The sequence below is a fragment of the Stutzerimonas chloritidismutans genome (genome assembly GCF_051486945.1).
Taxonomy (GTDB): Bacteria; Pseudomonadota; Gammaproteobacteria; order Pseudomonadales; family Pseudomonadaceae; genus Stutzerimonas; species Stutzerimonas chloritidismutans_B.
The window spans coordinates 787,387-902,729 of sequence record NZ_JAHVDX010000002.1 but is presented as its reverse complement, the minus strand read 5'-3'; the positions used below and the strand labels follow the sequence as shown (position 1 = coordinate 902,729).

101 protein-coding genes and 1 other RNA gene (1 of these 102 running past the window's edge) are annotated in these 115,343 nt (G+C 62.4%); 62 read left to right on the top strand and 40 right to left on the bottom strand.

The annotated features are described in order from the left end of the window. A protein-coding gene (locus KXR72_RS11300) for a sigma-54-dependent transcriptional regulator (RefSeq protein WP_437421200.1) crosses the window boundary here: on the top strand, positions 1–961 show its 3' portion. 596 nt of this gene lie to the left of the window's left edge; only the last 961 of its 1,557 coding nucleotides appear in the window; its start codon lies beyond the left edge, outside the window; the stop codon is at positions 959–961. A gap of 682 nt (positions 962–1,643) precedes the next feature. Here the strand turns inward: KXR72_RS11300 and KXR72_RS11295 are convergent. The 3 genes from KXR72_RS11295 to KXR72_RS11285 all read right to left on the bottom strand — a co-directional run bounded on the left by KXR72_RS11295 (position 1,644) and on the right by KXR72_RS11285 (position 8,344). After that, entirely contained in the window at positions 1,644–5,813 is a 4,170-nt protein-coding gene (locus KXR72_RS11295; protein ID WP_437421199.1) for a CheR family methyltransferase, read from the bottom strand. Between the two features lie 134 nt (positions 5,814–5,947). Next, complete coding sequence (locus KXR72_RS11290; RefSeq protein WP_437421198.1) at positions 5,948–7,324, bottom strand: L-serine ammonia-lyase; 1,377 nt, start codon at positions 7,322–7,324, stop codon at positions 5,948–5,950. 78 nt (positions 7,325–7,402) lie between these two features. After that, positions 7,403–8,344: an NAD(P)/FAD-dependent oxidoreductase gene (locus KXR72_RS11285; RefSeq protein ID WP_437421197.1), complete on the bottom strand. Its 942-nt coding sequence runs from the start codon at positions 8,342–8,344 to the stop codon at positions 7,403–7,405. A gap of 357 nt (positions 8,345–8,701) precedes the next feature. Between KXR72_RS11285 and KXR72_RS11280 the strand changes: the two genes are divergently transcribed. Both KXR72_RS11280 and KXR72_RS11275 read left to right on the top strand, forming a co-directional pair. Beyond that, positions 8,702–9,697 carry a TRAP transporter substrate-binding protein gene (locus KXR72_RS11280; protein WP_437421196.1) on the top strand — a complete coding sequence of 332 codons (996 nt, stop codon included), beginning with the start codon at positions 8,702–8,704 and terminating at the stop codon, positions 9,695–9,697. A 346-nt stretch (positions 9,698–10,043) separates the two neighbouring features. Beyond that, complete coding sequence (locus KXR72_RS11275; RefSeq protein WP_437421195.1) at positions 10,044–11,042, top strand: TRAP transporter substrate-binding protein; 999 nt, start codon at positions 10,044–10,046, stop codon at positions 11,040–11,042. Positions 11,043–11,044: 2 nt separating this feature from the next. Here KXR72_RS11275 and KXR72_RS11270 read toward each other — a convergent pair whose 3' ends face one another. Continuing rightward, a complete protein-coding gene (locus tag KXR72_RS11270) occupies positions 11,045–11,446 on the bottom strand; it encodes a DUF488 domain-containing protein (RefSeq protein WP_437421194.1) in 402 nt (133 codons plus the stop codon). Positions 11,447–11,645: 199 nt separating this feature from the next. Here KXR72_RS11270 and KXR72_RS11265 point away from each other — a divergent pair, with 199 nt between their 5' ends. The 14 genes from KXR72_RS11265 (at position 11,646) to KXR72_RS11200 (ending at position 27,839) form a co-directional block, all read left to right on the top strand. Next, a complete protein-coding gene (locus KXR72_RS11265; protein WP_437421193.1) occupies positions 11,646–11,966 on the top strand; it encodes a hypothetical protein in 321 nt (106 codons plus the stop codon). A gap of 87 nt (positions 11,967–12,053) precedes the next feature. Further along, on the top strand, positions 12,054–12,494 hold the full coding sequence (locus tag KXR72_RS11260; protein WP_437421192.1) for a CopD family copper resistance protein: 441 nt from the start codon (positions 12,054–12,056) through the stop codon (positions 12,492–12,494). 237 nt (positions 12,495–12,731) lie between these two features. Next, positions 12,732–14,003: an acyl-CoA dehydrogenase family protein gene (locus tag KXR72_RS11255; RefSeq protein ID WP_437421191.1), complete on the top strand. Its 1,272-nt coding sequence runs from the start codon at positions 12,732–12,734 to the stop codon at positions 14,001–14,003. Between the two features lie 450 nt (positions 14,004–14,453). Beyond that, positions 14,454–16,628: a transcriptional regulator NosR gene (nosR, locus tag KXR72_RS11250; RefSeq protein WP_437421190.1), complete on the top strand. Its 2,175-nt coding sequence runs from the start codon at positions 14,454–14,456 to the stop codon at positions 16,626–16,628. 73 nt (positions 16,629–16,701) lie between these two features. Further along, positions 16,702–18,606 carry a TAT-dependent nitrous-oxide reductase gene (gene nosZ / locus KXR72_RS11245; RefSeq protein WP_437421189.1) on the top strand — a complete coding sequence of 635 codons (1,905 nt, stop codon included), beginning with the start codon at positions 16,702–16,704 and terminating at the stop codon, positions 18,604–18,606. Between the two features lie 104 nt (positions 18,607–18,710). Then, entirely contained in the window at positions 18,711–19,988 is a 1,278-nt protein-coding gene (locus KXR72_RS11240) for a nitrous oxide reductase family maturation protein NosD (protein ID WP_437421338.1), read from the top strand. Beyond that, positions 19,985–20,911 (top strand): ABC transporter ATP-binding protein, encoded by a 927-nt coding sequence (locus KXR72_RS11235; RefSeq protein ID WP_437421188.1) that lies wholly within the window; start codon positions 19,985–19,987, stop codon positions 20,909–20,911. The genes KXR72_RS11240 and KXR72_RS11235 overlap by 4 nt, the downstream gene beginning before the upstream one ends. Then, positions 20,908–21,735, top strand: a complete 828-nt coding sequence (locus tag KXR72_RS11230; protein ID WP_437421187.1) for an ABC transporter permease — start codon at positions 20,908–20,910, stop codon at positions 21,733–21,735. The genes KXR72_RS11235 and KXR72_RS11230 overlap by 4 nt, the downstream gene beginning before the upstream one ends. Positions 21,736–21,760: 25 nt before the next feature. Further along, positions 21,761–22,309 (top strand): nitrous oxide reductase accessory protein NosL, encoded by a 549-nt coding sequence (locus KXR72_RS11225; protein ID WP_437421337.1) that lies wholly within the window; start codon positions 21,761–21,763, stop codon positions 22,307–22,309. Between the two features lie 33 nt (positions 22,310–22,342). Next, positions 22,343–22,516 (top strand): twin-arginine translocase TatA/TatE family subunit, encoded by a 174-nt coding sequence (gene tatA / locus KXR72_RS11220; RefSeq protein ID WP_437421186.1) that lies wholly within the window; start codon positions 22,343–22,345, stop codon positions 22,514–22,516. Between the two features lie 687 nt (positions 22,517–23,203). After that, positions 23,204–24,394 (top strand): NnrS family protein, encoded by a 1,191-nt coding sequence (locus KXR72_RS11215; protein ID WP_437421185.1) that lies wholly within the window; start codon positions 23,204–23,206, stop codon positions 24,392–24,394. A 98-nt stretch (positions 24,395–24,492) separates the two neighbouring features. After that, the gene (locus tag KXR72_RS11210) at positions 24,493–25,236 is read left to right on the top strand and encodes an SDR family NAD(P)-dependent oxidoreductase (RefSeq protein WP_437421184.1); all 744 of its coding nucleotides are present in this window, start codon (positions 24,493–24,495) and stop codon (positions 25,234–25,236) included. A gap of 216 nt (positions 25,237–25,452) precedes the next feature. Next, the gene (locus KXR72_RS11205; protein WP_437421183.1) at positions 25,453–26,592 is read left to right on the top strand and encodes an HPP family protein; all 1,140 of its coding nucleotides are present in this window, start codon (positions 25,453–25,455) and stop codon (positions 26,590–26,592) included. Positions 26,593–26,699: 107 nt separating this feature from the next. After that, entirely contained in the window at positions 26,700–27,839 is a 1,140-nt protein-coding gene (locus tag KXR72_RS11200) for an HPP family protein (RefSeq protein WP_437421182.1), read from the top strand. Positions 27,840–27,860: 21 nt separating this feature from the next. On the opposite strand, the gene KXR72_RS11195 is transcribed toward KXR72_RS11200, so the two are convergent. The 4 genes from KXR72_RS11195 to nirJ all read right to left on the bottom strand — a co-directional run bounded on the left by KXR72_RS11195 (position 27,861) and on the right by nirJ (position 32,487). Further along, on the bottom strand, positions 27,861–28,721 hold the full coding sequence (locus tag KXR72_RS11195; RefSeq protein WP_437421181.1) for a LysR family transcriptional regulator: 861 nt from the start codon (positions 28,719–28,721) through the stop codon (positions 27,861–27,863). Between the two features lie 186 nt (positions 28,722–28,907). Continuing rightward, positions 28,908–30,404 (bottom strand): cytochrome D1 domain-containing protein, encoded by a 1,497-nt coding sequence (locus KXR72_RS11190; protein WP_437421180.1) that lies wholly within the window; start codon positions 30,402–30,404, stop codon positions 28,908–28,910. After that, the gene (cobA, locus tag KXR72_RS11185) at positions 30,395–31,240 is read right to left on the bottom strand and encodes a uroporphyrinogen-III C-methyltransferase (RefSeq protein ID WP_437421179.1); all 846 of its coding nucleotides are present in this window, start codon (positions 31,238–31,240) and stop codon (positions 30,395–30,397) included. The genes KXR72_RS11190 and cobA overlap by 10 nt, the downstream gene beginning before the upstream one ends. 65 nt (positions 31,241–31,305) lie before the next feature. Further along, a complete protein-coding gene (nirJ, locus tag KXR72_RS11180) occupies positions 31,306–32,487 on the bottom strand; it encodes a heme d1 biosynthesis radical SAM protein NirJ (RefSeq protein WP_437421178.1) in 1,182 nt (393 codons plus the stop codon). Between the two features lie 303 nt (positions 32,488–32,790). Between nirJ and KXR72_RS11175 the strand changes: the two genes are divergently transcribed. Beyond that, the gene (locus KXR72_RS11175; RefSeq protein WP_437421177.1) at positions 32,791–33,039 is read left to right on the top strand and encodes a hypothetical protein; all 249 of its coding nucleotides are present in this window, start codon (positions 32,791–32,793) and stop codon (positions 33,037–33,039) included. A gap of 5 nt (positions 33,040–33,044) precedes the next feature. Then, positions 33,045–33,278, top strand: a complete 234-nt coding sequence (locus tag KXR72_RS11170; protein ID WP_437421176.1) for a hypothetical protein — start codon at positions 33,045–33,047, stop codon at positions 33,276–33,278. Here the strand turns inward: KXR72_RS11170 and ahbB (KXR72_RS11165) are convergent. Genes ahbB (KXR72_RS11165) through KXR72_RS11130 form a run of 8 tightly spaced genes read right to left on the bottom strand, consistent with a single transcriptional unit; the run spans position 33,256 to position 38,798 of the window. Continuing rightward, a complete protein-coding gene (gene ahbB, locus KXR72_RS11165) occupies positions 33,256–33,807 on the bottom strand; it encodes a siroheme decarboxylase subunit beta (protein ID WP_437421175.1) in 552 nt (183 codons plus the stop codon). The genes KXR72_RS11170 and ahbB (KXR72_RS11165) overlap by 23 nt on opposite strands. Then, entirely contained in the window at positions 33,782–34,225 is a 444-nt protein-coding gene (locus tag KXR72_RS11160) for an Lrp/AsnC family transcriptional regulator (protein ID WP_437421174.1), read from the bottom strand. The genes ahbB (KXR72_RS11165) and KXR72_RS11160 overlap by 26 nt, the downstream gene beginning before the upstream one ends. Continuing rightward, positions 34,218–34,733 carry a siroheme decarboxylase subunit beta gene (gene ahbB / locus KXR72_RS11155; RefSeq protein ID WP_437421173.1) on the bottom strand — a complete coding sequence of 172 codons (516 nt, stop codon included), beginning with the start codon at positions 34,731–34,733 and terminating at the stop codon, positions 34,218–34,220. The genes KXR72_RS11160 and ahbB (KXR72_RS11155) overlap by 8 nt, the downstream gene beginning before the upstream one ends. Continuing rightward, complete coding sequence (locus tag KXR72_RS11150) at positions 34,730–35,188, bottom strand: Lrp/AsnC family transcriptional regulator (protein WP_437421172.1); 459 nt, start codon at positions 35,186–35,188, stop codon at positions 34,730–34,732. The genes ahbB (KXR72_RS11155) and KXR72_RS11150 overlap by 4 nt, the downstream gene beginning before the upstream one ends. 1 nt (position 35,189) lies before the next feature. Next, positions 35,190–36,365, bottom strand: coding sequence for a cytochrome D1 domain-containing protein (locus KXR72_RS11145; RefSeq protein WP_437421171.1), 1,176 nt, complete (start codon positions 36,363–36,365; stop codon positions 35,190–35,192). Next, the gene (locus KXR72_RS11140) at positions 36,362–36,703 is read right to left on the bottom strand and encodes a c-type cytochrome (RefSeq protein ID WP_437421170.1); all 342 of its coding nucleotides are present in this window, start codon (positions 36,701–36,703) and stop codon (positions 36,362–36,364) included. Before KXR72_RS11140 ends, KXR72_RS11145 begins: the two co-directional genes overlap by 4 nt. A gap of 16 nt (positions 36,704–36,719) precedes the next feature. Next, on the bottom strand, positions 36,720–37,034 hold the full coding sequence (locus KXR72_RS11135; RefSeq protein WP_437421169.1) for a c-type cytochrome: 315 nt from the start codon (positions 37,032–37,034) through the stop codon (positions 36,720–36,722). Positions 37,035–37,088: 54 nt separating this feature from the next. Continuing rightward, positions 37,089–38,798, bottom strand: coding sequence for a cytochrome D1 domain-containing protein (locus KXR72_RS11130; RefSeq protein WP_437421168.1), 1,710 nt, complete (start codon positions 38,796–38,798; stop codon positions 37,089–37,091). Between the two features lie 329 nt (positions 38,799–39,127). Here KXR72_RS11130 and KXR72_RS11125 point away from each other — a divergent pair, with 329 nt between their 5' ends. From KXR72_RS11125 to KXR72_RS11100, 6 genes are all read left to right on the top strand, one after another. Then, entirely contained in the window at positions 39,128–39,934 is an 807-nt protein-coding gene (locus KXR72_RS11125; RefSeq protein ID WP_437421167.1) for a CbbQ/NirQ/NorQ/GpvN family protein, read from the top strand. After that, on the top strand, positions 39,918–40,499 hold the full coding sequence (locus tag KXR72_RS11120) for a cytochrome c oxidase subunit 3 (RefSeq protein WP_437421166.1): 582 nt from the start codon (positions 39,918–39,920) through the stop codon (positions 40,497–40,499). The genes KXR72_RS11125 and KXR72_RS11120 overlap by 17 nt, the downstream gene beginning before the upstream one ends. Before the next feature lie 10 nt (positions 40,500–40,509). Then, positions 40,510–40,761 carry a cytochrome C oxidase subunit IV family protein gene (locus KXR72_RS11115; protein WP_437421165.1) on the top strand — a complete coding sequence of 84 codons (252 nt, stop codon included), beginning with the start codon at positions 40,510–40,512 and terminating at the stop codon, positions 40,759–40,761. 590 nt (positions 40,762–41,351) lie between these two features. Further along, positions 41,352–41,792 carry a c-type cytochrome gene (locus KXR72_RS11110; RefSeq protein WP_437421164.1) on the top strand — a complete coding sequence of 147 codons (441 nt, stop codon included), beginning with the start codon at positions 41,352–41,354 and terminating at the stop codon, positions 41,790–41,792. 45 nt (positions 41,793–41,837) lie between these two features. Then, positions 41,838–43,265 carry a cbb3-type cytochrome c oxidase subunit I gene (locus KXR72_RS11105; protein WP_437421163.1) on the top strand — a complete coding sequence of 476 codons (1,428 nt, stop codon included), beginning with the start codon at positions 41,838–41,840 and terminating at the stop codon, positions 43,263–43,265. Between the two features lie 81 nt (positions 43,266–43,346). After that, entirely contained in the window at positions 43,347–45,191 is a 1,845-nt protein-coding gene (locus KXR72_RS11100; protein ID WP_437421162.1) for a nitric oxide reductase activation protein NorD, read from the top strand. Positions 45,192–45,820: 629 nt separating this feature from the next. Here the strand turns inward: KXR72_RS11100 and KXR72_RS11095 are convergent. From KXR72_RS11095 to ytfE, 4 genes are all read right to left on the bottom strand, one after another. Then, positions 45,821–46,003, bottom strand: a complete 183-nt coding sequence (locus KXR72_RS11095; protein ID WP_437421161.1) for a DnrP protein — start codon at positions 46,001–46,003, stop codon at positions 45,821–45,823. A gap of 98 nt (positions 46,004–46,101) precedes the next feature. Beyond that, complete coding sequence (locus KXR72_RS11090; RefSeq protein ID WP_437421160.1) at positions 46,102–46,782, bottom strand: Crp/Fnr family transcriptional regulator; 681 nt, start codon at positions 46,780–46,782, stop codon at positions 46,102–46,104. Positions 46,783–46,921: 139 nt separating this feature from the next. After that, complete coding sequence (locus KXR72_RS11085; RefSeq protein WP_437421159.1) at positions 46,922–47,059, bottom strand: hypothetical protein; 138 nt, start codon at positions 47,057–47,059, stop codon at positions 46,922–46,924. A 52-nt stretch (positions 47,060–47,111) separates the two neighbouring features. After that, positions 47,112–47,780, bottom strand: a complete 669-nt coding sequence (gene ytfE, locus KXR72_RS11080) for an iron-sulfur cluster repair protein YtfE (RefSeq protein ID WP_437421158.1) — start codon at positions 47,778–47,780, stop codon at positions 47,112–47,114. Between the two features lie 148 nt (positions 47,781–47,928). On the opposite strand from ytfE, the gene norR reads away from it, so the two are divergent. The 5 genes from norR (at position 47,929) to ubiT (ending at position 52,318) form a co-directional block, all read left to right on the top strand. Continuing rightward, positions 47,929–49,458, top strand: coding sequence for a nitric oxide reductase transcriptional regulator NorR (norR, locus tag KXR72_RS11075; protein ID WP_437421157.1), 1,530 nt, complete (start codon positions 47,929–47,931; stop codon positions 49,456–49,458). 78 nt (positions 49,459–49,536) lie between these two features. After that, complete coding sequence (locus KXR72_RS11070; RefSeq protein ID WP_437421156.1) at positions 49,537–49,746, top strand: hypothetical protein; 210 nt, start codon at positions 49,537–49,539, stop codon at positions 49,744–49,746. A 185-nt stretch (positions 49,747–49,931) separates the two neighbouring features. Next, entirely contained in the window at positions 49,932–50,927 is a 996-nt protein-coding gene (gene ubiU / locus KXR72_RS11065) for a ubiquinone anaerobic biosynthesis protein UbiU (protein WP_437421155.1), read from the top strand. A 12-nt stretch (positions 50,928–50,939) separates the two neighbouring features. Next, a complete protein-coding gene (locus KXR72_RS11060; protein ID WP_437421154.1) occupies positions 50,940–51,830 on the top strand; it encodes a U32 family peptidase in 891 nt (296 codons plus the stop codon). Continuing rightward, positions 51,824–52,318 (top strand): ubiquinone anaerobic biosynthesis accessory factor UbiT, encoded by a 495-nt coding sequence (gene ubiT / locus KXR72_RS11055; RefSeq protein ID WP_437421153.1) that lies wholly within the window; start codon positions 51,824–51,826, stop codon positions 52,316–52,318. Before KXR72_RS11060 ends, ubiT begins: the two co-directional genes overlap by 7 nt. Here ubiT and KXR72_RS11050 read toward each other — a convergent pair whose 3' ends face one another. Next, the gene (locus KXR72_RS11050; protein WP_243605934.1) at positions 52,319–52,717 is read right to left on the bottom strand and encodes a putative zinc-binding protein; all 399 of its coding nucleotides are present in this window, start codon (positions 52,715–52,717) and stop codon (positions 52,319–52,321) included. A gap of 42 nt (positions 52,718–52,759) precedes the next feature. Then, positions 52,760–53,437: a Crp/Fnr family transcriptional regulator gene (locus KXR72_RS11045; protein ID WP_243605935.1), complete on the bottom strand. Its 678-nt coding sequence runs from the start codon at positions 53,435–53,437 to the stop codon at positions 52,760–52,762. Between the two features lie 236 nt (positions 53,438–53,673). On the opposite strand from KXR72_RS11045, the gene KXR72_RS11040 reads away from it, so the two are divergent. The 3 genes from KXR72_RS11040 to KXR72_RS11030 all read left to right on the top strand — a co-directional run bounded on the left by KXR72_RS11040 (position 53,674) and on the right by KXR72_RS11030 (position 56,760). Continuing rightward, positions 53,674–55,680 (top strand): ribonucleoside triphosphate reductase, encoded by a 2,007-nt coding sequence (locus KXR72_RS11040; protein WP_437421152.1) that lies wholly within the window; start codon positions 53,674–53,676, stop codon positions 55,678–55,680. Positions 55,681–55,898: 218 nt separating this feature from the next. Next, positions 55,899–56,063, top strand: coding sequence for an anaerobic ribonucleoside-triphosphate reductase (nrdD, locus tag KXR72_RS11035; protein WP_437421151.1), 165 nt, complete (start codon positions 55,899–55,901; stop codon positions 56,061–56,063). Between the two features lies 1 nt (position 56,064). Continuing rightward, positions 56,065–56,760, top strand: a complete 696-nt coding sequence (locus tag KXR72_RS11030) for an anaerobic ribonucleoside-triphosphate reductase activating protein (RefSeq protein WP_437421150.1) — start codon at positions 56,065–56,067, stop codon at positions 56,758–56,760. Between the two features lie 894 nt (positions 56,761–57,654). Here KXR72_RS11030 and KXR72_RS11025 read toward each other — a convergent pair. The 4 genes from KXR72_RS11025 to KXR72_RS11010 are packed head-to-tail and all read right to left on the bottom strand — an operon-like array spanning position 57,655 to position 60,786. Beyond that, positions 57,655–59,031, bottom strand: a complete 1,377-nt coding sequence (locus KXR72_RS11025) for a 4Fe-4S binding protein (protein WP_437421149.1) — start codon at positions 59,029–59,031, stop codon at positions 57,655–57,657. Further along, on the bottom strand, positions 59,028–59,885 hold the full coding sequence (locus tag KXR72_RS11020; RefSeq protein ID WP_437421148.1) for an FTR1 family iron permease: 858 nt from the start codon (positions 59,883–59,885) through the stop codon (positions 59,028–59,030). The genes KXR72_RS11025 and KXR72_RS11020 overlap by 4 nt, the downstream gene beginning before the upstream one ends. 21 nt (positions 59,886–59,906) lie before the next feature. Then, the gene (locus KXR72_RS11015; RefSeq protein WP_437421147.1) at positions 59,907–60,239 is read right to left on the bottom strand and encodes a cupredoxin domain-containing protein; all 333 of its coding nucleotides are present in this window, start codon (positions 60,237–60,239) and stop codon (positions 59,907–59,909) included. 13 nt (positions 60,240–60,252) lie between these two features. Then, entirely contained in the window at positions 60,253–60,786 is a 534-nt protein-coding gene (locus KXR72_RS11010) for an iron transporter (protein WP_437421146.1), read from the bottom strand. Positions 60,787–61,096: 310 nt separating this feature from the next. Between KXR72_RS11010 and mdtD the strand changes: the two genes are divergently transcribed. Continuing rightward, positions 61,097–62,509, top strand: a complete 1,413-nt coding sequence (mdtD, locus tag KXR72_RS11005; protein WP_437421145.1) for a multidrug transporter subunit MdtD — start codon at positions 61,097–61,099, stop codon at positions 62,507–62,509. Between the two features lie 31 nt (positions 62,510–62,540). Here the strand turns inward: mdtD and KXR72_RS11000 are convergent, their stop codons facing one another. Continuing rightward, a complete protein-coding gene (locus KXR72_RS11000) occupies positions 62,541–62,819 on the bottom strand; it encodes a hypothetical protein (RefSeq protein WP_437421144.1) in 279 nt (92 codons plus the stop codon). A 326-nt stretch (positions 62,820–63,145) separates the two neighbouring features. Between KXR72_RS11000 and KXR72_RS10995 the strand changes: the two genes are divergently transcribed. After that, positions 63,146–63,391 (top strand): hypothetical protein, encoded by a 246-nt coding sequence (locus tag KXR72_RS10995; protein ID WP_437421143.1) that lies wholly within the window; start codon positions 63,146–63,148, stop codon positions 63,389–63,391. Here KXR72_RS10995 and KXR72_RS10990 read toward each other — a convergent pair. Further along, a complete protein-coding gene (locus tag KXR72_RS10990; protein WP_437421142.1) occupies positions 63,388–64,287 on the bottom strand; it encodes a MurR/RpiR family transcriptional regulator in 900 nt (299 codons plus the stop codon). The genes KXR72_RS10995 and KXR72_RS10990 overlap by 4 nt on opposite strands. Before the next feature lie 231 nt (positions 64,288–64,518). Here KXR72_RS10990 and KXR72_RS10985 point away from each other — a divergent pair, with 231 nt between their 5' ends. The 15 genes from KXR72_RS10985 (at position 64,519) to KXR72_RS10915 (ending at position 84,069) form a co-directional block, all read left to right on the top strand. After that, positions 64,519–66,462: a bifunctional 5-dehydro-2-deoxygluconokinase/5-dehydro-2-deoxyphosphogluconate aldolase gene (locus tag KXR72_RS10985; protein WP_437421141.1), complete on the top strand. Its 1,944-nt coding sequence runs from the start codon at positions 64,519–64,521 to the stop codon at positions 66,460–66,462. 42 nt (positions 66,463–66,504) lie between these two features. After that, positions 66,505–67,419 (top strand): myo-inosose-2 dehydratase, encoded by a 915-nt coding sequence (gene iolE / locus KXR72_RS10980; RefSeq protein WP_437421140.1) that lies wholly within the window; start codon positions 66,505–66,507, stop codon positions 67,417–67,419. A gap of 11 nt (positions 67,420–67,430) precedes the next feature. Continuing rightward, the gene (gene iolB / locus KXR72_RS10975; protein ID WP_437421139.1) at positions 67,431–68,237 is read left to right on the top strand and encodes a 5-deoxy-glucuronate isomerase; all 807 of its coding nucleotides are present in this window, start codon (positions 67,431–67,433) and stop codon (positions 68,235–68,237) included. A 111-nt stretch (positions 68,238–68,348) separates the two neighbouring features. Further along, positions 68,349–69,818 (top strand): sugar porter family MFS transporter, encoded by a 1,470-nt coding sequence (locus tag KXR72_RS10970; RefSeq protein ID WP_437421138.1) that lies wholly within the window; start codon positions 68,349–68,351, stop codon positions 69,816–69,818. Positions 69,819–69,896: 78 nt separating this feature from the next. Next, positions 69,897–71,396: a CoA-acylating methylmalonate-semialdehyde dehydrogenase gene (locus KXR72_RS10965; RefSeq protein WP_437421137.1), complete on the top strand. Its 1,500-nt coding sequence runs from the start codon at positions 69,897–69,899 to the stop codon at positions 71,394–71,396. A gap of 28 nt (positions 71,397–71,424) precedes the next feature. Next, complete coding sequence (locus KXR72_RS10960; protein WP_437421136.1) at positions 71,425–72,267, top strand: TIM barrel protein; 843 nt, start codon at positions 71,425–71,427, stop codon at positions 72,265–72,267. A gap of 87 nt (positions 72,268–72,354) precedes the next feature. Then, positions 72,355–74,292, top strand: a complete 1,938-nt coding sequence (iolD, locus tag KXR72_RS10955; RefSeq protein WP_437421135.1) for a 3D-(3,5/4)-trihydroxycyclohexane-1,2-dione acylhydrolase (decyclizing) — start codon at positions 72,355–72,357, stop codon at positions 74,290–74,292. Positions 74,293–74,344: 52 nt separating this feature from the next. Then, complete coding sequence (locus KXR72_RS10950) at positions 74,345–75,355, top strand: Gfo/Idh/MocA family protein (protein ID WP_437421134.1); 1,011 nt, start codon at positions 74,345–74,347, stop codon at positions 75,353–75,355. 75 nt (positions 75,356–75,430) lie between these two features. Continuing rightward, a complete protein-coding gene (locus tag KXR72_RS10945) occupies positions 75,431–76,291 on the top strand; it encodes a sugar phosphate isomerase/epimerase family protein (RefSeq protein WP_437421133.1) in 861 nt (286 codons plus the stop codon). 107 nt (positions 76,292–76,398) lie between these two features. Continuing rightward, complete coding sequence (locus KXR72_RS10940) at positions 76,399–77,415, top strand: Gfo/Idh/MocA family protein (protein WP_437421132.1); 1,017 nt, start codon at positions 76,399–76,401, stop codon at positions 77,413–77,415. Positions 77,416–77,808: 393 nt separating this feature from the next. Further along, positions 77,809–78,741 carry a sugar ABC transporter substrate-binding protein gene (locus KXR72_RS10935; RefSeq protein ID WP_437421131.1) on the top strand — a complete coding sequence of 311 codons (933 nt, stop codon included), beginning with the start codon at positions 77,809–77,811 and terminating at the stop codon, positions 78,739–78,741. A gap of 145 nt (positions 78,742–78,886) precedes the next feature. Continuing rightward, entirely contained in the window at positions 78,887–80,119 is a 1,233-nt protein-coding gene (locus KXR72_RS10930) for a maltoporin (protein ID WP_437421130.1), read from the top strand. Between the two features lie 346 nt (positions 80,120–80,465). Continuing rightward, a complete protein-coding gene (locus tag KXR72_RS10925; RefSeq protein WP_437421129.1) occupies positions 80,466–81,380 on the top strand; it encodes a substrate-binding domain-containing protein in 915 nt (304 codons plus the stop codon). Positions 81,381–81,436: 56 nt separating this feature from the next. Beyond that, positions 81,437–82,987 carry a sugar ABC transporter ATP-binding protein gene (locus KXR72_RS10920; RefSeq protein WP_437421128.1) on the top strand — a complete coding sequence of 517 codons (1,551 nt, stop codon included), beginning with the start codon at positions 81,437–81,439 and terminating at the stop codon, positions 82,985–82,987. 59 nt (positions 82,988–83,046) lie between these two features. Continuing rightward, positions 83,047–84,069, top strand: coding sequence for an ABC transporter permease (locus KXR72_RS10915; RefSeq protein WP_437421127.1), 1,023 nt, complete (start codon positions 83,047–83,049; stop codon positions 84,067–84,069). Positions 84,070–84,282: 213 nt separating this feature from the next. Here the strand turns inward: KXR72_RS10915 and KXR72_RS10910 are convergent, their stop codons facing one another. Both KXR72_RS10910 and KXR72_RS10905 read right to left on the bottom strand, forming a co-directional pair. Next, a complete protein-coding gene (locus tag KXR72_RS10910) occupies positions 84,283–85,020 on the bottom strand; it encodes a PIN domain-containing protein (RefSeq protein WP_437421126.1) in 738 nt (245 codons plus the stop codon). Positions 85,021–85,321: 301 nt separating this feature from the next. Then, positions 85,322–85,648 (bottom strand): hypothetical protein, encoded by a 327-nt coding sequence (locus tag KXR72_RS10905; RefSeq protein ID WP_437421125.1) that lies wholly within the window; start codon positions 85,646–85,648, stop codon positions 85,322–85,324. Positions 85,649–86,476: 828 nt separating this feature from the next. On the opposite strand from KXR72_RS10905, the gene KXR72_RS10900 reads away from it, so the two are divergent. The 12 genes from KXR72_RS10900 (at position 86,477) to KXR72_RS10845 (ending at position 105,183) form a co-directional block, all read left to right on the top strand. Further along, positions 86,477–87,124 carry a peptidase M15 gene (locus KXR72_RS10900; RefSeq protein ID WP_437421124.1) on the top strand — a complete coding sequence of 216 codons (648 nt, stop codon included), beginning with the start codon at positions 86,477–86,479 and terminating at the stop codon, positions 87,122–87,124. 271 nt (positions 87,125–87,395) lie between these two features. Beyond that, on the top strand, positions 87,396–89,759 hold the full coding sequence (gene hsdR, locus KXR72_RS10895) for an EcoAI/FtnUII family type I restriction enzme subunit R (RefSeq protein WP_437421123.1): 2,364 nt from the start codon (positions 87,396–87,398) through the stop codon (positions 89,757–89,759). Positions 89,760–89,794: 35 nt separating this feature from the next. After that, entirely contained in the window at positions 89,795–90,658 is an 864-nt protein-coding gene (locus KXR72_RS10890) for an HNH endonuclease (RefSeq protein ID WP_437421122.1), read from the top strand. A gap of 55 nt (positions 90,659–90,713) precedes the next feature. Next, positions 90,714–91,547, top strand: a complete 834-nt coding sequence (locus tag KXR72_RS10885) for an HNH endonuclease (protein ID WP_437421121.1) — start codon at positions 90,714–90,716, stop codon at positions 91,545–91,547. 2 nt (positions 91,548–91,549) lie between these two features. Beyond that, entirely contained in the window at positions 91,550–93,016 is a 1,467-nt protein-coding gene (locus KXR72_RS10880) for an N-6 DNA methylase (protein WP_437421120.1), read from the top strand. Beyond that, on the top strand, positions 93,013–93,981 hold the full coding sequence (gene rhuM, locus KXR72_RS10875; protein ID WP_437421119.1) for a RhuM family protein: 969 nt from the start codon (positions 93,013–93,015) through the stop codon (positions 93,979–93,981). Before KXR72_RS10880 ends, rhuM begins: the two co-directional genes overlap by 4 nt. Beyond that, on the top strand, positions 93,978–95,645 hold the full coding sequence (locus KXR72_RS10870) for a restriction endonuclease subunit S (protein ID WP_437421118.1): 1,668 nt from the start codon (positions 93,978–93,980) through the stop codon (positions 95,643–95,645). The genes rhuM and KXR72_RS10870 overlap by 4 nt, the downstream gene beginning before the upstream one ends. Before the next feature lie 16 nt (positions 95,646–95,661). Next, entirely contained in the window at positions 95,662–96,747 is a 1,086-nt protein-coding gene (locus KXR72_RS10865) for a nuclease (RefSeq protein ID WP_437421117.1), read from the top strand. A gap of 45 nt (positions 96,748–96,792) precedes the next feature. Beyond that, on the top strand, positions 96,793–99,138 hold the full coding sequence (gene zorA / locus KXR72_RS10860; protein ID WP_437421116.1) for an anti-phage ZorAB system protein ZorA: 2,346 nt from the start codon (positions 96,793–96,795) through the stop codon (positions 99,136–99,138). Beyond that, positions 99,138–99,902, top strand: coding sequence for an OmpA/MotB family protein (locus KXR72_RS10855; protein WP_437421115.1), 765 nt, complete (start codon positions 99,138–99,140; stop codon positions 99,900–99,902). The genes zorA and KXR72_RS10855 overlap by 1 nt, the downstream gene beginning before the upstream one ends. Further along, positions 99,899–102,145: an EH signature domain-containing protein gene (locus KXR72_RS10850; RefSeq protein WP_437421114.1), complete on the top strand. Its 2,247-nt coding sequence runs from the start codon at positions 99,899–99,901 to the stop codon at positions 102,143–102,145. The genes KXR72_RS10855 and KXR72_RS10850 overlap by 4 nt, the downstream gene beginning before the upstream one ends. Further along, positions 102,145–105,183 (top strand): DEAD/DEAH box helicase, encoded by a 3,039-nt coding sequence (locus tag KXR72_RS10845; RefSeq protein WP_437421113.1) that lies wholly within the window; start codon positions 102,145–102,147, stop codon positions 105,181–105,183. Before KXR72_RS10850 ends, KXR72_RS10845 begins: the two co-directional genes overlap by 1 nt. Before the next feature lie 538 nt (positions 105,184–105,721). On the opposite strand, the gene KXR72_RS10840 is transcribed toward KXR72_RS10845, so the two are convergent. The 10 genes from KXR72_RS10840 to lldD form a co-directional block, all read right to left on the bottom strand. After that, positions 105,722–106,078: a hypothetical protein gene (locus KXR72_RS10840; protein WP_437421112.1), complete on the bottom strand. Its 357-nt coding sequence runs from the start codon at positions 106,076–106,078 to the stop codon at positions 105,722–105,724. Positions 106,079–106,228: 150 nt separating this feature from the next. Next, positions 106,229–106,510 (bottom strand): hypothetical protein, encoded by a 282-nt coding sequence (locus KXR72_RS10835; protein ID WP_437421111.1) that lies wholly within the window; start codon positions 106,508–106,510, stop codon positions 106,229–106,231. Beyond that, the gene (locus tag KXR72_RS10830) at positions 106,491–107,327 is read right to left on the bottom strand and encodes a helix-turn-helix domain-containing protein (RefSeq protein ID WP_437421110.1); all 837 of its coding nucleotides are present in this window, start codon (positions 107,325–107,327) and stop codon (positions 106,491–106,493) included. The genes KXR72_RS10835 and KXR72_RS10830 overlap by 20 nt, the downstream gene beginning before the upstream one ends. An 80-nt stretch (positions 107,328–107,407) precedes the next feature. Beyond that, positions 107,408–108,145, bottom strand: coding sequence for a phage antirepressor KilAC domain-containing protein (locus KXR72_RS10825; protein WP_437421109.1), 738 nt, complete (start codon positions 108,143–108,145; stop codon positions 107,408–107,410). Then, positions 108,146–108,544: a helix-turn-helix transcriptional regulator gene (locus KXR72_RS10820; RefSeq protein ID WP_437421108.1), complete on the bottom strand. Its 399-nt coding sequence runs from the start codon at positions 108,542–108,544 to the stop codon at positions 108,146–108,148. Positions 108,545–108,772: 228 nt separating this feature from the next. Beyond that, positions 108,773–110,011, bottom strand: coding sequence for a tyrosine-type recombinase/integrase (locus KXR72_RS10815; RefSeq protein WP_437421107.1), 1,239 nt, complete (start codon positions 110,009–110,011; stop codon positions 108,773–108,775). A gap of 164 nt (positions 110,012–110,175) precedes the next feature. Beyond that, positions 110,176–110,554, bottom strand: a transfer-messenger RNA (tmRNA) gene (gene ssrA / locus KXR72_RS10810). A 144-nt stretch (positions 110,555–110,698) separates the two neighbouring features. Beyond that, positions 110,699–111,007 carry a hypothetical protein gene (locus KXR72_RS10805; RefSeq protein WP_437421106.1) on the bottom strand — a complete coding sequence of 103 codons (309 nt, stop codon included), beginning with the start codon at positions 111,005–111,007 and terminating at the stop codon, positions 110,699–110,701. A 168-nt stretch (positions 111,008–111,175) separates the two neighbouring features. Further along, positions 111,176–114,013 (bottom strand): FAD-binding and (Fe-S)-binding domain-containing protein, encoded by a 2,838-nt coding sequence (locus KXR72_RS10800; protein WP_437421105.1) that lies wholly within the window; start codon positions 114,011–114,013, stop codon positions 111,176–111,178. A gap of 59 nt (positions 114,014–114,072) precedes the next feature. Further along, positions 114,073–115,248 (bottom strand): FMN-dependent L-lactate dehydrogenase LldD, encoded by a 1,176-nt coding sequence (gene lldD, locus KXR72_RS10795; protein WP_243605957.1) that lies wholly within the window; start codon positions 115,246–115,248, stop codon positions 114,073–114,075. Between the last annotated feature and the right edge of the window lie 95 nt (positions 115,249–115,343).

Genomic DNA, 115,343 nt, shown 5'->3' with positions numbered 1-115,343 from the left:
GGAGCTGCGCGGCTTCGACAGTATCTTTCAAAGCTCAAAGGTCATGGCCGCCGTGGTGCGCGAGGCCCGTCGCATGGCGCCGCTGGATGCGCCGCTGCTGATTGAGGGCGAGACCGGCACCGGCAAGGAATTGCTGGCGCGCGCCTGTCATCTGTCCAGCCCGCGCGGACAATCGCCGTTCATGGTGCTCAACTGCGCCGGCCTGCCTGAATCCATGGCCGAAACCGAGCTGTTCGGTTATGGCCCCGGTGCGTTCGAAGGTGCGCGACCAGAGGGCAAGCTCGGCCTGCTCGAACTGACCGCTGGCGGCACGCTGTTCCTCGACGGCGTCGGCGAAATGAGCACGCGGCTGCAGGCCAAGCTCGTGCGCTTCCTGCAGGACGGCTGCTTCCGCCGGGTCGGCAGTGACGAGGAGGTGTACCTCGATGTGCGGGTGATCTGCGCCACGCAGCTGGACTTGTCGGAGCTTTGCGCCAAGGGCGAGTTTCGCCAGGACCTGTATCACCGCCTCAATGTGCTGTCGTTGCACATCCCACCCTTGCGCGAATGCCTGGACGGGCTCGAGCCGCTGGCGCTGCACTTCATCGACCAGGCCAGTCGGCAGATCGGCTGCGCTTTGCCAGGCCTGTCCCCCGAGGCGCTTGCGCGGCTGGCTGGTTACCACTGGCCGGGCAATGTACGGCAGCTGGAAAACACTCTGTTTCAGGCGGTTTCGTTGTGCGATGGCAAAGCGATCCGGCCGGAACACATCCGTCTGCCGGACTACGGCACGCCGCCGCCACTGGGTGATTTTTCTCTTGAGGGAAGCCTGGACGAGATCGTGGGCCGCTTCGAAAAAGCGGTGTTGCAGGACCTTTACGCCCGTCACCCCAGCAGCCGGCAACTGGGCAAGCGGCTCGGGGTCTCCCACACGACGGTGGCGAATAAGTTGCGTGACTACGGGATCGGCAAAGAGGGCTGATCGCTATGGGTGGATAGATGCCCAACACTGACCTGTAGGCGCCAGCTCGCTGGCAATCAACCGTGGCGCTGAGGAGTGCCTGATGCGCCGCGGATCGCGAGCGAGCTCGCTCCTACGAAGGGCGGCGAGCAGCTGCCGGTCAGAGAAGTGCCAATGCAACACCGACCTGTAGGAGCCAGCTTGCTGGCGATCGGCCGTGACGCTGAGTTGTGCCTGATGCGCGGAGGATCGCGAGCAAGCTCGCTCCTACGAAGGTCAGCAAGCAACTGCCGGTCAGAGAAGTGCCAATGCAACACCGACCTTGTAGGCGCCAGCTTACTGGCGATCAGCTGTAACGCTGAGGTGTGCCTGATGCGCCGCGGATCGCGAGTAAGCTCGCTCCTACGAAGGGCAGCGAGCAGCTGCCGGTCAGAGAAGTGCCGATGCAACATCTGCCTGTAGTAGCCAGCTCGCTGGCGATCAGCCATGACGCTGAGGTGTGCCTAATGCGCCGAGGATCGCGAGCAAGCTCGCTCCTACGAAGGGCAGCGATCAGCTGCCGGTCAGAGAAGTGCCGATGCAATACCGACCTTGTAGGAGCCAGCTTGCTGGCGATCAGCCGTGGCGCTGAGGAGTGTCTGATGCGCCGGGGATGGCGAGCAAGCTCGCTCCTACGAAGGGCTGCGAGCAACTGCGGTTCCGCTTATTGAACCGCCTGTGTCACCGCATCGATCAACGCCTGCAGGTCGATGGGTTTGCGCAGGTGGAGCGTGAAGCCTGCGGTCCGGGCTTTCTCGACGTCGCGCAGGGTGCCGTAGCCGGTCAGGGCGATGCTGGGTGTGTCGGTGTTGGCGCCGTGCTCGCGGATCGCAGCCATCATTTGATGGCCGTCCATGCCTGGCATGCCGATGTCGGAAACGATGGCATCGAATTCGGTGTGTTCGGCCAGTTCGACGGCTTTTGAACCGCCGTCGGCGGTGGTGACGACCGCACCCTCGCTTTCCAACAGCTCGCACATGGTTTCAAGGATGTCCGGCGAGTCATCGACCAGCAGGATGCGGATGCCGGCAAGGCCACCGATAGCGCCATCCTCGGAGCGCGCGCCGAGTTCCAGTTCGGCCTGCAGGTGAATGGGCAGCCAGACGCTGAACCGAGCGCCTCTGCTAAGCCCTTCCGAAAACGCTTCGATGCGCCCGCCGTGGGCTTCGACCAGTTGTTTGACCAACGCAAGCCCGATACCCAATCCGTGCTTGGAACGGTGTGCATGCTGGATATCGGCCTGACCGAACAGATCGAAGACCTTCGGCAGAAAGTCAGCGCTGATGCCTTCCCCCGTGTCGATGACATCGAGACGGGCCTGGTCGTCCTCCCGCTCGAGTTGCATGCAGATGCGCTCACCGCCTTTGGTGAACTTCCAGGCGTTGTTCAGCAGATTCCAAATGATCTGGTCCAGGCGTGTCGGGTCGGCGTGGACGTATATCGGCTGATCGGGTTTGGAGACTTCGAAGATAACGTTTTCGCCCTGTGCCAAAGGCGCGAACACCGCTTCGATGCCGCGCAGTACATCCTGATAGTGCAGGGTGGCGAATTGCAGCTTTAGCTTGCCGGTGCGGATGCGCGAGACGTCCATCAGGTCGTCGATGATGCGCGACTGGCTGCGTACGGCGTTCTGAATCGATTGCGTCGCCTTGCGCAGGTTCGGGTTGTTCTTCGCGGCCTGTGAGCGGGCAACCAGGTCGGTGTTGAGCTGGATGAGGTTGAGCGGGTGCTTGAGTTCGTGCGATAGCACGGCGAAGAACTGGTCCTTCTGCTGGCTTGCGGCCTGCACACTCTCCAGGGTGCTCTGCTGCTCGGCGTTGCGCTGTCGGTCCTCGGTAAGATCGCGCGCGATCTTGGCGAAGCCAGTCACCTGGCCGCTGGGGTCGACGAGGGGATTGACCAGCCCGCTGAAGAAAAACCGCGAGCCGTCCTTGCGCTGATGCCAGCGCTCATCGGATGCCTGCCCGTGCTCCAGTGCGCGCTTGCGCTCGGCAACGGCAACGCCTGCCTGGCGGTCCTCCGGGGTGTAGATGAGTTCGATGGGTTGGCCCAGCACCTCGGCCTCGGTGTAGCCGAAGATGAGTTCGGCTCCACGGTTCCAGGCGGTGATGAGGCCGTTGCAGTCGAGGGTGATGATCGCGTAGCCCTTGGTGCTCTGGGCAAGCAATTTCATGTGCGCTTCGCCGGCCCGCAGCTGGTCTTCGACGCGGCGCCGGTCGGTGATGTCGATGAACGTCAGCACCGCGCCCTGAATGCGGTCGTCCAGGGTGCGGTAGGGCAGGAAGCGCGCCAGGTACCACTGCGTGCGGTCCTTGCTGGCGACCTCTTGCTCCACCAGGCGAAGCTCCTCGAACGCGGCGGTGGCATCGCCATAGAGCTGCGAGTAATCCAGCCGATGGGTGATATCCAGCAGTGAGCGCCCGGCATCGTTTTCGATGACATTGAAGATCTGCTGTACCCGCGGTGTGAACCACTTGATGCGCATGTTGCGGTCGACGAACAGGGTTGCGATGTCCGTCGAGGAGATCAGGTTCTGCAGGTCGTCATTGATCTTGCTGGTTTCGTCGACCTTGGCCTTGAGCTCGTAGTTGACGGTCGTCAGCTCCTCGTTGATCGACTGAAGCTCCTCCTTGCTGGTTTCCAGTTCTTCGGTGGCCGAGCGCAGCTCGTCATTGATCGCATGCAGCTCTTCATTGGACGCACGCAGCTCCTCGGTCGACGTCTCCGAGTGCTCCATGGTGATCTGCAGCTGTTCCTTGGTTTGCTGCAGTTCGGATTCGAGCTGAGCGAGGACGCTGTCCTTGGTCAAGGCCTGGTCGGTCAGGCCCTCTTCCATGCAGGCTTCGACTTCCTCGAAGAGCACCAGCATGTAGTCGCTGTCGGCCTCCTCATCATGGAAGGGGCGAACCACCATATTGACGAAGGAGGTGCGCTCATCACGCTCCATGCGTACCCGCCGCGCCTCGACACTCTTGCCCGTGTACGACGCCTGATACAGCGCAGTGCGCAGCTCCAGACGCAGTTGTGGGTGCACCAGGGTGGTCAGGCTCAGGGAGGGCTCGCCTCCAACGTAGCGCAGGAAGTTTCCGGCGCGGTCGGACATGTGCACGATCTCGCCGTTCTGGCTGACGATCACGCTCGGCGGCGCGTAGTGCTCGAGCGCCCGCTGATGGATGTCGGCAAAGGAGAACTTGCGGTTGCGCCGGCCCCCGTCGTGTAGCGGCGGGCGCGTCGGTACGGAGGGGGAGAAGCCTTGATATGGGCCCGTGGGCGCTCGACGCAAGTGCGCGCTGACTTCACGGGCGCGGTAGATGCGATTCTTCTTGTCGACCACGGTGAACAGCTGGCTGCAGGCGTCGGCGGTTTCCGAATTGCCGAGAAACAGGTAGCCGCCGGGGTTGAGCGCGAAGTGGAACATGCGCAGCACCTCGATCTGGATGTCGCGGTCCAGGTAGATCATCAGGTTGCGGCAGCAGATCAGGTCCAGCCGTGAAAAGGGTGGGTCGCGCAGAATGTTGTGCTGGGCGAAGAGAATCAGCTCGCGCAGGCTCTTCAGGGTGCGGAACTGGTCTTGCTCCTGGGTGAAGTATTTGCGCAGGCGCTCGGGCGTGACGTCAGTCATGATCGCGTGCGGATAGGCACCCGTGCGCGCCGTCTCCAGCGCATGATCGTCGATGTCGGTGGCGAACACCTGCAGCTTGAGCGTGCCCGTGCCGCTCTGCTCAGCGTGATCGGCAAGCAGCATGGCGAGTGAATAAGCTTCCTCGCCCGTCGAGCAGGCCGCCGTCCACGCGCGCAATACGGTATCGCCAGCGCCGGCCTTTTGTTCGAACAGGGCCGGGATGATCTCGCGCTCCAGGGCATCGAAGGCTTCGCGGTCGCGGAAGAAATGGGTGACGCCAATGAGCATGTCGGCGAGCAGTTCGGGCGTTTCCTCAGGATGATCTTTCAGGTAGCTGGCGTAGGCGGGCAAGTCGCGCAGCGAGACGATCTGCATGCGTCGCTCGATCCGTCGTAACACCGTGGCTTTCTTGTAGTGGCGAAAGTCATGCCCGGTGCGTGCGCGCAGCACCGCAAGGATTTCTCGCAGCGCCAGTTCGGCGGGTTTCGCCTGGCTGTGCGCCTGCGCGTACTCCACCTCACCCTGCGCTTCACCGGCTTGCTCGGTGTTGCCGGGCGATTCGATCGGGATCTTCTGCGCAACAAGTGCTTGAAGCGTCTGGCCCAGTTCGATCAGTCGTTGGGGCATCTCGGCGACGGGCAGCACGATGTCCACTACGCCTTTGCGGATGGCGCTGTAGGGCATCGAATCGTATTCGGCATCTTCAGGCGCCTGCGCCAGCGTGACGCCGCCCTGTTCCTTGATGCGCGACAGCCCGACCGAGCCATCGGAGCCCGTACCGGACAGCACGATGCCGATGGCGTGCGTGTGGTGCACGTCGGCGAGGGTGCGGAAAAACAGGTCGATAGCCACCAACGGGCCGCGGGTACGCGCGGAATTACTCAGGCGCAGGTAGCCGTCAAGCATCGACAGGTCCATGGCCGGCGGGATGATGTAAATGTGGTTGCGTTCGATCGGAACCGGCCGAGTTACCTGCTTCATCGGCATGCGCGTCACGCTCTGCAGGATGCGATCAACGTTGCTTTCGTGCTTCGGCGACAGATGCATGATGACCACGAAGGCCATGCCGCAATCGCTGGGCATGTGCTCGAAGAAGGTCAGCAGCGCCTTGAGCCCTCCGGCCGAGGCCCCGATCCCGACCACCGGGAATTCCAGTGTGCTGCGGGCGTTAGCCTGGTTCTTGGGCGCGGATGGCGCGTGGCTGATGCTCATTGCTTCCTCGACGTGCGTGACGGCGGTTCCCTGCTAAAGGGAGACAGCGGAACGGCAACGGAGATTCAACCCGGATGCCGCGCGAGGGGCCGATGATACGGCTTTTGTCTGGCAGGTGATGCGCGGCGGTTAATTCAGCACTCGATGATGTTGACCGCCAAGCCGCCGCGTGCCGTTTCCTTGTACTTGCTTTTCATGTCCGCCCCGGTTTGGCGCATGGTGCGGATGACCTTGTCAAGCGAGATAAAGTGGCGGCCGTCGCCGCGCAGGGCCATGCGTGCAGCATTGATGGCTTTTACCGAACCCATGGCGTTGCGCTCGATGCACGGCACCTGCACCAGCCCTCCGACCGGGTCGCAGGTCAGCCCCAGGTTGTGTTCCATGCCAATCTCTGCGGCGTTCTCGACTTGCTGCGGCGTGCCACCAAGCACTTCGCACAGCGCGCCGGCAGCCATTGAGCAGGCCACCCCCACCTCGCCCTGACAGCCGACCTCGGCCCCGGAGATCGAGGCGTTTTCCTTGTATAGAATGCCGATCGCGGCGGCCGTAAGCAGGAAGCGAATGACCCCCTCTTCGTTGGCCCCTGGTACGAAGCGCACGTAGTAATGCAACAGCGCCGGGATGATGCCGGCAGCGCCATTGGTGGGGGCGGTCACGACGCGGCCTCCGGCGGCGTTCTCTTCGTTGACGGCCAGGGCATAGAGATCGACCCAGTCGAGCACTGTCAGGCTGTCGCGTAGATTGGCTTCCGGATTTTCGCTGAGCTGCCGGTACAGGGCGGCGGCGCGGCGCGTGACTTTGAGTCCGCCCGGCATCACGCCTTCGTTCTGGCAGCCTGCGCGGACGCAATCCTGCATCACCTGCCAGATCACCAGCAGCCCGGAGCGCGTTTCGGCCTCGGGGCGCCAGGCCGCCTCGTTGGCCAGCATCAGCTGGCTGATCGACAAGCCATGTTCGCTGCACAGCGCCAGCAGCTCGGCAGCGCTGCGGAAGGGGAAGGGCAGGGGCGTGCGATCCTCGACGATGCGGTCGTTGCCAGCCGCCTGCTCGTCGACCACAAAACCGCCGCCGACCGAATAGTATTCCCGGCTGCGCAATTGCAGGCCGGCCTCGTCGAAGGCGCGGAAAATCATGCCGTTGGGGTGGTAGGCCAGCGGCCGGCGGATGAACTTGAGGTCTTCGCCGACGGCGAAGCGCAGCGGCTTTTCGCCCAGAAGGTTGAGCTGGCCGGTTTCGCGCATGCTTGCCAGGCGCTGCGGAATGCTCACGGTATCGACCGCTTCGGGGCGCTCACCCTCCAGCCCGAGCAGCACCGCCTTGTCGCTGCCGTGACCCTTGCCGGTCGCGCCGAGCGAGCCATACAGCTCGACCTTCAGCCCTGCCGTCGCCTCCAGCAAGCCGTCGTCGCGCAATCCTCCGGCAAACCGCAGCGCAGCTCGCATGGGCCCGACGGTATGTGAGCTGGAGGGGCCGATACCAATTTTGAACAGGTCGAACACACTGAGGGACATAAGGGCTCCGGGGCGAACAGATCTCTGTAGCCTAGACCGGAAAGCACCCTGACTGTCTCATCAATGAGCGAAAGCGCACTAGCGAAGGCTAAACCCCGAGCCGCCCCAGGGGTTGGCCTCCAAGCTGTTGTGCACGGCGGTAGCCGCTTGCGCGGCCTGGCCGATCGCGACGCTGATCTGCTTGAGCCCCAGGGTGACGTCGCCGATCGCGTAGAGGCCGCGAAGCGTGGTTTGCAGATGGTCGTCGACCGCGATGCCGCCGCACTCGTCGCATTCCAGCCCGAGTTGAACGGCCAGCTCTGAGCGGTAACGTGCGCCGAGGCTCGGGTAGATGATGTCGAAGTGGTGCCAGTCACCGCTGCAGGTCAGCAGCTCGATGCCGGTTTCGCAGGGCCGGAGCGACTCGACACGGTCGCTGATCAGGCGGATGTCATAGTGCTCGGCGAGCGCAATGGCCTGCTCGCACGCGTTGGGTTCGCCGTGCACCACAACGGTCACGTGGCTGGTGAATGTGCGAAGGAACACGGCATGGGTGATCGCATTTTCCGCCTCGCCATATACCGCGACCTTGTGGCCATCCACTTCGTAGCCGTCGCAGATGGCGCACAGCCGCAGCTTTCCATCGCCGATCGCCTGCGCGACGTCGGGCATGTCCGGCAGCGTGTCCTCGATGCCAGTGGCGAGAATGATGCGCCTCGCCACGCAGTAGCGATCGCCGTAGCGCACGCTGAACCCTTCGACATGCGGCTCGATGTGCTCGACCCGGCCATGCTCCAGGCGCGCACCGTAGCCCTCGGCTTGCTCACGCAGCCGGGCCAGCAGGTCGTTGCCGTTGATGCCCGGCGGGAAGCCCGGATAGTTATGCGAGCGTGGAATCCAGGAGGCCCGGCTCGAGCCGGCGTCCACGACCAGGCAGCTACGGCGAAAGCGCGCCAGGTACAGCGCTGCGGTGAGGCCGCCGGGGCCGCCGCCGACGATCAGGCAATCAATGGCTGGCAGTGCTTCGCGTGTGTGGGTCATGGACGATCAGGTATCGGTTGGGTGTTGCCTGTAGAAGGGGTGGCGCGATCGAAAGTTTCCCCGGCCCGATGAGCGCAAGGTCTCGTTTTGAACGCTCAATTGGGCTTGAACCCTTGTGCCAGAGCCTTCGATGGCCAACACTGCGCCGCGCTGACCGGTGGGTCCTACCCGTACCCGGCGGTCATCGCCATTCCAATAAAGGCCAGCCCGTGACGTTGTCACCGTGCCCTGGCCGCCTCGCTGCACTTTCAGCACGCCCCCACACCGGGCGCCAGCTGAACCACATCCGAATGCAATACACCACCCGAACGGTGCTCACGAGGCGCCGGCTCGGGTCTATGTCCCGTGGGGGTAAAAATGTTCAAGTCGTTGTGTATCGCGCCCTGTACGGCGCTGTTGCTGCTGCTGGCACCGCTGGCCGTCGAAGCCGCCGAGCCGATCGTCATCAAGTTCGCGCACGTCGTGGGTGACGATACGCCGAAGGGCAAGGGGGCCTTGCTGTTCCAGAAACTGGTTCACGAGCGCCTGGCAGGCGAGGTGAAGGTCGAGGTCTACCCGAACTCCTCGCTGGTCGGCGACGCGGACGAGATGCAGGCGCTGCTCGACAACAAGGTTCAGATGCTGGCGCCTTCGCTGTCGAAGTTCACCGAGTATTCGCCCAAGCTGGAAGTCTTCGACTTGCCATTCCTGTTTGATGACGAGGCCGCGGTGGCGCGCTTCCAGAAGCGTGAAACCAGCCGCGAGCTGCTGCGCTCGATGGCCAGCCGCGGCATCTATGGCCTGGCCTACTGGAACAACGGCCTGAAGCAGCTTTCAGCCAGCCAGCCGCTGCGTAGCCCCGCGGATGCCGCCGGCCTGGCGTTCCGCATTCAGCCCTCGCCGGTGCTCGAAGCGCAGTTCACTGCGGTCGAGGCCAAGCCTGTAAGGCTGCCATTCTCGGAAGTCTCCAAGGCCATGCAGAGCGGAGTCGTGCAAGGCACCGAAGGGCCCTGGTCGAACATCCGTGGGCAGAACGCCGGAATCAAGCAGAGCTTCGTCACCGAGACCAACCATGGCGTGCTCAACTACATGCTGGTGACCAATTCGACGTTCTGGACGAGCATCCCGTTCGCCATACGTTCGGAGCTGGACAACATCGTGCTCGAGGTCACTCAGACGGTGAATGCCGAAGCCGCTGCGATCAACCAGCGCGAGCGTGAACAGTTGCTGGCCAGTGGCAGCACCACGTTGGTCACCTTGACGCCGCAGGAGCGCCAGGCGTGGCGCGCGAAGATGCAGCCGGTGTGGAAATCCTTCGAAGCGCAGATCGGCACTGACGTGATGCGCGCCGCACTTACCGTCAATCGCCGCTGACCAGACCTCCGTCGGCGTTCCCCGGCGCGTCTAGCCCGAACGTCGGCGCGCATCAACCCCGGCCATCGCCTCGTTTTGAGAGCTGGTTGGGGTTTCCGGCCTTGTGCAGCGCACGGTGATAGCCAAGACTTCTTCCCCGGTTGGCCCTGGCCCCAATGGCCATCGGTTGCCGACCGCATTTCAATAAAGGCCAGCCACCGACCGCCGCAATCGGGCTGATTTGGCCATCCAGACACACAAAAAAACGGACCGGATGCGCGCCGAAGCAGCCCGGCCCTATCGCCATTGTTAAACCACTCGAACGGTGCTCATGAGGTGCCGTCGGGCTTTTCCTGTTGGGGGTCAGATGTACAAGTCTTGTGTTGCTGCGCTGGTCGCAGCCCTGTATTGGTTGAGCGCCCCAGCGATCGCCGCCGAAGGCGAGCCGATCGTCATCAAGTTCGCCCACGTGGTGGCCGACGATACGCCCAAGGGCAAGGGCGCGCTGATGTTCCAGAAACTGGTCGACGAGCGCCTGGCCGGCAAGGTGAAAGTCGAGGTCTACCCCAACTCGACCCTGGTCGGTGATGCCGACGAGATGCAAGCGTTGCTCGATGGCAAGGTGCAAATGCTGGCGCCCTCGCTGTCGAAGTTCGACAAATACACCAAGAAACTGCAGGTCTTCGACCTCCCGTTCCTGTTTGATGACCAGGCTGCGGTGCAGCGCTTCCAGAATCGCGAGACCAGCCGTGAACTGCTGCGCTCGATGGCCGACTCGGGCATCTACGGCCTGGCGTACTGGAACAACGGCCTCAAGCAGCTTTCGGCAACCCGTGCGCTGGTCAACCCTGAGGACGCCGCCGGCCTGTCGTTCCGTATTCAGCCTTCGGCGGTGCTCGAGGCGCAGTTCAATGCCGTCGGTGCCAAGCCGGTCCGGCTGCCCTTCGCGGAGGTCTACAAGTCCCTGCAGAGCGGTGTGGTGCAAGGTGCCGAGAACCCTTGGTCGAACATCGCCAGCCAGAAGATGAACACCGTTCAGCCATTCATCACCGAGACCAACCACGGCGTGCTCAACTACATGCTGGTGACCACGTCGAAGTTCTGGATGAGCATGCCTTTCGCCGTGCGCTCGGAGCTGGAGAACATCGTGCTGGAAGTCACCCAGACCGTGAACAAGGAAGCGGCAGCGCTGAACCAGCGTGACCGCGACCGCATCCTCGCCAGCGGCACCAGCAAGCTCATCACCCTCACCCCGGAACAGCGTCAGGCCTGGCGTGAACAGATGATGCCGGTGTGGAAAGCCTACGAAACGGATATCGGCGCCGACGTGATCCGCGCTGCGATGACCGTCAATCGCCGCCGCTAACCCTACCCCAGGCGCTCGCCGGCATAGCAGGTCGGCGAGCTCTGATCCCCCCGCCGCTCGAGCGCGTCTTCCAGCCATTCGGCCAGTACCACCGCATTGTTCTGCTGCGGGTCACGCGCGGCGTACACCAGCGTCAACGTTCCGTTTTCCGCCTTTTCCAGCAGTGGCCACCAGTGTGCCGGCTGCGCTGCGAGCTCTTCGCGGTAGGCGTGCCGGAACGCAGCGAAGCTCTTCTCCCCCGACTTGAATGCCCGCCGCAGCGCGCTCGAAGGCGCCACCTCGGGCAGCCATTCATGCAGCTCAAGCTGGTCCTTGCGCCTGTTCCGCGGCCATAGACGGTCTACGAGCACGCGCTTTCCATCCTCAGCCATGGCTGGTTCATAGGCGCGTTTGCAGCAGATCATCGCGGGCTCCGTTTCGGTTCATGATCGATATACCTGAGCGTATTGGTTGGGTATTTATGACTTGAGCAGGTGTAAAAAATACCGTTATGACCTGGGTCATAAAAACCTTATTGCTTTCAAGTTACTGATAAATAGGAAATAAATAGTCGGTACGCTTTGTGATTGTGTTTGCCTCACACACACACAGCGAGGACACCCTATGAAGACTTTAGCCACCTGGATCGCGGGTGCGGCATTGATTACAAGCGGTTGGGCGGGTGCGGACGAGATTGTGGAGGCGCGACCGGATCGTGTCGTAGGAGGCGGTTTCGGCGGGCTCAGCGGTTTCATGCTGGGTGCCGCGGCAGGTGGGCCGATCGGTGCCTTGGTCGGCGGCGGTGCTGGCTATCTGCTGGGGCAGCAGGTGCAGGGTGCCGCTGGCCTCGAGCAACGGCTCTACGTGATCCGCACGGCGGATGGCCGTCTGCTGCGTGTGCGCCGGTCTGCTGAGGAAAGCGCCGAGGGGGTTGTCACTCCCTGAGCACTTGATCTGCCGGCCTGATATGGCAAGGTTCGCGGGGTTGCGACCGGTGGGTCGCAACCCCTGCACCGGATTCGAGGAGCCGAGATGAGCTATTCCCTGTTGCACGTCATCCATTTGTTGGCAGCGATCTTCTTCATCGGCACGCTGTTCGTCGAGGTGATGCTGCTCGGCCGAGTGCGCCAGCAGGTCGAGCCGGAGCGTATGCAGCCGATCGACAAGGCCATCGGTGCACGTTCGCGGGTGGTGCTGCACTGGGTGGTTTTGTTCGTCTATGGCGCCGGCATCGGCCTGGCCTGGTTTCATCGCCAGGCGTTGGCCAACCCCTTCGCCAGCAGCTTCGGCATGCTCCTGACGCTGAAGATCTTGCTGGCGATCGGGGTGTTCTTCACCTTCGGCATGGTCGCAATGCTGCTGCGCTCGGGCCGGATGACCCCGGCGCGCTACCGGCGCATCCACTGGGCGATATTCCTGCAGATGGTTGGCATCGTCCTACTGGCCAAGGGCATGTTCTACCTCCATTGGTGACGGGCGCTGGCGAAGCCATTCCGGCCGTTTGCGAGCGGCATGCTTGGGTAGGGGGAACTGTCGCGTCCGCAGTGCTGCCCTTAGCAGATTTGCCGCGTGTGCCGATGATTTCGATCAAGCAGGGCGTCGTTTGCTGGATGGCTGATGAGCACCGATTCAGCCGCGTTAGGCTCGTTTGCTTGCCCTGGCGCTCGGCTTAAGGTGCAGGCACCAGAGCGGCCATCCACCGAGGTTCACATGCATTTCGCCTATACCCCCCGCGTCCAGGCGCTGCGCCAGGAAATGCTCGCGTTCATGGAGCAGTACATCGTGCCGCGCATCGGCGCCTGGCATGCCGAGGTTGCGGCGGGGCAGTACCCGGTGTCGTTCATGGAAGACCTCAAAGCGTTGGCGCGGGAGGAGGGCCTTTGGAACCTGTTCCTGCCTTCGCTGGGCCAGGACGAGCCGGGCACCGGGCTGAGCAATCTCGAATACGCCCCGCTGGCCGAGATCATGGGCCGGGTGCACTGGGCCTCGGAGGTGTTCAATTGCAACGCTCCGGACACCGGCAATATGGAGTTGCTGCACCTGTTTGCCACGCCTGAGCAGCGCGAGCGCTGGCTCAGGCCGCTTCTCGAAGGGCAGATCCGCTCGGCCTTCGCCATGACCGAGCCGGACGTGCCCTCGTCGGATGCCACCAATATCCAGACGCTGATCCGCCGGGACGGCGACGACTACGTGATCAACGGCCGCAAGTGGTTCATCACCAATGCCTCGCACCCCAACTGCCGATTGCTCATCGTGATGGGCAAGACGGATCCGAATGCCGAGACGCACTGTCAGCAGAGCATGATTCTGGTGCCGTTCGACACGCCCGGTGTGGAGCTGGTGCGCAACATTCCGGTGATGAATCACCTGGCGCCGGAAGGCCACAGCGAGCTGGTCCTGCGTGACGTGCGCGTGCCGGCAAGCAACCTGCTCGGTGCCGAAGGCGATGGCTTCGCGATGGCGCAGGCGCGGCTCGGGCCGGGGCGTATTCATCATTGCATGCGCTCGATCGGCATGGCCGAGCTGGCGCTGGAGCTGATGGTCGAGCGCTGCCAGGAGCGCAAGGCGTTCGGCAAGTATCTGCAGCAGTATTCCAACATTGCCGACTGGATTGCCGAATCGCGCATCGAGATCGAACAGGCGCGCCTGTTGGTACTCAAGACCGCCTGGATGATCGACGAAGTCGGCGCCAAGGGCGCCCGCAAGGAGATCGCCATGATCAAGGCGCTGGTGCCGCGCATGCAGACAACGGTGGTCGATCGTGCGATGCAGGTCTACGGCGCCATGGGCCTTACGCCGGACACGCCACTGGCCGACATGTGGACGGGTGGCCGCGCCCTGCGCTTCGCCGACGGCCCGGATCAGGTGCATCTTCGCAGCATCGCGAAGATGGAGATCAAGGCCAGCGAAGCCAACCGTGGCGCGACGGCCGCCTACCTGACGCCGCCCGGCGGCGATAGGGCGCCACGACGTCGGGTGTGATGTTCGGTGAACGCCGAAGCCCGTCTTATCGCACGATGGCTGCGTTCGTAAGCGCGACTGTTCGCGCTCGTGGGGTCGGCGTGGCGTGGATCGCCAGCAAGCTGGCTCCTACGGATAAGGGGGCTGCTGTGGTTAAGGCTCGCCATCACGGTTTTTGTAGGGGCGGTCTTGCTCGCGATCATGGGGTCGGCGTGGCGCGGATCGCCAGCAAGCTGGCTCCTACGGATAAGGTGGGGCTGCTGGGGGCAAGGCTCGCCATCACGGTATTTCGGTGCGGCTGCTGATCGTCCACAGGGCGCCCATGGCTCGTGTGCTTGGCGGAACGGGTCGCGTTGATTGATATGGCTCAATGGAATCGCCCGCGCGAGGTCGAGCTTGATATCCGTCAAGGAGAGCGAGTAGCGGCGCTCCCTACCATGGCTGCACATTCAGCCGTGAAGTGGGCCGTCCATGAAGCCGCAACCTCATCTCCGCACAGGCCTTATCCGTGCATGGGAGCAAGGCTTCGCCATCGTGCTGGCGCTGCTGCTGATTGCATTTCCGACTCAAGCGCGGGACTACGACGTCGAACAGCAACGCATCGAGCACTTCTTCCCTCAGGCCGAGGTCTCCGAGCCCGAGGGTGAATACCAGCTACGAACCCTGCGCAAGGGTGACGAAGTCCTCGGCTATGCCTTCCAGACCCTCAATGTGGTCGACATCCCTGCCTATTCCGGCAAGCCGATCAACCTGCAGGTGCTGCTCGATCGCGAAGGTGCGATCGTCGATGCCTATGTGCTCGAGCACCATGAGCCGATCCTGCTGGTCGGCATCCCCGAGCAGAAGCTGCACGACTTCACTGCCAAGTATCAGGGCGTGAAGGCCGACCAACGCGTGGTGGTCGGCCATTCGGGCGACAGCAATGCGGTGACCATCGATGCCGTAACCGGCGCCACCGTGACGGTCATGGTGGTCAACGAGATCGTCATGCGCGCCGCCCATGAAGTGGCCGTCTCGCTCGAGCTCGTCGAACCGGCCGCGGGTGGGCGCAGCAAGCCGGCGACGATCCGCAACGATGTCTACGCGCCGGCGAGTTGGGCCGATTTGACCGGTAACGGCGCAATCCGCCGCCTGCTCCTGACCTACGGGCAGATAGATGACGCGTTCAAGGGCACCGAAGCCGAGGGCATCGACGAGGCGGCGCCGGAGGAGAAGGGTGACACCTTCATCGATCTGTACGCGACCGAACTCAATCCACCGACCATCGGCCGCAACCTGCTCGGCGACGTTCAGTACGCCGACCTGATGAGCACCCTCAAGCCTGGTGAGCACGCGATCGCCGTGCTCGGCAGCGGTGACTACTCCTTCAAGGGCTCGGGCTACGTGCGCGGCGGCATCTTCGATCGGGTGCAGCTGCGTCAGTTCGGCAACATCATCAGCTTCCGCGACCTGGACTTCATTCGCCTGTCGGACGTCTACGCCGACGGCATCCCGGAATTCCGCGAGATGGCGATCTTTATCGTCCGCGAACACGTGGCTTTCGATCCAGGCTCACCGTGGACGCTAGAGCTGCTGGTACGCCGTCAGACCGGCCCGGTATCAGGGGTGTTCACCAGCTTCGAGCTGCCCTACCAGATGCCCGAGCAGTACATCGAGCGGCCGCAGCCGACCGCCGAGGAGTTGGCCGCAGCGGAGGAGGCCAACCGGCCAATGTGGCTGAACATCTGGTACCAGAAGAGCTTCCAGATCGGCGTGATCGTTGCGGCGCTCCTGCTGCTGACCGTAATCCTCTTCTTGCAGGATTCGCTCACCCAACGCCCGCGCTTCCTGCACTGGCTGCGTCGCGGCTACCTGATCTTCACTGTGGTGTTCATTGGCTGGTACGCGTTGGGGCAGCTGTCTGTGGTCAACGTGCTGACCTTCGTCCATGCGCTGTTCCAGGACTTCCGCTGGGAGCTGTTCCTCACCGACCCGGTGATCTTCATTCTCTGGACGTTCACCGCCGCCAGCATCCTGCTCTGGGGTCGCGGTGTGTTCTGCGGCTGGCTGTGCCCCTTCGGCGCGCTGCAGGAGCTGATCAACGAGGCCGCGCGCAAGCTCCGTATCCCGCAATACGAGCTGCCCTTCGCTGTGCATGAACGGCTTTGGGCGATCAAGTACATCGTCCTGCTCGTGCTGTTCGGCATCTCGCTCGAGTCGATGATGGCGGCTGAACAGGCCGCTGAGGTCGAGCCGTTCAAGACCGCTATCACCCTCAAGTTCGACCGCCAGTGGTGGTTCGTCGCCTACGCCGTGTTCCTGCTGGTGATCAACGTGTTCACCCGCAAGGTTTACTGCCGCTACGTCTGCCCGCTGGGCGCGGCGCTGTCGATCAGCAGCAAGGTCCGCCTGTTCGACTGGCTCAAGCGCCGGCCGGAGTGCGGCAGCCCCTGCCAGCTGTGCGCCAAGGAATGTGAAATCCAGGCCATCCATCCGGACGGGCACATCAACCACAACGAGTGCCACTACTGCCTGGATTGCCAGATGACCTACCACAACGAAAACAAATGCCCGCCGCTGATCCTGAAGAACAAGCGCAACACGCGTGGAAAGAAGGCACCAGCCGCGCCGCAGTTGATTCCTGTGCATGTGGTGGAACCCGAGTGAGCGCGCATAGCGAATCGCTCGAAATCGGTTGTTAGAAATCGGTTGTTAGAGATGTCCCAAAGGAGCAGAACCCATGAGCGACAAAGAGGTTAAGAGCAATCCGAATGCGCTGGAAAAGACCGGCCTGAGCCGCCGCAATTTCCTCGGCGCCAGCGCCCTGACCGGCGCGGCGGTGGCAGCAACGGCGTTCGGCGGCGCAGTCATGAGCCGCGAGACCTGGGCAGCAGCGGTCAAGGACGCACAGCAGAAGATCCACGTCGCACCAGGCGAGCTGGACGAGTATTACGGCTTCTGGAGTGGCGGCCACCAGGGCGAGGTTCGGGTAATCGGTATTCCGTCGATGCGTGAGTTGATGCGCATCCCGGTGTTCAACGTCGATTCGGCCACCGGCTGGGGCCTGACCAACGAAAGCCGCCACATCATGGGCGACAGCGCCAAGTTCCTGAACGGCGACTGCCACCATCCGCACATCTCGATGACCGACGGCAAGTACGACGGCAAGTACCTGTTCATCAACGACAAGGCCAACAGCCGCGTTGCGCGCATCCGCCTGGACATCATGAAGTGCGACAAGATGCTGACCGTGCCGAACGTCCAGGCCATCCACGGCCTGCGTCTGCAGAAGGTGCCGCACACCAAGTACGTGTTCGCCAACGCCGAGTTCGTGATTCCGCACCCCAACGATGGCAGCTCCTACGACCTGCAGGCGGAAAACGCCTACACCATGTTCAACGTCATCGATGCCGAGAAGATGGAGATGGCTTTCCAGGTCATCGTCGACGGCAACCTGGACAACACCGACGCCGACTACACCGGCAAGTACGCCGCGTCCACCTGCTACAACTCGGAGAAGGCCTACGACCTGGGCGGCATGATGCGTAACGAGCGCGACTGGGTGGTGGTCTACAACATCCCGCGCATCGAGGCGGCGATCAAGGCCGGCAAGTTCAGCACCATTGGCGACTCGAAAGTGCCGGTGGTCGATGGCCGCGCCGGTTCGGAATTCACCCGCTACATTCCGGTGCCAAAAAACCCCCACGGCTGCAACACCTCATCCGACGGCAAGTACTTCATCGCCGCCGGCAAGCTGTCGCCAACCGTGACCATGATCGAAATCGCCAAGCTCGATGACCTGTTCGACGACAAGCTGAAAGACCCGCGCGACGTGGTCGCCGCCGAGCCTGAACTGGGCCTCGGCCCGCTGCACACCACCTTCGACGGCCGCGGCAACGCCTACACCACGCTGTTCATCGACAGCCAGGTGGTCAAGTGGAACATGGCCGACGCGGTGCGCGCCTACAAGGGCGAGAAGGTCAACTACATCAAGCAGAAGCTCGACGTGCAGTACCAGCCGGGCCACCTGCATGCCTCGCTGACCGAAACCAGCGAAGCCGATGGCAAGTGGTTGGTGGCCCTGTGCAAATTCTCCAAGGACCGTTTCCTGCCGACCGGCCCGCTGCACCCCGAAAACGACCAGCTGATCGACATCTCCGGCGAGGAAATGAAGCTGGTGCATGACGGCCCGACCTACGCCGAGCCGCACGACTGCATCCTGGCCCGTCGCGACCAGATCAAGCCGCAGAAGATCTGGAAGCGCGATGACCCCTTCTTCGCACCGACGGTGGAAATGGCGAAGAAGGACGGCATCAATCTGGAAACCGACAACAAGGTCATTCGAGACGGCAAGAAAGTGCGTGTCTACATGACGTCCATGGCGCCGACCTATGGCTTGACCGAATTCACCGTCAAGCAGGGCGACGAAGTCACCGTGACCATCACCAACATCGACCAGATCGAGGACGTGTCCCACGGGTTCGTCATGACCAACCACGGCGCCAGCATGGAGATCAGCCCGCAGCAGACCTCATCCATCACCTTCACGGCTGATAAGCCTGGCCTGCACTGGTACTACTGCAGCTGGTTCTGCCATGCGCTGCACATGGAAATGGTCGGCCGCATGATGGTCGAGCCGGCCTGACGCGCTTGGGGGGAGCAGAGGTTGGCTCCCCCATTTCACCTGCCTGGAAGCTGAAGAGGAATAATGCAGTGCTCAGATCTCAGGCGTCACCTTCATATTCAACGCTGGCAGCGCTGCTGCCGGCCATCTTCTGCGGTGCGGCCCTGGCGGCACCGCAATCGATCACCACCTTGCCGCTCGAGCCGCAGGGGGAAAATGTCTGGACATTGCCGGCGGGCGATTATCACGGTCAGTTCATCATCGACCAGCCGATGACGCTCACCTGCGCTTCAGGCGCCGTGCTGCACGGTGACGGCGAGGGCAACGGGCTGCTCGTCACCGCCGAGGATGTCCGCATCAAGGGCTGCACCCTGGTCGACTGGGGCCGCGACCTGACCGCGATGAACGCGGCAGTCTTCATCCAGCGCCAGGCGCATCGCGCCCGTGTGGAGAACAATGACCTGCGCGGTGCAGGCTTCGGTATCTGGGTCGATAGCGCACGCGATGTGAGCCTGATCGGCAACCGCATCGAGGGCGACGCGAACATACGCTCGCAGGACCGAGGCAACGGCATCCACCTCTACGCTGTGACCGGCGCGCGGATCATCGACAACCAGGTGCGCCATACCCGCGACGGCATCTACATCGACACCTCCAACGGCAACCACATCGAAGGCAACGTGCTGGAGGATCTGCGCTACGGCGTGCATTACATGTTCGCCAACGACAACCGCGTGATCGGCAATGTCACCCGCCGCACCCGCACCGGTTATGCCCTGATGCAGAGCCGCAAGCTGGAGGTCATCGGCAACCGCTCCGAGGGGGATGAGAACTACGGCATCCTGATGAACTACATCACCTACTCGACCATCCGCGACAACCGGGTCAGCGACGTGCGCAGCGGTTCGACGGGCGACAGCATGATCTCGGGCGCCGAAGGCAAGGCGTTGTTCATCTACAACTCGCTGTTCAACACCATCGAAGGCAACCGTTTCGAGAACAGCGCGCTGGGCATTCACCTGACGGCGGGCTCCGAAGACAACCGTATCGCAGGCAACGCCTTCATCGGCAACCAGCAGCAGGTCAAGTACGTCGCCAACCGCACCCAGGAGTGGTCGCAGGCCGGGCGCGGCAACTACTGGAGCGACTATCTGGGCTGGGACCGCAACAGCGATGGCCTGGGCGACGTCCCCTACGAGCCGAACGACAACGTAGACCGCTTGCTGTGGATGTACCCGCAGGTGCGCCTGCTGATGAACAGCCCGAGCATCGAGGTGCTGCGCTGGGTGCAGCGCGCGTTCCCGGTCATCAAGTCCCCCGGGGTGCAGGACAGCCATCCGCTGATGCAGCTACCGGCCAGAGCCGCCCCACTGTTGAGCCAGACGCAGGAGCAGACGCCATGAACGTCGTTGAAATCGAAGGCGTGAGCCAGCGTTACGGCAGCATGACCGTGCTGCACGGGTTGAACCTGAGCCTCGCCGAAGGCGAGGTGCTGGGCCTGTTCGGCCACAACGGCGCCGGCAAGACCACCAGCATGAAGTTGATTCTCGGCCTGCTCGCGCCAAGCGAAGGCCAGGTCCGGGTGCTCGGCCGCCAGCCCGCGGATCCAGGGGTACGCCGTCAGCTCGGCTACCTGCCGGAGAACGTCACCTTCTATCCACAGCTCAGCGGTCGCGAAACGCTGCGTCATTTCGCCCGTCTCAAGGGCGCAGCGCTGGGCCAGGTGGATGACCTGCTCGAACAGGTCGGGCTTGCGCAGGCCGCCGAGCGCAGGGTGAAGACCTATTCCAAGGGCATGCGCCAACGCCTCGGGCTGGCCCAGGCGCTGCTCGGCGAGCCGCGTCTGCTTTTGCTCGACGAGCCCACCGTAGGCCTCGACCCCATCGCCACGGGCGACCTGTATCAGGTCATCGATCGGCTGCGACAGGGTGGCTGCAGCATCATTCTCTGCTCGCACGTCTTGCCAGGCGTCGAAGCGCACATCAACCGTGCCGCCATCCTCGCCAGAGGCGAATTGCAAGCGATCGGCAGCCTGGCGCAACTGCGCCGCGACGCTGGCCTGCCGACGCGCATCCGTGCCAGCGGCATCGGTGACAGCGCCGGCTGGTTGCAACGTTGGGATGCCGCCGGGCATGCCGCTCGAGCTCTGGGCGAGCGCAGCGTCGAGGTGTCGGCCATCAATGGCCACAAGCTGCCGCTGCTGCGCGAATTGCTCGGCGAGGGCGAGCCGGACGACATCGAGATCCACCAGCCCTCGCTGGAAGACCTCTACCGACACTACATGACACGCGCCGGCGATCCTGGCGCCTCGGAGGGCCGGCCATGAACGCCATCTGGAACATTGCCCGCAAGGAATTCAGCGATGGCCTGCGTAACCGTTGGCTGCTCGCCATCAGCCTGCTGTTCGCGGTACTGGCGGTAGGCATCGCCTGGCTCGGCGCAGCGGCGTCCGGCCAACTGGGCTTCACGTCCATTCCGGCGACCATCGCCAGCCTGGCGAGCCTGGCCACGTTCCTGATGCCGCTCATCGCGCTGCTGCTGGCCTACGACGCCATTGTCGGCGAGGACGAGGGCGGCACCCTGATGTTGCTGCTGACCTACCCCTTGGGCCGGGGGCAGATCCTGCTCGGCAAGTTTCTTGGTCACGGGTTGATCCTCGCGCTGGCGGTACTGATTGGCTTCGGTTGCGCGATGCTGGCCATTGCGCTTCTGGTCGAGGACATCGAACTGGGCTTGCTGCTCTGGGCCTTCGGCCGCTTCATGCTGTCCTCGACGCTGCTCGGCTGGGTGTTTCTCGCCATGGCCTACGTGCTGAGCAGCAAGGTCAGTGAGAAATCCAGCGCGGCGGGGCTGGCGCTCGGCGTCTGGTTTCTCTTCGTTCTGGTGTTTGACCTGGTTCTGCTGGCGCTGCTGGTTTTCAGCGAAGGCCAGTTCAGCCCGCAGCTCTTACCGTGGCTACTGCTCCTTAATCCCGCTGATCTTTACCGCTTGGTGAACCTTGCCGGCTTCGACGGCACGGGTGCGATGGGCGTGCTGTCGCTGGGGGCCGAGCTGCCGATGCCGGTGGCCGCGCTCTGGGGTTGCCTGCTGCTCTGGGTCGCCGCGTCGCTTTCTCTGGCCTACGGCGTATTCCGCCGCCGGCCCGCCTGATCCTCTGATTAAAGGAACTGCAATGATGAATGGGTTATACAAGCAGGCTTCGCGGGTGCTGGCCGCAGTACTGCTCGTGGGCCTGGCCGGCTGCAACGAGGCCGAACAGACCGAGCGGGTACTTGAACCGGTTGCCTTCCACGCCAGCGATGAGTGCCACGTGTGCGGGATGGCCATCGGTGATTTCCCTGGACCTAAGGGCCAGGCGGTCGGGAAGGGCGGGGTGAAGAAGTTTTGCTCTACGGCGGAGCTGCTGGGCTGGTGGCTGCAACCGGAGAATCGCGTGGGCGACGCCAAGCTCTACGTGCACGACATGGGGCGCAGCACCTGGGAGCAGCCGGACGACCACTATCTGATCGACGCGACCACCGCCTACTATGTCGCTGGCACTGATCTCAAGGGGGCGATGGGTGCGGTGCTGGCGACCTTCGCCGACGAATCCGCGGCCAAGGCACTGGCAACGATGCACGGTGGCAGGGTTTTGCGTTTCGATGACATCGACCAGTCGGTCCTGCAACAGACACAAGGCATGCATGACATGCACGGCCAACATCAGGCGCACGCCGGTCACTAGACCGGCAGCCTACACACGACGAGGTAACGAACGATGATGGGCATCAGTATCTGGCAACTCCTGATCATTCTGCTGATCGTGGTCATGCTCTTCGGCACCAAGCGCCTGCGCGGCCTGGGCTCGGACCTGGGCGGGGCGATCAGCGGCTTCCGTAAGTCCATGCATGACGGTGAGAAAGCCGAACCGGTGAAGCAGGAGCTGAAGTAAGGCGCTTCTGTAGGCGCGCACCGCCCCCCATCGCTTTCCGTAGGAGCGAGCTTGCCCGCGATCCGGTCGTGACCGCTGAGTCGGCGGGTGTTGGGATCGCCAGCAAGCTGGCTCCTACGTTCGGCGTGGCCCATCCGGCAATGTGCATCGGCGCGTACCGCTCTTCGTAGGAGCGAGCTTGCTCGCGATCCGGTGGTGATTGCTGAGTTGGCGGGGTGTCAGGATCGCCAGCAAGCTGGCTCCTACAGTTGACATGGCCCACCCGATTGCGCGCACCGGCCCGCATCGCTCTTCGTAGGAGCGAGCTTGCTCGCGATCCGGTGGTGATTGCTGAGTTGGCGGGGTGTCAGGATCGCCAGCAAGCTGGCTCCTACAGTTGACATGGCCCACCCGGCAGTCTGCACCGGCACGCATCGCTTTTCGTAGGAGCGAGCTTGCTCGCGATCGGGTGGTGCGGCTGCTGAGTTGGCGGGTGTCGGTATCGCCAACAAACCCGGTGCGGTTAAGAGTCTCTAGCGGCTACCGGTCGTCGCCCGCCACCCGGCTCCTGATAAACCTGATTGCAATCAAGTCTGTGCTGCCGGCCTACCCTGTAAAAAGTAGGCCTGGCTCACGAAATCTCTCGGAGCCCCGGTTTTCGGCCCGCCTGGTAAGGGCAGGCCGTCGCAGTAAGTGTCAGGAGGCCTCGTGCAAGTCATCGACCGGCGAAAAGCCCTCAGTATCCCGCCCATCTGGCGCCTCGCGTTTCGCCCGTTCTTTCTCGCCGGGAGCCTTTTCGCGCTGCTGGCAATCCCGCTCTGGGTCGCCGCCTGGACCGGTCTATGGCCGGGCTTCCAGCCCACCGGCGGCTGGCTCGCGTGGCACCGTCACGAAATGCTGTTCGGTTTCGCCATGGCGATCGTCGCGGGTTTTCTGCTGACTGCCGGCCAGACCTGGACCGGTCAGCCGGGCGTCTCAGGCAATCGATTGGCGGCGTTGGCGCTGGTCTGGTTGCTGGCCCGGCTGGGCTGGTTGCTCGGTGCGCCGCTCTGGCTGCTGGTGATCACCGAGCTGCTGTTCATGTTCGGCGTGGCCCGGCTCATGGGTCGCATGCTCTGGGCCGTCCGACAAAAGCGCAACTACCCGGTGATTGCGGTGCTGGCATTGATGACAGCTGCCGATATTCAGGTGCTCTGGGGCGTGGGCCTGGCCGATGACGGGCTGCAGCGGCAGGGCGTACTGGCCGCGCTCTGGCTGGTCGCGGCGCTGATGGCACTCATTGGTGGGCGTGTGATTCCCTTCTTCACCCAGCGCGGCTTGGGGCGCACCGAACAGGTGAAGGCTTGGGCCTGGCTGGACGTCGCGCTGCTGGTCGGCTCCGCGCTGGTCGCCGTGCTCTATGCGGTGGGCGTCGCGCTGCTGCCCAACCCGCTGCTCGGCGTGCTCTTCTTTGCCATCGCGCTCGGCCATCTGGTACGCCTGGTGCGCTGGTACGACAAAGGTATCTGGGGTGTACCGCTGCTGTGGTCGCTGCACCTGGCCATGCTCTGGCTGGTCGTGGCCGCGGGTGGTCTGGCGCTGTGGCACATCGGTCTACTGGGCACTCCCAGCCCTTCGCTGCATGCCCTCTCGGTCGGCTCGATGAGCGGCCTGATCCTGGCGATGATCGCTCGCGTCACCCTCGGGCATACCGGGCGGCCGCTGCAGTTGCCGTCGGGCATCGCGGGCGCGTTCGTGCTATTCAACCTGGGCGCTGGGGCACGCGTGTTCCTCGCCACCGCGTTGCCAGTGGCCGGGCTATGGCTCGCAGCGACCTGTTGGGCGCTGGCATTCGCGCTCTATGCGTGGCGCTACGCTCCCATGTTGCTGAGCCCCCGCGTAGATGGCCATCCCGGCTGATTGACGCCTACCGCCTCCTTCTCGTGTTTCAACCACCTGCCTGCCCGCTCCGGGACGGGCAGCCAGCGGCTCGGCGATCGCCGGCATCGGAGATGAAGATGAAAAACGAATTCACGGACCGCCTCGCAGTGGTCACCGGCGCAAGCTCCGGCATTGGCCTTGCGCTTTGCTCCGCGCTGCTGCAGCGCGGCGCGAGGGTGCTGGCGATGTCGCGCAACCTTGGCGCGCTTGGCCAGTTGCTGGAAAGCTACCCCGAGACGCTGCACTGGATCGCCGGCGACGTCACCTCGGCGGACGACCTGCAGGCATTGAGCCGGCAGGCCGCGCTGCTCGGCCCGGTGGACTACCTCGTGCCCAATGCCGGCATCGCCGAGCTGGGGGACAGCCTGGACATGGCCTGCTTCGATCGCCAGTGGGCCGTCAACGGGGCGGGCGCCCTGGGCACGTTGGCCGCACTGCGCGGAGGGCTGGCGACTCCGGCCTCGGTGGTTTTCGTCGGCACCTTCCTGACGCGCACGACCTTCCCCGGATTGGCGGCGTACATCGCCAGCAAGGCTGCGCTGGTTGCCCAGGCTCGCACGCTGGCGGTGGAGTTTGCACCGCTGGAGGTGCGGATCAACGTCGTTTCGCCGGGGCCGACCGCCACGTCGATCTGGGGCACGTTAGGACTGGCCGACGATCAACTCGAGCAGGTCGCCGAAGGTGTCAGTAAACGCTTGCTGCCGGGGCGCTTCCTCGATGCAGCGGCGGTGGCCAATGTCATCCTCTTCCAGCTTTCCCAAGGCGCGCGGGGAGTGTTCGGGCAGGATTGGGTGGTCGATAACGGCTACACGATTACCTGATCGGCCACCGTTGGGCTGGCGCACCTGCCGGCCATCGCCAGGTTTGCATCAGAAATATTGCAGCCAGACAGCAATAGCATTCATTAGCCGCTTCTGAAGCGTGCACTGATAATGTGCGCCCTTGCCGTCGACGCGACATTTTGGCGCGTCGCCTGGTCAAAGCCTTGTCGGGTTTGCACAAGGCCCCCGACCAAACGAATCTCAGAAACGGAACCTATGCAAGAACGCCTCTTCGACTGGTGCCGCTCCTTCGTGCCCGCGCCACTATCGGCGCCACCTGCTGAATGGCTGCGCGTGGCGCTGGGCGTCGCGCTGGCGATGCTGTTAGTGCTGCCTGCCTGCGCCTGGGTCTTCGGTGCCGCGCTTACCCTGCCGCTCGCCGCGCCAGCGGCAGCTTCGGCAGTGCTGGTCTTTGCTGCACCTTCAAGCCCGTTTGCCCAGCCTTGGTCAGTGCTGGCTGGCAACGTGTTGGCGACGCTGATCGGTGTGGCGCTTGGGGCCAGTGGGCTGCCCGTGCTGTTGGCCGCTGGGATCGCGGGTGGGCTGGTGATCATCTGCCTACTGGGTGCGCGCTGCCTGCATCCGCCGGGCGCCGCGCTGGCGTTGGTGGCGGTGGTCGGTAATGCGCAGATCCACGCGCTCGGCTACGGGTTGCTCTATCCGGTGACGTTCAACTCGGCACTCCTGGTGGCGGTCGCGCTGCTCTATAACAACCTCACCGGGCATGCATACCCGAAGCCGCGCACGCCGCGCGGCAACAGTCACCATACCCGCGATGCATTGCCCAGCGACCGGATGAGCTTCAGTGAAGATGACGTCGCCAGAGCCCTGTCGGAATTCGGCGAGTATGTCGACGTAACGCGCGACGACCTCGCCCAACTGATCAAGCAGACCGAAAAACATGCGCTGCGGCGCAGCATGGGCGAGGTGACCGCGGCGGACATCATGTCCCGCGACCTCTACTGGGCTACGTCCGACTGCACCACTCAAACCGCCTGGCGAACGCTGCGCGAACATCGCCTGCATTCTCTGCCGGTCGTCACCGGCGACACGCGCGAGCTGGTCGGCATCGTGACCTTGGTAGACCTGCTCAAGTATCTGCGTTCGACACCGGCGCGCATTCGCATCGGCCAATTCAAGCGCGAGGGTGGGCAGCGCCTGGGCTCGATCATGACGTCGCCGGTCGTCACGGTCAGCGCCGACACCCACATGGTGGACTTGGTGTACCTGCTGTCCGACCGCGGCCTGCACTGCCTGCCAGTGGTCGACAGTGAGCAGCGACTAGTGGGCATGATTACCCAGACCGACCTGATCGCCGCGCTTTACCAGAACTGGCTGAAACACCTGCCGGATTGACACAGGCCGCTCCGATCGCGCCGCCAGCGCAATGAGGGGCTGGGAAGGGCTGGAACCTGTGGCATAGTCCAGTGCCTGAACGCTTGACCCCCTTCCAAGCCGAGCCCATGCCTGACCCTCTGAATAACTGGCTGCGATCCTTTCTTCCGATGCCGCTCAGCGTGGGGCCGCGGGAATGGTTGCGCGCCGTGCTCGGCGTCGGGCTGGTGGTGCTGCCGATGGTCTCGCTGGGCCTGTGGCTTTTCGGTAGCCAGGTCACGCTGCATATCGTTGCGCCGGCCGGTGCTTCGGCAGTCATCCTCTTCAGCGCCTCGTCGAGCCCCTTCGCACAGCCTTGGTCGGTGATCGGCGGCAACCTCATCGCGGCGACCATCGGCATCTACCTCGGCACCAGCGGCTTGCCGACGGTCGCCGCAGCGGTGCTGGCGGTCTGCTTGGCGATTGCCTGCCTGTTCTCGCTGCGTTGTATGCATCCGCCCAGCTGCGCCTTGGCGATGGTCGCCGCAATCGGCGGGCCGGGGCTCAGCGAGCTCGGCTACGGGCTACTGCTACCGGTAGGCTTCAACTCCGTGCTTCTGGTTGCCGTGGCACTGGTCTACAACAATCTCACGCGGCATCCCTATCCCAAGCCGCGCGCAGCGATCGGCGGCGTCAAGAACGCTAGCGTGCCCCTGGGCGACGAGCATCTGAGCTTCACCAACGACGATGTCACCCATGCGCTGGAAGAGTTCGGTGAATACGTCGATGTGTCCCACGATGACCTGCTGGACCTGATCAAACGCACCGAAAAGCACGCCATCCGTCGCAGCATGGGGGCGGTCGCAGCAGCCGATATCATGTGCCGCGACCTGCATGGGATCGCGCCTTCCGCGCGCATCCGGCAGGCCTGGGAACTGGTTCGCCAGCACCGCCTGCATTCGCTTGCCGTCGTCGAGCCGGTTAGTGAAAGACTGGTTGGAATCGTCACGCTGACCGACCTTTTACAGCACTTCGAACCGAGCCCCTCTCGGCTCAACCTGCGGCGCCTGACATTTAATCGCGACGTCAGGGTCGAGCGTGTCATGACGGCGCCCGTGGTCTCCGTACGGGAGGATGCGCACCTCAGCGACCTTGTTTTCTTGCTGGCGGACCGTCGGATGTCCTGCCTGCCCGTGATCGATGCCGAGCAACGGCTGGTGGGTATGATCACCCAGGGCGATCTCGTTGCCGGGCTTTACCAGAACTGGATGAAGCGCCTGAGCGACTAGGCCAGCCGGGCAGTGGGGGTTTCAGATTTCATAATTCCAGCGCGACCAGTCGTACTCATCTTCCGCGACTTCACGCAGCAGAGCGATCGCCTGCGCCAGCGCAGGGGATTCGGCCGCTCGCGAGTAGACGAGGTAAACCGGGTAGCTGAACTCCGGGGTCTGCTCGACGCGCTTGAGTAGACCCTCGTCGAGGTAGCGCTGGACCACGCGCGTGCGGAAGTAACCGCGGCCGCCATGCTGCACGAGGTACTGCAGGGCCAGTGGACCGAGGCTGAACGAGAGCGCGGCGCGGATGTGCTCGGGCAAGGCAAGGTCATGCTGGCTACGAAACGCCGGCCCCCAGTCAATGTACAGATAAGGCTCGGGGACTCGTGCATGCACGACCTGGATCAGCTTCTCCTCCAGCAGCTGCTCGACCTGCAGGCCGGGCAGGTACTCGGGCTGATGCACCAGCGCGGCGTCGAGCACGCCGAGGTCGAGCTTGTGTTGCAACTCGGTGTCGGTGGCTACTTCACTGCGCAACGCATGGTCGGGCAGCGCCTGCCGTAACCGCTTGACCCAGGCGAGCATCAGCGGATTGCACAGGCTGACCTCAGCACCGAGTGAAAGCAGCTTGTCGTAGCCCTTGGGCAACGGTAGATCACGGCGCGCCGCCTCCCAGGTCTGCACCAGTTGGTTGGCGTAGGCGACGAAGCGCTCGCCATCGCTGGTCAACCTCGCCCCGGCCCGGTTGCGCACGAACAGCCGGCAGCCCAGTTGCGCTTCCAGGCTACGAACCCGCGCTGTTACAGCAGTCTGCGTGATGTGCAAGCGATCGGCGGTGGCGATGAAGCTGCCGCTGCGAATGATCTCGAGAAATGTGCGGGCGAGATCAATATCCATGGCGGGCGGGGCTCATATCAAAGGGAGTGATATGAAATCAGGTTGGGATGAAAGATAAAAGCCGACAGATGACGGCGGCTGGAGGGTCGGCTGGCTTGGCGTGGTTTGCAGGCTCTGGGAGAGCCGGTCAGCTGAAGAGCGGCCCCGTTGCAGCTTCCCAGCCCGCCGGCCCTTCAGGTCTCTCCCTCAGTGCGACGTGCCTTCGGCGAACTCGATCTTGTTACCGACGTTGTACTTGCCGGACGGCTTGTTCATCGGGATGCGCTTGATCTCTTCCAGCGTGTTGGCGTCGTAGACGATCAGCGCGCCTTCCGTGTCCCAGACGCTGAGCAGTGCATAGCGGCCGTCGTTGGTGAATTCGACGTGAGCGGCATTCTTGCCGGGCATCGGGCGTAGGGTGTGGGCGATCTCCAGGGTTTGCTTGTCGATCAGGTGGACGGCGTCGTTGTTGGGTCCAAAGAACACGTCGGTCCAGGCGTAGGGTGAGTTTTGCTGGCTGCGCATGAAGAAGCCGGGCCCTTCGGTGGGGATTTCCTTGATCAGCTTCCAGGTATCGAGGTCCAGCACCGAGATCAGGCCTTTGCTGACGTTTGGCGTGGCGAAGACCCACTTGCCGCCGCGCTTCCAATAGATGCCAGAGCCCAGGTGCGGCATGCCCGGCAGCGGTATGTCGGTCACCGACTTGCCGGTGTCCAGGTCGATCACCTGGCCGCCGAGGGCCTTGCGCGAGGTGGCGAGCAGGTAGCGGTAGTCGGGCGTGAAGGAGAAGTCGTCAAGGAAGTCGGCGGCCTCGATGCGCCGCGGTTGGAAGTCTGGCTCGCCCGCGTAGGACAGCTCCCAAGCCTCCTTCACGTCCTTGAGCGCGACCACGAAACTGTTGCGCGGCGGTGCGGTGTAGACGGCGCTGACGCGCGATGGCGTGCCATCGGCCGCCACCGCCGGGATGTGCTTGACTAGCGACAGGTCACGCGCATCGAGCAGCACCAGGTTGCCAGGCAGGTAGTTGCCCACCAACACCCAGCGGCCGTCGTTGCTGACAGCCAGGTTGCGCGTGTTCAGCCCCGCGCGGACCTCGGCGATCATGGTCAGGTTGTGCAGGTCATAGACGCTGATCCAACCGTCACGCGAGGCGAAATAGACGAAGCGGCCGTCCGGCGAGAACTTCGGCCCACCATGCAGGGCGAAGTGCGAGGGGAAGTTGGCCAGTTCCTCGAAGCGATCGCCATCGAGCACGCGCACGTGGTGGTTGCCTGCCTCGACCACGACGAACAGGTTGAGCGGATCGGCGCCATGCTGCGGGGTATCGGGCAGCTTTGAGACGTCATTGAGGATGCGATGACTGGCGCGGATGTCGGCGTCGCTCCAGGTCGGCGGCGTCGCAGCGGGTTGATAGAGGTAGCTGACCAGCCCGTCGATTTGCGCGCCGGAGAGGCGGTCACCGAAGGCGGCCATCTGACTGGCAGGGCGGCCGTCGCGGATTACCTTGCGCGCTTCGTCCGGCTTGATGCGGCTGAGGCTTTCGGGCAGCAATGCCGGGCCGGCACCGCCGAGGCGCCCGGCGCCATGGCAGCTCTGGCAATACTGCTCGTAAAGCTGCCCGGCCTGCTCGAGGCCAACTGGTTGCTCGGCGGCTTCGACCGCGCCGGCCAGCGCCAGCAAGATGAAGGGGATGGCTACTCGCATAGGGCCTCCGCGACGGCTGGTTGCCCGGTGTGCGGGGTGAACAAGCGGGCCGGGTATTCCATGCGGCGGTCAGCGAACAGGCCGACGACCTGGCCGATCACCGTGAGCGTCGGTGGGACTAGCCGCTCCTGGTCGGCGACGGTGGGCAACTGCCGGAGCGAGCAGCGCACTACACGCTGCTCGGGTCGGGTGCCGCTGCTGATCAGCGCCGCCGGGGTGTCCACAGGCAGGCCTGCGGCGATCAGGTTGCGCGAAATCTCGCCAAGGCTGGCCAGGCCCATGTAGAAGACCAGCGTCTGCTTGCCTTCTACGAGGGCGCGCCAGGGCAGCTGCAGCGCACCGTCTTCCTGCAGGTGGCCAGTGATGAACTGGCAGGAGTGCGCCAGGTCACGGTGCGTCAGCGGAATGCCCGCATAGGCGCTGCAGCCGGCGGCGGCGGTGACACCCGGGACCACCTGACCGTTGATGCCGTGTGCCAGCAGGTATTCCAGCTCTTCGGCGCCGCGGCCGAAGATGAAGGGGTCGCCGCCCTTGAGCCGTACCACGCGCAGGTTTTGCCGGGCGAGGTCGACCAGCAATTGGTTGATCTGCGGCTGCGGGAGGCTGTGATAACCACTCGTTTTGCCGACGTAGTGGCGCGCGCAGCTGGCCGGCAGCAAGTCCATCAGGCTGGTGCTGACGAGGCGGTCGTAAACGACGGCGTCGGCCTGTTGCAGGAGGCTCCAGGCGCGCAGGGTGAGTAAGCCGGGGTCGCCGGGGCCGGCACCGACCAGGGCGACTTCGCCCGCGGCCAGGGTCGCGCCGAGCGAGGCGGGGAGGGTGAGTGGCTGGTCCATGCGAACTCCTGAATTCTCATCGGGCTGGCGGTAGGTCCGGGGCGGCTTCGGGGCCGCTCTCGATATCAAATGGCGACGCTGGGGATGCGTTGTGGTTGGGCGAGGCCGATCTCCTGATCGCTGAGGTAGCAGCCAGGGTCTTCGCCCCAGAGATTGCCTTCGGCCCAGGCGCGGGTGCGGGTGTTGCCGTTGCAGATCGACAGCCAGCGGCACTCGGCGCAGCGGCCCTGTACGGCCCGCGGGTGCTGGCGCAGTTCGGCCAGCAGCGGCTCGGGGCGCTCCAGCCACAGCTCGCGAAAAGGCTGCCGGCGCACGTTGCCAACGGTGTGCTGCCACCAGTAGGTGTCCGGGTGAACGTCGCCGATATTGTCGATATTGGCGATGCCGCTGCCCGATGCATTACCTCCCCAGGCGCGCAGCATGCGCTCCAGACGATCACGGTGCTGCGGCAGGTTCTGCTCGGCCCACTGCAGCAGCAGAATCGCGTCGGCATCGTTATTGCCGCTGACGAAATCGGTTTCGCGGTCGTGCTGTACATCGTCCCAAGCTTGTTCGAACAGCTGGTACATGGCGTCGCGCGTCATCTGGTGGTGCGCATCGGCGCCGCGACTGCGTTTGCCACGGCCGCTGTAGTTGAGATGCGAGAGGTAGAACTTCTGCACGTCATGTTCACGCATCAGTTCCAGTAGCGCAGGTAACTGCGGGTAGTTGTGCTGGGTGAGCGTGGTGCGCAGGCCGACGCGTATGCCGTGCTGGCGGCACAGGTCGATGGCATGCATGGACGCAGCGAAGCTGCCCTTGAGCTGCCGCCAATGATCGTGGACCGCTTCCAGGCCATCGATGCTGATGCCGACGTAGTCGTACTGAGCGGCGGCGATCTGCTCGATGTTCTGCTCGTCGATCAGCGTGCCGTTGGTGGACAGTGCAACGAAAAAACCGCGCTGGCGGGCATAGCTGGACAGCTCGAAGATGTCATCGCGCAGCAACGGTTCGCCGCCGGAAAGGATGAGCACGCGCACCCCGGCGTCATGCAGGTCGTCGATGACCTTGAGCGCCTCGCCCGTATCCAGCTCGTCGCGGAAGACGCTGTCGGCGGAGGTGGCATAGCAGTGCCGGCAGGTCAGGTTGCAGCGGCGCAGCAGATTCCAGATCACCACCGGAGGGCGGGCGGCGCCGGTGCTGCGGGCGCCGAGAACCGGCATCTCAGGCCGGGCAAGCGCGCGCAGGTAATGGCTGATTCTCAACATGAGCGTCTCCTCGGAGCGGGCCCCTGTCACGCCGTGTGGCGTGGTTCGATGGGCGCAGCATCTCCGAGCGGTGGCAGCCCATCCTTGACCGGAAACAATAAAAGCCTTGGTTTGGGTAAGGTCATCGCCGAGTGGTACAGGTCGCGTTGCCGATCTGATCCTTGTCACAAATGGCGGGGTTGAGCGCGGCGTGCGATAGACGCTGGTGATCTGGGCGGCTACTGTCGCGAACGCACCGTTTCCAGTGGCGAACCACGGGCGGGATGCCCGTTTACAGTGATCTGCATGCAAAGGGATTTGAGAATGGAAGGTTCAGAAGCGGTAAAGGTCGATATCGACTATTCGCAGGTGCCGTTATTTCGGCGGCGCTGGTTCATTTTCGTGCTAGTGGTGGTCTGCATGCCGGCGGCACTAATCGTCGCGCTGACGGGTGATGTCTATCTCAAGTGCAAAGGCGCGGTTTACCGGCTGCCGCCCAACCGGCTCAATCATCTGGTGCTGTTCGCCTACGTGATGATCGTGATCGGCTTGGTGCGGCTGTCGCTCGGTTAGCGAACATGATGTCGACGACCAAGTTCGTCCTGCTTTACCTGCTCAATAGCCTGTTCTGGAAGTGGATCATCAGCTGGGGTGGCGCGCAGTTTCTGGAAGGCTGGAAGAGTTTTTTCATCATCGACTGGTTCACCTGGGGCTGGACGGCCGAGCAGATTCGCTTGTACGCACTCGTCGTCTGGGTGTTCTCCACACTGTTTTTCCTGGTCGGGTTGTTCAGGCCCGAGTGGCGGTTCTAGCCGCCGCGCCCGCCCCAACACGCAACCCGGTTTTCTTCAGAATGCGGCTGCTGACGAGCATGTCGTCGCTGCGGCAGGCAACGCCAAGCAGGCGGCGGATCTCGGCGCGGTAGGCTTCGATCTCTTCGGCGCTGCGGCCGTGCACCATTGCGAACAGGTTGTAATGCCAGCCCGGCCGGCGTGGGCGACGATAGCAATGGCTGACGAAGGGCTGCCCGCCGATCAGCGGGCCGAGCCGGGCGATCTCGGTGTCATCCACTTCCCAGACCGTCATGCCGTTGTGCCGATAGCCCAGGCGATAGTGATTGGGCACTGCAGCGATACGCCGAATGGCGCCTTCGGCCTGCAATCGCTGCAAGAGGCCAAGCGTGGCCTCGACGCTGATCTCCAGCCGTTCGGCTACCCAGGCCCACGGATCATCGACCAACGGCAGACCCGCTTCGGTCAGCGCGACCAGCCGCGTCTCCAGCGTGGCGATGCCAGGATCAGACGGGTCGCAAGGCTCAGACGGCAAAGTGCAGGCCGACATGGTAGGTCTCCTCCTTGGGCAGGTTGAGCACCGGCAGGCCCGTCTCGGACTCGATGCGAGCAATGGTCTCGGTAATACCTTCGGGCGTTGCGCAACCGAGCACGAACCACATGTTCCAGGCGTGTTCGCGGCGGTAGTTATGCGCGACCTCCGGCATGGCCGCGAGCTGTTCGGCGACCTCGTCGAAGCGCGCCTCGGGCACCGAAAGCGCGGCAAGGGTAAAGGCGCCGCCGAGCCGCTCGATATCGAACATCGGGCCGAAGCGGGTCAGGGTGCCGTCGTCGAGCAGCGCCTGGACGCGCTCACGCAGCTGTTCCGGCGCGGCGCCGAGCTCATCGGCCAGCGCCTGCCAGGGGTAGCGAACCAGCGGCAGGCCGTGCTGCAGGCGATTGATCAGGCGGCGGTCGAACTCATCCATGGGCGGACTCCGGCGCGGGCGGCGGTGCGTAGCGGCCACCGCACTGCTTGAATGCACGGGTGCTGAACAGCAATTGATGCGGGACCTGGCTCAGCCCGTGCTCGGCCAGCAGCGCCTCGATCAGCACGATGACCTGCTGGCGCTCGCGCCCGTGGACCATGCAGAACAGGTTATAGGGCCAGTCGGGCAGGCGCCGTGGACGCTGGTAGCAAAGGTTGATGCCGCGGGCCTGGCCGAGTGCGCCACCGACCTCGTCGACGCGATCATCGGGGATATCCATCACCAGCATGGCGTTGGCACGAAAGCCCAGGGCGCGGTGCTTGAGTACCAGCCCGACACGGCGAAACAGCCCGCCCTCGCTCCAACGCCTGACTTGTTCAAGCACGGCCTCTTCGGTCGCACCGACGCGCTCGGCCAGCACCTGGTAGGGGCGCGCGGCCAGCGGCAGGCCGGCTTCGAGAAGGCGCCGCAGCTGCAGGGCCTGAAAATCGTCGAGGAGGGCGTTCATGATGCGTCTCCGATCGGAAAACCAAGATCGATGCGGTAGGCCGCCTGCATGGGCAGGTCGAGGGGGCTCAGCCCGGTCTGACGCTCGATCCGCGCAAGCAGTGCGTCGATATGTGGGCGATCCGGCCCGGTGAGCACGAACCAAAGGTTGTAGACGTGCTCGCGAAGGTAGTTGTGGTTGACCTCCGGCAGCTGGTTGATCTGCTCGGCGACGTCCTCAAGCCGATCCTCCGGCACGGCCAGGGCTACCAGGGTGCTGGCGCCGGCGCGGCTGTGCTCGAACACCGGACCGATGCGCGACAGGCCGCCGTCGTGCTCCAGGCTTTCGAGGCAGGCGAGCACGTCCGCTTCGCTGCAATCGAGCGCTTCGGCCATGGCACGATAGGGCTCGGCGCACAGCGGCATGCCGTGTTGGAAGCGGTCGATCAGGCGGCGGCTGAGGGTATCGATGTGCATGTCATAGCCCTGTCTCGTGTGCGCGGCTACTGAAAAAGATGCCGCTCGGGCTCTCGGCCGGCAGCCGCTTGATCTGCTTCAAGGTGTAGGGGTCCCAGACCTGCAGCTCGTTGCCGTCGCGAACCGACAGCCAGAGCTGGTCGCCGCGCGCCGTAAATTCCATGTGCAACACGGCCGGACCGGGTTCGAGCGTGGCGATGATTTCGTGGGTCTCGCTGTCGATGACCTGCACCTTGCCGTTATTCGGGTGCGCAAAGTTGACCCAGATTTGCCGTGCATCCGGTCGCGCCATGACGAACACCGGTTGGCCGGCGACATCGATGGCGTCGGTCTGCTTCCAGTTTTTTGAATCCATCACCAGCACACGGTGCTGGCCGATCGCTGGGACAAACGTCTGGTCGCCCGCGACCGTCCAGCCCTCCAGGTGCGGCATCTTGTAGACCGGTAGCTTCTCCTGGCCACGGCCGTAACCGTCGAGGATGCGCTCGACGCCGCGCGCTGTGTGCCAGAGGTCGATCTTGGCCATGCCGTCCTCGCCGAACAGGCCAGCGATGTAATAGCGGCCTTCGGGCGTGAGCAGGGCATCGTAGGGCTGCTTGCCGATGTTCTCGAAGCGCGTGACCTTTGGTGTGTTGCCTTCGCTGAAGTCCAGCAGCCACGTCTCGTCTGTGTCGAACAGGCTATAGATGAACCGTCGCCCCGGGGCGTCGATCACGCCGACGACACGTGAGTTGCGACTACCGTCAGCGAGCGGCGTGGCGGGCACGTCCGCTACGAGCTCCAGCGTTTGGGCGTCGAAAACTTTCACGCCGCCCGGCTCGTAGTTGCCGACGGCGATCAGCTTGCCGTCCTGGCTGATGGCGCCGCCGATGCTGTTGCCGCCCTGTACGACGCGCTTGTCGATGCGTTGCTCGAGCAGGTCGACTTTGGTCAACCCGCCGTCACGGCCGAAGACATAGGCGAAACGCTCGTCGCGGGAGAACACCACCGAGGCGTGGGACAGGTCGCCCAGCCCCTCGATGCGCGCCAGGCGCGTCTGGCCGCTGGTTTCGACGATCTGCAGGGTGCCACTCGCGCGTTCGACCACCACGCCCAGGTCGCCGGTGCCACGCAGGGGTTGTTGGGCGCAGGCGCCGAGCAGGCTTGCCGCGGCGAGCAGCAGGATCGGGCGAATCATGGCTGTGGATATCCTTGCAGAAGTTGATCGACCAGCCAGGCGATGTCCTGCTCGTTGAGCAGCGCATTCCAGCCGGGCATGGCGGTGCCTGGCCGCCCGTGGGTCACGGTGGCAATCAGGCTTTCTCGGGGTTTGCCGGCAAGCGCCTCGCGGGTCAGTGCGGGGCCGAGGCCGCCGGTCATGCGCAGGCCGTGGCAGGAACCGCAGTCCTGCAAGAGCAGGTTGCCTAGCTGAGCCTGGCGTTCGGCGGTAGGGCCGTTGGCCAGGGCAGCGGAATGAGGAAGGAGGGACACCAGGGTGAGCCCCAAACCGATAACTGCATGTCGGGACCGGATCATGATGTCCTCCTGGGGATTACTTCAGGCTCAAAACCCACTCAGCGAGGGCTTTGGCTTCTTCGTCGGTGACTGGGTTTGGCGGCATCGGGATCGGGCCCCAGTTGCCTTGGGTGCCGTTCTTGATGTGGCCGGCGAGCAGGTCGGCAGCGCCATCCTGGCCGGCGTACTTGGCGGCAACTTCCTTCAGTGCCGGACCAACCAGCTTCGCGTCGATGCTGTGGCAGGCGGCGCAAGGCTTGCTCTTGAACAGCGCTTCACCGTCCTGCGCCACGGCGGGCTGCAGAACCACGGCGCCGCCCAGGGCAAGCAGTGGGATTAGAAACTTCTTCATGAGTTACTTCCTCAAGGCTAATTGGGGGGATCTTGGCGTCCCCCCGGTTTGCACTCAGTACACGTCGTGCTGAGTGTTATGGACGTTAAATTTACCGGTCGGGGTAATCAATCTTTTGTCCTTGATCACCTTTTTCAGCTTTAACGTCTTGTCATCGACCACGACGATGGCCGATTGCTCCTCCTGGCCGCTCCATACCGAGAACCAGACTTCGTCACCCGCCTCGTTGTATTCCGGCTGCACGACGCGCTTGGCACCGTCCTTCAGGCCGGACCATTCGCCGATCGGCAGCACGGTGTAGCCGGCGCCCAGGTCGTTGATATTGAACACGGCGGCCGACTGGCTGATCTTGGCGTCCGGGTTGAAGGTGGTGTCCAGGTAGATGTGGTTGGATTTCGGGTGGGTCTTGATGAACAGCGAGCCACCGCCCTGGCCTTTGAGCGTCTCGACGACTTTCCAGGCCTGGTCGGGATGCTTGTCCGGGTCGGTGCCGATTAGCGAGATGGTTTCGTCGCCCAGGTGGCTGGTCGCCCAGACCGGACCGTAGGTCGGGTGAACGAAGTTGGCGCCGCGGCCGGGGTGCGGGATCTTGCCTACGTCGACCAGCGCAGCGAGTTTGCGGTCCTTGGAATCGATCACCGCCACCTTGTTCGAGTTGTTGGCCGCCGTCATGAAGTAACGGTGAGTCACGTCCCAGCCGCCGTCATGCAGGAAGGGCGCGGTGCCGATGATGGTGGTCGAAATGTTTTCGATGTCCTCGTAGTTGACCAGCATGACCTTGCCGGTTTCCTTGACGTTGACGATGAACTCCGGGTGCTCGTGCGAGGCGATTATCGCGGCTACGCGGGGCTCCGGGTGGTATTCCTGCGTGCCGACGGTCATGCCGCGGGTCGAGACGATCTGCAGCGGCTCGAGGGTCTCGCCGTCCATGATCGTGTACTGCGGCGGCCAGTAGTCGCCGGCGATCACGTACTTGTCCTCGTAGCCCTTGTACTTCGACGTCTCGACCGAACGGGCTTCGATACCGACCTTGATTTCGGCAACCTTGGTTGGCTCCTTGGCCCAGAGGTCGATCATGTCGATCTTGGCGTCGCGACCGATCACGAACAGGTAGCGGCCGGAGGCGGACATGCGCGAGATGTGTACCGCGTAGCCGGTGTCGATGGTTTTGACGATTTCCTTGGTGTTGCCATCGATCAGCGCGATCTTGCCGTCGTCACGCAGGGTGACCGAGAACAGATTCGGCAGATCCAGCTTGTTCATTTGCTTGGTCGGCCGGTCTTCAGGTTTGACCAGCACGTGCCAGGTGTCCTTCATCTGGGCCATGCCCCACTCGGGCGGGGTCGGCGGGGTGTGCTGGATGAATTTCGCCATGAGCGTGATTTCATCTTTGGTCAGCGCGTTGGACGTTCCCCAGTTCGGCATGCCCGCCGGCGAGCCGTAGGTAATCAGGGCTTCGAGGAACTGCTGGCCGCGTTCCTGCGTGATGTCGGGCGTCAGCGGCTTGCCGGTCGCGCCCTTGCGCAGCACGCCGTGGCAGCCAGCGCAGCGCTGGAAGTAGATTTCCTTGGCCTTTTCGAATTCGGCTGCGTTCAGGTCCGGTGCACCGGGCGTATGGACGACCTGGGCACTGGCCGGATCGATGGTGGTCGCTTCGCCCTTGAGCGCCGCGTTGGCGTTTTCCGCGTTCACCGCAGCCTGGGCGACGGCCAGACCAAGAAGTGAAAGGCCGGCGAGTACGCCTGCCAGTAATGGTTTGCTCATACCTTTTCTCCTCTGACCGCGTCGTGCGGTTCCTGCTAATGGCAACGGTGTGGCAGTTCCTGGATTTCGCTGTGTGCGGGTGCATCCTATGGCGAGGCCGTTGGCGGAGCGCTTGATGACAATCAAGAGTCGATTCGTGATCCCCCGGGCGTGACGCCGTGTCGCGGGGCGCACGGTTGCAGATCCGTACTGGGAAGCCCGGCCAGCGGCTATTTCGCCTCGGGCTTGACCGTAATCAAGCTTCGCCGGCGGATGGCTTGAGGCAGGGGCGGGGCAGGGCTAGCGTGGCGGCATCCGATTTTTCCAACCGCTGCAGTGAGGTATTGCCCATGAACGCGCCCGAGACGCTCTTCGGCCCGGCAGGTGCTCCGTTCTATCAGTCACTAGGTAACGAAGAGGCGCTCTTCGAGCAGGCCTGGCGCCATGGCATGCCGGTGCTGATCAAGGGGCCGACCGGCTGCGGCAAGACCCGCTTCGTGCAATACATGGCGCACCGGCTGAACCTGCCGCTGTACACCGTCGCCTGCCATGACGACCTCAGCGCCACCGACCTGGTCGGCCGCCATCTGATCGGTGCCGAGGGCACCTGGTGGCAAGACGGCCCGCTGACCCGCGCGGTGCGCGAGGGCGGCATCTGCTACCTGGACGAAGTGGTCGAGGCTCGCCAGGACACCGCTGTGGTACTGCACCCACTGGCCGACGACCGCCGCGAGCTGTTCATCGAGCGCACTGGCGAGACGCTCAAGGCGCCGCCGGGCTTCATGCTGGTGGTCAGTTACAACCCCGGTTACCAGAACCTGCTCAAGGGCATGAAGCCAAGCACGCGCCAGCGTTTCGTGGCGATGCGCTTCGACTACCCGCCGGCTGAAGAGGAAGTGCGCATCGTCGCCAACGAGGCCCAGGTGGACGTGCAGTTGGCCGCGCAGGTGGTCAAGCTCGGCCAGGCCCTGCGCCGGCTCGAACAACATGATCTGGAAGAGGTCGCCTCGACCCGCCTGCTGATCTTTACCGCGCGCATGATCGGAGCCGGGATGAACCCGCGCGAGGCCTGCCTGGCGTGCCTGGCAGAGCCTCTGTCGGATGATGCGCAGACCGTCGCGGCGCTGATGGATGTGGTCGATGTCCACTTCGCTTGAGGTCTCGCATGGCCGTCGCCTGCCCGGCGACCTGGCGATGTGGTTCTTCATCCTCGCCGAGCTGACCGTCTTCGCGATCCTGATCCTTGCTTTTGCCGTGGCGCAGTGGCTCGATCCCGCACTGTTCCGCGAAAGCCGGGCCGCATTGGATACGTCCATGGGCCTGGCGCTGACGCTGAGCCTGCTGACGTCCGGGCTGCTCGCCGCGCTGGCGGTCGAGCAGGTGCGCGGGGGGCGCGGACGACGAGCCGGCCTGCTGCTGGGCGCCGCACTGGCTTCGTCCTGCATCTACGTCGTGCTCAAGCTCGGTGAGTATGCGCACCTGGCTTCACTCGGCCTGGGGCTCGAGCACGACACCTTCTTCACCCTGTACTGGATCCTGACGGGCTTCCACTTCCTGCACGTGCTGCTCGGAATGGTCATCCTCGGCTGGATGGCGCTGCGCAGTTATCGCGGCCAGTACCGGCTGGACGACTGCGCCGGGCTCGAATCCGGAGTGCTCTACTGGCACATGGTGGACATGGTCTGGGTGGTGCTGTTTCCGCTTGTATACGTAATCGACTGACGAGGTCGCGATGTCCGCTTCGAAGGTGCTGGTCGGCTGCTGGCTGGCGCTGGCGCTACTCTCGACCGCAACGGTGGTGCTCGGCAATGCCGGCTCGACCCTGCTGCTCGCCGGTGCGGTGCTTGCCGTCGCGCTGGTCAAGGCCTGGGTCATCACCGAAGGCTTCATGGAACTGCGCCACGCCCCCGTGATGTGGCGCCTGCTGCTGCTCGGCTGGCCACTGGCGATGGCGGGCGGGGTTTTGCTGGTGATGAGCCTGTAACGCATACGCCAAAGCGTCGGCACGGTCGCAGGCAGAGCCTGCTCCTACAGGGGGCGACGTCGGCGAACGGTGAACCCACGCCGAGCCGTGTAGGAGCCAGCTTGCTGGCGATCAGTGCTTCGGTATGGCTTTCGCCTTCATCAATCTGCGCGGCGAGTGACCAAATCTTCGGATCGCGAGCAAGCTCGCTCCTACGAAAAGCGTCCGGCTGGGCAGGCGATCCGTACTTGCATGATCTGAAACAGGCCTCCCGGACCTGTAGGAGCGGGCTCTGCCCGCGACCTGGTGTGTACAACACGCACACGGTCGCAGGCAGAGCCTGCTCCTACAGGGGCGACGTCGGCGAACGGTGACCTCACGCCGAGCCATGTAAGACCCAGCTTGCTGGCGATCAGTGCTTCGGTATGGAATTCGCTCTCATCAATCAGCGCAGTGAGTGACCGAATCTTCGGGTCGCGAGCCAGCTCACTGGCGATCCGTATCCGTCGCTAAAACCCGACCTTCACGTTCAGGTTTTTCTTGATTGTCATCAAGCAGGTTTCGATAGCTCCCTTCTTAAACTGGCCTCGCCAAGCCATGAGGAGGCGACCATGTCCGAGACCTTCACCAAAGGAATGGCCAGGAACATCTACTTCGGAGGAAGCGTCTTTTTCCTCCTCGTATTCCTGGGCCTGACCTATCACACAGAGCAGACCTTTCCAGATCGATCCAACGAGTCGGAGATTTCCGAAGCGGTGGTTCGCGGTAAAGCGATCTGGGAAAACAACAACTGCATCGGCTGCCACAGCCTGCTCGGTGAAGGTGCCTACTTCGCGCCGGAGCTGGGGAACGTGTTCGAACGACGTGGTGGCGATGCGGCCTTCAAGCCGTTCCTGCAAGCCTGGATGAAAGCCCAGCCGCTGGGTGCACCGGGTCGCCGCGCGATGCCGCAGTTCCACCTCAGTGACCAGGAAGTCGACGATATGGCCGAGTTCCTCAAGTGGACCTCCAAGGTCAACACCAACGGCTGGCCGCCAAACAAGGAAGGCTGATCGTGGGCAATTCTGAATTCGATTCCACCCTAGGAGGGCCACGAGATGGGCATTCTTAATCCGCATCTCAAATTCCAATCGCAGGCCGTCGCCAAACCCTACTTCGTGTTTGCGCTGATCCTGTTTGTCGGGCAAATCCTGTTCGGTCTGATCATGGGTTTGCAGTATGTAGTCGGTGACTTTCTGTTCCCGCTGCTGCCATTCAACGTGGCGCGCATGGTGCACACCAACCTGCTGATCGTCTGGTTGCTGTTCGGCTTCATGGGCGCGGCCTACTACCTCATCCCCGAGGAAGCGGACCGCGAACTTCACAGCCCGAAGCTGGCCGTCATCCTGTTCTGGGTGTTCGCCGCCGCCGGCGTGCTGACCATCCTCGGCTACCTGTTCCTGCCTTATGCGGGGCTGGCCGCGCTCACCGGCAACGACCTGCTGCCGACCATGGGCCGCGAGTTCCTCGAGCAGCCGACAATCACTAAGGCCGGCATCGTCGTGGTGGCCTTGGGCTTCCTCTACAACGTCGGCATGACCATGCTCAAAGGCCGCAAGACCACGATCAGCATGGTCATGATGACGGGCCTGATCGGCCTGGCGGTGTTCTTCCTGTTCTCCTTCTACAACCCGGAAAACCTGGTGCGCGACAAGTACTACTGGTGGTTCGTGGTGCACCTGTGGGTTGAAGGCGTGTGGGAACTGATCATGGGTTCGATGCTGGCCTTCGTCCTGATCAAGATCACCGGCGTGGACCGTGAAGTGATAGAGAAGTGGCTCTACGTGATCATCGCCATGGCCCTGATCACCGGCATCATCGGCACTGGCCACCACTTCTTCTGGATCGGTGCGCCTGAAGTCTGGTTGTGGCTGGGTTCGATCTTCTCCGCCCTGGAACCGCTGCCCTTCTTCGCCATGGTGCTGTTCTCCCTGAACATGGTGAGCCGCCGTCGTCGCCAGCACCCCAACAAGGCTGCGTCCTACTGGGCCATCGGCACGACCGTGACTGCATTCTTCGGCGCTGGCGTGTGGGGCTTCCTGCACACCCTGGCTCCGGTGAACTACTACACCCACGGCTCGCAAATCACCGCCGCCCACGGCCACCTGGCCTTCTACGGTGCCTACGCGATGATCGTCATGACCATGATCAGCTACGCCATGCCACGGTTGCGCGGCCTGGGTGAAGCACCCGATGCCCGTGCTCAGCGCGTCGAGATCTGGGGCTTCTGGCTGATGACCATGTCGATGGTGGCGATCACCCTGTTCCTCACCGCCGCCGGCGTGGTGCAGGTCTGGCTGCAGCGGATCCCGGCCGATGGCGCTGCGATGTCCTTCATGAACACCGCTGACCAATTGGCCATCTTCTTCTGGCTGCGGCTGATCGCCGGGGTGGTCTTCCTGATTGGGCTGGTCTGCTACCTGTACAGCTTCAAGCAGCGTGGCCGGGTGCCGGCCGACATCACCGCCGCCGTTGCTGCGGCCTGAGGCGAGACGCTGATGTAACCGACGGCCCGGCTGACCCAGCGGGCCGTTTCTGTTTTCGAATTGCGCTACGGAGTGATTGCCATGGCCTTTACCATCGAAGTCGAAGAGTGGGTCGGCAGCGTCTGGCACCGCTTCATCACCCGTCGCGCCAGCCCGGATTTCCCCGAGGCAGCCGTCACTCTCGACAGCATGCAACGCCCGCTCTCGGTGCTGTTTCGCGCCATGGGCGGCGCCAGCGGGGTGGATGTCGGCGCCGCCAACGCGCGTGACCTGATGCTGCGTCGCAACCTGCTGCAACAGGTCGCCGGAACCTGCAAGCAATTGCCGGTCGCCTGGTGTGATGCCAGCAACTTGCGCCTGCCGCAAAGCCTGGCCGTCTATCCTGAGCGATCCCTCAACGAAGACCTCTACCGCTGGCTCGCGCTGCTCGCCGCCCAAGCCGGTGAAATGCGCCACTGGGCGCGTGACAACCAACGCTGGACTCAGGCCATCCTCGAGCGCTTCCCTGCCATGCGGCCGCGCTATCGCCGGCTGGTCGAGGCGCACCTGCAACTGCGGCCCGACCCGGCCAGCCTGCCCAAGGCCGAAGGCGCGCTGGAGCAGGCGCTGTGCCAGGCCCTGCGCGAGCCGGGCAGTGTCGTGCAATTCCCGCGTAGCGAGGTCGCACCTTGGCCGCTGCCGATGTGGCTGTACCCGGCCGAGAATCTCGGTGCGCCCCAGGCCACCGACCTTGGCGAGGAGGATCAGGACAACCACCTCAGGGCACCGTCTGCCGAACAGAAGAGCATGCGCAAGCGGGCCAAGCGCGTCGAGGAGACGACCAGTAAGAGCGGGCTGATGATCTTCCGTTTGGAAAACCTGTTCAGCTGGTCCGAACACATCGAACTGGACCGCCAGGGCGACGACAGCGAGGACGAGGATGCGGCGCGCGTCGCCGATGACCTAGACGAGATTGCGCTGTCGCGCCAGCGCATGCGCAAGGGCGGCGGCCTGAAATTGCATCTGGATCTGCCGCCGAGCGATGTCGACGACATCCCGCTGGGCGAGGGCATCAAGCTGCCCGAGTGGGATTACCGCAAGCAGCGGCTGCAAGACGATTTCGTCAACCTGCAGATGATGTTGCCGCGCGGCTCGGAGCCCAAGGGCCTGCCGCTGCATCTCAGCCCGCTCGCCCGCAAGCTGCGCCGCCAGTTCGAGCATTTGCGCAGCGACCGCCAATGGCTGCGTGCGCAACCCCAGGGCTCGGAGCTGGACATGCAGGCCTGGCTGGATTTTCACGTCGAGCGGCAGCACGGCCAGTGCGCCGAGCGCGGGCTGTTCATGGAACAGCGGCAAAACCGTCGCGATCTGGCCTGCCTGCTGCTGGCCGACCTGTCCATGTCAACCGACGCGCACCTGGACGATGAGCACAAGGTGATCGACGTCATTACCGACAGCCTGCTGCTGTTCGGCGAGGCGCTGTCGGCGGTGGGGGACGACTTCGCGCTGTATGGTTTTTCCTCGCTGCGCCGGCAACAAGTGCGCATGCAGGAGCTCAAGCGTTTCGGCCAACGCTACGGCGATGACACCCGCGGTCGCATCCAGGCCATGCGCCCGGGTTATTACACCCGCATGGGCGCGGCCATTCGCCAGGCCACCGAGCTGCTGGGTAAATGCAAGCAGCGGCGTAAGCTGCTGTTGCTGGTGACCGACGGCAAGCCTAACGACCTTGACCTCTACGAAGGCCGCTACGGCGTCGAGGACACCCGCCAGGCGGTGCTCGAAGCACGGCGCCAGGGGCTCGTGCCGTTCTGCATCACCATCGACCGCGAGGCCGGCGACTACCTGCCGCACATGTTCGGCGCCAACGGCTTCACCCTGATCAAAGACCCGCAACAGCTGCCGTTCCGCTTGCCGCAGCTGTACCGGCAGTTGACGAAGGAATAGGTGCGTGGAGCTCAGAGCCTAACGCTGCTCGTGTTCTAGCGGCATGTCCGTTCACCTGTAGGAGCCAGCTTGCTGGCGATCCGGGAGGCTTCGGAGTTAGTCGGATCGCCAGCAAGCTGGCTCCTACGAAAGGCGATCGTTGTGGCGCGCTGGCGTGCAGGCAGTCGTCCATCGAGTTGAGCGCGATGGGGAGACAGGTTCGGCTTTGGAGGCAGATGTCTCCGTGGTTACCGCAGAACTACGCCAAACGCCCCAATCGGGGTAAAGCACTCACCTGCAGGAGCCAGCTTGCTGGCGATCCGGGGCTTCGGAGGTGAGCCGATCGCCAGCAAGCTGGCTCCTACGGAACATGCGCGGTGTGGCGCGCTTAGCGTGTAGGCAGTCGTCCATCGATTTGAGCGCGATGGGGAGACAGGTTCGGCATTTGGATGCATTCGCCTCCATGGTTACCGCAGAACTACGCCATACGCCCCAATCGGGGTAAAGCACTCACCTGTAGGAGCCAGCTTGCTGGCGATCCGGGTGGCATCGGAGGTGAGCGGATCGCCAGCAAGCTGGCTCCTACGAAAGGCGTTCGGTTTGGTGCGCCAGTGTGCAGGCTTTGGCAAAGCGCGAAGCGGCCGGCCGCTTCAGCGCGGCAACCACAGGATCATCACCGCGCAGAAGATCGTCAGGGCGATGCAGAAGAGAAGAAACTTGCGCTGCCGGCGAGCGCTGGCCGTGTCGGCAAGGGCGGGGAGGGGCATGCCGCAGTTTTGGCACTCGGCTTCCTGAGGGGGATTTTCGTCTTGGCAGTACAGGCACTTGGGCATGGCAACTTCCTCTTTACTGAAATCAGCTTGCCACGCCCCGTGCTCGTTCCCGGTTGACTGCGATCAACCGTCGCAGAAAGCCCTGGGCTGACTTGCCGTCATTCGAATTGCTCGAGGCGTTCCCGGTCGAGGATGGTGATCTGACGGCCGTCCTGGTCGATGATGTGTTCGTCGATCAGGCGCCGCATGATGCGCGAGAAGGTCTCCGGCTGGATCGATAAATGCCCGGCGATCAGCTGTTTGGCCATGGGCAATTCGAAACTGCTTCCCTCACGTACACGGGACAGTTGGGTCATCAGGTAGCGCACCACACGGTGGGTCGCGTTCTTCAACGACAGGGTCTCGATCTCGTTGATGCGCTGATGCAGGCGCACGCTGAGCTTGCCGAGCAACGCGAAGGACAGGCGTTGGTTGGCCTCGAGCAGGCGCATGTACGCCGCGTTGGAAAACCGGTAGGCCTGCGTCGGGCAAACGGCCTGCGCTGAGGCGACGTAATTGGGCGTGTCCATCAGCATCATGGCTTCGGCGAACGTCTGCCGATTGCCGATGACCTCGAAGACCTTCTCCTGCCCGTCGGGTGTCAGGCGGTAGATCTTCACTGCGCCGGAAATGACGAAATAGAACGAGTGCGCCGGCTCGCCCTGGTGAAAGAGGTTGTCGCCCTTGTCCAGGTTGAGCAATTGGCTGGCACCCATCAGCTCGTCCATCTGCTCGTCGTTCAGCGGCTCGAACAGGTGGTGGCTGCGGAGGATCTGGTTGTGTACGCGGTGAAGCACCATGCAAGGCATCCTGTTTTCTAGGTATGGACGAGGCGATCGTGCGGCGCGGGCGGCGACATCGATCGTCGGGATAGAGCCTAGCCCAGCACACCGGCCGGTTCATTGACGCAGGCCGGTGTCGTGGGCTGGGTAGCGGACGCTAGCGCGGCGTGAGCGGCGCCTCCTGGGGCGCTGTAGGGTTCGCGTGCACCGCCATGTCCAATGCGACGCCGCTGGCCAGCGCCAGGATGGTCGCCATCGCCAATCCCCAGGCCAAAGGTTGGATAACTGCTTTCATATCGCCTCCGCATGTTGCCAGGCGCGCCGGCGGGCGCGCGATGCTCGTCGGGTTACTGGGAAGCCTTGACGAACAGGATGTTGTTTTCAAGGTGAATGTGCTGCATCAGGTCGTCGCGCAGCGCTTCGAGGCCGCGGTAGAGCGCCCGCCAGGTGTTGCAGGCGTTGGCCGGCGGCACGATGTCGTTGGTCAGCGCGGCCAGGCGATCCAGCGCGGCGCCGTGCTGCTCGTGCTCCAAGCGCATCACCGCGATAGGGCCTTGCTCCTGCGGTACGCGCAGGCCGCGGCGGATCATCGGGAAGAGGATCTGCTCCTCCTTGAGCATGTGGCTCTCCAGCTCTTGCTGCATGCTCCACAGGTGCTCGGCGAGCCCGAGCGGGCAGTCCGGCTTGTTGCCGTGGACGTGCTCCACGCGGGTTGCCAGCTGGATCAGCTCGGGGAACTGCTCGCGGTGGCCTTCGTGGTAGCGTTCGAGGATATGGTCGATCAGCTCGCCGGCCGGTGCCTCTCGCCAGTCGGCCTGGGCGTCGGTTTCGCTGCCCAGGGCGGCCAGTTCACTGGCGATCAGCTGAGCGTCCAGCGCGTGATGCGCGGCGGCGTCGAGCAGGCGGGTATTGCCGCCGCAGCAGAAGTCGAGCTTGTACTGGCGGAACACCCGGGTCGCCCCGGGAATCTGGCAGGCGAGGCTGCCCAGCGTCTGTTCGGTCAACGCACTTGTCATGATGAGCGTCCTGATAGGGTGATGTGCCTGGTCCATCGCAAGCGGTGTGCCATCCCTAACTCGTTGATTCTCAGGGGCTAAAAATTAGCTGTGGTTGAAACGACCCGAACGGTTTAGGGTTTAAAAAACCTCGAAGGTAAGAACGACCATGATGGAAGAAGCCCTGCTGGCGGACCTGATCACCGAACTGCCCAATGCGGTGCGTCTGCAGCGCCTCGTGCATACGCTGCACCAGCGCTTTCGCTGCGGTGCCGTGGTGTTGCTGCGTCTGGATGAAGACACCCTGCGCCCGCTGGCCGCGGTGGGGCTGGTGCGCGAAGCCCTGGGGCGGCGCTTCGTGGTGGCGCAGCACCCGCGGCTGGCTGCGATCCTTTCGCAGCGCGAGCCGACCTGGTTCGAGCCGGACAGCCGCCTGCCGGACCCCTATGATGGCTTGCTCGACGAGCGCGTCGGCGAGCCCCTGCCGGTGCATGACTGCATGGGCGTGAGCCTCTACGTGGAGGGCAAGCTATGGGGCGCGCTGACGCTCGATGCGCTGCATGCCGGCACTTTCGATGACGACGCCCGGCGTGATCTGCAGCGCTACACGTTGGTGATCGAGGCGGCGATCCGTATCACGCGTTTGGAGCACGAAAACCGCAGCCTGCGCCTGGCCCGCAGCGACGTGCTCGAAGCCAGCCAGATGCCGCGCGACGGGGAAATCCTCGGCCAGAGCTCGGTGATTCGCGAACTGCTGCGCGAGTTGCAAGTGGTGGCGGATTCCGAGTTGCCCGTGCTGCTGCTGGGCGAGACTGGCGTCGGCAAGGAACTGTTCGCGCGCTGGTTGCACCGCCATTCGCGGCGACGCAACAAGCCGCTGGTGCTGGTCAATTGCGCCGCGTTGCCTGAGTCGCTGGCCGAAAGCGAACTGTTCGGCCACGTCAAAGGCGCGTTTTCCGGGGCGACCACCGATCGCCCGGGGCGGTTCGATGCGGCCAATGGCGGCACCCTGCTGCTCGACGAGGTCGGCGAGCTGCCGCTGGTGGTCCAGGCCAAGCTTCTGCGCACGCTGCAGAACGGCGAAATCCAGCGGTTGGGCGCGGACAAGCCACGGCAGGTCGATGTCCGCATCATCGCGGCGACCAACCGTAACCTGCGCGAGAGCGTACGCGACGGCCATTTTCGGGCGGACCTTTACCACCGGCTGTCCGTGTACCCGGCGCCGATCCCGCCGCTGCGTGAACGCGGCAATGACGTGTTGATCCTCGCCGGTTACTTCCTGGAGCTGAACCGCGCACGCCTGGGGCTGCGCAGCATGCGCCTGTCGCCGGCGGCTGAGCGCGCTCTACTGGGCTATGCCTGGCCGGGCAACGTCCGCGAGCTGGAGCACGTGATCAGCCGCGCCGCGCTGCGACTGCTTAGCCGCGGTGCGGCGCGCAGCGACATCCTCACCCTGGAACCGGACATGCTCGACCTGGACGCCTCAGCCTCCCTGGCGCCGGGCACCGCGGTCGAGGAAACGGCTGCGCCGGAGCCGGGCGAGATCCTTTCCCTACGCGAAACGGTCGATGCCTGCCAGCGACAGGCGATCATCCATGCGCTGGAGGCGAGCGGTGAGAATTGGGCGCAGGCGGCGCGCTTGCTGGATGTCGACCCAAGCAACCTGCACAAGCTGGCGCGGCGGTTGCGGCTCAAGTGACGGGCGCCGCCCGCCGGCTCGAATCAACCGCAAGGGGCGGTGGTCTACTCTGAAATCAATGCAACGGAGGAAACGCCCATGGCTCTCGACCACGACCAGTTCCATGCACTTTTGAACGAGGCGCAGGCGCACGCCGACCGCGCCGCCAGCGAGAGCGATCCGCAACACTACCGGCAGGCCTTCGAGGCGAGCCTCAAGGCCATGCGCCTGCTAGCAGAGGAATCTGGCGCGTGGCGGCAGATGGTGGCGCGTGCGACCGAGGAGTTCGAGGGCGACGAGGGCATCTAGCAGGCCGCATCGCCCCGCATTTAAGTGCTGTGCGCCTTGGCTTTTGTGGTTACAAGCCTGCGGGGCGCCTTGACCTTCATCAATGCCAAGCCGCAAGTGGCTACCTAGACTGCCCGCTTTGCGCCTACTCATGGGCGGCCGCCGGGCTCGCCCGGTGGGCATGAATCGAATGTCTAGGAGTAGCCATGCACCTGGTCTGTCCGGCAGGAAGCCTGCCCGCGCTCAAGGCCGCCGTCCAGCAGGGCGCCGATGCCATCTATGTCGGTTTTCGCGACGACACCAATGCCCGCCATTTCGCCGGGCTGAACCTCGATGAAAAGCAGCTCGACAAGGGCCTGCAGCTGATCCGCGAAAAGCGTCGCCAGCTCTATATCGCCGTCAACACCTACGCGCAGCCCGATGGCTGGTCGCGCTGGCAGCGGGCCGTGGACCAGGCCGCGGACATGGGTGTCGATGCGTTGATTGCGGCAGATCCCGGCGTGCTGGGCTATGCCGCTCGGCGCCATCCGCAGCTCAATCTGCACCTGTCGGTACAGGGCTCGGCGACCAATGCCGAGGCGCTGGCCTTCTATCAGGATCGCTACAACATCAAGCGCGCAGTGCTGCCACGCGTGCTTTCGCTCAAACAGGTCAAGCAAGTGGCAGTGAGCAGCCCGGTGCCGATCGAGGTATTCGCCTTCGGTAGCCTGTGCATCATGGCAGAAGGGCGTTGCCACCTGTCTTCCTACCTCACCGGCGAGTCGCCAAACCTTTGCGGCGTCTGCTCGCCAGCCAAGGCGGTGCGCTGGAGCGAAGAACCTGAAGGCCTGACTTCGCGGCTGAACAACGTGCTGATCGACCGCTACGCCGAAGGTGAGTCAGCCGGTTACCCAACGCTGTGCAAAGGCCGGTTCGTCGTTAATGGCGAGCGCTTTCACGCCCTGGAAGAACCGACCAGCCTGAACACCCTGGACCTGATCCCCGAACTCGCCGCCATTGGCGTGACGGCGATGAAAATCGAAGGGCGGCAACGCAGCCCCGCCTATGTCGAACAGGTGACTCGGGTCTGGCGCGCAGCGCTGGATGCCTACCTGCAGGCACCACAGCGTTACGCCGTGCAGCCGGGGTGGCGCGCCGTACTCGACGGCCTTTCCGAGGGCTCGCAGACCACCCTGGGTGCCTATCACCGCGCCTGGCAATAGAGGAGCCCGACCATGAAACTCAGCCTCGGCCCGATACTGTTCTACTGGGATCGGCAAAAGACCTTAGACTTCTACGCCGACATGGCCAGCCAGCCGCTGGATGTCATCTACCTGGGTGAAACCGTCTGCTCTAAACGCCGCAGCATGGGGCTCGACGACTGGATCGGCCTGGCCCGCGACCTGTCCGGCATCAGCAAGGCGCAGATTGTGCTGTCCGGGTTGACGCTGGTCGAAGCGGCGTCGGAGCTGTCTGCCTTGCGACGCTTGTGCGACAACGGCGAGCTGCTGGTCGAGGCCAACGATATGGGCGCTGTGCATTACCTGTCCCAGAAGCGTTTGCCCTTCGTGGGCGGCCCGGCGCTCAACCTTTATAACGGCCATGCCCTGGCGCAGCTGGTCGAAAGCGGCATGTGCCGCTGGGTACCGCCGGTGGAAATGTCCGGCGGGATGATCCGCAGCGCGCGCGACCAGCTCGAGCGGCTCGACGCTGCGGTGCCGGAAATCGAAATCTTCGCTTACGGCCATCTGCCGCTGGCCTATTCGGCGCGCTGCTTTACCGCACGCGCCGAGAACCGCCCCAAGGACGATTGCCAGTTCTGCTGCCAGAACTACCCCGAGGGCATCCCACTGCTCAGTCAGGAAGGCGAGGCGCTATTCACCATCAATGGCATCCAGACCCTGTCCGCATCGGTCAGCAACCTGCTCGCCGACTACCCCGCGCTGCAGGCCAGCGGCGCTGAGCTGCTGCGGTTGAGCCCGCGTGCGGCGGGCATGGCCGAAGTGATCGCCGCTTTCGACGCGGTCCGCAACGGCGCGTTGCCACCGCTCGCGGTGGAAGGCTGCAACGGCTACTGGCATGGCCAACCCGGCATGCTGCGTGCGGAGGAGGCCGGCCTGTGCTGAACCCCCGTGAGCATTTGTTGAAAGTGGGCGAGCGGCTATTGCCGTTGGCCGCCCGTACACCCTTCGCTCTGCAGCGCCTGGCACTCGAACGCAGCCTCAACCAGCTGTTCGCCGAGCCCCTGGCCGATGATGCCTTCGAGGCGCTCGAAGGCCACTGGCTGCGCCTCGAAGTGGCGGACCTGAAGCTGGCCTGGTGCCTGACCTGTGAGCGACAGCGTCTGCGGGTCGCCGAGCAGACGCCGGTCGCGGTGACCATTCGCGGCAACTGGCGCGAGTTCCTGCTGTTGGCCAGCCGCCAGGAAGACCCGGATACGCTGTTCTTCCGCCGCCGCCTGGTGATCGAAGGGGACACCGAGCTGGGCCTGGCGATCAAGAACCTGATCGACAGCCTCGACCCCGACCTGCTGCCGCCCTGGCTGTGGGCGCTGCTGCAATGCGCCGGCGCGGGTGTCGCCGAGGCGGGGCGGGCACAGCCGGCGCCCGGCTGATCACACCGGGCGCAACGGCTGGCGCGCCTGCATGCGGTCGCTGGCGATGATCCGGCGCATGTCCTCGAACAGCGCGTCGGCTTCGGCCTGGCTGCAGTCCTCTCGGTAGCGCTTGCGCAGCCCGTAGCGGCTCAAGGTGATGTGCACGTTCGCCGTGACGCCGTGTTGTGCCAGGCAGGCGCGGGCGCAGTGCAGCGGGCAACCGTCGATGGCGAGGATGGCGCGCCCGGAGTTGGCCTTGTTGACCAGTGAACCGACCCGCCCGCCAACCCCGGCGATGCACGACATCTCCGCCAGCCCGGCGCGGTCGAGGCGCACCGCGAGCGTGTTGGCCAGCTGCGCCACGTTGGAGCAGCCGGAGCAGGAATAGACCAGCGGGAGGTGGGTGGCACTGGGCATCATCATTCTCCGGTCGGTGCGAGGGAAGAGGGGTGGGCGAAATCACTCCTGATAGGCGGCCAGGCCCTGACTGTCGAGAATCTCGATGCGCCGGCGCTGCACGCTGATCATTCCCGACTCGATCAGCCGGTGCAGGATGCGCGAGAAGGTCTCCGGCTGGATGCCAAGCTTGGAGGCGATCAGCCGTTTTGGTACATCCAGGGTCACCACGCCGCTGTCGTCTTCCTGCGACTGGTAGAGGAAGCGCACCACCCGATGGCTGGCGTTGGCCAGCGTCAGGGTGTCGATCTCGTTCATGCGTTGATGCAGGCGGATGCTCAGGGTGGCGAGGATGTCCAGGCAGATGCTCGGGTGCTCCTCAAGCATGCGCCGGTAGTGTGGCCCATGCAGGCTCGCCACCAGGCTCGCTTTGAGCGCCGTGGCGCTGACCGGGTAGTGCGGCGTGCCGGTGAACAGCAGCGCTTCGGCGAAGGATTCGCGCGGACGGATGATTTCCACGAGCTTCTCCTGCCCGTCGCACACCACGCGGTGCAGCTTCACCTGGCCGCTGAACAGGAAATAGAAGCGCTCGGCGCGGTCGCCCTGGTGAAACAGCGCGGCGCCAGCGGGCACGCGCTTGAGGTTGGCCGACATGCAGACTTCCTGCAGCGCGGCCTCCGGCAAGCGGCTGAACAGGTGGTGTCGGCGCAACTCCGCAACGAGTGAAGGTTCGGTGAGCATGGTTCCTCCGCTGCGCGCGTCCGGGATGGTTCGAGCCTGCATCCTAAGAGCCGCCAGGCGCCGGTTTCCTTGATCGCGGACAAGATCGCCGGCCGCGACGGCGCGACCTCACGTTCGTGAAAACAGCCTCCTCGACTTGACGATGGTCAATTCATCGCAGCGCTCGATCTCCTACATTGCACCGCATCTTGTGTGTTTTATTTATCTGGTATCAACATATTGTGGTGGAGGTTGTGATGGACGGGCTCGCCGAGGGGCAACGACCGGTATCGTTACGCAAGCGCGACGGCCGGCTGCTGGCATTCGAACCGGGCAAGATCGAGCGGGCTATCACCGCCGCTGGCCTGGCGACCGGTGAGTTCGATGCCGCGATTGCATGCGCGCTGGTCGACCAGGTGTTGCGGCGGTTGCCATCGCGCATCGTTGAAGTGGAGCGCGTGCAGGACACCGTCGAACGGGTGCTCATGGAGGCGGGCCACTACGACACGGCACGCGCCTACATCCTCTACCGCGAGTGCCACGGGCGGTTGCGGCGCGATCGCAAGTCGCTGGTCGATGTCGCCGCTTCGATGAACGAATACCTGTCGCGCGAGGACTGGCGCGTGCGCGCCAACGCCAACCAGGGCTATTCGCTGGGTGGCTTGATCCTCAACGTGGCCGGCAAGGTGACGGCCAACTACTGGCTGGACGAGGTCTACAGCCCGGATATCGGCACCGCGCACCGCGAGGGCGACCTGCACATCCATGACTTGGACATGCTTGCCGGCTATTGCGCCGGCTGGTCGCTACGCTCGTTGCTCAACGAAGGCTTCAACGGCATCCCCGGGCGGGTCGAGGCGGGGCCGCCAAAGCACCTTTCCAGCGCGCTGGGGCAGATGGTCAATTTTCTCGGCACCTTGCAGAACGAGTGGGCCGGCGCCCAGGCGTTCAGCAGTTTCGATACCTACCTTGCGCCGTTCGTGCGTAAGGACGGTTTGGGCTACGACGAGGTGCGCCAGGCAATCCAGGAGTTCATCTACAACCTCAACGTGCCGTCGCGCTGGGGCACGCAGACGCCCTTTACCAACCTGACCTTCGACTGGGTCTGCCCCGAAGACTTGCGCGAGCAGATTCCCTACATCGGCGGCGAGGAGATGCCCTTCGCTTACGGTGAACTCGAGGCCGAGATGGCGTTGATCAACCGCGCCTACATCGAGGTGATGATGGCCGGCGATGGGCTCGGGCGGGTGTTCACCTTCCCAATTCCGACCTACAACATCACGCATGACTTCCCCTGGGATAGCGACAACGCCGAGCGGCTGTTCGAAATGACCGCGCGCTACGGTCTGCCGTACTTCCAGAACTTCCTCAACTCGGACATGAAGCCCAACCAGGTGCGCTCGATGTGCTGCCGCCTGCAGCTCGACGTACGTGAGCTGCTCAAGCGCGGCGGCGGCCTGTTCGGTTCGGCCGAGCAAACCGGCTCGCTGGGTGTGGTGACGGTCAATTGTGCGCGGCTGGGCTACCTGCACGCCGGCGATTGGGGCGGGCTGATCGACCATCTCGATGCGTTGTTGGAGCTGGCGCGACAGAGCCTTGAGGTCAAGCGCAAAGTCATTCAGCACCACATGGATGCCGGGCTGTATCCCTATACGAAGCGATACCTGGGCACGCTGCGCAATCACTTCTCAACCATCGGTGTGAACGGCCTGCACGAGATGGTGCGCAACTTCACCGAGGATGCCGCTGGGCTGCATACCGAGGCGGGGCGGCGCCTGGCGGTCGACCTGCTCGATCACGTGCGGGCGCGGCTAGTCCAGTTCCAGGAGGAGACCGGCCATCTTTATAACCTCGAGGCGACGCCAGCCGAGGGCACCACTTACCGCTTCGCCAAGGAAGACCGCAAACGCTTCCCGGACATCCTCCAGGCCGGTTCGGCGGCGGCGCCGTACTACACCAATTCGTCGCAATTGCCGGTGGGTTTCACGGATGACCCGTTCGAAGCCCTGCTGCTGCAGGACGAACTGCAATGCAAGTACACCGGCGGCACCGTGTTGCACCTGTATATGGCCGAGCAGATTTCCTCAGCGCAGGCCTGCAAGAACCTGGTCCGCACGGCGCTTGGCCGGTTCCGCCTGCCTTACTTGACGGTCACTCCGACGTTCTCGATCTGCCCGGTGCATGGCTATCTCGCCGGCGAGCACGAGTTCTGCCCGAAGTGCGACGAGGCGTTGATCGCCAAGCAAGAGGGCTGCTGCGCCTGAGCGCGCAGCGACTGCGGCCCAGTCGTTGCGCATTCCGGCGTAAGTGCAACCGGACCAACCTGTAGGAGCCAGCTTGCTGGCGATCACCGTTGCTGATGCGTCAACTGGCGCATCGGCCTGAACGGTGGAGGGACCTCGTTCGCAAAAGGGGTCGCCTCCGCATTCGCGAGCAAGCTCGCTCCTACAACAAATCGTTTTCACCACTGAAGGAGCGACACATGACCCAGTCCACTCAACTACCCGAAGCCCAACGCCAGCGCTGCGAAGTCTGGACCCGTGTGATGGGCTATCACCGTCCCGTTACGGCATTCAACCCGGGCAAACAGTCCGAGCACCGCGAGCGGAGGCACTTTACCGAGCAGGCGGCGGGGCTGGCTCGATAAGATGGGCGCTGCGCTCCGTGTCGGGGGGCTGGTGCCCCTGACCACGCTCGACTTCCCCGATCACCTGGCGTGCGTATTGTTCTGCCAAGGTTGTGGCTGGCGCTGCCGCTATTGCCACAACCCGCAGCTGATCCCGACGTGCGGCGCCGAGGAGCGCAGTTGGGGCAACATCCTCAGCTTCCTCGACCAGCGTGTCGGCTTGCTCGAAGCAGTCGTGTTCAGCGGCGGCGAGCCGACCTTGCAGCTGGCGTTGCCGGAGGCCATCGCCGAGGTACGCGCCAAGGGCTTCAAGGTTGGCCTGCACAGTGCCGGCATCAAACCGAAGCTGTTCCGCCAGGTATTGCCGCTGGTGGATTGGGTAGGCTTCGACGTCAAAGCCTTGCCTGAGCATGGTCGGCTTATCACGGGCGTCGAGGGCAGTGGCGTCGCGAACTGGAACAGTCTCGAAGCGCTCGTTAAAAGCGGTGTCGACTACGAATGCCGGACCACCGTGCACTGGCAGCTGTTCGATGCTGAGCGATTATGGGAAATGGCCCAGCGCCTGCGTCGGCTGGGCGTGGAGCGTTTCGCCGTGCAATGCGTTCGCACCGCCCGAATGCTCGACGACACGCTCGCCGACAGCCGCGCGCCATACGATCAGCAAAAGCTGTGGGATCGCATGGGCCGGCTGTTTCCGTCGTTCGTACTGCGGGGCTGACGCCCGCGCTCCGAAAGGTCGTTTTTTAAGCTGACTGTGGCTACGAGCCGGGCGCTGCGTGGCTACGGGTCGCAAGCAGAGCTTGCTCCTACATAGAGCGTGGTGCAGTGGTGGAGGCCGTTGCTCGTGTAGGAGCGGCCTCTGGCCGCGACCTGGGGTCTGCGCGGCTGCGGGTCGCAAGCAGAGCTTGCTCCTACATAGAGCGTGGTGCAGTGGTGGAGGCCGTTGCTCGTGTAGGAGCGGCCTTTGGGCGCGACCCGGGTTTGCGTGGCTGCGGTCGCAAGCAGAGCTTGCTCCTACAGAAAAGCATGGTGCGGTAATCGACGCCGCTGCTCTTGTAGAAGTGGCCTCTGGCCGCGATCCGGGATTTGCTTAGCTGCGGTCGCAAGCAGAGCTTGCTCCTACAGAAAAGCGTGGTGCAGTAATGGACGCCGTTGCTCTTGTAGGAGTGGCCTCTGGCCGCGACCCGGGGGCTCCGCGTGGCTGCGGTCGCCAGCAGAGCTTGCTCCTACAGAAAAGCATGGTGCAGTAATCGACGCCGTTGCTCGTGTAGGAGCGGCCTCTGGCCGCGACCCGGGATTTGCGTGGCTGCGGGTCGCAAGCAGAGCTTGCTCCTACAGAAAAGCGTGGTGCAGTGGTGGAGGCCGTTGCTCTTGTAGGAGTGGCCTCTGCCGCGACCCGGGGTTTGCGTGGCTGCGGTCGCAAGCAGAGCTTGCTCCTACAGAAAAGCGTGGTGCAGTAATGGACGCCGTTGCTCTTGTAGGAGCGGCCTCTGGCCGCGACCCGGGGCTCCGCGTAGCTGCGGTCGCAAGCAGAGCTTGCTCCTACAGGTGCGGGCTGGGGCTGGGGTTCTGCGGCAAGAGGGGCTTCAGTCCACCATCGAGTGAGAGCGAATCAGCTCCAGCCCCAGAACTGCAGGTACCAACCGTACCCGACCACCGCCGTTGCCAGGCAGACGCAGGCGAACGCCATCAGGCGGCGCAGCCCGTTAGCGCCATGACGTGTGATCACCTTCCATGCCAGCGTCAGGCTCCAGCCAATCGCACCGGCCAGCAGCAGGGCGCGTGTCGGTTGCGCCCAGGCGAGGATGAAGCCTTCGTAGCGCAGCAGCTTGATAGTGGTCGCCGACAGGCCCAGGAAAAGCCCGGCCCCGCCCAGCGGCGTGAACGACAACGCCAGATGATGAAACACGTTATCGCCCCGGTTCATCAGCCGCACGGCACCTTGCAGCAGGAGCCACAGCGCGCCGCCGATCACCAACGCGCTGGCGCCGATGTAGGTGAGAATCGCCGCGCCATCGAGCCAGGTGAAGGCATCGTTGTTCTGCGGGTAATGGGTCAACAGCCACCAGGGCGCATTGGCCTCCAGTGGCCAGAAGATGTCACGGTCGACCAGCCACTCGGCGGCGGTCTGCTTGAGCGTGATGAACCACGGGCTGACCGTCCACTGGAACGCACCCATGGCGAGCCCGATCATGCCGAACAGCAGCAACGTGCTGTCCCAGTGACCGTGCTGCGCCTGGTTGCCGACGATAAGGATTTCCTCGTTTGGCGAGCGAGCGGCGAGGGCGACGGCGCCGCGCTGGCCGCTGCAGCGTCCGCAGGCATGGCATTCGCTGTTGCCCTGCATGCGGCGGATGTCGATCAGTGGAGCACAGTTGGGTGTGGCGAGCTTCGGTGCCTGGTTGGCTTGCCAGCGCTCCTCGTCGACCTTGTAGTGCATCGGTGCCAGACGCGCCAGCAGGCCGAACACGCCACTGACCGGGCAAAGATGCCGGCACCAGACCCGCTTGCCGCGACCGTAGAGAAAGCCGACGAGCATCGCCGCCACCGTCGAGCCGCCGAGAATCAGCGCCGCGGCGCGGCCATAATCGTAAACGCTGATCAGCTGGCCATAGATGGTTGTCAGCACGAAGGCGACCGTCGGCCAGCCGCTCCAGCGAATCCATTGCGGGGTCCGCTTGTTCAGCCCGCGCCAGCTGATCCACTCACTGAGCGAACCTTCCGGGCAGAGCACACCGCACCAGAGCCGCCCGAACAAGACCATCGACAGCAACACGAACGGCCACCAGAGCCCCCAGAACAGGAACTGGGCGAACACCGTGATGTTGTCGAGCATGCGCGCTTCGGAGGGCGGCAGCGAGAGGAACGCCGGCACCAGCAGCAACACCAGATAGAAACCCACGACCGCCCATTGAATCAGGCGGATGGTCTTTGCGTGCTGGCGTAACAGATCGCCCGCGCGCGCCAGCCAGGGAGCGGTGCTGATCATGCAGTGCGAGCCTCCAGACGGGCCTCCGACCGGGGGCGCAGCCAGAGCCAGACGGCGAGCCAGTACAGCCCCATCAGCACGACAGCGGCCGTCGACGGCATCGCGCGGTAGCCGGTCAATCCCGCGACAGTGCTGCCCAGGGTGCTGCCATCATCGAGCAGCGCGGAGGTATCCCACAGCGGATCGCCGAAAACGGTATAGAGCACTTCGGGCACGTTCATGCCCATCAACTGACCGCTGAAACGGTCGAGCCCGGCCATCAGCAGGGCGGCGCCGAGCAACAGCAGCAGGGCTTCGCTGACCTTGAAGAAACGTTTCCAGGAGAACAGTCGGCTGCCGGCCTGCAGGGCTGCGTAGCTGATCAAGGCCAGAGCGAAGCCGAGCACTCCGCCGGTAACGAAACCGGCCAGGCTGGTGCCCTCCTGCTGATGGCCGATGCCGTAGAGAAACACGACGGTCTCGCTGCCTTCGCGTGCCACGGCAAGCATCGCCAGCACCAGCAGGCCTACGCCGCTACCCTGGCTCAGGTGCGTGGCGGCGCTATCGACCAGGTTGCGCTTAAGGTCGCGCCCGTGGTGATGCATCCAGCCCACCATCTGCAGGATTAGCAACGCGGCGACTACCAGCATTGCGCACTGGAACCATTCGCCCGCGGGGCCGGCCAGCCAGTCGCCGGCGCTGAGGATGCCCCAGGCCAGCAGCGAAGCCAGGCCGAGCCCCGCCACCACGCCACCCCAGAGCATGCGCAGCGCGTGGCGGTTACCGGGTTGCTGGCTGAGCCAGGCGTGCAGGATGCCGATGACGAGCAATGCCTCGACGCTTTCGCGCCAGACAATGAACATTGATTGGCCCATGTCGCGTCTCCTGTGACGGTACTACTTGGCGATGATTTCCCCTTCCGGGAGGTCCATGTGGAACTCGTCGAAGAAGGGGTAGCGGCCGGGTTTGAGCGGGTGGATCACGACGAACGAGGTGACGCCGGGCGAAAGCACCTTTTCAACCCGTAGGGGCGTGCTTTCGAATTCGGTGGGGCCGCTGCCCGCGTTGATCACTACGATCTTGAAGCGTTGGCGAGCCGGTACCTCGATGGTCGCGGGTTCGAAATGGCCGTCGCGGATGGTCAGTTCATACGTCGGCAGCCCCGCCTGCGCACTGCCAGCAAAGCCGGCAGCGAGCAGGGCGAGGGCCGGGAACAGGATGCGTCGCATGCCGGCCTCCGGATCAATAACCGCCTTTCTTGCCGATACCGGCATAGGTGAACTCGTATTTCAGCTCGCAGGTCTTGAACCAAGGCGCGACGCCGGTTTCCTTGTCGACGTGGCGGCCGAACATGGCGTGATCACCGCCCGGTGGCGAGACGGTAAAGGTCAGCTGATACTTACCCGGGCCCATCAGCTTGACGTTGTCCCCGTAGTGCGGGCCGTCGTTGGCGACCATCGGGTGAAACTCGCCCTCGATCTTCTCGTCCGAGCCTTTCTTGCTTAGCGCGTAGTGGATGTTCAGGTAGGAAACGAAGCTGCCTTCCTGCCAGCCGTTAGGGTTGCCCTCGGTGGCGGCGATGTCGGCTTCCAAGTGAACGTCCGCCTTGGCGGCGTCGAGCATCATGCCGGCTGGCTCCATTTCCACCGGCTGCAGGTAGACGGCACCGACCTCCATGCCGCCGCACTGTTGCGGTTCACCGATGGGGTATTCCTTGGCTTGGGCGAGGGGAGCGAGCAGCAATGACGCGACGGCGAGTGTGACGGGGATACGCATGAAGCCTCCGAAACGGAAAACAAGGTGTGGTCAGAAGATTCGCACCTGCGATGTTTAACGATAATGATTCGCGTCAATTCTGAACGAAATACTTTGTTACGTGTAGCCAGGCCTGACCGCTAGCCGATATCTACGCACCGGTTGGATGCAGCATTGGCGCGGCTTGTGCGCATAGGGTGCGTTGTGTTGTCACAGGAAGGAGCCTCGCGGGACGCGCCTTCGGTAGATGGGCATGGCGCATCGCGATTAAGGCTGCGGTCGTGATCGATAGCGGCCTAACATAGGGCTTTCATTTCAGCTGGGGATATCCATGCCGCACACCGCCGTGCTGGACGCCCGAACTGCCCGGGTACTGCCTTGGCTAGTCGCGATCGCGTTCTTCATGCAGACCCTCGATGGCACCATCCTCAACACTGCACTTCCGGCCATGGCGCGTGACCTGGCCGAAGACCCACTGCGCATGCAAGGCGTGGTGATCGCATACATGCTCACCGTGGCGCTGCTGATTCTGGCATCTGGGTGGATCGCCGACCGCTTCGGCACCCGGCGTATCTTCTTTGCCGCCATTGCGCTGTTCACCCTGGGTTCGCTCTTCTGCGCCCTGAGCGCCACTTTCAACCAGCTCGTGATATCGCGAGTGGTCCAGGCAGTCGGCGGCGCACTCATGCTGCCGGTAGGGCGGCTGGTGGTTCTGCGGGCTTATCCGCGCAGTGAGTTCGTGCGGGTGATGACCTTCATCGCGCTGCCGGGGATGGTTGGCCCGCTGCTCGGCCCGACGCTAGGCGGCTGGCTGGTCGAGGTTGCCTCATGGCATTGGATATTCCTGATCAACCTGCCAGTTGGCCTGGTTGGCTGCCTTGCCGCACTGCGCTTCATGCCGGATCTCAAAAGCGAGGCGCGTACCCGCTTCGATACCCTGGGGTTTCTACTGTTTGGCGGCGCGATGGTGCTCATCACCATTTCGCTTGAAGGGCTTGGCGAGATGCAGATGCCGCATGCTCGCGTGCTCTTGCTGATGGTGATCGGCAGCGCCTGCCTGGCGGCGTACTGGCTGCGTGCTGGGCATGTCGAGACGCCGTTGTTCAGCCCCTCTCTGTTTCATACTCGCAGCTTCGCGGTCGGCATCTTCGGCAACCTGTTCGCGCGCCTGGGTAGCGGTGCGTTGCCATTCCTGCTGCCGCTGCTGCTGCAGGTCGCGCTGGGATACTCCCCGGCTGAGGCCGGCATGAGCATGATTCCGCTGGCTGCTGGTGCGATGTTGATCAAGCCGCTGGCCAAGCCACTGATCGACCGATTCGGTTACCGGCGCATCCTCGTCGTCAACACGCTACTGCTGGGCAGTCTGATCGCCAGTCTGGCAACCATAGACGGGCAGACGCCGAATGCTTTACTGCTTCTGCATCTGGGCCTGATCGGCATGGTCAATTCGATGCAGTTCACAGCGATGAATACCGTCACCCTGGTTGGCCTGAGCAACAGAGACGCCAGTAGCGGTAACAGCTTGCTGTCGGTGGTGGTGCAGTTGTCGATGAGCCTGGGAGTGGCATCAGCGGGTGCGCTGCTTGGGGGCTTCACAGTGCCGGGCGCCGAAGGGGAGGAGGTGCTGCAAGCGTTTCACCTGACGTTCCTGTGCATCGGCGCAATGGCGATGTTGGCCGCGACGCTGTTTTTCCAGCTGGACAGCAAGCGGGTCATGGCTGCCCGGCTGGTGGACGAAGAATGAACGGCGGCGGCCGACCTGCTCGTAAGCGAGATCAGCCGAGGCAGATCTCGGCTTCTTCTTCCTCTTCTTCGGGCATTTCGTCGGTGACGATGACGCGCGCGTGGTAATCGGTGTCTTCCTCCATGCGGAGGCCGAAATACCGCGTGTCATACGCATCCCAGAACGCCTCGACCTGCGCCATGGTGGCGGCCTCAAGGAGGACCTCCAGGCTATGTTCCAGGACGATCGTGTAGAGTTTTTCGGCAGACATGGTTGGCAGGCTCGTGCTCGATTCAGGGCAGCCACTGCGGTCGTGCAGCGGTGATGTCATTCTGACAGTCGGCGACCCGGATACGGTGCCCACTCATCGCCTGCTCCGTGTCATCCGCTGAACGGTTGGTTCGACCTGCTGTCTACGTCGCGCTGTCTTGAGCCGCTTTGGCCGTCTCGCTATGTAAGCTTTCATGACAGGTCAACGCAGCCTCGTATCTCACCCCTATCGGTGAGCGTCCGCCATTGTGCGGGGCGTGTTCTCTGCGCCGCTGACTCACCTGCTTCGTTTGTTTACCTGTTCAAGTAAACATTATCGACCCGTAACTTACAGCGACATATCGTTTCGCTGGCTGGTATTTGGCCAGCGTGCAGAAAGGAATCGATATGAGTGGGTTGGGCGTGGCGTGGCTGATGATGGGCGTTTCGTTGTGTGCGGTACTGGTACTGATAATCCTGCAGTGGTTGCAGTGGCTCAATACACAGCAACACAAGGTGGAACTCACGGTGCTGCGCTCCTTGCTGCAGAGCCTGGGTGACGTCATCCAGCGGCTGGAACGCGAGAACGCCGAGCTGGCCGCTGCGCTGCGGGTTGAGCGCAGGCAGGCCGAGCAGCGCAAAGCAGGGCGCTAGTTTTCCAGTTCGGCCTGTTCCTGAATCTCGTCTACCGAGAGTTCAAGGCGATAGGCCAGTGCGATGAACAGCGCCTGGCACAGGCACAGCGTCGCACTCAGCGAGCGGAAGGCGAATGCGCTGCCTTCGTTGACCAGCAGCATCGCGTTGGCGCGCTTGGCCAGAGGCGAAAGCGGGCTGTCTGTGATGATCAGCGACTTGGCGCCGTTGTGTTGCGCGATGCGCACGCACTGCTGGCTCTCCTTGCCGTAGGGGCTGAAGCTGATCGCAATGATCAGGTCATTGGCGCGGATGCTACGCATCTGCTCGCGGTAGCTGCCGCCAAGGCCCGACACCAGATGAATGCGCTTGTTGGTGTGCTGCAGGTTGTAGACGAGGTAATCGGCCACTGCGAACGAGCGCCGCACACCTACCACATAGATGTTGTCCGCATTGACCAGCAGGCCCACGGCTTTGTCGAAGGCCTCGTCGTCCAGTTCGTTGCCCAGGCGTTCAAGCCCCGACAGGGTGGCATCGACGCACTCGCGCGCGAGGTCCGCGCTAGAGGCCTTGTGCGATTTGTCTGCAATCAGCTTGCGGATGCGCTGCTGATAGTTCTGCACCGGGGTCGCCTTCAGCGTGTAGGCCTCGCGGAACAGCCCCTGCATCTCGCTGAATCCTGAAAACCCGAAGCGCTGGCAAAACCGCACGATGGCCGAAGGGTGCACCTCGCACTGGCTGGCAATGTCGCTGATGCGGTCGACCATCACCCGGTCGGTCTGCTCGCTCATGTAGGTCGCAACCCGCTTGAGCTGTCGCGGCAGGCTTTCGAATTCCGCAGTGATGCGTTGCAGCAACTGATCAACGCTGGCTGGCGTCTGCCCGGCCTCGGCAGGGGTCGATTCGATCTCGGACATGCAGGTGTCATCCCTCCATTTTTCGACCAGCCTACGCGATCCGGTGCCGTAAGCGGAAGCCGCTCAGCGCGTCGTATCGATAGCAGCCGCATCTCAGTAAATGGAACTGAAATTCCACAAAATAAAAATATAGAAAAAAAGTTGATAAGGGCGAAGTGCCGCAGTAGGCTTCAGTCATCCCGATCGCACGCGCTGCGATGAAAGCAGGCCACAAGAACAATAGGAGCCGCCATGGGCGACATGACTTTTGCAAGTGACCGTCAGCTGGATCTGATCTGTCTCGGGCGCCTCGGCGTCGACCTTTACGCGCAGCAGGTCGGTGCGCGCCTGGAAGATGTCAGCAGCTTCGCCAAATACCTCGGCGGTTCCTCCGCCAACATCGCCTTCGGTTCCGCACGGCTGGGTCTCAAGTCGGCGATGCTGACGCGTGTCGGTGACGACCACATGGGGCGCTTCCTGGTCGAGTCGCTCAGGCGCGAAGGCTGCGACACCCGCGCGATCAAGGTCGACCCGCAGCGGCTGACCGCAATGGTGCTGCTCGGCATCAAGGACCGCGACACCTTTCCCCTGGTCTTTTACCGCGAGAACTGCGCCGACATGGCGCTGCGCGAAGAAGACATCGACGAAGCGTTCATCGCGTCCAGCAAGGCGCTGCTGATCACCGGCACGCACTTCTCTATCGAGGGCGTCTACAAGGCCAGCAGCCGTGCACTGGACTACGCCGAGAAGCACGGCGTGCAGCGTGTACTGGACATCGACTACCGCCCGGTGCTCTGGGGCCTGACCGGCAAGGCTGACGGCGAAACGCGCTTCATCGCCAGCGCCGAGGTGACCGCCCACGTTCAACGCATCCTGCCGCGCTTCGATCTGATCGTCGGCACGGAGGAAGAATTCCTCATCGCCGGTGGCTCGGATGACCTGCTCACCGCGCTGCGCAATGTGCGCGGTGTGACGGACGCGGCGCTGGTGGTCAAGCTCGGCGCCTTGGGCTGCACCGTGATTCGCGGCGCCATTCCGGCCCACCTGGAAGAGGGCGAGATCCACCGTGGCATCCGCGTCGAAGTGCTCAACGTGCTGGGCGCCGGCGATGCTTTCATGTCCGGCTTTTTGCGCGGATGGCTGACCGGCGCCGACGACGCGCGCTGCTGCCAGCTGGCCAATGCCTGTGGCGGGCTGGTGGTGTCGCGCCATGCGTGCGCCCCGGCGATGCCGACCATGGCAGAGCTGGACTACCTGTTCAGTCGCCCTGAGCCGCTCACCCGTCCGGATCAGGATGCCGAGCTCAATCGCCTGCACCGCGTCAGCGTGGCGCGCAAGTCGTGGAAGCAGCTGTTCGTCTTCGCGTTCGATCATCGCAGCCAGTTCGCCGACCTGGCGCAGCAGGTCGGTGGCGATGCGCGCGATATCCCGCGGCTCAAGCAACTCTTCGTCCAGGCCATCGAGCGGGTCGAGTCGGACCTGGTCAAGCAGGGCGTGACGTGCAACGTCGGGCTGCTGGCTGACGACCGCTTCGGTCAGGACGCCTTGAATGCCGCCACCGGCCGCGGCTGGTGGGTGGCGCGGCCGGTAGAGCTGCAATTCTCCCGGCCGCTGGCGTTCGAGCATGGCCGCTCCATCGGCACGCAACTGGTGAGCTGGCCGCGCGAGCAGATCGTCAAATGCCTGGTGCAGTATCACCCGGATGACGAACCGCTTTTGCGCCTGGAGCAGGAAGCACAGATCCGAGCTCTGTACGAGGCAACCCAGGCAAGTGGGCACGAGCTGCTGCTGGAGATCATTCCGCCAAAAAATCTTCCCGGCGAGCATCCCGATGTGCTGGTTCGGGCACTCAAGCGGCTCTACAACCTCGGCATTTACCCCGATTGGTGGAAGATCGAGGCGCAACCTGCGCCGGTCTGGCGACAACTGGATGAATTGATTCAGGCGCGCGATCCCTATTGCCGCGGCGTGGTGGTGCTCGGCCTCAACGCGCCGGTAGACGAACTCGCTGAGGGCTTCCGCCAGGCCGGTGATAGCGCCGTCTGCCGGGGTTTCGCCGTGGGCCGCACCATCTTCCAGGAGCCGAGCCGCGCCTGGCTTGCCGGCGAGTTGGACGACGAAGCGCTCATCGCTCGTGTGCAGGCCACCTTCGAACAGCTGATCGGTGCCTGGCGCGACGCGCGCCCGCAGGCCTGAACCGCCATTCCAATCGCCGAACAAGAATAAACAGGTGAGTAGATGAACAATTCCCCGATCCGGATAGGTATCAACCCGATCTCCTGGAGCAACGACGACCTGCCGTCGCTGGGTGGCGAAACCCCATTGGAAACCGCTCTGAGCGAGGGCAAGGCGATCGGCTACGAAGGCTTCGAGCTCAACGGCAAGTTTCCCAAGACCCCTGAAGGCGTGCGTGACGTCCTCGCTGCCCATGATCTGGCGCTGGTGTCCGGCTGGTATTCCAGCGGCCTGGCGCACCGCAGCGCCGAAGAGGAGATCGAGGCCATCGCTGGGCATTGCCGGCTGCTGGCCGAGAATGGCGCGACCGTGATGGTCTATGGCGAGGTCGCCGGTTCCATTCAGGGCAAGCGCGTGCCGCTGCTCGAGCGCCCGCGCTTCCACAGCCATGCGCAGTGGCAGGCCTATGGCGAGAAGCTCACCCGCGTCGCCGCCTTCACGCAGTCGCAGGGCGTGCGGCTGGCCTATCACCATCACATGGGCGCCTACGTCGAAACACCCGAAGACATCGACCAGCTGATGGCAGTCACCGGAAGTGAGGTCGGCCTGCTGTTCGACTCCGGCCACTGCTACATGGGCGGTGGCGACCCGCTGGCGGTGCTCGACCGCCATATCGAACGCATCTGTCACGTGCATTTCAAGGATGTGCGCCACGCCGTGATGCAACTGGCGCGCAACAACCAATGGAGCTTCCCCGACTGCATCGTCAACGGCGCGTTCACCGTGCCGGGCGATGGCAATCTGGATTTCGCACCGATGCTCGACCGGCTTTACCAGGCCGACTATCACGGCTGGATCGTGGTCGAGGCCGAGCAAGACCCCGCCGTCGCACCCAGCTACGCCTATGCCAAGAAGGGCTACGACACCCTGCGTGCACTGGTGGCCGTGACCGACGCCCGCCATCGCGCCCACGCCTGAGAGGAGGCCCTATGAATCTGCTCGTCAAAGGCCGCCAGGACCGTACCCTGGTCGAGGTACCCAGCAACGCATTGGAATACGTCGGCTTTGCCGCCTACCGCCTGGCTGACGGCGAGACCCTGCCGGTCGCCGGGCAGGATCGCGAAGTCTGCATCGTGTTGCTCAGCGGCCACGCCAGCATCCAGGGCCGCCATGCCCAGCACGGCGCGTTCGCCTGGCCGAAGCTTGGCGATCGCCAGAGTGTGTTCGAGGATAAGTCGCCCTATGCGGCATACCTGCCTGCGCATAGCGAAGCCCAGATCACGGCGCACGTTGCCGCTGAAGTAGCCATCTGCCTGGCGCCGGGCGAGACCGGCGAGAGCCTGCCGCCGCGTCTGATCGAGCCCGCTTCGATGAAGCGCTCGGTGCGCGGCAAGGACGCCAACACGCGCTACGTCTGCGACATCTTGCCCGACACCGAGCCGGCGCAGTCGCTATTGGTCGTCGAGGTCATCACTCCGTCGGGGCATTCGTCCAGCTACCCGCCGCACAAGCACGACACCGATGATCTGCCCGCGCAGAGCTTTCTCGAGGAGAGCTACTACCACCGCCTCGACCCGGAGCAGGGCTTCGTCTTCCAGCGCGTCTACACCGATGATCGCAGCATCGACCAGGCACTGGCGGTGGAGAACAACGACGTGGTGCTGGTGCCGCGCGGCTATCACCCGGTGTGCGTGCCTTACGGCTATCGCTCCTACTACCTCAACGTGATGGCCGGGCCGAAGCGCGTCTGGAAATTTCACAACGACCCGGCGCACGAGTGGATGTTGCAGGGCTGAGTCACCGACACAGGACAGTTCCCAGGCTCCAGGAGTGAGCCATCTGTACTGAAGCTGTAAGCAGTAGCTGACGTCTGGAACCCAATAACAAGAGCCAGAGAAGCGAACGATATGTCTGAATTCCATGACTCCACCCGAGGCCACGACGTGGCCTACGTGCTGCGCATCTGTGCGGTCGCTGCCCTGGGCGGCATTCTATTCGGCTATGACACGGCGGTAATTTCCGGCGCCGTGGATTCGTTGAAGCAGTACTTCGGTCTCACCGCGGCTGAAACCGGCTGGGCCGTTTCCAACGTGGTGATCGGCTGCATCATTGGCGCGTTGAGCGCCGGTTGGGTCGCCGGTCGCCTCGGTCGCAAGAAGGCCCTGGTGATCGCCGCGCTGCTGTTCACTGTTTCGGCCATCGGCTCGGCTGTCGCCGAGAGTTTCACCTGGTTCGTGCTCTACCGCATGATCGGCGGGCTCGCCGTTGGCCTCGCCGCTACGGTATCGCCGATGTACATGTCCGAGGTGTCGCCCAAGGGCATGCGTGGCCGTGCGCTGGGCATGCAGTCGATGGCGATCGTCTTTGGCCAGGTGGTTGTGTTCATCGTCAACTACCAGATCGCCAAGGGCGTCGCCGATCAGTGGCTGGTCGAGTACGGCTGGCGCTGGATGATCGGCTCGGAAGTGGTGCCCTGCGCGCTCTTCTGCCTGGTGGTCTTCGCCATCCCCGAGTCGCCGCGCTGGCAGGTCATGGTCGGCCAGGAAAAAGCGGCGCTGCGCACCCTGACGCGCATTTCCAACCGCGAGCACGCCACCGAGCTGCTCGGTGAGATCAAGGCTTCGCTCAAGCAGGACCGCCAGACCTGCCCCGGCAAGCTGGAATTGCGCCAGTCGGGCCTGATGCTGATCCTCATGGTCGGCTGCCTGTTGGCCATGATCCAACAGGTCACGGGCGTCAACGTAATGATGTACTACGCGCCCATGGTGCTTAAAAGCGTCACCGGCAGCACCGAGTCGGCGCTCTACCAGACCATCTGGATCGGCGTCATGCAGCTGGTCGGCACCATGATCGGCGCCTACCTGATCGACCGCGTCGGCCGCCTGGCGCTGATGCGCGTCGGCACCATCGGCGCCATCGCTGGCCTGCTGATCACCTCGTATGCGCTGTATCACCAGCAGACCGGCTATCTGGCGCTGTTCGGCATGCTGCTGTTCATGGTGCTGTACGCGCTGTCCTGGGGGATCGGCACCTGGGTATTGATCTCAGAGATCTTCCCCAACCGCCTGCGTTCGCTGGGCATGAGCGTCGCCGTCTGCGCCATGTGGACCGCCAACTTCCTGGTCACCCAGACCTTCCCGATGATCAACGAGAACCCTTACCTGCTCGAGCGCTACCACGGCGCCTTCCCGATGTGGCTGTTCGCTGGCTGCTGTGCCTTCGGCTACTGGTTCGTCACCCGCTTCGTCCCGGAAACCCGTGGCGTGGCGCTGGAGAAGATCGAAGGCGTGATGCTCGACAAGCTGCGCCCCGGCAAGCGCAAGGTGCGCGCCGAACATCGCCAGCCGGCCTATCAGGCGGTACGCCAGCAGCGCTGAACCCCACCCTCAACGGAGCCGCGGGGCGGCTTCAGGATCCCAGGCAATGCCGCACGAGGCGGCGAGAGGAAGCACGAAATGAGTCAGATCACCACCGTCGGCCACTACATCAATGGAGCCGTACAGGAGCAGGGCGAGCGTTTCGGTGAGGTGTTCAACCCGGCCACCGGCGAGGTCGGCGCGCGGGTCGCGCTGGCCAGCCGCATGACGGTCGACGAAGCGGTCGCTGCCGCCAAGGCCGCGTTTCCGGCCTGGTCCGAGCAATCGGCATTGCGCCGCGCGCGCATCCTGTTCAAGTTCAAGGAACTGCTCGACCAGCATCACGAGGCGCTGGCGCGCCTCATCACCCGCGAGCATGGGAAGGTGCTGTCCGATGCGATGGGCGAGGTCACCCGCGGCCTCGAGATCGTCGAGTTCGCCTGCGGCGCGCCGCACCTGATGAAGACTGCCTTTACCGACAACATCGGCGGCGGCATCGATAACTGGAACATGCGTCAGGCGCTGGGCGTCTGCGCCGGCATCACCCCGTTCAACTTTCCGGTCATGGTGCCGCTGTGGATGATTCCCATGGCACTGGCCACCGGTAATACCTTCATCCTCAAGCCGTCCGAGCGCGACCCCTCGGCCAGCCTGCTGATCGCTGACCTGCTCCAGCAGGCCGGGCTGCCGGCTGGCGTATTCAACGTGGTGCAGGGCGACAAGGAAGCGGTCGATGCGCTGCTCGAGCATCCCGACGTCGAGGCGGTGTCCTTCGTCGGCTCTACCCCGATCGCCGAGTACATCTACCAGGAAGGCACTCGTCGCGGTAAGCGTGTGCAGGCGCTGGGCGGTGCCAAGAACCACATGATCGTCATGCCCGATGCCGACCTCGACCAGGCGGCCGACGCGCTGATCGGTGCGGGCTACGGCTCGGCAGGCGAGCGCTGCATGGCCATCTCGCTGGCCGTCGCGGTAGGCGATGTTGGCGACCGGCTGATCGAAAAGCTGCGCCCGCGCATCGACTCGCTGCGTGTGCGCAACGGCATCGAGGCCGATGCCGACATGGGCCCGCTGGTTACGGCGCAGCACAAGGCCAAGGTCGAGGGCTATATCGGCAAGGGTGTGGAAGAGGGCGCGCAACTGCTTGTCGATGGCCGTGATTTCAAGGTGCCAGGCGCCGAAAACGGCTTCTTCGTCGGCCCGACCCTGTTCGACCGGGTCACGCCAGAGATGACCATCTACAAGGAAGAGATCTTCGGCCCGGTGCTGGGCATCGTCCGCGTGCCGGATTTCGCCGCCGCGGTCGAGCTGATCAACGCCCATGAGTTCGGCAATGGCGTCTCCTGCTTTACCAGCGACGGCGGCATCGCCCGCGCGTTTGCCCGCTCCATTCAAGTCGGCATGGTCGGCATCAACGTGCCGATCCCGGTGCCCATGGCCTGGCATTCCTTTGGTGGCTGGAAGCGCTCGCTGTTCGGCGACCACCACGCCTACGGCGAGGAAGGCCTGCGTTTCTACACCCGCTACAAGAGCGTCATGCAGCGTTGGCCCGACAGCATCGCCAAGGGCGCCGAATTCAGCATGCCGACCGCCAAATAACCTGCGTTTATCGATACGGAGAAAAAAGATGAGCCAGACCCTACGTTTTGCCCTCAACCGCATGTCCGCCCCACGTCTGCCGCTGGATCAGTTCATCGACATGGCCCTGGCACTAGGTACCGATGCGATCGAGATCCGCAACGATCTCAAGGGCGTCGAGATGGAAGACGGCACGCCGCCTGAGCGTGTCCGCGAGTTGTGCCAGCAGAAGGGTGTCCGCGTGTTGTCGATCAACGCCCTTTACCCCTTTGATGTGTGGAACGAGGAACGTCGTGCCCAGACGCTGAAGCTGGCCGCCTATGCCCGCGACTGCGGCGCCGAGGCGCTGGTGATGTGCCCGCTCAACGACCGCAACGACCCGCGCGACGAGGCTGAGCGTGCACGAAACCTGCGCACCGCCCTGAGCGAGATCGCGCCGATCCTGCGTGAGCACGGCATCCTCGGCTTCGTCGAGCCGCTGGGCTTCGAGGAATGCTCGTTGCGCCACAAGCGCAAGGCGGTCGAGGCGATCAAGTCGGTTGGCGGCCTGGACGTGTTCCGTCTGATCCATGACACCTTTCACCACCATCTGGCGGCCGAGCAGGAGTTCTTCCCCGAGCTGACTGGCCTGGTGCACATCTCGGGCGTCGAGGACGGCGAGCTGCCGATGGCAGATATCCGCGATGGCCACCGCGTGCTGGTCGGCGATGCCGACATCCTCGGCAACGCGCCGCAACTGCGTGAACTGCTGGCTCAGGGCTATACGGGTCACTGCTCGTTCGAGCCATTCGCCGAGACCGTGCATGCGCTGGACGATGCCGCGGCGGCACTCAAGGAAAGCATGGACTACCTGCGTGAGCGGGTGTTGGTAGCGGATGGGCGCGCGGCCTGAGGCGCGCCGACGGCAGGGCGCCGTGACCGCGACGCCTTGCCGGTTTCAAACCAAAGCGGCGATTGAACGATAGAAGGTGGTGTCGCTATGAATACGATCCGACTGACCATGGCCCAGGCCCTGGTGCGGTTTCTCGACAACCAGTACGTCAGCGTCGACGGTGTTGAGAGCAAGTTCGTGAAGGGAATCTTCACCATCTTTGGCCACGGCAATGTGCTCGGCCTCGGCCAGGCGCTGGAGGAGGACGCTGGCGAACTGGTCGTCCACCAGGGTCGCAACGAGCAGGGCATGGTGCATGCCGCCATCGGCTATGCCAAACAGAAGCGCCGCCGGCAGATCTATGCCTGCACCTCCTCGGTCGGCCCAGGCGCGGCCAACATGATCACCGGCGCGGCGACCGCAACAGCCAACCGCATTCCCGTCCTGCTGCTGCCTGGCGACGTCTACGCCAGCCGCCAGCCTGACCCGGTGCTGCAGCAGATCGAGCAGCCGCATGATCTGTCGATCAGCACCAACGACGCCTTCAGGGCCGTCAGTAAATATTGGGACCGCATCACTCGCCCCGAGCAGCTGATGAGCGCCGCGATCAACGCCATGCGGGTGCTCACCGATCCGGCCGAGACCGGCGCGGTCACCCTGGCGCTGCCGCAGGATGTGCAGGGAGAGGCCTATGACTACCCCGAGTATTTCTTCGCCCGCCGTGTGTATAGGCTCGACCGCCGCCTGCCCACCGAGGCGATGCTCGATGACGCCGTTGCGCTGCTCAAGGCCAAGCGCAAGCCGCTGCTGATCTGCGGCGGCGGGGTGAAATATTCCGATGCGGCCGACGCACTGCAACGCTTCGCCGAGCGCTTCGACATTCCGTTCGCCGAAACTCAGGCGGGCAAGAGCGCCATCGTCTCGGCCCACGAGCTGAACGTTGGCGGTATCGGCGAGACTGGCTGCCTGGCCGCCAACCTCGTGGCCAAGGAAGCGGACCTGGTGATCGGTGTTGGCACTCGCTACACCGATTTCACCACCTCGTCCAAATGGCTGTTCCAGAACCCGGACGTGCGCTTCATCAACCTCAACGTCAGCGCCTTCGACGCCTGGAAGCTGGACGCCGTGCAGCTGGTGGCCGACGCCCAGGTAGGCCTCGATGCGCTGGGCAACGCGCTTGGCCGTAGCGGCTACAAGGCGCAGTGGGGTGGTGCGGTGGCCGACGCTCGCGCGCAGCTGAAGGCCGAGGTCGACCGCGTCTACGCCGTCGAATATGGCACCGACGGCTTCGTCCCGGAGATCGACGATCACCTGCCACGACAGGTGCTGGAAGAGTTCATCGAACTGACCGGTTCGAGCCTGACGCAGAGCGCCGTTGTCGGCACGCTCAACGCCGAGTTGGCCGACAGCGATGTCATCGTCGCCGCCGCCGGCAGCCTGCCTGGCGACCTGCAGCGCGCCTGGCGCAGCAAGGGGCCGCACACCTACCACCTCGAATACGGTTATTCGTGCATGGGCTACGAGGTGAACGCGGCGCTGGGCGTCAAGCTCGCCGAACCTGGGCGCGAGGTCTTCGCGCTGGTCGGCGACGGTTCCTACCTGATGCTGCATTCGGAGTTGGTCACCGCCATCCAGGAGCGGCAGAAGGTCAATGTGATTTTGCTGGACAACATGACCTTCGGCTGCATCAACAACCTGCAGATGGAACACGGGATGGACAGCTTCGGCACCGAGTTTCGCTACCGCAACCCGGAGACCGGCAAGCTCGACGGCGATTTCATTCCGGTGGACTTCGCCATGAGCGCGGCGGCCTACGGCTGCAAGACCTACAAGGTGCGCACGCTCGACGAGCTGCGCGCGGCGCTGGCCGACGCGCGCCAGCAGCGCGTCTCGACCCTTATCGACATCAAGGTGCTACCCAAGACCATGATCCACAAGTACCTGTCCTGGTGGCGGGTCGGTGGGGCTGAGGTGTCGCAGAGCGAGCGCATCGCAGCCGTGTCGCGGATGCTCAAGGCCAACACGGCCAAGGCACGTCAGTACTGAGTTCCCAAACAGCGTTGCAAAACAAGAACCCTACGAATTGGAGACACGCATCATGACAGTCAGACTCGGAGTCATCGGCACTGGCGCCATCGGCCAGGACCACATCCGCCGCTGCAGTTTCGCCCTGGCGGGTTCGCAGGTCGTCGCGGTCAACGACATCAACGCCGACGCGGCGCGCAAGGTCGTCGAAGGGCTGGGCATTCAGGCCGAGGTCTATGCCAGTGGGCATGAGCTGATCAACGCCGACAACGTCGATGCCATCCTCGTCACCTCCTGGGGGCCGAGCCACGAAGAATTCGTACTGGCCGCCATTGCCGCCGGCAAGCCGGTGTTCTGCGAAAAGCCGCTGGCAGTTACCGCTGACGGCTGCCGCAAGATCGTCGAAGCGGAGATGGCGCATGGCAAGCGGTTGGTCCAGGTTGGCTTCATGCGCCCCTACGACCCGGGCTACCGCGCACTGAAAAAAGTCATCGATGAGAACGGCATCGGTGCGCCGCTGATGATCCACGCGGCGCACCGCAACCCCTCGGTGGGCGAGTCCTACAACACCGACATGGCGATCACCGACACGCTGATCCACGAGCTCAACGTCTTCACCTGGCTGCTTGACGATCACTTCGTCTCCGCGCAGGTGCTCTACCCGCGCAAGACGACCAACGCGCTGCCGCACCTGAAGGACCCGCAGATCGTTCTGTTGGAAACCGCCAAGGGCACGCGCATCGACGTCGAGATTTTCGTCAACTGCCAGTACGGCTACGACATCCAGTGCGAAGTGGTCGGCGAGACCGGCATCGCCAAACTTCCGGAGCCTGCCTCGGTGCAGATGCGCAGCGCGGCGAAACTCTCCAACACCATCCTGACCGACTGGAAGCAGCGCTTCATCGACGCCTACGACGTGGAGCTGCAGGATTTCATCAACGCCGTACGCGACGGCCAGATCGGTGGCCCTTCCGCCTGGGACGGCTACACCGCGGCGGTCAGCGGCGATGCCTGTGTGCTGGCGCAAACCAGTGGCAAGGTCGAGCCGATCGAGCTGCCCGAGAAGCCGGCGTTCTACGCCTGATTGCAATGCTGGGCGCGGGCTCGCTGGCAGGCCGGCCCGCTCTTGCGAAAGACACAAGAACAAGAGGACATGAACATGCGTATCGCCCTTGATCCCTACATGTACCGCCACTTGCCCATTGCGCAGATGGTCGACAAGGCCGCCGAGCTTGGCTACGAGTACATCGAACTGTCGCCGCGTGAGGACTTTTTCCCTTTCTACAAATACCCGCGTGTCGACAAGGCGCGCATCTGCGAATTCAAGAAGGCGCTGAGCGACACCGGCGTGAAGCTGTCCTCGCTGCTGCCGCTTTACCACTGGGCCGGCCCGGACGAGGAAATGCGTCAGGCCGCCATGCGCAACTGGAAGCGCGCCATCCAGGTTGCGGTGGAGATGGACTGCGAACTGATGAACACCGAGTTCGCCGGTCAGGCCGACAACGCGCTGGTCTGCGAGCAGCAGTTCATGAAGTCGATGGACGAACTGCTGCCGATCTTCGAGCGTGAGGGCATCAAGCTCGACATCCAGGCCCACCCCTACGACTTCTGTGAGCGCAACAATGAGGGCGTCGACCTGATCCGCGGATTGGACGTGGATTTCGTCAACTACCTGTACGCCGCACCGCACACCTTCTTCTATGACGACGGCAAAGGTGACATCGCGCCGATGCTCAGGTACGCCGGTGACAAGCTCACCCACGTGATCATCGCGGACACCTACAACCACCGCGCTTCGTCCAACCTGCGCTACATCGTCAACCCGCCCGGCGTCACTGCCACCGTGCACCAGCATCTGGACATCGGCCAGGGCGAAGTGAACTGGGACGTCTTTTTCACCACCCTGCGCGAAATGAAGTTCGACGGTGTCGCCACGGTCGCCGTCTTCGCCTGGGAAGACCGTGCCGACGAGTCCAGCCGCTTCATGCTCGAGCGTGTGAAGCACGAGCTGATGCGCTAACGGCTATGCGAACGGCCGCCCGCTGCGGGCGGCCTCTATCGATTCTGCGAGATGCTTGGGTCTGCTTTGCGCAGCGCCCCGGCCTCGCTTTGCCTTGAGGAAATGCCATGCGTATCGGTCTGGTGGGCTACGGCCTCGGCGGGCGGCTGTTTCATGCGCCTTTCATCGTTTCTACGCCGGGCTGCGAACTGGCCGGCGTCGTCACCCGCTCATCCGAGCGGCGCGCTGAGGTCGAGCGCGATCACCCGGGCGTACCGGTCTTCGATTCGCTGGAGGAGCTTGCGGCGGCAGGCGTCGATGCGGTGGTCATCTCAACGCCGCCAACGGTACGCCCGACACAGGTGCGAGAAGCCATCGAGCGGCGCATTCCGGTACTCAGCGACAAGCCTTTCGCGCTCAACGTCGCCGAAGCCTGCGACCTGACCAAGCGCGCCCGCGAGGCTGGCGTGCCGCTGTGTGTCTATCAGAACCGGCGCTGGGATTCGGAATTTCTTACCGTGCGCAAGCTGCTCGACAGCGGCGCGCTGGGTCAGGTCCACCGGTTCGAGTCGCGCATCGAGGGCTGGCAGGACGACGATCAGGGCAAGGCCACCGGTGGGGGCGCGCTGCGCGACATCGGCAGCCACCAGGTCGACCAGGCGTTGCTGCTGTTCGGCCCGGTGCGCTCGATCTATGCCGAGATGACCTATGTCGACGACACGCTCGACTGCGACTATTTCATTTCCCTGCGCCACCAGAGCGGCGTGCGCTCGCACCTGTGGGGCAGTGCCATCCAGCATGCACCGGGGCCGCGCTTTCGCGTCAACGGCACCGAGGGCTGCTACCGCGTCGAGCAGTTGGATGGTCAGGCACAGGCGCTGTTTCAAGGGCAGCTGCCGGGTCAGTTAGGTGAACGTTGGGGCGCCGAGGAGCACCTGCGCTGGGGCTGGCTGCAGCGCGGCGAAGACCGCGAGCTGATTCCCTCCGAGCACGGGCAGTGGCCTGCGTTCTACCGCCAATGGGTCGCTGCGCTGAAGGGCGAGGCCGAGATGCCGGTAGCGATGGACGAGGTGCTGGCGACCCAGCGTGTGCTCGACGCGGCCCGGCAAAGCGCGGCACAGGGGCGCGTGCTGACGCTGATGTAAAGGGGCGTCAAAGCGCGTTTGTAGACCCGCTCCGCATCACCTTTCCAGCAAGTGCAAACCGCCTGCCGGTTCTCGCCGCGCGGGCGCTTGCCGTTTCGTTTGATGCTTTGGAATGACCAAAAAATAAATTCCAAATAAAGTTGTAATAGAAAAAACATTCCACTACATTTCATCTCGCAGTTGACGTTTCACCGTCCACTTCGCCCAGCCGTATCAGTGTCGAGTCGGACGAGCCCCAACAACAATAAAGGTGCCGTCAATGAACACCGCTCGTAGTGTTGCGCTCCATCCTCCCTCCCGCCTGTGCCACCTGCGCCAAGCCCCACCCGGCATGGCGCGCCGCTGATTTGCACCCTGCATTCCATCGAATAAGAACAAACGGAGTTACCCATCATGCGGATCAAGACACGCATCGCCACGCTGGCGCTTTCCCTGCTCGTGACCGGCACCGCCATGGCCGAGATGAAATTCGGCGTGAGCATGTCGCAGTTCGACGACAACTGGCTGACCTACCTGCGCGAGTCCATGGCCAACAAGGCCAAGGAGGAAGGCGTGCAGCTGCAGTTCGAAGACGCTCGCAGTGACGTCGTCAAACAGCTCAACCAGGTGCAGAGCTTCGTCAGCCAGGGTGTAGACGCCATCATCGTCAACCCGGTGGACACTGCCGCGACGCGCAACATCACCCAGTCGGCGGTCAAGGCCGGCATTCCGCTGATCTACGTCAATCGCCGGCCGGATGATTCCAAGCTGCCCGAGGGCGTCGTTACCGTCGCCTCCAATGATCTGGAGGCCGGCCGTCTACAAATGGAATACTTGGCCCAGAAATTGGGCGGCAAGGGCAATGTCGTGATCATGCTCGGCGACCTGGCGAACAACTCGACGCACAACCGCACCAAGGGCATGAAGGAAGTGCTGGCCAAGTACCCGGATATCCAGGTCGTCGAAGAGCAGACGGCCAACTACATGCGTGACAAGGGCATGGACCTGATGAGCAACTGGCTGCTCTCCGGCCGCGAGTTCGATGCGGTCGCCTCCAACAATGACGAGATGGGTATCGGCGCGGCCATGGCCCTGCAGCAGGCCGGGCGCGGCAAGGGCTCGGTGCTGATCGGCGGCGTTGACGGCACCCCGGACGGTCTCGCGGCGGTCAAGCGCGGCATGCTCACCGCCTCGGTGTTCCAGGACGCACGCGGCCAGGCGCGCGGCGCCATCGAGGCGGCGATCAAAATGGCCAAAGGCGAAAAGGTCGAGCAGAGCGTATGGATTCCCTACGAGCTGATCACGCCTGAAAACGTCGAGTCTTTCCAGGCGCGCCTCAAGCAGTGACGCCAGTGGCGGCCCCGCATTCGCGCCGGGCCGCCTGATAACACCCCATTCGTTTCTCCGCCCGTGTGCGACACGCCTGGGTTCGCGGGCGTCGCTCGCCCCGAGGAAAGGGCACGGGCCACACGAGACCTAAGGAACAGACAGCATGAAAACAATAAAAACCGTCACCGCCCCGATTTGCCTCGCCGCCGCGTTCAGTGCTCCCGCGGCCATGGCGTTGGAAACCGAGGGCTACTTCCGCATCGGCGCCGGTGGATCGTCCGGCTCCGATTCGCAGCAATGCTTTCTGCTGCCGGGCGCGGCGTCCAAGTACCGCCTGGGCAACGAGTGCGAACAACTGATCGAGCTAGGCGCCTGGCAAGATTTCTTCCGCCTCGATGACGGCTCGCGCGTCGGCGTATACGGCATGGCGCAGCTGTTCAATGAGTACGACCACACGCCGCACTTCATGGGCGATCACGGCCGTGCGCGGATGGTCCAGGCCTACGCCTACTGGAACGACATCGCCGCACTCAACGGCGGATCGCTCTGGGCTGGGCGCCGTTACTACAAGCGAAACTCCATCGACATTTCCGACTTTTTTTACTGGAACCAGAGCGCGACCGGCGGCGGCATCGAGGACGTCGAGATCGGTGGGTTGCGCTACAGCTACGCCTTTTCGCGCAAGGACAACCTCGACCAGGAGCGCTACGTCAACCGGCACGATTTCAACGTCGCCGGTTTCGAAACCAACCCCGGCGGCGAGCTAGAGCTTGGGGCGAGCTACATCGACAAACCGAGCTGGCAGGACGATGCCCACAGCGGCTGGGCGCTGACCGCGCAGCACAAGCAGGCCGATTTCCTCGGCCTCGGCGGCACCAATACCCTGGCCCTGCAGTACGGCGCGGGACCCGGTATCGCATTGGGTTCGACCGGTGACGTGGGGCTCGACAGCGACAACACCAGCTACCGAATCGTCGAGTTCTTCGACTGGCAAACCACGCCGCGCTGGGGCGGGCAGTTCCAGGTCGTCTACCAGAAGGACGAGCGGCGCGACGGTGACGACCAGCATTGGCTGTCGGTCGGCGCGCGCACCGTCTACGGCTTCACCGAGCAGTTCAAGTTCGCCACCGAGCTGGGCCATGACCGGGTCCGCGCGCCTGGCGGCACCCGCACGCTCAGCAAACTCACCCTTGCACCGACCTGGTCGCCCAGCGGCCCGACCTTCAAGGGCGCGCACCCGGAGGTGCGGTTCTACGTGACCTACGCAGTGTGGAACCGCGCGGCTCAGAAGGCTGCCAGCGAGCTGATGGCCGGCTCGGCGCTGTCGGACACCGGCAGTTTCGGTAACGACCGCCACGGTGCCAACTTCGGCATCCAGGTCGAACATTCTTGGTAAGTGAGATATGGAAAATAAATTTCAATCATTCATTGAAATGGAATTTATAGTCCACTAGAGTCAAGTCAGGTTGACGACCAGGCGGGTGCTTCAACAGGGCGCCCGCCACGACAAGAACAAGACCAAAAACAGGTACTGTCGATGAATATCTTCTCCAGCCACCGGGGCGCCCCGTCTCCTGTGTCGCCTCAGCGCAACGCGTTTTCGCGTGCCCGCGCCCTGATTCGCCAGCTCGATCGCCTACACACTGCCTGCGTCTGCCAGCGGCATGGCGGGCGGCTCCTGTGCGGGCTACCCGCGGCCGGCTTCGTCCGCCTTCACTGACTCCACCACTCCGGAGACCGACATGCCTCTACGCATCCTCCTGGCCATCGGCGTATGCCTTTGGCTTCTCGGTACCCACGCCTATGCCGAGCTGCGCATCGGCGTGGCCGTCGCTCAATACGACAACTACATCGCTAACCTCGTCCGCGCCATGCAGGACCGCGCCGCCGATATTCCGGGCGGCGCGACGCTCAACCTCGAGGACGCCGGCGGCGATGTGGTGCGCCAGATCGGCCACGTCGAAAACTTCATCAGCCAGGGCGTCGACACCATCATCGTCAACCCGGCCGATACCGCAGCGACCGCGAAGATCACCGAACGCGTGGTCACTGCAGGCATCCCGCTGGTCTACCTCAACAGCCGCCCGGAGGTGGATAGCTTTCCGAAGGGCGTGGTGTTCGTCGGCACCGACGAGCGCGCCATTGGTGAAATGCAGATGCGTGCCTTGGCCGAGCGCACGCAGGGCAAGGGTAACCTGGCGATCCTGCTCGGGCGGCTGGCGCATGACGACACCCGCAAGCGCACCGAGGGCGTCAAGCGCGTGCTGGCCGATTACCCGGACATCCGCGTAGTCGAGGAGCAGTCCGGTGACTGGCAACGTGACCAGGGCATGAACTTGATGAACAACTGGTTGCTGTCGGGCGAAGAAATCGATGCGGTCGCAGCCAACAATGATGAAATGGGCATCGGCGCCGCGATGGCGCTGCGCCAGGCTGGCAGCGAGCTGCCGGTCGCCGGCATCGATGGCACCCCGGACGGCCTCGCCGCAATCGGCCGCGACCAGCTCGCCCTGAGCGTATTGCGCGATCCGGTGGCCATGGGCAAACAGGCACTGGATGCCGCCGTCGACCTGGCCGGAGGCAAGGCGCTCTCCGGCGACATCTGGATCGATGTGCATCTAGTGACCCGCGACAACTTCCAAAATTACCAACGCTAACGCGAAGACCGCAGCCGTCGGCGCGGGCGCCGGCGGTGCCCCATTGGAGACGCACCATGCTCAGTTCCGCTGCCATGACCCGTTCCGCCGAACCATCGATGCTGCAAGGCTCGGACTATCTGCTCGAAATCATCAACGTACATAAAGGGTTTCCCGGCGTTGTCGCGCTGGACGACGTGCAGCTGCGCCTGCGCCCCGGCACCGTGCTGGCGCTGATGGGCGAAAACGGCGCCGGCAAGTCCACGCTGATGAAGATCATCGCTGGCATCTACCAGCCCGACGCCGGCGAGTTGCGCCTGCGTGGCCAGCGCATGGAGTTCCAGACGCCATTGCAGGCGCTGCAGGCCGGCATCGCGATGATCCACCAGGAACTCAACCTGATGCCGCACATGACGATCGCTGAAAATATCTGGCTCGGTCGCGAGCCGCTCAATGCGTTGCATTTGGTCGACCACGGCGAGATGCGCCGGCGCACCCAAGACCTGCTCGACCGCCTGCGCATCCGCCTCGACCCGGATGAACCGGTGGGCGAACTCAGCATTGCCGCACGGCAGATGGTGGAGATCGCCAAGGCGGTGTCCTACGACAGCGACGTGCTGATCATGGACGAGCCAACCTCAGCGATCACCGAGACCGAGGTGGCGCACCTGTTCGAGATCATCGCGGACCTCAAGGCGCAGGGTAAGGGCATCATCTACATCACCCACAAGATGGACGAGGTGTTCAATATCGCCGACGAGGTCGCGGTGTTCCGCGACGGAGCCTACATCGGCCTGCAACGCGCCGACGCCATGGACGGCGACAGCCTGATCTCGATGATGGTCGGCCGCGAGCTGAACCAGCTCTTTCCCGAGCGTAAGGCGCCGATCGGCGAGCGCGTCCTGGCGGTACGCAACCTGACGCTCGACGGTGTGTTCCAGAACGTCTCCTTCGACCTTCGCTCGGGCGAGATCCTGGGCATCGCCGGGTTGATGGGCTCGGGGCGCACGAACGTCGCCGAGACGCTGTTCGGCGTTACGCCGGCCACCAGTGGTGAAGTCATCCTCGGTGGCGAAACGATCCGCATCACCGACCCTTGCCAGGCCATCGGCCGCGGCATGGCGCTACTCACCGAGGACCGCAAGGACACCGGCATATTTCCGTGCCTCAGCGTGCAGGAAAACATGGAGGTCGCCGTGCTGCCCAAGCACACCGGTGGCGGCTTCGTGAATGAAAAGGCGCTGCACGAGCTCTGCGAGGAAATGCGCCGGACCCTGCGGGTGAAGACGCCCTCGCTCGAGCAATGCATCGCCAACCTCTCCGGCGGCAACCAGCAGAAGGCGCTGCTGGCGCGCTGGCTGATGACCAACCCGCGCATTCTCATCCTTGACGAGCCCACGCGTGGCATCGATGTCGGCGCCAAGGCCGAGATTTATCACCTGATCGCCAAGCTCGCCGAGCAGGGCATGGCGGTGATCATGATCTCCTCCGAGCTGCCCGAGGTGCTCGGCATGAGCGACCGCATCATGGTCATGCACGAAGGCGAGGTGACCGGCTTTCTCGACCGCGCCGAAGCGACTCAGGAGAAGGTCATGCATCTGGCCTCGGGCCTGAACACCCTGCACTGACGGATTGAACGGATGGCCGTGCCCGTCCGGGGTGCGGCCCGCAAGCGAGGATAAGAACAATGAGCGCGATTTCCGAAAACAAGCCCCTCGAAACCCCGGCGCGTTCGCGTCGGCGCATGCCGACCGAGGTCAGCATCCTGTTGGTGCTGATCGGTATCGGCCTGATTTTTGAAGCCTTTGGCTGGGTGGTTCGTGACCAAAGCTTCCTGATGAATTCCCAGCGTTTGGTGCTGATGATCCTGCAGGTTTCGATCATTGGCCTGCTGGCCATCGGCGTGACCCAGGTCATTATCACCACAGGCATCGACCTTTCTTCCGGCTCGGTGCTCGCCCTCTCGGCGATGGTCGCCGCGAGCCTGGCGCAGACCTCCGATTTCGGCCGCGCGGTATTCCCGTCGCTCACCGACATGCCGGTCTGGGTGCCGGTCATGGCGGGGCTCGGGGTCGGGTTGCTGGCGGGCGTTATCAACGGCAGCATCATCGCCATCACCGGCATCCCACCGTTCATCGCGACGCTCGGCATGATGGTCTCTGCCCGTGGCCTGGCGCGTTACTACACCGAAGGCCAGCCGGTGAGCATGCTCAGCGAGTCCTATACGGCGATCGGCAGTGGCGCGATGCCGGTGATCATCTTCCTGGTCGTTGCAGTGGTCTTCCATATCGCCCTGCGCTACACCAAATACGGCAAGTACACCTACGCCATCGGCGGCAACATGCAGGCCGCACGCATCTCAGGCATCAACGTCAAGCGCCACCTAGTGATTGTCTACAGCATCGCCGGGCTGCTGGCCGGGCTGGCCGGCGTGGTTGCCTCGGCCCGCGCCGCAACCGGGCAGGCCGGCATGGGCATGTCGTACGAACTGGACGCGATCGCTGCCGCCGTGATTGGCGGAACCAGTCTTGCTGGTGGGGTAGGAAAGATCACCGGTACGGTAATCGGTGCGCTGATCCTCGGCGTTATGGCCTCGGGCTTCACCTTTCTCGGCGTCGACGCCTACCTGCAGGACATCATTAAGGGCGTGATCATCGTTGTTGCAGTCGTGCTGGACCAGTACCGCAACAAGAAAAAAGCCAAGCGCTGATGGCGGGAGAGGAAGCTGACAAAGCGAGGCCATGCCTCGCTTTTGTTGTTCGATCCAGTCACCGACCCATCAGGCTCGCCGAGTGCTCACGGTAGGTACGCCCAATTGAGTCCGAGCGTGTAAGAAGGGCGGTACAAGAGCCAGTATTGCATCCAGAACGGCGCAAACCGCTTCACTCTTGACCCAGGGCCATTCGAGCCAGGTCACGGATGATTAGGCATTGATGCCGGATGACCTTGTAGACGCCATTAAACTAGGCTCTCCGCACGCTGTCGGCAATGAATAAGAGACGTTCTTCCCGCTCTCCTTCACATATCCGTGTTGCCGCAGCGTGGCATAGATGCTCTCGACTTTCTCGATGGGAGTCGATTTACCAACCTTTGAATGAATGGTGCTAAGCAGAGTCTTGATCGTCTTGGGTTTGGATGCCTTCCGGCCTATAAGATCAGCGATGACAGCCTTGACCACCAGATCGTTGGAGACCGGTTCTTTAATCAGCGTTTTCTGAACAGGCTGAGGTTTCGGCTCGTGTGTAACGGCGACCAGCGCTCGGTCCGGTTGGACAGAGGCTTTGCAAAGCGCCTTGAAGCAAGGCATATCCTCGATCGATGCTGAACGTAACGCAGAAATGCCCCTGTTTTTAAGATGCTTTAAAAGCGGATCAAATCCCTTGTCCCGCGAAATGATATGGAAAAAGCCGGTAGGGTCTGCACTGGCTAGTTGTCCAAGGTAATACGCGATGTGGAAGTCCAAAGCATTCGCACCAGGGGTGTCGAGCAGAATATAGTCAGCTCTTTCACGTAGCCGATGGACAGCTACTGCCAGCTCCGTAGGAAGTCTGGTGTTATTGGGGCCAAGAAAAACCCTCAGGTGGAAATGAGGCTCAATGAGCCGTTCGAGGGATGACGCCTGAACGTTCTCGTAATCAATCAAAACGTAGTTGGCACGCATCCTTCGCTCCTGGCTCTCTTCCTTGACCGCATTCTGCTGAAGCGGTCCCACTGTGGAGTGTCGGGCTTGGCAATACCGATACTTGTACTGAAATCGATAGGCCTATAAGCAAAAACCCCTGATTCCTCAAGAATCAGGGGTTCCGAATTTGGTGGGCCGGGGCCACCCTGTTTCGTTGAATAACTTAATGATATATAAGAGTTTTTCTTTCTTATAAAAAAGTAGGGATACATGTAGGGATACATTTTCACGGCCGCTGTGTCTGTTTTCAACTTTCCAAGCCGCTGAAGAAACCGTCCGTCTATGGCTTCTGATGCTTGGCTGGATGCGCTAGTTTCCCAAGCTGAGTCAATCCATCGTCCAGTTTTGATTCGGACGTTCGTACGTCGGGTGCCTGTTTCGGCGGGTCCATCATGAAGCCGGGGCGACAAGTTCCGTCAGTCAGCATGATGCAGTAGAAATTTTCAGCATACGCCCGATCCTCCGCGGTAACTGTTTCGCCCCTATTCGGCTGCTCTTGATCTATCGCGGCGCCGCGGTGCTGTTTAGTGCGTTGCCTGAAATACAGCAGCAGGCCGAGTGAGATGAAGCTGAGAGCCATGACGCTTGCGAGCGTGAGAGTGTCCATAATGTCTCCGGCGATTCCATGCGACGTTTATGGGTGCATCGGGTTCTACCTAAGCCAGTCTATACCTGCTGACCTCAGTTGCCTGCACGTCCGAGTCGGGTATGACTGCTGTCGAGGCATCTGAACCGGCGTCGAACATTACGCAGTGAAAATGGATGCATTCTTGCCTTTACAGCCGGTTGCGGACTTTGTCGCCCTGTCCAGCCTGGTAGGCGGAGTAGCTGTCGCAAGTAGTCTCGAAATGAGTACATGATGCCCTCATTGCCCTCATTGCCCTCATTGCCCTAGCCAATGCTAGATATACACACTTAAACCTTCGAAATTTGCTGGTTTGGGTGGATACCAGCTTGGATACCGCTCTTTGGATACCATTGCGTTACTAACGCTAAGGGTTGAGAAAGCTGACCCGTCGAAGGTGCGCAAAGACATGGTACGCAAGCTGGTACGCACGGAAATGTACGTTTCAACGTTGCGTACCATGTTCTACGAACCTCTCACCCTGGGCCTGCAGCTGCCTGGTCAGCGTGTGCCAGCTCCGTAGGGTAGCGTTTACCATGTAACGTGATCCTGCACTTATTTGGGGCTGCCCTTCGAGCATAGAGGGGGGCACCTTCCGGCTATGCTGCCTAGCTCGCAGCAAGCTGTGACCGGAAATAATCCCGTCCGTAAACTTTACCTGTATGAGTAGCCAGACTAGATGTGTCTTCTCAATGGACATACCGTGTGAGCAGATCACCCAACTGAACTGTTCGACATTCGACTGAACGACGATCCGTTTGACGATAGCAGTGCAGGGCTGACCAACGCGGTAGCAAGGGACAAATACAGATGAAAAAACCGGCAACGGTGGCCGCCCTAGAGGATCTGGGACGCGTCAGGCTCTCCAAAAACTTCTTCATGCGAGACTTTCTGTACTCAGAAATCTCTCAGATCGAAGGCATACCTAACGTTCCGGATTACCCAGATCGCGCAGTCGAGGCTGGCCGCCAGCTTAGCGAGCAGTTGCTCGAGCCGCTCCAGGATCGTTTTGGTCGGATTTGCATTCGCTCCGCTTATCGTGCTCCGGCAGTGAATGCGAAAGGCGCTGAAAACGGAAACCAATATAGTTGTGCCTCGAATGAGAGCAACTATGGCGGACATATTTGGGACTACCTGGGCGCCGATGGCTACCTTGGCGCCACAGCCTGTCTCGTCGTGCCGGCTTTGTTGCCTTGGTACGAGGAACACCAAGATTGGACGCCGTTGGCTTGGTGGATTCACGACAACTTGCCGTACGCTAGCCAGTTCTGGTTTCCGAAAATGGCGGCGTTCAACTTGCGGTGGAGCAGCAATCCGAACTCGCTCCCGAGCATAAATACTCATGTGGTCAACCCGCATACCAGAGACAAGAAGGCGTTGGTGAAGGAGGGTGTCGCCACGCTTAGCCTGGATGAGCGTAAGGCCATTATTCGCCCTTGGTTAGCCAGCTTGGCATGATCAAACCATTTGATGCAGGAAGCCCCTCAGCCTCGTTCGATACTGGCAGAAGAGGATCGCCCAATGGCTCCGTTTGGCGGACTGTTCAGGTTGTAGCTTTACCCGGTGATGGCACAAAGATATTGTGGCCATCGCTGCACACCCAGGCGGTGCTACAGCGCCTCAAGGACGGCTTTAGGCGCGTTCTTCAAGTGCTTTATCTGTGATCCGGCTCGACTGTGAATTGCCTTGGCTAGGGCATCCGTATTGGTATCGTTTTTAGGACTGGTGCATGGACAAGAAGTCTTTATCCGAGCGGGACATCTGCAGCAAGTACATTTCTCCAGCCGTTGCGATGGCGGGATGGGACATGCAGAAACAAGTCCGTGAGGAAGTCAGCTTCACCAAAGGGCGCATCATCGTGCGCGGCAAGCTGCACAGCCGCGGTGAGTCACGCCGAGCTGACTATATTCTTTACCACCAGACCAACCTCCCGATCGCTGTCATTGAGGCGAAGGACAACAAGCACTCCCTGGGCTCGGGTATGCAGCAGGCGCTGGGATATGCCGAAGCGCTGGACGTGCCCTTCGTGTTCTCCAGTAACGGCGATGGTTTTTTGTTCCATGACCGCAGCGGCACGGGCGATCAGGTCGAAACGGAGCTGAGCCTCGGCCAATTCCCGAGTCCCGCCGAACTATGGCTGCGTTATTGCCGGTGGAAGGGGCTTGAAGGCGATGCCCGACAAAAGGCCGAGGCGCCCTATTTCGACGATGGCTCAGGGCGCTTGCCGCGCTACTACCAGACCAATGCCATCAACCGCACCGTTGAGGCCGTCGCTCGTGGGCAGGATCGCATCCTGCTGGTCATGGCTACCGGCACCGGCAAGACCTACACCGCCTTCCAGATTATTTGGAGGCTGTGGAAGTCGAAGCAGAAAAAACGCATCCTCTTTCTGGCCGACCGCAACATTCTCGTCGACCAGACCAAGAACAACGACTTCAAGCCCTTTGGCCAGGCGATGACCAAGATCGCCAAACGCCAGATCGACACTTCCTACGAGATCTACCTGTCGCTCTATCAGGCCGTGACCGGCGCCGAGGAAGAGCAGAACGTCTACAAGCAGTTCTCCCGCGACTTCTTCGATCTAATTGTGATCGACGAATGCCACCGCGGCAGCGCAGCGGAGGATTCGGCCTGGCGCGAGATTCTCGACTATTTCTCGGGTGCTACTCACATCGGCCTCACCGCCACGCCGAAGGAAACCAAAGAGGTTTCCAGCATCACCTACTTCGGTGACCCGGTGTACAGCTACACCTTGAAGCAAGGTATCGAAGACGGCTTTCTCGCACCGTACAAGGTAGTTCGCATCGACTTTGATAAGGACCTGCAAGGCTGGCGGCCGCTCAATGGCATGCTCGACAAGAATGGCGAGCTGATCGAAGACCGCATCTACAACCTCAAGGACATGGACCGCACCCTGGTCATCGAGGCGCGTACCCAGCTGGTCGCGCAGAAGGTCACCGAGTTCCTCAAGGCCACCGATCCGTTCCAGAAAACCATCGTCTTCTGCGACGACATCAACCACGCCGAGCGTATGCGCCAGGCCCTGGTCAACCTCAATCCCGAGCGCGTGGCAGAGAACCGCAAGTACATCATGCGCATCACCGGCGATGATCAGGAAGGCAAGGCCGAGCTGGATAACTTCATCAACCCGGAAGAGCGCTACCCGGTGATTGCCACCACCAGCAAGCTAATGACCACCGGCGTCGATGCGCAAACCTGCAAGCTGATCGTGCTCGACCAGCACATCAAATCGATGACCGAGTTCAAGCAGATCATCGGCCGTGGCACCCGCATCAACGAAGACTTCGGCAAATACTGGTTCACCATCATGGACTTCAAAAAGGCCACCGAACTGTTTGCCGACCCGGCCTTTGACGGTGATCCGGTGGTGATCTATGCACCTGAAGGCAGCGAGCCGCCCGTACCGCCTGACGACTTAGTTGAAGGTGACAGCATCAGCGCAGGCAGCGGTGCCGAAGGCGATGACCTAGAGTTTACCGGCGAGGAAGACGGCACAAAGCGCATCAAGTACGTCATCGACAGCATTCCTATCTACGTCATCGCCGAGCGCGTTCAGTACTACGGACCGGACGGCCGGCTCATCACCGAGTCGTTGAACGACTACACCCGCACCTGCGTGAAAAAGCAGTTCGCCTCGCTGGATGACTTCCTGCGCCGCTGGAGTGATGCCGAGCAGAAGAAAGCCATCATCGATGAGATGGCCGCCCAGGGCGTGATGTGGGAAGCCCTGGCCGAAGAAGTGGAAAAGAAGCAGGGCAAGCTGTTGGATCCGTTTGACCTGATATGCCACGTTGCCTTCGATCAGCCGCCCTTGTCGCGTCGCGAGCGTGCCGAGCAGGTCAAAAAGCGCAACTATTTCGCCAGATATTCCGGCGCTGCGCGTCAGGTGCTTGAGGCATTGCTCGACAAGTACGCCGATACGGGAATCGAGCACATCGAAGACATCAAGATCTTGCAGCTTGATCCTTTCAGTCAGTTAGGTGCGCCAGTGGAGCTTGTGAGGGCATTTGGTGGGAAGCCTGGCTATCAACAAGCCATTCAAGAATTGGAGTCCGAGCTTTACGCCTCGTGATTCCATTCCGTTTCTATTAACACGCGAGAATATTCATGGAGCTTCAAAACAAGGATCAAGTGCGGGCGCTAATTGAAAAAGCGATGAAAAATGCGCCTCCTGTACTAGATGCGCGTGCAATTCGGCCGGTTAGCGTGGGGGAATATGTACACGCCCTGCGCATCATCGAGCCGAACATGACCGATAATCAACGGTGCATGCTGGTGGGCCATGCGCAGGCGCCGGGGTTGGTCCTTACGATGTCAGAGCTTGCCGCTCTGGCCGGCTTTCCTAGCTACAGCGCTGCGAATCTGCAATACGGCCTGTTCGCAGGAAAATTGCTGGAAATCCTAGGCGTACCTCGCCCGAAATATCTTGTGTATGGGTTAGCACATTTCGATTCTGACCCAGACACAGCCCATAGCCGGGCGCATATGTACCCGCAATTGCACGAGGCCCTTCAGCAGCTTGGTTGGATCCCGCGGGCGACGCTCGGCCCGGCTGAAGACGCTCATGCAATCTCGACGCTTACCCAAACCGAGCGTCAATCCCTGTTAAATGTGCGTGTAGGGCAAACGCAATTTCGTTTAGCGTTGGTCGAGCGTTGGAATGGTCGGTGCGCTCTTACTGGCTGCGATTTGCTGCCTACGTTGGTTGCAAGTCATATTCGGCCCTGGGCGATGAGCAGTGATGAACAGAGGCTGGACCCTTTCAATGGGTTGCTGTTGTCCGCCAATGCGGACCGGTTGTTCGACCTGGGATTGATGAGTTTTGATAGCGCGGGCCGGGTATTGCTCAAGCCCATGGTTACAGATCAACACCTTGCATCACTCGGTCTGTCTCGCGAACTGTCGATAACCTCGCTTTCCGAAGAACACCTACCGTACCTGGCTGCTCACCGTTCGATTTACGGTTTCTGATTCACCGCAATCGGCAGTATAAGCGCGCTCAACATACAGACCTGCAGCCCTCCACATGCTTAGCATTCAAGAAATCATTACGACGCTGACACGCACCGGCTTCATGCGTCCCGAACAATCCGGATTGAAGGTCTTACGCTTCGAACATGCTCGGCTGCCTGCGCCGGTTTACGTCAAGCAAAGCAGCAGTATCCACGCTCGCCTGCAAGCGCCTCTCGTGCTTCATCCCCAGTACGAGGCTGACGTACGAGACCTACTATCGCTGCCCGGTATCGAAAGGGGGCATACGCGCTACTACCACAACAGCAATCTGCGCGGCTTTCCTAAGCGGCGCAACGGAGGGGCAAGCGACATTGCCTATGGTGTGGATGTAGGGTTCCACAACAGCGCGGCCTTGGTGATGCTGGTCGACCAGCTACTAGGCGAGCCGCGGACGCTGGTTTCCAACTCGGATCGCTCCGCCGAGCTAGCTCAGGTTCTACCAGAAGACATCGCTCTGACAGACACCGAACGCGAAGCCTTGATCAAGGCGCGTGTCGGTCAGAGCGGCTACCGCGATGAACTGCTTGGGTATTGGGGCGGCTGTGCCGTCACCGACTGCTGCGTGCCGATGCTGCTGCGCGCCTCACACATTAAACCCTGGCGCGTCGCCAGTGGGGCAGAGCGGCTCGATCCGTTCAACGGCCTTTTGCTGACACCAAACCTCGACCTGGCTTTCGACCAGGGCCTGATCAGCTTCGACGACCACGGGCAGATTCTCCTTGGCGAGGATCTGGACCCAAACAGCGCTCGAGCGCTCAATATCACCCCCGACCTTCGCCTGCGCCAGATCGACCCGCGTCATCGTGGTTACTTGGCCTGGCATCGTGACAATCTGTTTAGGAAGTAAGCATGTCCATCAGCTCCACCATCAAATCCATCCAAGACATCATGCGCAAAGACGTGGGTGTCGACGGCGACGCCCAGCGCATCGGCCAGCTGGTCTGGCTGCTGTTCCTCAAGATCTTCGATGACCGCGAGCTGGAATGGGAGCTGATGGATGACAACTACCGCTCGCCCATCCCCGAAAGCTGCCGCTGGCGCACCTGGGCTGCCGACCCGGAAGGCATGACCGGTGATGCACTGAAAGACTTCATCGACAACAACCTGTTCCCGCAGCTGCAGAACCTGCACGAATACAGCAATACGCCATCGGCCTTCGTAGTGCGCAGCGTGTTTGAAGATGCCTACAACTACATGAAGTCCGGCCAGCTGCTGCGCCAGGTGATCAACAAAATTCAGCAGGGCGTGGACTTCAACAAGGCGCAGGAGCGCCACGAGTTCGGCAACCTCTACGAACAGCTGCTGCGTGACCTGCAGAACGCCGGCAACGCCGGTGAGTTCTACACGCCGCGCCCGGTCACCGAGTTCATGGTGCGCATGGTCGATCCCAAGCTGGACGAGAAGGTGATGGACCCGGCCTGCGGCACCGGCGGCTTTCTCACCTGCACCATCGAGCACAAGCGCAGCCGCTATGTGAAAACCGCTGAGGATGAGCGCACCCTGCAGGCGAGCATCTACGGTGTGGAGAAGAAGCCGCTGCCGCACCTGCTGGCCACCACCAACATGATCCTCCACGGCATCGAAGTGCCGAACCAGATCCGCCACGACAACACCCTGGCGCGTCCGCTGATCAGTTGGGGGCCGAAGGAGCGGGTCGACTGCATCGTCGCTAACCCGCCGTTCGGTGGCATGGAAGAGGACGGTATCGAAACCAACTTCCCGGCTGCCTTCCGTACCCGCGAAACCGCCGACCTGTTCCTCGTATTGATCATGCACCTGCTGAAAGATGGCGGCCGCGCTGCGGTGGTGCTGCCCGATGGCTTCCTGTTCGGCGAAGGCATCAAGAGCCGCATCAAGGAAAAGCTGCTCACCGAGTGCAATCTGCACACCATTGTTCGCCTGCCCAACGGCGTGTTCAACCCCTACACCGGCATCAAGACCAACCTGCTGTTCTTCACCAAAGGCACACCGACCAAAGAGGTGTGGTTCTACGAGCACCAGTACCCAGCCGGCGTGAAGAACTACTCCAAGACGCGCCCCATGCGCATCGAAGAGTTCGCCGTGGAAGAGGCCTGGTGGGGCAGTGAGGCCGATGGCTTTGCCGCACGCGTGGAAAGCGAGTTCGCCTGGAAGGTCAGCCTGGATGAACTGAAAGCTCGCAACTGGAACCTCGACTGCAAGAACCCCCATGTCGGCGAGCAGATCAGCCACGACCCGGACCAGCTGCTGCGTGACTACGCGCAGCTGCAAGGCGAAATCAGCCAGCTGCGCGACCAGCTCAAGGCCGTGCTGGCCGAGGCGCTGGAGCGGCCATGAGCGACGTCGCCATCTACGAAAGTGCCAGCGGCCAGATCGCCGTCACCGTCGAGCACGACAGCGTATGGTTACGCCAGGAGCAACTGGCCGAGCTGTTCGGCCGTGACCGCACCGTGATCGGCCGGCACATCCGCAACGTCTTTGCCGAGGGCGAGCTGGAACGTGAAAGCAATGTGCAAAATCTGCACATTGCTGGCTCCGACAAGCCGGTGGCCTTCTACAACCTCGACGTGATCATCTCCCTCGGCTACCGGGTGAAGTCCCGTGAAGGCACGCGCTTTCGCCAGTGGGCCAATCAGGTACTCAAACAGCACCTGACCCGCGGCTATACGCTCAACCGCGCGCGCTTCGAGGCCAACGCCCGCGAGCTGGAGGCGGCGCTGGAGCTGGTGCGCAAGGCCGCTCGCACGCCCGAACTGGGCGAAGCCGGCGGGCGTGGGCTGGTGGAAATCGTCAGCCGCTACACCCAGACCTTCCTCTGGCTGCAACGCTACGACGAAGGTTTGCTCACCGAACCCACCGGCAGTCCCGGTGGTGAATTGCTTGATGCTACCCAGGCGCGCCGGCAACTGGCCGAGCTCAAAGCCCAGCTGATGGCCCGTGGCGAAGCCAGCGACCTGTTCGCCCGCGAACGCGGCGATGGCCTGGCTGCGCTGCTCGGCAACCTCGAGCAAAGCGTCTTCGGCGAACCGGCCTACCCGAGCCTGGAGAGCAAAGCCGCGCATCTGCTGTATTTCGTGGTCAAGAATCATCCCTTCGCCGATGGCAACAAACGCAGCGGCGCCTATCTCTTCGTCGACTTCCTGCACCGCAACGGCCGCCTGTTCGATGCCGACGGTAACGCCGTGATCAATGACACCGGTCTGGCGGCGCTGACCTTGCTGGTTGCCGAATCCGCCCCCGCACAGAAAGACACCCTGATCCGCCTGATCATGAACATGCTTGCCCCGGAAACCCGCCCATGACCGCTCTGCTGACCGATAACCTGCCGCTGCTGACCGGCGCGCCCAATGGCATCAAAAAGCTGCGTGAGCTGATTCTGGAACTGGCGGTGCGCGGCAAGTTGGTGCCGCAAGATCCCAGTGATGAGCCGGCCAGTGAGTTGCTGAAGCGCATTGCCGAGGAAAAGACGCGGTTGGTTGATGAGGGGAAGATTAAGAAGCAGAAGCCACTGGCTGAAATTGGCGAAGAAGAGAAGCCGTTTGACGTACCTACCAACTGGGAGTGGGTTCGTCTCGGGGAAATTGCAGAGATTATTCGTGGAGTCACCTACAACAAATCGGATGCCAGTGATGCTCCGTTACCCGAGCACGCCCCCTTGCTCCGAGGGAACAATATTAATCGGACGTTGAACTTTGATCGCCCGGTTTATGTTCCCCAAAAGATAATTTCGGAGCATCAGTACATCAAAGCTGGCGATATTGTTATTGCAATGTCGAGCGGAAGTGCTGACTTGGTCGGTAAGGCAGCGCAGGCTACAGCTAGCTTTGATGGTTCATTTGGAGCTTTTTGCGGCGTGGTTCGCTCACGTACGAGCGACCTTTTTCAGTTTTTTGGATGTTTCTTCCAGACACCGCTCTACAGGTCAAGGGCGGCGGGACATGGCAAAGGGATTGGTATAAACAATCTTCAAAAGTCGGCGTTGGAAAAACTGGAAATACCTATTCCCCCATTAGCCGAACAACACCGCATCGTCGCTAAAGTCGATGAACTGATGGCCCTATGCGACCGCCTGGAAGCCCAGCAGGCCGACGCCGAAAGCGCTCACGCCCAACTGGTGCAAGCGCTGCTCGGCAGCCTGACCCAGGCCGCCGATGCCAAGGACTTCGCCGCCAACTGGCAACGCCTGGCCGAACACTTTCACACCCTGTTCACCACCGAATCCAGCATCGACGCTCTCAAGCAGACCCTGCTGCAACTGGCTGTGATTGGCAAACTGGTACCGCAAGATCCCAACGACGAACCGGCCACCGAGCTTCTCAATCGTATTATCGAAGAAAAAACTCGTGCTGCCTCTCTGAACCGGAAGCGGCAAGTTAAAGAAGTAGTTGATAGCAGTGGTGATGTTGCTGGTCTGCTTGTGCCTAGAGGATGGGTTAAATCGACAGTTGGGGCAGTAACTATTTGCCGCGATGGCGAGCGCGTTCCGGTCGCTCAAGCTGAGCGGGAGGGGCGGGCAAAAACTTACGATTACTATGGTGCGTCCGGTGTCATCGATAAGATTGATGGTTATTTATTTGACAAGCCACTGCTTTTGGTTGGTGAGGATGGCGCGAATCTAATTAATCGCAGTACTCCAATTGCGTACATGGCTCGAGGTAAATATTGGGTTAATAATCATGCCCATGTCTTGGATGGGATAAGCGAGTCTCTGCTTCTGTACGTCTGCCTCTATTTTAACGCCATTGATCTAAAGCCCTACGTGACGGGCACGGCTCAGCCCAAAATGAACCAGGCAAAAATGAATGCAATTCCATTGTTGCTGCCTCCGGAGGCCGAACAACACCGCATCGTCGCCAAAGTCGATCAAATGATGGCGCTCTGCGATCAACTCAAAACCCGCCTGACCCAGGCTCGCCAACTCAATGAACAGCTGGCTACCGCATTGGTCGAGCAGGCCGTGGCCTAAACGCAGGAGTGCAGGGATGCCTATACGCACGCAAGTCTGGACCGTCGGAGCGCAACCCGTAGCCCTCAAGGCGGCGCGGTTAGTCAGCGAGCAGTTGCTCGAGAATATGATTGTCGCGGCGCCGGCACTACTGTCGGACGACTGGCTGCTGATCGGCCAGCAGGAAAGCACCGGCTATGGTGGTCGCATCGACCTGCTGGCGCTGGCTCCAGACGCCTCGCTGGTGCTGATTGAACTCAAACGCGACCGCACCCCGCGCGAAGTGGTGGCGCAGGCGCTGGACTATGCCGCCTGGGTGGAGCGGCTGGAGGCGGACGAGATTGCCGCCATCTATCAGCGCTTCAAGCCGCAGGGCGATCTGGCTGCTGATTTCCAGGCGCGTTTCGGTGCGCCGCTGGATATCGAGTCGCTCAATCAAAACCATCAGATCGTCATCGTTGCCGCCGAGCTGGATGCCAGCAGCGAGCGCATCGTCAGCTACCTCAGCGAGCGCGATATCGCGATCAATGTGCTGTGTTTTCAGGTGTTCCAACTCGGTGAGCAGCAACTGATCAGCCGCGCTTGGCTGCTAGACCCAGCCGAAACGCCGCAACCCACCGCCGTCGCCAAGCCCGGCACGCCCAGCGAGCCCTGGAACGGCGAGTTCTACTGCTCCTTCGGCCACGGCCTCAGCCGCTCTTGGCCCGAGGCACGGCAGTTTGGCTTCATCTGCGGCGGTGGTGGCAGCTGGTACAGCAACAGCCTGAAGGTGCTCAGCCCTGGCGACCGAATCTGGGTCAACGTACCCGGCTCCGGCTATGTCGGCGTGGCGCGAGTTACCAGCTATGCCACCCCAGCCATCGAGTTTCGTATTTCCTATCAGGGCAACGAGGTCCCGGCGCTGGAGCTGCTCAACGGCGCTAATTATCACCGCGATTTGGCCGATGACCCGGAACGCTGCGAGTACTTCGTGTCGGTCGACTGGCTGCTCAGCCTGCCGCTGAACGAAGCCATCAGGGAAGTTGGCCTGTTCGGCAACCAGAACACCATCTGTCGCCCGACAACCCCGAAGTGGCGCTGGACGGTCGACCGATTGAAAGAACGCTTCGGCGTGAAAGCCTGATTCGCTAATTGCTTTGATCCCCTGCTTTAAACGGACGCTTTGGTCATGATGGATTTGCTGCAACACCTGATCCCCGATTTCGCCCATATGTTCAGCGCCAACCCTAACGGCATCAGTGCCTGGTTCTGGTTGGTCACTGCACTGATCTTCGGGTTTTCGCTGTTCTTCCTGATGCTGCATTTCCGGCACTTCAAAATGCGCATGCGTGCACTGCGCTCGCTGCTGGACGGCCAGAGCAAGGACACCCTGGCTGCCAGCCGAAGAGAAACGCTACACAAGGCGCAGGAGCTGAAGGCATCCAATGTCGGCATGCTCTGGCGCGAGTTCGATGAAAGTCTCGTGCATTCGTCCGACCAGCAAAAGCTGTTCAACACTCTGGATGCCGAGCATTTCTTCAATGCGCGCACACTGGCGAGTGGTCTGACTGCCAGCCGTCTGCTGGCCGCAGCACCCAGTTTCCTGGTGGCGGTCGGTGTGTTGGGTACCTTCGTGGGTTTGACCGTCGGGCTTGAGGGGCTGGTGGGTACGTCCGACGAGATCGAGGCGCTGAAGGGCGGCATCAACAAGCTGATCTCCGGCGCTGCTGTGGCGTTCATGACATCGGTCTGGGGCGTTGCCTTTAGCCTGCTGCTGAACATCATCGAGAAGATGTTCGAACGTAGTGCGCTGATTGATATCCAGCGGCTGCAGCACGATATCGACTTCCTCTACCCGCGCATTCCAGCCGAGCAGTCGCTGGTGCATATCGCGGAATACGGGAAGGAGAGCAAGGAGGCGCTGCAGGAATTGCACGAGCGCATTGGGGATCGGCTGCAGGAAACCCTCAATGGCATGAATGAGGCCATGCAGACAGCGTTTACCGATGCGCTGAACAACATCATGGCGCCCGCTATTCAGACCTTGGTCAGTACCACCAGCCAGCAATCGACCCAGGTGCTGGAGACCCTGGTTGGAAGCTTCATGGACGGCATGACGTCGGTTGGCCGGGAGCAGGGCAGCCAGATGCAACAGGCCGCTGCCGACGTGAACGCGGCCGTAAGCGGCATGAGTGAGCGCCTGAACCAGCTGTTTACCAGTTTGAGCGAGCAACAGGGACGGCAAATGGAGGTTGCGCAGCAGCAGAGCAGCCAGTTCGAAGCTCAATTGCAACGCATTGCTGGCTCTGCAGATCAGCGGCAGGAACAGCTGGAGCAGCGTTTCAGCGAGCTGATGGCCGGACTGTCGAGCCAGTTGCAGGGGCAGTTGGGCTCTGCGCAGCGCCGCGATGAAGAGAGGCAGGCGATGTTCGAGCGTTTGCTGAGTGAGTCCAGTGCCAATCAGGCGGCGCTTCTGGAGAAGTTCTCCAGTTCCACTCAGGACCAGATGCGAGTGATGGCCGAGGCGGGCAATGAGCGGCATAACAACCTGGAGAAAGTGTTCTCCCGGTTGATGATGAACCTGAACACGCAGCTCGATACGCAGATGGGGGCCGCCGAGCAGCGTGAGCAGGCCAGGGCGCAGCGCCACGAGGAGCAGCAAGCGGCGGCACTGGCGCAACAGCAGCAGCTGATCGGCAATCTGGGCCAGACCAGCCAACAGCAGATTGGCGCCATTGCCGAAGCCGCGGCGACGCAACAGCGCAATCTCGAGGAAACGGTCAGCAAGCTGCTCGGCAGTTTCAATGAGCAGGTCAGCGGGTACGGCGTGCAGGCGGAGCAGCGTGAACAGAGCCGCCAGCAGCGCTTTAACGAACAACTGGAAAACATGGCTGCGCAGCAGCAGCAATTGCTGGCAGGTATCGCGTCCGCCGTTCAGGTTACGCAGCAGCAGAGCAGGCAAATGGCTGAGCAGCACCAGCAGCTGATGACGCGCCTGCAACAAGCTACCGAAGCGTCCGCGACCAGCAGCAAGCACTTGGATAGCAGCGCCAATCAGTTGGGCCTGCTTTCTGCCAACCTTCGCCAGGCCGCTGATGCGCTGGGCCAGCGCCTGGAGGCAGTAACCCAGAGCGTGGAAGCTGCGAGCACACAGAATGCCGCGTTGGCTGCACAACTGCAGGGCCAGGCAAGTTCGCTGTCGCAGCTGCAGGCAGCACTACTCGAGGGCGCGCAGCGCTTCGAGCAGGCCGCAAGCGAAGCGCGCACTGGCTTTGGCGACATGAAACAGACGCAGCAGGAATTCCTATCCGGCGTAAGGCATGAATTTACAACGCTGGGTGAGACGCTGCGTGCCCAGGTAGAGGCAATTGAAAAGCAAGCTGAAGAGTGGCTGCGTAGCTACGCCTCCGAAGTGCGTACGCAGACTGAGGACCGCATGAATAAGTGGAACGAGGTCTCGCTTGCCTATGCCGATCAGATGCATCGCAACGTCCAGGCGGTGAGCGGGATTCTGGATGAGCTGGAGGCACGCTGATGCGCTTTCGCAAGTCGCATGACGTGGCCGTCGATGAGGAAAACCCGTACTGGATGTCCTTCTCGGACATTATGTCGGCGCTGCTGGTGATCTTCATTCTGGCCTCGGTGATCCTGATCCTGCAGCTGATGGACATTCAGCAGAAGCTGGAGGAGCGGCAGGTCCAGTTCGAACAGGAAATCGAAGAGCTGAAAAAGGCGGAGCAAGTGCGCCGCACCATCCTCGATGAGGCTGTTGAGGCACTACGCAGGCGCGGCATCAAGGTGGAGGTCAGCGAGAATCACACGGTGCTGAGTATTCCCAACGATCTTCTTGGCTTCGATACCGGTGCCTATGAAATCCATTCGGCCTATCAGGCGCGAGCGCTTGAGATCGGCAAGGTCATCAAGGAGGTGATCTCGCGTGATGACCGGGTGGAATTCCTGGACACGATTTTTATCGAGGGCCACACGGATAACCGTCCATTGCAGGGATTTATGGGCAAAGGCAACTGGGGGCTTTCCACCTTTCGTGCTATTTCGCTCTGGCAGTTCTGGGGGGACGCCTTGGCGCGCGAGGAGCAGTTGTCGCGCCTGAACAACAAGGACGGAAAACCGCTGTTCTCGGTCAGCGGGTATGGCGAAACACGTCCGGCCGTGGCCGATCAGGTCACGGAGGAAGACTTCAAACGTAATCGCCGAATCGACATTCGTTTCACCATCCGTCGTCCGGATAGCGCGCAGTACGAGCAAGTCAAGGAACGTCTGGGGGAGGCCAAGCCATGAGGCTGCCTCCCGTAGAGTTTCCTGCGGCCAGCTGGGGCGCTCAGATGCTCGAGCGCTGGACTGTACTGGCAAAAAAGGCTGCCACTCTGGAGGCGGAGACCGGGAACAATGATGCGTTTGAGCGCATGCTCGCAGTGCTGCGTGGCATGGCCAGCTCGGGGCGATTCGATGGTCTGCCTGAGCTGCTGCGGCGGCGTATTACGGCTCGGGCGTTGAGCTGGCTGTGGCTCAATGACGAGGTGATTGCCAGCCGCCTGCTAAATACGCGCTTGTTGGCTGCCTTGCTGGACGCTCAGCAGCCACGTCTAACGCGTATGACGCTGCAGCAGTTGGCACAGCTGTATTTCCGGCGATTCGATCGGCTGGATGAAAAGGAAGGGGTGCGCGAGCTTCTGGAGCGAAGCCTGTTACAGCAGCTTGACCTGATACCGCCGTCGAAGATCCAGACATCAAGGGCCGATCCGCTGGTTACACTCAAGCGCGAGGGGCATTGGTTGCTTAGCCTCGATGGTCCACGTCATCTCGCTGAACGAGTGCGTCAAGGCGGACGTGAGCTTGGCGAGACGTTCATGGAACTCGGTCTGCACGGCTTTGATGATGGCCGTTATGGCGATATCTGCCGGGCGCACTTTTATCTCGAGACGTTGCGACAGTTACATCCAGGCGAGTCCGATCCGGTGCTGGATGAGTTGCTCAAGCCTGCAGTGGCCAAGGCGCCCTTCGAAGGCGCACGGCGTATCGGCCATGTTGCGCTTGAGATCCTCATTGATCGTGCCGGCCAGGAAGCCGGCGAAGTCTGGCAGAACTTTATCCTTAACATGGCAGGGGACCCACGTATCTCCAGCTCAGCGGTGAACTTCCGGGAGTGGTGGAAGCCGCTGGGTGAGGAGCGCATTCAAAAGGTTCGGGGCTGGTTGTCCAAAGAGGACCTGCGGCTGTTCCTGCAGGCCGTTGAGCAATACGGGCTTGAAACAGCCAATACGGAAATGCAGCGGATGTTCCCCGCCCGCAAGCGATTCCTTGAAGGGCTCTTCAAGCTGAAGTTAATTCGTAACACTCGCCTCCTACTGGGCGGCAAGGCTCAACAATCGGTCAAGCGGATCTTGGGTAAGGACGTTAAGACCAGCTTCGCGCGGATGGATGGGCAGATGACGGACAAGGCTGTCATTTATCTGGACTGCGGTGACTTCCATCTGGTCGAGGGCTCACATAGTTTCAAAATCTGGGTCTACTTGGCCGCGCCTGGTGAAGCCCTAAGAACATATGAGCGAAATACCTTCAGTCATCAAGACCTGACCACCACGGTCCCCGGAACTTACAAGAAACTCTACCCCGGGTTGCCTTACGACGCTTTCGTGCATACCCCATACACCTGGCAGAACAAGGTCTTCACCTTCCTGGCCGAGAATGGCATTGCCATCGATGTCGAGCAGCTCCTGAGCCCTGAAGATTATCGTCTCCAACTGCGCAAATTCGGAATCCCTGCCGTAAGTCCCAAGCGCACGGTGGTTCCCGCTCCGGCGAAAGAAGGGGCCAAAGCGGTAACGCGATCGCCGACGGCTGCTCAACAAGGAACTGAACACGCTGCGGCGCCGATGTCACGCAACGCCGATGTGCCAATCCCAGCACGGCGTTCAGCTGATGTTGCAGCTGCGGCCGCAAATGGTGCAGTGAAATCAGGCGCCGTTGCCTCCGGTCGCGACGACCCGGCTCTGCAACGAACGAAGCAGCCGTCCTTCAGCTCGCTCCAGCTAGCGGCCCTGCGCTATCTCGAGATTCATCCGCATTGCGGTTTCGGGGCGTTACTCGAAGCTGTAAGCAATCAGGGCGGCAATGTGTTGAACGTGAAGACGATGTTGGAAAGCAGCCTTTCGCAATACGTCCAGCAGGATGGAGAAGGGCGTTGGCTGCTGTCGGTGCATGGTGAGCAATTGGTAGCCGAGCTGACCCGGCCGGAGCCATCAAACGCAACTCAGAGCGTGCCTGATGCCGTAAGCGCAGGTTCGGGATTCGCTACGCTCGATCCGTTTGCGCTTGCCGTATTGCATTATTTCGCTGCCAACCCAGGCGATAAGGTTCGTTATGCGGCGAATGTTCTAGAGGTCGACGCGAGGCTGGTCAATCAGGCTCTATACGGCCCATTGAAAGGGCTTTGTATGCAGGATGATAAGTACGGTTGGCAGCTGACAGGCGCCGCTCAACGCGAGCTGGAAGCGTTCGAGGCTGAGGGGAGAGAGCAGTAATGAGCCTTTTAGATGTTCTGAAATCCCTGATTGGCGAGCGTGATGTGGCGGTCGGTAGTCAGGAGGGGTTTGCGTCGAGTGCAGACTCCAACGGAGCCAATTTTTATCTTCCCGTCCACACGTTCAAGGCGTTGCAGGAAGGTAAAGGCAACGCACTGCAGAAGGTTCAGCTGATTGTCCTGAACATGCTCGCAGAGCAGGGCATCGCAGAGCACACGGCCAACGGCTTTCATATCGGTGCTGAAGATATTGCCGGTATGGACAATGAGCAGGCCGACATTCTACGGCTGCCACGGCGATTCGCCGGTCGCTTTCAGGCCTTCATCAGCGGGCGTACAGGTAATAGCGCCTTCCGCGTTGGGATTGCGGTTGAAGTGGCTGAGGGCGTCACACCTTTCTCGCGCAAAGGCCCGTATTTATACCTGACGAGTACCGAACGCTATTGGCTTACGCCAGCTGAGTTGATGGGGCTGATGGCTTGGGAAAAGCACGAGTCGCTCGATCCAGCACAGCGAGGGGAGGCGGCTAACCTTCGCTTGATGGCTGAGCTACAGACAGCTGCCCGAAGCGGTATGCGCATCGATTTGAGTCATTTCGATCGACTCGATGTGGTCGTTCCGGAAAATGTTGGCGTTATTGCGACCCGACTGCCAGATGGCAGCCTGATGCTGTGCCCGAGTCTGGGGGATGGATCGACGCCCGATCAGCTGGAGAAGCGCTGGTCACAGCTCGACATGAGCGCTGACGGGGGTGTGCTGCGAATCGACAATCGTGTGGTGTTGCTCGATCAGGCGAAGATGGACGGCATTCGCAATGTGCTGGCCAACAAACGAATCCCGCCAGATAAGGTCGCTGAGTTTATCGCCTCGCCTACGGCCTTTTTGGATGCTGCACTGGTCAATCTCGAGGTCGGTTTCTCGGTCCGCGTAGCTGGTATTGGCAAGCTGCAGCATATGGACTTCGGCGCGTTGGATGCGGCCAAGAATGACTGGTTTGCCCTGGATAAGCGCCCCGCGCCAGCAGAGATCATCCCGAAGTTAGTTCAGACGCCAGAGGAGTTGGAGCGTTTTGAGGAGGTGCTGCGGTCCGCGATAGAGCAGGGTGCAACGAGTCTGAGCTTTGCTGGTGAGGTCATCGACATTTCAGACGCGCCGCTTGTGGCGCGTCAATTGGAACGGGTGAAAGAGACGCTCGAGAAGCCCGAGTTGTCGGAGCCGCCGGCCGCAGCTGAAGACCTTTTTGACGAGCCCAAGGAGAAGGTTGCCGTCATTCTTAAGGATGCCGGCGAAATCAACTCGACACTACTGGCAAAAGCCAGCAACGCTCGCTTACTGGAAGCACCAGACTGGTCCGCTTATGCGCGGCAGCCATTCCCGCATCAGGTCGAAGGTATTGAGTGGATGCTCAGGCTGATGAACGCCGCGTTATCTGACGATCATGATGACCTCTATCGCCTACAGGGCAGCCTGCTCGCCGACGATATGGGGCTGGGCAAAACATACATGTCGCTGGTCGCAATCGGTGAATACCTGGCAGCCCAGCGCCGAAGCGAAAAGCCGCAAAAACCAGTCCTGGTAGTCGCACCACTTAGCCTGTTGGAAAACTGGGAAGACGAAGTTGGAAAGACCTTTCTAAGCATTCCGTTCCGCGATCTCGTGGTGCTGCAAGCTGGACGAGACTTAAACCGCTACCGCGTCAAGGGCGCCGAGCGAGAGTCTGTTCAATTGGCTGCCCTGGCCGATGATGACGGCATGATGGATGCCCAGAGCATTCGTTATGCGTTGACCATTGGCCCGGAGGCGGGTGCTCAACGTCTGGATATGGACCGTCGTTTGGTTCTAACAACGTACCAGACGCTGCGTGACTACCAGTTTTCGCTGTGCAGGATCGACTGGGGCATGGTCATTTTCGACGAGGCGCAGAACATCAAGAACCCTAACGCACTGCAAACCCGTGCGGCAAAGGGGTTAAAGGCTGACTTCAAATTGTTGGCCACCGGCACGCCCGTGGAGAACAGCCTCGGCGACTTCTGGTGCTTGATGGATACGGCTCAGCCAGGGTTGTTTGGCAGCTGGGAAAACTACCGAGACACTTGGATCAAGCCGATTCTCTCGGCCGGGGAGGAGGAGCGCGACGAGGTCCGTGTTCGTCTGGGTGAGCAACTGCGCAAGGCGGTCGGGCCGTTCATGCTGCGTCGCGTGAAGGAAGACCAGCTTAAAGGGCTGCCTAGCAAAACGATCCGTAGTGGAGTAGAGCAGGTAGATCGAGGCATCCAGCGTTATGCGCCTGAGTTGGGCGCATCTATGCGCGGGATTCAGCTGCAGGTGTATGACGATGTGCTAGATGGATACCGTGCTCGACGCGCCAGCGCAGATGACATGCGTGGTTCGGCTCTAGCGGCGCTTACACAGTTGCGTTCTGTCTCGCTGCATCCTCGCTTGGATGACGAAACGTCGCTGTACAGCCGTGATGGACAGCATGCCCGTCAGTTAATGTCCGAGTCAGGCAAGCTGGCAGTGACGCTCAAGCTGCTGGACCAGATACGCGACAAGGGTGAAAAGGTCATCCTGTTCATGATGACCAAGCGCCTGCAGAGGGTTTTGAAGCTGTGGCTTGATCAGATCTACGGCCTGGACATTGCCGTTATCAACGGCGATACAAAAGCGGTAGCTACCAAAGCGGAAGACATGACCCGTAAGAAGCTCATATCAGCATTCGAAGCGAAGTCCGGCTTCAACCTCTTGATCATGTCGCCGGTCGCAGCGGGCGTAGGTTTGACCGTTGTCGGAGCTAACCACGTTGTTCACCTAGAACGGCACTGGAACCCCGCAAAAGAGGCGCAGGCCTCTGACCGCGTCTATCGGATTGGGCAGCAGAAGGAAGTGTTTATCCATCTGCCTGCCGTAACGCATCCGCAGTTCGATTCATTCGATGTGCATCTGGATCGGCTGCTGCGCGGCAAGTTGATGCTCAAGGACGCGGTGGTGACGCCCGAAGCGGTCAGTGAGAGCGAGATGATTTACTCGATGGGGCTTTAGCCTATAACCGACGTGACCGACGCGCGGATAATCTATGACCTAGATCGCTGGCCGTCAGGACGCTCGGCCCGCTGCGTGGCAGCTTTTCCGTGTTAACCAAGCTGTTAACCGATGTTTTGTTAACCACCAACCCTCGGAGCACTAATCTCAACAGGCCGAAACCGAGGGCGCGCCAATAATCATCATAGTCGCCGCCATTGATGCTTTGCTATTGCAGCAAAGAACACCCAGCGGCAGCGATTGGCGGGGCATCAAAGGTTACAGCCCGCGTGGCTCTCGATCGAGTAGACCGGTCGGTCGGGCGGCGGTAGATTGCGCACGGAGGGGATTACTGTGTACGAGGTCGGTTTAATGCTTGGTCTGCCAGTCTTCTGTGCCGCCTGGTCGGCTTTCGTTTGATTCATACCGGTTAGCCTTCAGGTCTTCGGGCGTCGGGTTTAATGTTTTGAGCCTGAGAAACTGCTGCGACCACCGAGGTTCAGCTCAGTGGTAGATCCTTCTCGAAACTTCAGGTGTAGATGTAGCCACGCAGATGTGCTTATCGGGCTTTCCTCGCTTCCAGATCGGCCAGCTCCCTAGTGGCCTCTGCCTTCCTCCTTTTCAGATCCTCGCCCTTGGCGGCGCGTTCGGCTTCCTGCTTGGCCTTGGCCGCCTCGGCGTTGCGCTCGAGCTGCGCCTTGATGGCCGCGCAGTGTTCGCGTACCTTGGCGCTGGCAAACGGAGCCACATTACCGGTGATTAGGCAGGCGATGGTGCTGCCCTCGGCGGTGACCGGCGCATGGGTCAGCTGAGCCAGGTGCCCGGCAACTTGCGGTGCCGGCAGACGGCCAAGGCGTCCTGCCTCCTCGGCGGCGGCTACGCGGCGCTGGGGTCTGTACCGAGGCTCAGCGTCCACTTGACCGGCTTGGCCTCGCGACGGGCTGCGTCCACTACTCGCACGTAGGCGGCCTTGAACGCCATCCGGGCGCCGATTTTGTCGCCGCGCTCCAGCGCTAAGCGGGCGGCGGATAGTGCGATGTGGAGCTCCTCGGTCTTCACCACGCTGTCAGCCTAGTCGTAGGCGCGTAGGCAATGCCCCAGGCCTCGACCGGTTCCGGCCCCCGTCGCGGTCCTGCAAGCGCTCAATGATGGAGGCCAGGGTCAGCTTTCCGGTCAGGTCGCGGCGGCAGGCCTGCTGCGCATCGGTGATCAACTCAGTCGGGTAGCCGGTCAGGTCGGATGCAATCAGTTCGGCAGCGCTCGCGCTCAGGGTCTGCCCGAGCGACTCCGCAGTGGCGCAGTTAGAGGCGGCCAGTTGGGCCTGTTGCTCAAAGGAAACGATTGGCATTGATACATCCCTCGCTACTAGCGCTGAAGAGCGCTACCAGCTCTTGTGCTGCGTTGATGTTCGCCTGAGTGGCCTCGATCTGGCGGGCGGTGGTCGCGTTCATCTGGCGGCCGGTGGCCCACTGGGTGTGGAAGGCCTCGCACTTAGCGAGCAGATTGTTCAGGCTGTGGCAGTCATTGACCAAGCGCGCGTCGTTGACGGTGACGTAGAACGCCGCGACGTGGTGCGCCTCATCGGCGCCCAGGCGGTCAACAAGTTGGCTGATCTGCCCGGCGGCCTTGGCGTTCCACTTCGGCCAGACGCTGTAGCGCTTGCGGTAGGCGAAGGCGTAGTTGGCCCACGCCTTGAAAGTCTTCGAGCTCGGGTCCTTCGGGCCGGGTATGTCTGCCTGGATCTCGACGCGAGGCGATGCGTCCACGACAACCGGCAAGGCCGCGTCAGCGGGCTGGCCCGGAAAGGTGTCTGTCGTAGTCTCTGCAGTAATCTCTGCTGTAGTCTCTGTAATAGCGAGCGGCTTTCCTGCAGGCTTGCTTGCAGCTTTTCTGCAGCCTTGTTTGCAGGAATCCTGCAGACTGGAATGCGGGTTTTCTGCAATCAAGCTTGTGCGGATCGCATCCATGTTTACCCGGTAGAACAGGCGGCACGGGACGCCCTTCTTTTTCTCCTCAAGCACGCCGGCACTCACCAGCTTCTTGCGCGCGCTCTCCTGCTCGGAGCGGGTCATTCCGGTTTCGGACGCCCATTCCTCCATGGTCTTGTAAAACCAGCCGTCAGCGTTGTCGGTGCGTTTCGACCAGTAGATCGCCTGGCTCAGCATCAGGGCACCAGTGATGCCGGCACCGAGGGAGACGAAGGCGCGCTGAAAGGCAATCGGACGGTCGAGAAGGTCATGCAGGCTCACTCTGCCACCTCCGGCTGATGCACAGCCCACAGGCCGGCGATCCACTGCACGCCCTTCGGGGTGAACTTGGAGGCGTTGAAGACATGACCGTTGTCTGCCTGACCGGTCTTCACCGAGAAGCGGCCGGCGTCAATGTGCTCGGCGAACGGCACCCACTCGCCGCTCAGGCGGTACATAACGCGCTTGTCTTGCAGGAAGGCGCGGAAGTCGTTCTCCTTTGCATGCAGCAGCTTGGCCACCTCGCGGAAGCCCTTCAGTCCGGTGCCGTCGACGTAGCGGTCGACAAACTCGGCCTTCGGCACGGCGATGGCAAGTAATGCTTGCTGCTTCTCGATCTGCTCGGCTTGGTCGGCAGCGAGGCGCAACGCTTCGGGGAAAGTCTCCGGAATATGCGGAGTCTGATGGGCCTCCAGCGACTGCCAGCGGTCCACCAGTGCCGCAGTGAACTCCGGCGAGAGCTGGGCGACAACAATAATGCTGTCGCGTTTGCCGCGTTCACCGGCGAAGACGTATTCGATAGCCGGGCGGCCTGCAGTGGGCTTTTCCTGCATTGCAGGTAAAGCGATCACGCCGCGCTCGGCCAATCGCTCAATAGCAACGCGCACATTGTCGTGACGCGACCCAACCAGCTCCGCAACCTCGCGGCTAGACATTGTCACTTTGCTTACGCCGGAGATGGAGTTCTGGCAATGCGCCCAGCTGCTCAGACTTTCGGGACGGATGGACGTTTTCATTTACCACCTCGCCTTTTCATACTGAGTCTCGCCATCCGCGCTAGACGCCACTCCTTGCGCCGCCAGGATCTCACACGACGCCAGCTCATCACGTCCATGCAGCGGCGAGCCGCCACCTTGAAGCGGAAGGCATTCAACTTTCGTGCGAGTTGCGATGCGAGAACGTACCCACTGTTGGACTTCAGCCAAAACGAAGCCAACTGGAGCTCCGCGGGCAGTGCTGTCACTCAGCGGAACAGGCTTAGGAAAGGTCGGGTCGTCCTTGAGGCGCTTGTAGATGGTCGGTCGCTTGAGGCTAGTGATCTTCTCGACTTCGGGGATCCGGATGATGACCAGAGAGGGGTCGAAACGCTGGATGCTCGCGGCATCTGGGATAACATGAGGAGACGGCATGAACATTTTGGGCACCACATTGGCTTATGTCGCCCCCAACGCTATGTGACTCTCTTTGTGTGTAAACAAGTAGAAGCAAGATTTTTATGCCTCCATAGCGCCTCACTGTTCCTCTCTAGTTCACCAGTCTTTTGCTTGAGAGAACCGTTGGGACCACCGTCTTTACAGACGGCACCCTCGGTTCCCAGTTACCTTAAGAAATCCCAACACAAGGGCACGTAGCACCGATGCCCTTCACGCCTGACGTTTGAGCTCAACCACATTGCCACCTGCCAGCATGTCCAGATGATCGGCATACCACTGCATCATGACCTTGCGCTGTTCTAGGTAGGTGCTCTTGTCATAGACGCCCCTCACCCCTTCCTTGACATGGGATAGCTGGGCTTCCACATGCTGCGAGTCGAAGCCGTTTTCGTTGAGGATGGTGCTTGCCAGGTGGCGGAACCCGTGACCAGTCTGCCGCCCCTCATAACCCAGACGGCGAAGTGCCATCAAGAATACGGTGTTGCTGCGTGCCTTAGTGGTGTTGCCGCGACCTGGGAACAGCAGCGGATATGCTCCGGTCAGGAAATGTAGGTCGCGTAGGAGCTGAACTGCTTGAGTTGGCAGCGGAACCAAGTGCTCGCGACGGCGTTTCATTCTTGCCGCGGGGATTAGCCAAAGCCCTGCATCCAGGTCAAATTCGTCCCAACGAGCCTCGCGTAGCTCGGATGGGCGGCAGGCAAGCATGCTCAACAGCTGCAAACCAATTCGTACATCTATAGTGCCGTAAGCGCGCATTGCTCGAAGCAGCGCCGGAAGTTCAGCGACAGGCACGTGCGCATAGTTTTCAGCTGGACGGGTCTGGAGAAACTTATGCAGTCCCTCGAGCGGGTTGTATTGCGCTCGCCCCGTTACTCGAGCCAGATCATAGATTTCCCGACACATGCCACGGACTCTGCTGGTCTGCTCAACGATTCCTTTTTGCTCCATGCCACGGAGCAGCTCCATCCACTCCATCGGTAAGATAGCTGTATAGGGACGCTTACCGAACGTGGGAAATACGTGCAGCTCAAGTGCGCCAATGGTCCGGACAGCCGTTCCCTCACTCCATCCCTTGCGCTTGGTGGCGTACCACTCCCGAGCGAGATACTCGAATGTGTTGTTCGCAGCTTCCACCTCTGCGGCTTTTCGTGCTCGTTTCGTTGCGAGTGGGTTGCTGCCCTCGGCTGCGTCGTCGCGCAGCTTCGCGGCTTCCTTCCGCGCTTGTTCTCCGGTCAGCTGATGGCTGCCTTTGCCATAGGCACCCAGTCCAATCCAGGACCATTTGCCGTCCGGCTTTTTGTAGCGGAACTGCCAAGACTTCGAGCCGTCTGGCCGAACGCGAAGGTAGAGTCCGTTTCCATCGTTCTCTCGATACTCTTTCTCCTCCGCCTCTAAGCTTGCCAGTACCGTATCCGCCATAGGACGCTTCTTGATGTCCTTGCGCTTCATGTCTGTATCCCTCAGATTCAATATTTACCGAAGATACACGAGAGGATACACGGCGGGAAGGTATAGGCGTAATCAAGGGGAGATAGCCAGAAACAAGAAAGCCCGCACAGCGCGGGCTTTTCAGGGAGATCGTAGACTGTTAGAGACAGGTCTAGATGAGTATTTGGTGGAGCCGGGGGGAATTGAACCCCCGTCCGCCAGCTCTCCACTGTCGGTACTACATGCTTAGCCAAATCTATTGAGTTAACTCCGCGCCGCCCGATTGGCAGGGTGCTTGGAGCGAGCTGCATGAGATTTAGCCGTTACGTCTGCAGCGAACTTGGCGGCGATCCTGTTCTATCTGACAGTCATTTCGGGTTTACAGGCATCCCCTAGTGACCGCTGGCGCCGAAGCGACCAGATGAAGGTTAGGCGGCTAGCGCGTACCCTTCGTAGTTGTCGTCGTTGGCAACTATAAGTTTGCAACAGTGGATTTACGAGTTCTGTTACCAACTCGGCATGCACCTAGAGTTTTGTTACCGGCGTCGAATCCTAATCGGCCCCATGAGACGCATCGCGTGCTCATGTGCGGCGCAGTGTACGCCAGAGGATGAGCTACGTCGAACGCTTGATGGATTAGATGGAGGTGATCTGTCGGATTTCAAGGGGTAGCGAGGCCGCCGAGTGCGGCGGCCTTGCCCAGGCCACTCAGTTGCCAGCGCCCGAGGCGGAGCCGGCGGTGCCGTTCGAGTCGGAGCTGCCAGGTCCTTTGAGTTCCTGCAGGGCCTTGGTGGTATGGGCGATGCAGGTTTCGGTATCGCCGGCTTGTTGAGCCTGGCGAGCCTGGCCGACCAGCTCCTCTGCTTCGCTGCGTGCGGGCTCGCCGAGTGTGGCCTGGTTGGTGGCCATCAGGTCGTCGATCTCTTGCAGGTTGAGCTGGCAGAGGTCTTTGTCGGCAGCAAACGCAGCGGGACTGGCGATAAGGGCTGCGGCGGCAAGTAGGGCAAATTTTTTCATGAGCATCCTCCAGGGAGTTAACTTCCCGGCGGGCCTGCCTGATTCTGCAATTGCACGCCGGCGCCGAGGCGGGTTTTCGGCCCAGTGTGTCGCCTGGGCTCTATTTGTCCGACTGCGGTTGCGCTCAAGCGTTTCATCCGTGCGTGTCAGCTGGCTGCCGGCTGCTCGCTAGCTGACCGCCGCAGCGGCTCTGGCGCGGCTGTTTCGGTTCACCAGATAAACGAGCCCGTGATAATCGATACCGCCATGCTGCGACAGGCCGATCTCGCAGGTGCGGCTGGTGGAGATGCCTTCCTCGCAGACCTGCACCGCCTCCTTGAGGCTGCGCAAGGCGTGTGCGTTGAGCTCGGGCGTGGTGAAGCCCTTGTCGCCGGCGAACCCGCAGCAATGGATGCCTTCGGGCACCACGACCTGCTTGGCGCAGCGACGGGCTATGTCGATCAGCGCCTGGGCTTCGCCGAGGTGTTGGGTGCTGCAGGTCACGTGGACGGCGATTGGGCTGTCCTGGGGTTCGAAGTCCAGCTTGTCGAGCAGGTGTGTGCGGATGAAACGCACGGGGTCGTACACCTGCAGGCGGGGTTCGCTCAGCTCTTGCACCAACCTTAGGGTGCAAGGGCTGGTGTCGCAATAGATTGGGTCAAGGCCGCCACGACTGGCCTTGAGCAGTGCACCCAGCGTTTCCTGCCGTTTGCGTTCGGCCTGTTCCGCGTAACCTTTGGAGGCGAAGGGCTGCCCGCAGCAGAGGTTGTTGAGGTCGTCGGGAAAGACGACCTGGTAACCGGCCTTTTCCAGCAGCGCGCGGGTGGTGTCCAGCAGTGGCTCCTGCTCCTGGTCGCGCGCCGCTGGGCCAGTGGCGCGCGAGACGCAGGCGGCGAGATAAACGACGCGGGGACGCTCGTCCTGATCCGCCGGTTTGGGCACATGCAGGCGCTGCAGGGGCTGCGGCATGGCTGGCGTCCACTGCGAGACGCGGCCCTGGCTGGCTCGGGCGAGTGCCGCGGATGTCTTGCTCAACAGGCGCGTGCCCATCATGAGGTGCGCGCCGTTGGCAACATGCAACATGAAGCGCATGCCTTGCACGGCCGTGCTGAAATGGTCGGCCAGCCAGTTCGCCGCGCGGATATGGTCGGCTTGCTCCCCGCGAAGCTTGCGCACCAGATCGCCCGTATTGATGCCGACTGGGCAGCGCTGGGCGCACAGGCCGGTCGCGGCGCAGGTCTCGATGCCGTGATAAGCGTACAGGCGCTCCAGCTCGGTGGTCTCGATGCCGGCACGCTTGCGCGCCTGGATGTCGCGCCAGACCACGATGCGTTGCCGCGGCGTCAGGGTGAGGCCGTTTGACGGGCAGACCGGTTCGCAGAAACCGCATTCGATGCACTTGTCGACGATCTCGTCGGCGGCTGGCATCGGCTTGAGGTGTTTCAGATGAATCTGCGGGTCTTCGCTCAACACCACGTCCGGGTTGAGGATGCCCTGTGGGTCCAGCAGCCGCTTGATCCGCCACATCAGCTCGTAGGCCTCCGGCCCCCACTCCAGCTCGACGAAGGGCGCCATGTTGCGTCCGGTGCCGTGTTCGGCCTTGAGGGCGCCGCCGAACTCGACGGCGACCAGCTGGGTCACGTCCTGCATGAAGGCTTCATAACGCGCGACTTGCTGCGGGTCGTCGAACCCTTGGGTGAAGACGAAATGCAGGTTGCCCTCCAGCGCATGGCCGAAGAGGATCGCCTCGTGGTAGGCGTGTTTATCGAACAGCTGGACAAGGCGATTGACGCCCTCGGCCAGCCGCTCGAGGGGGAAGGTGACATCTTCGATGATCACGGTGGTGCCGGTCTGACGCACGGCCCCTACCGCGGGAAACGTGTCCTTGCGGATCTTCCAGAGCTGGTTGTAGACGGCCGGGTCCTCGCTGAAATCGACCTGCTTCTCCACCGGAAAATGCGCAATCGACCTCATGATCTGGTTGATCTGCTCCTGCAGCAGCGTCTGGCTCGCCGCGCGCGACTCGATCAGGAGTGCACAGGCGTTAGCCGATAGCGTCTTGACCCATTCGGGCATGCCAGCCTTGTTCTCCACCGAGCGCAGGCTGCGGCGATCAAGCAGTTCGACGGCCGATACCGGTTGCTGTTTGAGGATCGGTACGGCGAGGCAGCAGGTCTCCACATCCGGGAAAACGACCAGCGCGCTGGCCTTGTGCGGGTGGTCCGGCACGGTGTGGTAGGTCACCGCGCTGATGAAACCGAGCGTACCTTCGGAGCCGACCATCAGGTGATTGAGGATGTCGAGCGGGTCGTCGAAGTCGATCAGGGCGTTGAGCGAAAAGCCCGTGGTGTTCTTCAGCCGGTACTTATGGCGAATCTTTTCCGCAAGCGCGGTGTTGGCGCGGGTGGCGCGGCCGAGGTCGGCGAGCTGGTCGAGCAGTTCGCTGTGGCTCTGGCGGAACGCCGCGACGCTCGCCGCATCTTCGCTGTCGACCAGGGTGCCGTCGGCCAGCACCAGGCGCAGGCCAGCGAGCGTCTGGTAGCTGTTCTGCGCCGTGCCGCAGCACATGCCGCTGGAGTTGTTGGCGAGGATGCCGCCGATTTTGGCGGCGTTGATCGAGGCTGGGTCTGGACCGATCTTGCGCTGCAGCGGGGCAAGGATGGCGTTGGCGTTGGCGCCGATGACGCCGGGCTGTAGGCGGATCTGCTCGCCGCCGTTGCGCAGTTCACGGCCGTTCCAGTTATCGCCCAGCACGATCAGCACCGAATCGGAAATCGCCTGCCCCGAGAGGCTCGTGCCCGCAGCGCGGAACGTTACGGGAATGCGAGCGCCTTGGGCCAGCTTCAGCAGGTCGATCACCTCGGCCTCCGACTCGACCCGCACCACCAGCTTGGGAATCAGCCGATAGAAGCTGGCATCGGTACCGAAGGCCAAGGTCGAGAGCGGGTCATCGAATAGCCGCTCCGACGGGATGAGGCGTTCGACGGCGGCGAGAATTTCGCCCGGTAGGGTGGCAGACGCGTTCATGCGGGCTCCGGTAGCAGGCAGGCCGCGTCGATGATCGCGCGGCGTCTCGGTGTAAGCGGTCAGGCCGGGTCGACGTGGCGACTGGTCTGGTAGTGGTCCACCTCGCGCACCAGCGAATCGGTCGTTATTTCGCTGATGGACTTGGCGCCGGTGAGCACCATCGCTACACGCATTTCCTTCTCGATCAGGTTGAGCAAGTTGGTCACGCCCGCCTCGCCATCGGCAGCCAGGGCATAGGCGAAGGCGCGGCCGAGCAGCACGGTGTCGGCGCCCAGGGCGATCATGCGGACCACGTCGAGGCCGTTGCGGATGCCGGAATCGGCGAGGATTTTCAGGTCGCCCTTGACCGCATCGGCGATGGCCGGCATGGCGCGCGCGCTGGACAGTACGCCGTCGAGCTGACGCCCGCCGTGGTTGGACACGATGATGCCATCGGCCCCGAAGGTCACCGCGTCACGTGCGTCCTCGGCATCGAGGATGCCCTTGATCACCATGGGGCCGTCCCAGAACTCGCGGATCCATTCCAGATCCTTCCAGGAGATCGAGGGGTCGAAGTTCGCCGCCAGCCAGCCGATGTAGTCTTCGAGTCCCGTCGGGTGACCGCGGTAGGTGGAAATGTTGCCGAGGTCGTGGGGCTTGCCGTGCAGACCGACGTCCCACGCCCAGAAGGGGTGCGTCATGGCTTGTAGCATGCGCCGCACATTGGCGTTCGGGCCGCTCATGCCTGAATGCGCATCGCGGTACCGGGCGCCGGGGGTGGGCATGTCCACAGTGAAGACGAGGGTGGTCACGCCGGCGGCCTTGGCGCGCTCGAGCGCGTTCTTCATGAAACCGCGGTCCTTGAGCACGTAGAGCTGGAACCACATGGGGCGCTTGATAGCCGGGGCGACTTCCTCGATGGGGCAGACTGACACCGTGGACAGCGTGAAGGGGATGCCCTTCTTGTCCGCGGCGCGAGCGGCCTGCACTTCACCGCGGCGGGCAAGCATGCCGGTCAGGCCGACAGGTGCCAGGGCGACGGGCATCGATAGGGTCTCGCCGAACAGTTGGGTTTCCAGGCTCAGTTCCGACATGTTGCGCAACACGCGCTGACGCAGGGCAATGCTGGCCAGGTCATCGACGTTGCGGCGCAAGGTGTATTCCGCGTAGGCACCGCCGTCGACGTAGTGAAACAGGAAAGGCGGAAGTTTGCGTTTCGCGGCGGCGCGGTAATCCGTAGAGGCAGAGATGATCATCGTGTGTTCTCACCGAGTGAACAAAGCCGGTCGGGACCCGATCTTCCCGGGTCATGCTCGAACCGAAGAGGCCCTGGACGCACACGGCGGCCGGG

Coding starts and splice junctions, on each gene's coding strand:
- KXR72_RS11090 (WP_437421160.1), bottom strand. CDS start 46,782: ATGGTGCTTCACCGCGTACACAACCAGATCCTCCGCAGCCACCACCTG.
- KXR72_RS10885 (WP_437421121.1), top strand. CDS start 90,714: ATGCTTAGCATTCAAGAAATCATTACGACGCTGACACGCACCGGCTTC.
- KXR72_RS11140 (WP_437421170.1), bottom strand. CDS start 36,703: ATGATCCGGTCCCGACATGCAGTTATCGGTTTGGGGCTCACCCTGGTG.
- zorA (WP_437421116.1), top strand. CDS start 96,793: ATGATGGATTTGCTGCAACACCTGATCCCCGATTTCGCCCATATGTTC.
- ahbB (WP_437421173.1), bottom strand. CDS start 34,733: ATGAACGCCCTCCTCGACGATTTTCAGGCCCTGCAGCTGCGGCGCCTT.
- KXR72_RS10880 (WP_437421120.1), top strand. CDS start 91,550: ATGTCCATCAGCTCCACCATCAAATCCATCCAAGACATCATGCGCAAA.
- KXR72_RS11285 (WP_437421197.1), bottom strand. CDS start 8,344: ATGACCCACACACGCGAAGCACTGCCAGCCATTGATTGCCTGATCGTC.
- KXR72_RS10940 (WP_437421132.1), top strand. CDS start 76,399: ATGCGTATCGGTCTGGTGGGCTACGGCCTCGGCGGGCGGCTGTTTCAT.
- rhuM (WP_437421119.1), top strand. CDS start 93,013: ATGAGCGACGTCGCCATCTACGAAAGTGCCAGCGGCCAGATCGCCGTC.
- KXR72_RS11290 (WP_437421198.1), bottom strand. CDS start 7,324: ATGTCCCTCAGTGTGTTCGACCTGTTCAAAATTGGTATCGGCCCCTCC.
- KXR72_RS10990 (WP_437421142.1), bottom strand. CDS start 64,287: ATGTCCGAGATCGAATCGACCCCTGCCGAGGCCGGGCAGACGCCAGCC.
- KXR72_RS11130 (WP_437421168.1), bottom strand. CDS start 38,798: ATGAGCAAACCATTACTGGCAGGCGTACTCGCCGGCCTTTCACTTCTT.
- KXR72_RS11270 (WP_437421194.1), bottom strand. CDS start 11,446: ATGATCTGCTGCAAACGCGCCTATGAACCAGCCATGGCTGAGGATGGA.
- KXR72_RS10820 (WP_437421108.1), bottom strand. CDS start 108,544: ATGTTCATGCCGTCTCCTCATGTTATCCCAGATGCCGCGAGCATCCAG.
- KXR72_RS11135 (WP_437421169.1), bottom strand. CDS start 37,034: ATGAAGAAGTTTCTAATCCCACTGCTTGCCCTGGGCGGCGCCGTGGTT.
- KXR72_RS11000 (WP_437421144.1), bottom strand. CDS start 62,819: ATGACATCACCGCTGCACGACCGCAGTGGCTGCCCTGAATCGAGCACG.
- nosR (WP_437421190.1), top strand. CDS start 14,454: ATGAAGCCGCAACCTCATCTCCGCACAGGCCTTATCCGTGCATGGGAG.
- KXR72_RS11145 (WP_437421171.1), bottom strand. CDS start 36,365: ATGATTCGCCCGATCCTGCTGCTCGCCGCGGCAAGCCTGCTCGGCGCC.
- KXR72_RS10915 (WP_437421127.1), top strand. CDS start 83,047: ATGAGCGCGATTTCCGAAAACAAGCCCCTCGAAACCCCGGCGCGTTCG.
- KXR72_RS10815 (WP_437421107.1), bottom strand. CDS start 110,011: ATGAAGCGCAAGGACATCAAGAAGCGTCCTATGGCGGATACGGTACTG.
- KXR72_RS11115 (WP_437421165.1), top strand. CDS start 40,510: ATGTCCGCTTCGAAGGTGCTGGTCGGCTGCTGGCTGGCGCTGGCGCTA.
- KXR72_RS10890 (WP_437421122.1), top strand. CDS start 89,795: ATGGAGCTTCAAAACAAGGATCAAGTGCGGGCGCTAATTGAAAAAGCG.
- KXR72_RS11205 (WP_437421183.1), top strand. CDS start 25,453: ATGCAAGAACGCCTCTTCGACTGGTGCCGCTCCTTCGTGCCCGCGCCA.
- KXR72_RS10830 (WP_437421110.1), bottom strand. CDS start 107,327: ATGCTGAGCCAGGCGATCTACTGGTCGAAACGCACCGACAACGCTGAC.
- lldD (WP_243605957.1), bottom strand. CDS start 115,248: ATGATCATCTCTGCCTCTACGGATTACCGCGCCGCCGCGAAACGCAAA.
- KXR72_RS11050 (WP_243605934.1), bottom strand. CDS start 52,717: ATGCCCAGTGCCACCCACCTCCCGCTGGTCTATTCCTGCTCCGGCTGC.
- KXR72_RS11275 (WP_437421195.1), top strand. CDS start 10,044: ATGTACAAGTCTTGTGTTGCTGCGCTGGTCGCAGCCCTGTATTGGTTG.
- nosZ (WP_437421189.1), top strand. CDS start 16,702: ATGAGCGACAAAGAGGTTAAGAGCAATCCGAATGCGCTGGAAAAGACC.
- KXR72_RS10920 (WP_437421128.1), top strand. CDS start 81,437: ATGCTCAGTTCCGCTGCCATGACCCGTTCCGCCGAACCATCGATGCTG.
- KXR72_RS11110 (WP_437421164.1), top strand. CDS start 41,352: ATGTCCGAGACCTTCACCAAAGGAATGGCCAGGAACATCTACTTCGGA.
- nrdD (WP_437421151.1), top strand. CDS start 55,899: ATGACCCAGTCCACTCAACTACCCGAAGCCCAACGCCAGCGCTGCGAA.
- KXR72_RS11070 (WP_437421156.1), top strand. CDS start 49,537: ATGGCTCTCGACCACGACCAGTTCCATGCACTTTTGAACGAGGCGCAG.
- KXR72_RS11210 (WP_437421184.1), top strand. CDS start 24,493: ATGAAAAACGAATTCACGGACCGCCTCGCAGTGGTCACCGGCGCAAGC.
- KXR72_RS10945 (WP_437421133.1), top strand. CDS start 75,431: ATGCGTATCGCCCTTGATCCCTACATGTACCGCCACTTGCCCATTGCG.
- KXR72_RS10965 (WP_437421137.1), top strand. CDS start 69,897: ATGAGTCAGATCACCACCGTCGGCCACTACATCAATGGAGCCGTACAG.
- KXR72_RS10805 (WP_437421106.1), bottom strand. CDS start 111,007: ATGAAAAAATTTGCCCTACTTGCCGCCGCAGCCCTTATCGCCAGTCCC.
- KXR72_RS10835 (WP_437421111.1), bottom strand. CDS start 106,510: ATGCCAATCGTTTCCTTTGAGCAACAGGCCCAACTGGCCGCCTCTAAC.
- KXR72_RS11160 (WP_437421174.1), bottom strand. CDS start 34,225: ATGGATGAGTTCGACCGCCGCCTGATCAATCGCCTGCAGCACGGCCTG.
- mdtD (WP_437421145.1), top strand. CDS start 61,097: ATGCCGCACACCGCCGTGCTGGACGCCCGAACTGCCCGGGTACTGCCT.
- KXR72_RS11045 (WP_243605935.1), bottom strand. CDS start 53,437: ATGCTCACCGAACCTTCACTCGTTGCGGAGTTGCGCCGACACCACCTG.
- nirJ (WP_437421178.1), bottom strand. CDS start 32,487: ATGTTGAGAATCAGCCATTACCTGCGCGCGCTTGCCCGGCCTGAGATG.
- KXR72_RS10950 (WP_437421134.1), top strand. CDS start 74,345: ATGACAGTCAGACTCGGAGTCATCGGCACTGGCGCCATCGGCCAGGAC.
- KXR72_RS11260 (WP_437421192.1), top strand. CDS start 12,054: ATGAGCTATTCCCTGTTGCACGTCATCCATTTGTTGGCAGCGATCTTC.
- KXR72_RS11030 (WP_437421150.1), top strand. CDS start 56,065: ATGGGCGCTGCGCTCCGTGTCGGGGGGCTGGTGCCCCTGACCACGCTC.
- norR (WP_437421157.1), top strand. CDS start 47,929: ATGATGGAAGAAGCCCTGCTGGCGGACCTGATCACCGAACTGCCCAAT.
- KXR72_RS11100 (WP_437421162.1), top strand. CDS start 43,347: ATGGCCTTTACCATCGAAGTCGAAGAGTGGGTCGGCAGCGTCTGGCAC.
- KXR72_RS10995 (WP_437421143.1), top strand. CDS start 63,146: ATGAGTGGGTTGGGCGTGGCGTGGCTGATGATGGGCGTTTCGTTGTGT.
- iolB (WP_437421139.1), top strand. CDS start 67,431: ATGAATCTGCTCGTCAAAGGCCGCCAGGACCGTACCCTGGTCGAGGTA.
- KXR72_RS10935 (WP_437421131.1), top strand. CDS start 77,809: ATGCGGATCAAGACACGCATCGCCACGCTGGCGCTTTCCCTGCTCGTG.
- KXR72_RS11125 (WP_437421167.1), top strand. CDS start 39,128: ATGAACGCGCCCGAGACGCTCTTCGGCCCGGCAGGTGCTCCGTTCTAT.
- KXR72_RS11120 (WP_437421166.1), top strand. CDS start 39,918: ATGTCCACTTCGCTTGAGGTCTCGCATGGCCGTCGCCTGCCCGGCGAC.
- KXR72_RS11280 (WP_437421196.1), top strand. CDS start 8,702: ATGTTCAAGTCGTTGTGTATCGCGCCCTGTACGGCGCTGTTGCTGCTG.
- KXR72_RS10900 (WP_437421124.1), top strand. CDS start 86,477: ATGAAAAAACCGGCAACGGTGGCCGCCCTAGAGGATCTGGGACGCGTC.
- ahbB (WP_437421175.1), bottom strand. CDS start 33,807: ATGTCGGCCTGCACTTTGCCGTCTGAGCCTTGCGACCCGTCTGATCCT.
- KXR72_RS11175 (WP_437421177.1), top strand. CDS start 32,791: ATGGAAGGTTCAGAAGCGGTAAAGGTCGATATCGACTATTCGCAGGTG.
- KXR72_RS10910 (WP_437421126.1), bottom strand. CDS start 85,020: ATGCGTGCCAACTACGTTTTGATTGATTACGAGAACGTTCAGGCGTCA.
- KXR72_RS10865 (WP_437421117.1), top strand. CDS start 95,662: ATGCCTATACGCACGCAAGTCTGGACCGTCGGAGCGCAACCCGTAGCC.
- KXR72_RS11010 (WP_437421146.1), bottom strand. CDS start 60,786: ATGCGTATCCCCGTCACACTCGCCGTCGCGTCATTGCTGCTCGCTCCC.
- KXR72_RS11235 (WP_437421188.1), top strand. CDS start 19,985: ATGAACGTCGTTGAAATCGAAGGCGTGAGCCAGCGTTACGGCAGCATG.
- KXR72_RS11190 (WP_437421180.1), bottom strand. CDS start 30,404: ATGCGAGTAGCCATCCCCTTCATCTTGCTGGCGCTGGCCGGCGCGGTC.
- KXR72_RS11295 (WP_437421199.1), bottom strand. CDS start 5,813: ATGAGCATCAGCCACGCGCCATCCGCGCCCAAGAACCAGGCTAACGCC.
- KXR72_RS11200 (WP_437421182.1), top strand. CDS start 26,700: ATGCCTGACCCTCTGAATAACTGGCTGCGATCCTTTCTTCCGATGCCG.
- KXR72_RS11170 (WP_437421176.1), top strand. CDS start 33,045: ATGATGTCGACGACCAAGTTCGTCCTGCTTTACCTGCTCAATAGCCTG.
- hsdR (WP_437421123.1), top strand. CDS start 87,396: ATGGACAAGAAGTCTTTATCCGAGCGGGACATCTGCAGCAAGTACATT.
- KXR72_RS11095 (WP_437421161.1), bottom strand. CDS start 46,003: ATGCCCAAGTGCCTGTACTGCCAAGACGAAAATCCCCCTCAGGAAGCC.
- KXR72_RS10800 (WP_437421105.1), bottom strand. CDS start 114,013: ATGAACGCGTCTGCCACCCTACCGGGCGAAATTCTCGCCGCCGTCGAA.
- KXR72_RS10845 (WP_437421113.1), top strand. CDS start 102,145: ATGAGCCTTTTAGATGTTCTGAAATCCCTGATTGGCGAGCGTGATGTG.
- KXR72_RS11225 (WP_437421337.1), top strand. CDS start 21,761: ATGAATGGGTTATACAAGCAGGCTTCGCGGGTGCTGGCCGCAGTACTG.
- KXR72_RS11060 (WP_437421154.1), top strand. CDS start 50,940: ATGAAACTCAGCCTCGGCCCGATACTGTTCTACTGGGATCGGCAAAAG.
- KXR72_RS10960 (WP_437421136.1), top strand. CDS start 71,425: ATGAGCCAGACCCTACGTTTTGCCCTCAACCGCATGTCCGCCCCACGT.
- KXR72_RS10905 (WP_437421125.1), bottom strand. CDS start 85,648: ATGGACACTCTCACGCTCGCAAGCGTCATGGCTCTCAGCTTCATCTCA.
- iolE (WP_437421140.1), top strand. CDS start 66,505: ATGAACAATTCCCCGATCCGGATAGGTATCAACCCGATCTCCTGGAGC.
- ubiU (WP_437421155.1), top strand. CDS start 49,932: ATGCACCTGGTCTGTCCGGCAGGAAGCCTGCCCGCGCTCAAGGCCGCC.
- KXR72_RS11150 (WP_437421172.1), bottom strand. CDS start 35,188: ATGCACATCGATACCCTCAGCCGCCGCCTGATCGACCGCTTCCAACAC.
- KXR72_RS11020 (WP_437421148.1), bottom strand. CDS start 59,885: ATGGGCCAATCAATGTTCATTGTCTGGCGCGAAAGCGTCGAGGCATTG.
- KXR72_RS10925 (WP_437421129.1), top strand. CDS start 80,466: ATGCCTCTACGCATCCTCCTGGCCATCGGCGTATGCCTTTGGCTTCTC.
- iolD (WP_437421135.1), top strand. CDS start 72,355: ATGAATACGATCCGACTGACCATGGCCCAGGCCCTGGTGCGGTTTCTC.
- KXR72_RS11040 (WP_437421152.1), top strand. CDS start 53,674: ATGGACGGGCTCGCCGAGGGGCAACGACCGGTATCGTTACGCAAGCGC.
- KXR72_RS10825 (WP_437421109.1), bottom strand. CDS start 108,145: ATGAAAACGTCCATCCGTCCCGAAAGTCTGAGCAGCTGGGCGCATTGC.
- KXR72_RS11025 (WP_437421149.1), bottom strand. CDS start 59,031: ATGATCAGCACCGCTCCCTGGCTGGCGCGCGCGGGCGATCTGTTACGC.
- KXR72_RS11105 (WP_437421163.1), top strand. CDS start 41,838: ATGGGCATTCTTAATCCGCATCTCAAATTCCAATCGCAGGCCGTCGCC.
- ytfE (WP_437421158.1), bottom strand. CDS start 47,780: ATGACAAGTGCGTTGACCGAACAGACGCTGGGCAGCCTCGCCTGCCAG.
- KXR72_RS10855 (WP_437421115.1), top strand. CDS start 99,138: ATGCGCTTTCGCAAGTCGCATGACGTGGCCGTCGATGAGGAAAACCCG.
- KXR72_RS11265 (WP_437421193.1), top strand. CDS start 11,646: ATGAAGACTTTAGCCACCTGGATCGCGGGTGCGGCATTGATTACAAGC.
- KXR72_RS10970 (WP_437421138.1), top strand. CDS start 68,349: ATGTCTGAATTCCATGACTCCACCCGAGGCCACGACGTGGCCTACGTG.
- KXR72_RS10870 (WP_437421118.1), top strand. CDS start 93,978: ATGACCGCTCTGCTGACCGATAACCTGCCGCTGCTGACCGGCGCGCCC.
- KXR72_RS10930 (WP_437421130.1), top strand. CDS start 78,887: ATGAAAACAATAAAAACCGTCACCGCCCCGATTTGCCTCGCCGCCGCG.
- tatA (WP_437421186.1), top strand. CDS start 22,343: ATGATGGGCATCAGTATCTGGCAACTCCTGATCATTCTGCTGATCGTG.
- KXR72_RS10850 (WP_437421114.1), top strand. CDS start 99,899: ATGAGGCTGCCTCCCGTAGAGTTTCCTGCGGCCAGCTGGGGCGCTCAG.
- KXR72_RS10985 (WP_437421141.1), top strand. CDS start 64,519: ATGGGCGACATGACTTTTGCAAGTGACCGTCAGCTGGATCTGATCTGT.
- cobA (WP_437421179.1), bottom strand. CDS start 31,240: ATGGACCAGCCACTCACCCTCCCCGCCTCGCTCGGCGCGACCCTGGCC.
- KXR72_RS11255 (WP_437421191.1), top strand. CDS start 12,732: ATGCATTTCGCCTATACCCCCCGCGTCCAGGCGCTGCGCCAGGAAATG.
- KXR72_RS11195 (WP_437421181.1), bottom strand. CDS start 28,721: ATGGATATTGATCTCGCCCGCACATTTCTCGAGATCATTCGCAGCGGC.
- KXR72_RS11015 (WP_437421147.1), bottom strand. CDS start 60,239: ATGCGACGCATCCTGTTCCCGGCCCTCGCCCTGCTCGCTGCCGGCTTT.
- KXR72_RS11230 (WP_437421187.1), top strand. CDS start 20,908: ATGAACGCCATCTGGAACATTGCCCGCAAGGAATTCAGCGATGGCCTG.
- KXR72_RS11085 (WP_437421159.1), bottom strand. CDS start 47,059: ATGAAAGCAGTTATCCAACCTTTGGCCTGGGGATTGGCGATGGCGACC.